Source organism: Variovorax sp. GW821-FHT09B01 (assembly GCF_059418345.1).
In genome coordinates this window covers 111,628-222,011 of record NZ_JBWKPQ010000008.1, presented here as the reverse complement: position 1 = coordinate 222,011, position 110,384 = coordinate 111,628, and the positions used below count along the sequence as shown (strand labels likewise).

Genomic DNA, 110,384 nt, shown 5'->3' with positions numbered 1-110,384 from the left:
ATCATCGAGCTAGTGCTGGTGCTCGCCATCCTCGGCGTGAAGTTCGATGCGCTGTTCGTCTGGATCACGCTGGCGGCGCTGGTGCTCTACATCGGCTTCACGGTCACCGTGACCGAGTGGCGCACCCAGTTCCGCAAGACCATGAACGAGCTCGACTCGCTGGCGCAGAGCCGCGCGGTCGATTCGCTGTTGAACTACGAGACCGTCAAGTACTTCAACAACGAGGCCTTCGAGGCGAAGCGCTACGACGCCAGCCTCGACCGCTACCGCAAGGCCGCGATCACCAGCCAGCGCACGCTGAGCATGCTCAACGCGGGCCAGCAGGCGCTGATCGCGGTCAGCCTGGTGCTGATGCTGTGGCGCGCCACCTCGGGCGTGGTCGAGGGCCGCATGACCCTGGGCGACCTGGTGATGGTCAACGCCTTCATGATCCAGCTCTACATCCCGCTCAACTTCCTGGGCGTGATCTACCGCGAGATCAAGCAGAGCCTGACCGACCTCGACAAGATGTTCGTGCTGATGGAGAAGGAGCGCGAGGTGCGCGACGCGCCCGGCGCGAAGCCGCTGGCCGGTGCCGACGCCACGGTGCGCTTCGAGGACGTGAGCTTCGCCTACGAGGCCGCGCGGCCGATCCTTCGGCACGTGAGCTTCGAGATCCCCGCGGGCAAGACGGTGGCGGTGGTCGGGCCCTCGGGCTCGGGCAAGTCCACGCTCGCGCGGCTGCTCTACCGCTTCTACGACGTGCAGCAGGGCCGCATCACCATCGGCGGCGAGGACATCCGCGCGGTCCAGCAGGCCAGCGTGCGCCGCGCGATCGGCATCGTGCCGCAGGACACGGTGCTGTTCAACGACACGGTCGAATACAACATCGCCTATGGCCGCCCGGGCGCCACGCGCGAGGAGGTCGAGGAGGCGGCCCGCGCGGCGCGCATCCACGACTTCATCGCCGCCACGCCCCAGGGCTACGCGACCACGGTGGGCGAGCGCGGCCTGAAGCTGTCGGGCGGCGAGAAGCAGCGCGTGGCGATCGCGCGCACGCTGCTGAAGAACCCGCCGATCGTGATCTTCGACGAGGCCACCTCGGCGCTCGACTCGGCCAACGAACGCGCGATCCAGTCCGAGCTCAAGAGCGCGGCGCAGGACAAGACCACGCTGGTGATCGCGCACCGCCTGTCGACCGTGGTCGACGCGCACGAGATCCTGGTGCTCGAGGCCGGCGTGATCGTCGAGCGCGGCACCCATGGCGAGCTGCTCGCGAAGCAGGGCCGCTATGCGCAAATGTGGGCTTTGCAGAAGAGCGAGGCGGCGCCCTTGCTCTAGCCCGATCATTCTTTTTTTGACGATTCCAGGAGTTCAGACGTGTCGACCAAGATTCCCCTGCTGGTGCTCAACAGCCTCTCGAGCGCCCACCAGGCCCAGATTGCCGAGGTCTACGACGTGGCCTATGCGCCGGGCGACGAAGCCCGCGCGGCCGCGATCGCCGCGCGCGGCCATGAATTCCGCGCGGTGCTGACCATCGGCGTGATCGGCATCACGCCGGCCGAGATCGAGGCCATGCCCAAGGTCGAGCTGATCTGCTGCCTGGGCGCGGGCTTCGAGGGCGTGCCGCTCGAGGTGACCCGCGCGCGCGGCATCGTCACCGCCAACGGCGCCGGCACCAACGACGACTGCGTGGCCGACCATGCCTTCGGCCTGCTGATCGCCATCGTGCGCGGCTTCCGCACCCTCGACCGCCAGTGCCGCGAAGGCGTGTGGCGCGAGGCGATCCCGCAGCCGCCGAACGTGTCGGGCAAGAAGCTCGGCATCCTCGGACTGGGCACCATCGGCCAGAAGATCGCCAAGCGCGCGGCGGGCTTCGACATGGAGATCGGCTATCACAACCGTTCGCCGCGCGAGGGCTCGCCGCACCGCTACTTCGGCGACCTGAAGTCGCTGGCCGCCTGGGCCGACGTGCTGATGCTGGCCGCGCCCGGCGGCGCCGCCACGCGCCACCTGGTGAATGCCGAGGTGCTCGACGCGATCGGCCCCCGGGGCTACCTGGTGAACATCGGCCGCGGCAGCGTGGTCGACACCGAGGCGCTGGCCGCGGCGCTGCGCGAGAACCGCATCGCGGGCGCGGCGCTCGACGTCTACGAGAGCGAGCCGAAGCCGCCGCAACAGCTGATCGGCCTCGACAACGTGCTGCTGACGCCGCACCTGGCGGGCTGGTCGCCCGAGGCGACGCAGAAGTCGGTGGACCATTTCATCGCGAATGCCGAGGGGCACTTCGCGGGACGCGGCGTGCTCACGCCGGTCTGAGCGGCTGTTCCTCCTTCCCCACTTCCTTCCCCGTCTTGGGGAAGGCCGGGATGGGGGCACCGGGCGGTGGATCCGCCGGCAGCGCCGGATGCGCCGCGTGCCCCTACCCCAACCCTCCCCCAGCGGGGGAGGGAGTCAAGCCAGCACCGGCGGGCGGCGTGATCCCCACCCGCAGGCCTCGTCGTACGCATGCCCGAGCCGCAGCACTTCGAGGTCCGCATGGATCGGCCCCGCGAGCTGCAGCCCCATCGGCAGGCCCGCTTCGTTGAAGCCCGCGCGCACGTTGAGCGTGGGCAGTCCCGCCAGCGTGAACGGCGTGACGATCTCCATCCAGCGGTGGTAGGTGTCGCTTGGCACGCCGGCCACCTGCGCGGGCCAGTGCAGCTCGGCGTCGAAGGGGAAGACCTGCGCGGTCGGCGCCAGCACGAAGTCGAAGCGCTCGAACAGCGCGAGGAAGGCGCGGTAGACGTTCGAGCGCCATACCGAGGCTTGGAACAGCGAGGCGGCATCGAGGTGCCGGCTCTGCTCGATCTCCCAGCGCGCCTCGGGCTTGAGCTGCTCGACCAGCGCGGGCGTGTTCATGTAGGCACCGAGCTTGCCGCCCACCAGCAGCTGGCGCAGCCGCAGCCAGGCGCTCCAGTTGTGGGCGCGCGGCACGTCGAGGGTGCAGGGCTCGACCTCGCAGCCCAGCGCGCGGAAGGTGGCGAGCGCGCTCTCGCCGAGCGCGAGCACGCCGGGCTCGAGCGGCAGGTCGCTCCAGATGCTGCCGAGCCAGCCGATGCGCAGGCCGCGCACCTCGCCCTCGATCTGCAAGGCGTCGGGCGCGGGCAGGGCGTGCGGCGAGGACAGCGGCACGCGGCCGTCGAAACCAGCCTGCACCGAGAGCAGCCGCGCGGTGTCCTCCACCGTGCGCGCCATCGGGCCTTCGCAACCGAGCTGCTGGAAGAACAGCTCCTCGTCGGGATCGCCGGGGACGCGCCCGCGCGAGGGCCGCATGCCGATCACGTTGTTGAAGGCCGCCGGGTTGCGCAGCGAACCCATCATGTCGCTGCCGTCGGCCACCGGCAGCATGCCGAGCGCCAGGGCCACGGCCGCGCCGCCGCTGCTGCCGCCCGCGCTGCGCTCGGGTGCGTAGGCGTTGCGCGTGGTGCCGAACACCGTGTTGTAGGTGTGGGAGCCGAGGCCGAACTCGGGCGTGTTGGTCTTGCCGATGACGATCGCGCCGGCCGCGCGCATGCGCGCCACGTGCAGGCTGTCGGTGCGCGCGGGCGTGCGCGGCGGCAAGGGCGAGCCCTTCGAGGTCGGCAGGCCGGCCGCATGGCTCAGGTCCTTCACCGCGAGCGGGAAGCCGTGCATCCAGCCGCGGCGCTCGCCGCGTGCCAGCTCGGCGTCGCGCTGGTCGGCCTCGGCCAGCAGCGCCGCGGGGTCCCGCAGCGAGACGATGGCGTTGAAGCGCGGGTTCAGGGCCTCGATGCGCGCGAGCGTGGCCTGCATCAGCTCGCGGCACGAGAGGCTGCGTTCGGCGAGGCGGCGCGACAGGGCGGTGGCGCTGAGGGCGAGGAGGTCGTCGGTGGGCATGGCGTGGGATCGGAGAAGGACGAGGCGCCAGTATGTGGCAGCCCGGCGCCGCCCGGGGCCGGACCGGGGGCGGGTTGTCCCCGAGCACCGGCCGGCGCGGCCCCGCGCGCGGCGGCACATAATCGCCCGCCATGGAAACCAAGTGGCTCGAAGACTTCATCAGCCTGGCCGAGACGCGCAGCTTCAGCCGCTCCGCCCAGTTGCGGCACGTGACCCAGCCGGCGTTCTCGCGCCGCATCCAGGCGCTGGAGGGCTGGGCCGGCACCGACCTCGTCGACCGCAGCTCCTATCCCACGCGGCTCACGCCCGCGGGCCAGACGCTCTACAGCCAGGCCATCGAGATGCTGCAGGCGCTGCAGAGCACGCGCGCCATGCTGCGCGGCCATTCGGCCGCCGGGCAGGACGTGATCGAGTTCGCGATACCGCACACGCTGGCCTTCACCTTCTTCCCCTCGTGGGTCACCAGCCTGCGCGAGCACTTCGGCCCGATCAAGAGCCGGCTGATCGCGCTCAACGTGCACGACGCCGTGCTGCGGCTGGTCGAGGGCAGCTGCGACCTGCTGATCGCCTACCACCACCCCTCCCAGCCGCTGCAGCTCGACGCCAACAAGTACGAGATGGTGAGCCTGGGCGAGGAGACCGTGGCGCCCTGGGTCAAGGCCGACGCCGAGGGCGCGCCGCGCTACCGGCTGCCGGGCCGCGCCGGCCAGCCGCTGCCCTACCTGGGCTATGCACCGGGCGCCTACCTGGGCCGCGTGGTCGACCAGCTGCTCAAGGAATCGGGCACCGCGATCCACCTCGACCGGGTCTACGAGACCGACATGGCCGAGGGCCTGAAGGTGATGGCGCTCGAGGGCCACGGCATCGCCTTCCTGCCGCAGAGCGCGGTGCGCAAGGAGGTGCGCATGCGCAAGCTGGTGAGCGCGCTGCCGCCCGAGATCGACCGGCTCGAGGCCACGATGGAGATCCGCGCCTACCGCGAGCGCCCGCAGGCGCCGCTGCAGACGCGCGCGGGCGGCCGCGCCGCCGCCAAGGCCGCCGGGCTCGAGTCGCTGCAGCCCAAGAGCTCGGCCGACGCGCTCTGGTCGTACCTCGTCGGCACCCAGCCGCCGCGCTGATTCCGGGGCCTCGTAGGGGGAGCGCCGCTGGTCGGGCCGGGCGTTTGGGTATAGCCTTTGGGGTCGGATTTGTGCACTGCACAATCTATAAAAGTCAGGCATAAGTGTTCCCGTAAACAGCATTGGCGTCCGTGCCATGACGCCCCTACAGTCCGGGCAGTTTTTCGGCCGCGGGTCGAACGACCGCAACTCCATGGCACGCGTTCTCGCGTGCTTTTTTTCAGCCGAGAGGTGGGTATGGGCTCCAACTTCAGAACCGAACACGACTTCCTCGGCGAGAAGCAGATTCCCGCCGTCGCCTATTGGGGGGTGCACACGGCCCGGGCGGTGGAGAACTTCGCGATCTCCGGCACCCGCGTGTCGGCCATGCCCGACCTGGTGCGCGCGCTGGCCTTCGTGAAGAAGGCCGCCACGCGCGCCAACGCCGACCTCGGCGCGATCGACCGCGACCGCGCGGCCGCGATCATCCTGGCCTGCGACGACCTGATCGAGGGCAAGCTGCTCGACGAGTTCGTGGTCGACGTGATCCAGGGCGGCGCCGGCACCTCGACCAACATGAATGCCAACGAGGTCATCTGCAACCTCGCGCTCGAGAAGCTGGGCCACGAGAAGGGCCGCTACGACGTGCTGCATCCCAACGACCACGTCAACGCCTCGCAGAGCACCAACGACGTCTACCCGACGGCCGTGCGGCTGGCGCTGTGGTTCGCGATCGGCAAGCTGCTCGAGGCCATGGCGGCGCTGCGCCGCAGCTTCGAGGCCAAGGCGCTCGAGTTCAAGGACGTGCTCAAGATCGGCCGCACCCAGCTGCAGGACGCGGTGCCGATGACCCTGGGCCAGGAGTTCCTGACCTACGCCATCATGATCGGCGAGGACGAGGCCCGCCTCGGCGAGGCGCGCGCGCTGATCGAGGAGATCAACCTCGGCGCGACCGCCATCGGCACCGGCATCAACGCGCCGCACGGCTATGCCAACCTGGCCTGCCAGTACCTGGCCGAGCAGACCGGCGTGCCGCTCAAGCAGGCCGCCAACCTGATCGAGGCCACGCAGGACACCGGTGCCTTCGTGCAGCTGTCGGGCGTGCTCAAGCGCGTGGCCACCAAGCTCAGCAAGACCTGCAACGACCTGCGCCTGCTCTCGAGCGGCCCGCAGGCCGGCTTCGGCGAGATCCGGCTGCCCGCGCGGCAGGCCGGCTCGTCGATCATGCCCGGCAAGGTCAACCCGGTGATCCCGGAGGTGATGAACCAGGTGGCCTTCGAGGTGATCGGCAACGACATCACCGTGACCATGGCGTCCGAAGCCGGCCAGCTGCAGCTCAACGCCTTCGAGCCGATCATGGGCTGGAGCCTGTTCAAGAGCATCAAGCACCTGGGCAACGCCTGCAACACCCTGCAGCTGAACTGCGTCGACGGCATCGAGGCCAACCGCGAGTTCCTCGCCAGGCGGGTGCGCGAGTCGGTCACGCTGGTCACCGCGCTCAATCCGCTGATCGGCTACGAGAAGGCCGCGCTGATCGCCAAGACCGCGCTGGCCACGGGCGGGCCGATCGACCTGGTGGCCGAATCGCTGGGCATCATGACGCGCGCCGAGATGGACGCGCTGCTGGTTCCGGAGAACCTGACCCAGCCCGTGCGGCTGTCCGTGCCGGTGCCCCCGGCCGCGGAACCGTCGGGCACAAAGGCTGCTTTGTGAAAGCCGGACAATGCCAAATCCTGTGTCCGCACCAGCCAGGCGCCTTATGCGCCCGCCCGGTGCGCGGCTCGGGGAAAATGCACCGGGTTGGTCCGGGTATTCCCCCGAGACATCATGTCTAGAATTTCGTTGTATCTCTCATTTCCGTCACCCTCAGGAGTTTTCCGTATGAAAAAGCAAGTACTGGCATTGGCAATCGCGGCGCTGGCCGCCGGCGGCGCGATGGCGCAGGCCAATGACACGCTGGCCAAGATCAAGGCATCGGGCGTCATCACCGAAGGTGTGCGTGAATCCTCGGGTCTGTCGTACACGCTGGGCAACGGCCAATACACCGGCTTCCACTACGACGTCTGCGCCAACATCATCAAGGACCTCGAGAAGGCCGCCGGCAAGAAGCTCGAAGTCAAGTACCAGCCCGTGACCTCGCAGAACCGCATCCCGCTGGTGCAGAACGGCACCGTCGACATCGAGTGCGGCTCCACCACCAACAACGCCACGCGCCAGAAGGACGTGGCCTTCGGCGTGACCACCTACGTCGAGGAAACCAAGATCGTCGTGAAGGCGAACTCGGGCATCAACTCGCTGGCCGACCTCAAGGACAAGACCGTCGCCACCACCACCGGCACCACGCCGCTGCAGACCGTGCGCAAGCAAAAGCGCGCCGAGAACCTGACCTTCAAGGAGGTCTACGGCAAGGACCACTCCGACAGCTTCCTGCTGCTCGAGACCGGCCGTGCCGACGCCTTCGTGATGGACGGCTCGATCCTGGCCGCGCTGGCCGCCAAGTCCAAGTCGCCGAAGGACTACAAGATCCTGAACGACGTGCTCGCCGTCGAGCCCATCGCCATCATGATCCGCAAGGACGACCCCGCCTTCAAGAAGGCCGTGGACGACAGCATCAAGGCCCAGGCCAAGTCGGGCGAACTCGCCAAGCTCTACGACAAGTGGTTCCTGAAGCCGATCCCCCCGGCAAACGTCACCATCAACCTGCCGCTGGGCGAAGCCACCAAGAACGCATGGGCCAACCCGAACGACAAGCCCGCTGAAGAGTACGTGACCAAGGAATAAGCGTCGCGTCGCTGCGTGAATGACGCCCACCTTTCGCGGTGGGCGTTTCTTTTCAGGGACTGATTTTCGGAAGAAGGCGAAGGAGTAAGAAAAATGGGCAACTGGGATTGGCAGGTCTTCCTGCAGGACCCCGGGGGGGAATATCCGACCTATCTGCAATGGATGCTGTCGGCCTGGGGCTGGACGGTGTCCGTGGCACTGTTGGCGTTGATCGTCGCGTTGGTGCTGGGCTCGCTGGTGGGGATCATCCGCACCCTGCCCGACAGCCCGTGGCTGGTGAGGCTGGGCAATGCCTGGGTCGAGCTGTTCCGCAACATTCCGCTGCTGGTGCAGATCTTCCTCTGGTACCACGTCATTCCGGCGCTGGTCCCGGTCATGAAGGGCGTGCCGAGCTTCATCCTGGTGGTGCTGGCGCTGGGCTTCTTCACTTCGGCGCGTATCGCCGAGCAGGTGCGCTCGGGCATCCAGGCGCTGCCCAAGGGCCAGCGCTACGCGGGCATGGCGGTGGGCTTCACCACGGCGCAGTACTACCGCTACGTGATCCTGCCGATGGCCTACCGCATCATCATCCCGCCGCTCACGAGCGAGACGATGAACATCTTCAAGAATTCGTCGGTCGCGTTCGCCGTGTCGGTCACCGAACTCACCATGTTCGCCATGCAGGCGCAGGAAGAAACCTCGCGCGGCATCGAGGTCTACCTCGCGGTGACGGCGTGCTACGTGGTGTCGGCCCTGGCCATCAACCGGCTCATGGCCTTCATCGAGAAGAAGACCCGCGTGCCGGGCTTCATCGTCTCGGCCAGCGGCGGCGGAGGACACTGACATGATGAATCTCGACCTGTCCTTCTACAACTGGGACGTCATCAGCAACTTCGTGATCAAGGGCTTCTACTTCAGCATCATGCTGACGGTGGTGGCCACGATCGGCGGCGTGATCTTCGGCACGATCCTCGCGCTCATGCGCCTGTCGGGCAAGAAGTGGCTCGATGCGCCCGCGGCGCTCTACGTCAACGGCATGCGCAGCATCCCGCTGGTGATGGTGATCCTGTGGTTCTTCCTGCTGGTGCCGGCCTCGTTCTATTCGCTGTTCGGCTCGGTGGGTTCCAACTACCGCTCCGAGATCTCGGCCGTGATCACCTTCGTCGCGTTCGAGGCCGCCTACTTCAGCGAGATCATGCGCGCGGGCATCCAGTCGATCCCGCGCGGCCAGGTGAACGCGGGCCAGGCGGTGGGCATGACCTACGGCCAGAACATGCGCCTCGTGGTGCTGCCGCAGGCCTTCCGCAACATGCTGCCGGTGCTGCTCACGCAGACCATCATCCTGTTCCAGGACACCTCGCTGGTCTACGCCATCGGCGCCTACGACATGCTCAAGGGCTTCGAGACCGCGGGCAAGAACTTCGGCCGCCCGATCGAGGCCTACCTGCTCGCCGCCGTCGTGTACTTCGTGATGTGCTATGCGCTGTCGTACCTGGTGAAGCGCCTGCACAAGAAAATCGCCATCATCCGCTGACAGAGCACTGAACCGGAGAGAAAGAAATGTCCGAAAAAATGATCGAAATCAAGAACGTCTCCAAGTGGTACGGCCCCGTGCAGGTGCTCAACGACTGCTCCGTCAGCATCGCCAAGGGCGACGTGGTCGTGGTCTGCGGTCCCTCGGGCTCGGGCAAGTCCACGCTCATCAAGACCGTGAACGCGCTCGAACCCTTCCAGAAGGGCGAGATCACCGTCAACGGCATCCCGCTGCACGACCCCAAGACCAACCTGCCGAAGCTGCGCTCCAAGGTCGGCATGGTGTTCCAGCACTTCGAGCTGTTCCCGCACCTGTCGGTGACCGAGAACCTCACGATCGCGCAGATCAAGGTGCTGGGCCGCACGCCCGACGAGGCCAAGACCCGTGGCCTCAAGATGCTCGACCGCGTGGGCCTGATGGCGCACAAGGACAAGTTCCCGGGCCAGCTCTCGGGCGGCCAGCAGCAGCGCGTGGCGATCGCCCGCGCGCTGAGCATGGACCCGATCGTGATGCTGTTCGACGAACCCACCTCGGCGCTCGACCCCGAGATGGTCGGCGAAGTGCTCGACGTGATGGTGAGCTTGGCCAAGGAAGGCATGACCATGATGGTGGTCACGCACGAAATGGGCTTCGCCCGCAAGGTCGCGAGCCGCGTGATCTTCATCGACGTCGGCGGCCGCATCCTCGAGGACTGCTCGAAGGACGAGTTCTTCGGCCAGCCCGAGAACCGCCAGCCGCGCACCAAGGACTTCCTCAACAAGATCCTGCAGCACTGAACGCTGCGCGTTGCGACAAATGACGAGGGCCATGCCGGCGACGGCATGGCCCTTTTTTCATGGTGTGCCGGATTTCGCCCATGCCTCGTCGAAGAAGGCCGGAATCTCCCGCCCCAGGCGCGCCAGCAGTGCCTGTCGGTCGAAGCCCGGCGGATCGGCGGCGATGTCGCCATCGGGCGTCTGGATGGGCATGGACGGTGTGTCCATGAACGCGAAGTGCCAGGCATTCGGGATGCGCTGCAGCTCGGCGGCCGGCATGTTGCGCGCGATCCATTCGGCATGGAAGCGCGGCACCAGGAAGCGGTCCTGCTCGGCTTCGTAGATGCGCGTGGGCACGCGCACCTGGGCCAGCGACGCGGCCGTGAAGGGCACGCCGGCCGGGGCCATGGCCACGACGGCGCGCACGCGCGGGTCGCGCAGCGAAGGCAGCAGCGATGCGGCCGGGGCGGTGGGGACGGCGGGCGCCGCGGACGTCCCGCCATCGCGGCCCACGCCGCAGAAGATCGGATCGGCGGCGCGCTCGCTCGCGCAATGCGCGGCGATGCGCGACAGGTCGGCCTGCGCGCCCGCGAGCGCGAGCACCGTGTAGCCGCCGGCCGAGTGGCCCACGGCGCCGATGCGCGGGCCCTGGTCGTCGCGCGCGATACGGTCCTTCCATTGCGGGTCCTGCAGCAGGGCGTCGATCACGTGCGAAGCCTGCCGCGGCCGTTCGCCGAAGTAGGCGGCTCCGCCCTGTTTCAGCCGCGAGCCGTCCTGCCAGTTGTCGCCCGGATGGCGCAGCGCCGCCACCAGGTAGCCCGCGCGCGCGAGCGCCTCGGCCAGGCTGCCGTGGCCCAGCTCGGTGCCGGCGAGGCCGTGGCTCAGCAGGATCAATCCCTTGAACTTCTCGTCGGGCGGCGCCTGGATCGCGGCGCGCACGGTGAACGGCCCCATGGCCGTCGTGCGAGGCGCGGCCTGGGTCGGGTAGTAGAGCGCGACCACGGTCGGCGCGGCATCGGGCGTGGCGCCCGGAATGCGGACCTGCCGCCAGCCGGCCTCGGCGGCCAGCAACTGGCAGGACAGCAGCAGGCCCGAGGCGAGCAGCAGGGCGTGGCGAGAGAGGAGGGCAGTGGCGCGCATCGGGGTCTCCATGGCGGGGTCGGTGGAGTGCGCATGGTTGCCGCGGGACGGCGCGGCGGCCAGGCGAATGCGATGAAGTGCGCGAAAGGCGGCGCGAAACGACCGGGTGAGGTGTCGAGGCCTCGTGGGCCGGAGCGGTCATGCGCCTTCGGTGGGTCAATCCGCCGATCGATAGACGGTCTTTCCTTCGAGCACGGTCTCCAGCACGCGGATGTCCTTGATGGCCGATGGATCCACCGCTACGGGATTGGCCGAGAGCAGAACGAGATCCGCCCACTTGCCGACTTCGATGGAGCCGCGCTCCTTTTCCTCGAAGTTCTGGTAGGCCGCGTTGATCGTCGTCGCGCGAAGCGCATCGATCGCACTGACGCGTTGCGCAGGCCCGATCACCGCGCCGCTCGTCGATACGCGGTTCACGGCGGCCCAGATCAGCCGCATCGGGTCCATCGGCACCACGGGCGTATCGGCATGGATGGTGTAGACCATGCCACGGTCCGCCGTGGATCGCGCCGGACTGATGCGCTCCGCACGCGCCGGTCCGAGGAAGACGTCGCGGTGCCGATCGCCCCAGTAGTAGGTGTGAAGGATGAAGTAGGACGGGATCACGTTCAGCCTTTTCATCTCGTCGAGTTGATCCTCGCGCACCGTCTGCGAGTGGATCACCGTGTGACGTGCGTTGCTGCGCGGTGCTTCTTCCTGAGCGCGCCGAAAGGCATGGAGGATGTCGTCGATGGCCGCATCGCCGTTCCCGTGCACGAGCAACTGGCGGCCGGCCTTGTGATGACCGAGAACCTGTTGCGCCAATGCCTCGCGATCCGCACGCGGAAAACCTCGGTAGCTCGCGTCGCCATGGAATGGCGTGTGGTAGGGCTGTCCCAGGTAACCCGTATAGCCCTGGATCGAGCCGTCGGCGAAGGTCTTGATGCCGCCGATCTTCACCTTCCTGCTCTTGAGATCGACCGTATCGAGTCCGGACATGCTCGTCGGCAAGGCCACCACGCGAATGGCGAGGTCACCTGCCTGCGCCGCCGCTTCGAGAGCCTTGATGCCGTCGGCACCGCTCGCACCGTCGCTGGCCGTCGTCACCCCGCGGGATGCGTAGAGCGCGCTGATGGCTTGGGTCGCGGCCTGCACCTGTGCCGCGGTCAGTGGTGGTTTGAGCCCGCCCACCATCTGCACGGCTGTCTCCTCGAGCACGCCATCCGGTTCACCGCTCGCATCCTTTCGAATCACGCCGCCCGATGGATCGGACGTTGCGGCGTCGATGCCGGCCAAGGCCAGGGCGACGCTGTTCGCCACGGCAAGATGGCCCGAGACATGGGTGATGAGGATCGGCTGCGTCGCCGAGACTCGATCGAGATCCGCGCGGGTCGGATGGCGTTTCTCGGCGAGGAGCGTGTCGTCGTAGCCGAAACCGGTGATCCATGCGTCGGGTCCGAGCTTGGCCCTTTGTTCCTCGAGGACCGACAGCAACTGCGAGAGGTCCTGCACCGGCCCGATCGGCGGGCTGTTGAGATCGGCCTCGAACAGCAGGTTGGTGCCCGCGAAGACAAGATGACTGTGCGCATCGTAGATGCCGGGGATCAGCGTCCTGCCAGCGAGATCGACGACCCGCGTCGCGCTGCCGATGTGCTTTTCGATCGCGCTCGATGCGCCGACGGCGAGGATCCTGCCATCGGAAATCGCGACGGCCTGAGCGACCGAGTTGTTTTCGTCGAGCGTCAGGACCGTGCCGTTCTTGTAGATCAGTTGTGCCGCCTGTGCCGGCGGCGCGGGCGGGACAGACGCGCCGATCTCCAACCCCCCGTTTCCGCCACCCCCGCTGCAACCCACCATGGCCATGCCGCTGACGGCAAGAAGAAGTGCCGCGCCGATCGATCGGGAACGCGAGCGCACCTTGCCCTGAAAAAAGGCACTTTTCATCTTAGATTACTCCCTTGCGTGAACCGGGCCAGAACGTTGGCGCCGGATTCAATCTACGAAAGAGCCTTGCGATTCGATAGAACCAGTGGCTTTGTTTTGGTGGAGCCAGGAGGAAAAGATGACGCTGCGCCTACTCGCACACGGCACCGCAACGGTGCGATGCCTCATGGCATCGGCTTGCACGGTGGCAAGCCTGCTGGCATCGATACCGACACAAGCCGCCGAGGACTGGACCGAGATCGCGTCCACCGCGCGCAAGAAGGTGCTGCTGCAGCGCGATTCGATCCGTCCGCATGGCGATGCCGTCGAGGCCTGGACGCTCTACCGCTACGACGAACTGCAGACCGATGTCGGCAAGACCCCGTACCGCAGCTCGCGCTACCTCTACGACTACGACTGCAAGGGCGCGCGCGAGAAGATGCGCCGCGTCGTGAGCCACAACGGGCCGCTGGAAGCGCACGACATCGACCTGAGTCGGCGCAGCGAGTGGAAGGCGGTGGGCGGGCCGACGACGGTGAGCGGGATCGTGTTCAAGAACGTGTGTGCCAAGGGGCGTTGACCGGTGCGTGCCGACGCCACGATGGCGGCGTTCTACTTGAGCCCTTCGGTATCGAGCGCCTTGCGGACCGCGGGCCGTGCCCGCACGCGTTGATACCAGGCCCGCAGGTTGTCCAGCCCATCGAAATGGATGTCGGCCCTGTAGACGGACGCGAGCCACGCGGCCTGGCCCCATTGGGTCAGCGCATAGAGGTAGGCGTCGGCGGCCGTGAAGCCATCGCCCATCAGGTAGTCGCGGCCGGCAAGCTGCTCGTCGATCCAGGCATAGCGCTGCTCGAGCTTGGGCTTCGCGGTCTCGACGCCGTACTTTCCGGCGAGCACGGCATAGAGCAGGGGAATGAAGCCCTTGTGGATTTCCGAGGTCAGGAAGCTCAGCCATTCCTGCAGGCGATAGCGCTCGAGGCTGCCGTTCTCCGGCGCCAGGCGCGACGCCGGCTTCAGGTCGGCCAGGTACTGAACGATGGCGGGGCCTTCGCGCAGCAACGTGCCGTCGTCGAGCTCGAGCAGCGGGACATAGCCGAAGGGGCTGAGTTCGCGGAAGTCGCGGCCGTCCTGCGTCCTGTGCGTCTTGTGGTCGACCTTGACGAGGTCGAAGTCGAGGCCCAGTTCGTTCAGCACGATGTGGGGCGAGAGCGAGCAGGCGCCGGGGATGTAGTAGAGCTTCATGGGTTCTTCGATGGGCGGGAGGTACGGCGCTGGAGAGCACCTCGGGCCATGTTAGGAACCGGGCGTGGATTTGGAAGAAGGCACATAAACTGCCTCTAGGTTAAAAAAATATACCTGCGGCCCTCTTCTCCATCGCGTGCTATGAAATCGAACGTCTCGGGTTGCTCCGTCGAGGAAGCCATGCGCCTCCTGGGCGGCCGCTGGCGACTTCTGCTGGTGTCCTATCTCGTCGACGGACCCAAGCGATTCAACGAGTTGCGTCGCGACGTGCCCGGCATTTCCCAGCGCTCGCTGACCCTGGACCTGCGCGCGCTGGAGGAGGCCGGGCTCGTGCAGCGAACCGTCCATGCAACGGTTCCGGTCAAGGTCGTGTACCAGCTCACACCGGACGGCGAGCGCCTGAAGCCTGTCGTCAGCGTGATGATGGAATTCGGGCTGTGGCTGAAGGCCAGGGCCGCGGGCTGAGGCGTTCGCTCGACCGGGTTGCCTTCATTCTCTCCATGCACCTTCGTGGCTCAACCAAAAAAGCACCCAACAATGATCACGAATCGCATCGTTCTCTCTTTGCTGATCGCCCTTGCCGCGGGTTGCTCGAGCCCGCCGAATGCCCCGCAAGCGAAGCCACCGGGATTTGGCAGCCTGGCGGACTACCCTGTTCCTGTTGGTTCCGGGGGCGGGCCGGAGTTGGAGTATTGCTTTCACTACTCGAAGCGCTTGTGGGAACTGACCAGTCTTCTGCGAGAGAACCAGATCACGGCTCAGAAGGCGCGGGACGTCACGAAGGCTTCTCTTGGCAGCCAGGCGATAGAGGAAGACCTGCTGGACTTGGACCAGTTCTCTCGCGAGTCGATCACGCCGGAGGCACTGGCTGGCGAACGCTTCATGCGATGCGCCAAGGTACTCCACCTTCCCGTTGAAGCCAGACACCAGGCGATTTCTCAGTCCTGCTTTGGAGTGCTGAAGGTGCCGCGCTATGTCTACGGGCTCAAGGAGCAAGGGAAGACGATCGATCAAGCCAGGGCGACATTGCTCGCGGCGAATTCCCCATCCACCGGCAGGATCCTGGGCTCGATCATTGACGACGTCTACGCAAGCTCGGGCGTCGATCAGTTCAATGGATTGAGCCGCAGGATGTTTCTTTCCTGCGTTGCGGCGGGCGGTGGTCCGAACGTTACCCAGCAATAGCGATCGGCAATGAATACCTGGACCGTCCAGTTCGTCGCGTCTCCTCCGTTCGAGCGGCCGAATCAGGTGGGTGTTGCCGTCTGGGTCGAGATCGATGAGATCGCCCCGGACACCTGCATCACCCGCTGTTGGAAAACGGAGTTCGTAAGCATGGACTGGATGCAGGACCTGCCGATCCAGGAGAGCCGACAGGGGCTTCCATTTCAATTGCAGCAGGGCTTGGCGGCGGATCTGCTGAACTCGATCCGAACGGCAAGAGTCGGTGTCGCAGCCCTGGGAGACTTGGCCTACATCCATCCCATGACGTACCGGTTGATCATTCGATCGGGGTTCAATGGCTGCAGCCTCAAGTGGGTTCACGAGTTGCCTCTGGAATGGACGGAGCTGCGGAAAGCCGTCGAGGTGCTCGAGTCCATTGGACGCTCTCGAGAGAAATGACGAAACAGCGCCGTCATTCAAGCAGTGCAACTCAAGGCAAGCGCCCGATCCCCTGCGTCAGCAAATCGAAGAACCCCTGCGCATCCCCCTCCGCGATCCAGCGCACGTTCGCCGGCTTCTTCAGCCCCCCATACCAGTCCACCACCGTCTGCCCGAACCCCAGCCCCTCGCGACTGTCGATCGCCACGTTGATCCATCGGCCGCCGAACAGCGAAGGCTGCAGCAGGTAGCCGATCACGGTGGCGTCGTGCACCGGCCCGCCGGGCAGGCCGTAGTACTGCATGTCGTGCCGCACATAGGCATCGAGGATGTCGGCCACGATCCGGCCGGCCTGGTTGCCGAGGCCGCGCAGCCGCGCGATGCGCTCGGGCGTGGCCAGCACCTTGTGCGTGAGGTCCAGCGGCAGCATGGTGATCGGCACGCCGCTTCCGAGCACGATCTCGGCCGCATGCGGATCGGCGAAGACGTTGAACTCGGCCGTCGGCGTGATGTTGCCGCCGTTGAAATGCGCGCCGGCCATGAGCACCAGCTCGCGCAGGCCGCGCACGATGTCGGGCGCCTGCGCGAGCGCCAGCGCGAGGTTGGTCTGCGGGCCAAGCATCGCGAGCGTCACGCTTTGCGCGGGCGCGGCGCGCAGGGTGTCGATGAGGTAGTCGACCGCATGCCCCTCGGCCAGCGGCTGCGCGGGCTCGTGCACCTGCACGCCGGTGATGCCCTCGCTGCCGTGGATGTCGGCCGCGTAGATCGGCGTGCGCAGCAGGGGACGCTGCGCGCCGCCGTGGACCGGAATGTCGGGCCGCTGCCCCCACTCGCGCGCCAGCCGCGCGTTGCGCGAGGTCTTGGCGAGCGGCACGTTGCCGGCCACCGTCGTCAGTGCCTGGATCTTCAGGCGCTCGGGCGAGGCCATGGCGAGCAGCAGCGCGATCACGTCGTCGGCACCGGGGTCGGTGTCGATGATCAGCGTGTGGACGGTGGTGTCGTCGGAAAGCGGGGGCGTGTTCGTCGGCATGCGGGCTCCATGCAGGCACGACGGAGCGCGCGCCTGCGGGCAGCCAGTCTGCCAGAGCTTCAGCCCAGGAGCCGCCTGGCGAAGAAGGCCAGGATCTCGTCGCGCGCCGCGATGGTCGGCTGCCCGGCCTCGTCGATCAGGTGCGCGGTGACCACGCTGTGCGGGCTCGCGACCACCTGGGCGAAGAAAGGCGGCGTGTCGGGATTGGCCGCGCTGTCGGGCAGCACGCGCGCCACGAAGCGGTCGCCGAGCGCCTGCGAGAAAGCGGCGAAGCGCTCGGCCTTGCAGAACCTGTCGCCGTCGAAGCGGTAGGCCATCACCGTCAGGTCCTCGCGTTCCAGCCGCTCGCGCACGGCGGCCAGCTCGTCGGCGGCCACGTTGGTGCCGGCCGCGTCGTCGAGCGGCAGCGAGGGCTGGCACACCACAGGCGCGAGCACGGCGCGCTCGAGCATCATCGACAGCGCGAAGTTGCCGGTGAAGCACATGCCGATCGCGCCCACGCCGGGGCCGCCGCATTCGGCATGCGCGAGCCGCGCGAGCGCGCGCAGCCACTGCGTGACGGGGCTCGAGGCGTTCGACGCGAAGGCGCGGAACTCGGCGCTCACGCAGGCGCGCTTGAACACCGCCGCGCCTTCCTCGGCCTGCGGCACGGCCCCGTCGCGGCCGAACAGCGAGGGCATGTAGACGGTGAAGCCCGCATCGCGCACCCAGCGCGCGAAGCGCGCCACCTGCGGGCTGATTCCGGGCATCTCGGTCATCACGATCACGGCGGGGCCGCTGCCCATCAGGTAGACCTTCTTGGCGACGCCATCGAGCTCGATCTCGCGCGAGGAGAAGTCGTCGAGCGGGTCGTCGCGGTCGAGCGGGCGGGTGGTGGGTGCGTGGGTCATGGCGTGGGAAGCAGGGTGGGCGGTGTGGTGGATGAAGCTTGTATTGGGCCCACCGGCCGTTCAGAATGGCAGTGTCCTGTTTGACTGTTTCAGGGCCAAATCGGACAAAGCTTTCCTATGCATGACTTCACGATCCTGGTGCTGCCCGGCGCCTTCGCCTCCAGTGTCGCCGCCACGGCCGACATCCTCGGCGCCGCGCGCTCGGTGGCCGCGCGCGCCGGCGTGGCGCCGCCGCGCTGGCGGCTGTGCTCGCCGGCCGGCGGCATGGTTGCGCTGCGCTCGGGCATGCACATCGACACCGTGCGCCTGCCGACCCGCGCGCGCGACGACCGCTCGACCTGGGTGGTGCCGGGGCTCGGCCTCGACACGCCCGAGCAGATCCGCCTCTGCCTGGAGAGCGAGGACGCCGCGCGCGCCATCGACGGGCTCGCGCGCCATGCGCGCGCCGGCGGCCAGGTCGCGGCCTCGTGTTCGGCGGTGTTCCTGCTCAATGCGGCGGGCCTGCTGCAGGGCCGCCGCGCCACCACCTCGTGGTGGTATGCCGCGCTGCTCAAGCGCATGGCGCCCGATTGCACGGTCGACGTCGACCGCATGGTCTGCGCCGACGGCCCGGTGGTCACGGCCGGCGCGGCCTTCGCGCAGACCGACCTGATGCTGCACCTGCTGCGCGAACGCTGCGGCAGCGTGCTCACCGATCTGGTGTCGCGGCTGCTGCTGATCGACGGGCGCCAGGCGCAGGCGCCGTTCATCGTTCCCGAGCTGCTGGCCAACGGCAACGACCTGGTGGCGCGGCTCGCGGCACGCGTGGAGGCGGCGCTGCCTGCACCGCCCTCGGTGAGCGAGCTGGCGCGCGAGTTCTGCATGTCGGAGCGCACGCTCGCGCGCCACGTGATGAAGGCCACCGGCAAGAGCACGCAGGCGCTGCTGCAGGGCGTGCGGCTGCGGCGCGCGCGGGCGCTGCTCGAGTCCAGCCGCATGACGGTCGACCAGGTGGCCGGCGCCGTCGGGTATCAGGACGCCACCGCGCTGCGGCGCCTGATGAAGAAGGTGGCGGGCGCGAACCCCAGCCGCTATCGCAACTGAGGCGCGCCGGCCCGCGCGGCGCTTGGCTCTTACTTCTTGCGTGCCGCGATCGCCTTCTCGGCGCGCGCCACGAGGTCGGCACCCACGGTCGGCTTCCACTTCTCGTACACCGGGCGCGTGGCCTTCACGAAGGCGTCGCGTTCCGCGGGCGTGAGGCTGGTGACCGTCACGCCCATGGCCGCGATGTCCTTGAGCACGGGCTTGTCGGCTTCCACCAGGCCCTTGCGCGCGATCTCGATCTCCTGCTTGCCGGCGTCGAGCGCGGCCTGGCGCACGATCGCCTGGTCGGCCGGCGTCCACGAGGCCCAGATCTCCTTGTTGACCACGAACACCAGCGGGTCGGCCACATAGCCCCAGGTGGTCACGAACTTCTGGCCCACGGTGTGCATCTTGAGCACTGTGAACAGGAACAGCGGGTTCTCCTGGCCGTCGACGGCGCCGCTGGCGAGTGCGGGCTGCGCATCGGCCCAGCTCATCTGCGTGGGGTTGGCGCCCAGCGCGGTCAGCATGTCGGAGTAGATCGGCGAACCGACCACGCGGATCTTCATGCCCTTGACGTCGGCCGGCGTCTTGATCGGCCGCTTCGAATTGGTGATCTCGCGGAAGCCGTTCTCGCCCCAGGCCAGCGGCACCACGCCGGCCTTGTCGAGGGTCTTGAAGATCTCCTGGCCGACCTCGCCCTGCGTGAGGGCGTCGATGGCCGCGTAGTCGGGCATCAGGAAGGGCATCGAGAACAGGTTGAGCTGCTTGACCTGCGGCGACCAGTTGATGGTCGAGCCCACGGCCATGTCGATCACGCCCTGGCGCAGCGCGCTGAACTCGCGCGTCTGGTCGCCTTGAATGAGCGACACGCCCGGGTACAGCTTGATGTTGATGCGGCCCTGGGTGCGCTCCTTCACGAGGTCGGCCCAGATCTTCCCGGCCTGGCCCCACGGCGTGGGCGGGCCCAGCACCAGCGACATCTTGTACTCGGCCTTGTAGGCGGCCTGCGCCATGGCGCCCGACGAGAACATGCCCAGGGCGGTCGCGACGGCGGCGAGGCCGAGCAGGGTGCGGCGGAATTTCATCTGATCTATCTCCTCGTTGAAAAAAGTCGGGCGGCCGCGAGCACGTTCGTCAGTAGCCGAGCTTGCGCGGCAGCCACAGCGCGAGTTCGGGGAAGGCGATAACGAGCACCATCACCACGAACATCGAGAACAGCATCCAGCCGACCCAGCGCACGGTCTCCTCCATGCGCACCTTGGCGATGCGGCACGACACCATCAGGTTGACGGCCAGCGGCGGCGTGAACTGGCCGAGCGCGACCTTGAGCGTGAGGATCACGCCGAACCAGACCGGATCCCACTTGTAGTACTGCACGATCGGCAGCAAGAGCGGCACGAAGATCAGGAAGATCGAGACACCGTCGAGGAACATGCCGACGGTGATGAGCAGCAGGATCAGCAGCGCGAGCACGCCGTATTCGCCCAGGCCCGAGTTGACGATGGCGCGCGTCACCGGATCGATCACGCCGAGCGTCGACAGCGAGTAGGCGAAGATGCCCGCGAGCGAGACCACCAGCAGGATCACCGCCGAGAGCTCGCCCGATTCGCGCAGGATGACGAACAGGTCGCGGACCTTGATGGTGCGGTGGATGCACATGCCGACGAAGAGGCCGTAGAACACGGCGACCACGGCGGCCTCGGTGGGCGTGAACCAGCCCGCGCGCATGCCGCCGAGGATCAGCACCGGCGCGGCCAGGCCCCAGGTGGCTTCGCGGAAGCTCTTCCAGAACGGCGGGCGCGGCAGGGTGGATTCGAGCGCGCCCATCTTGTGCTTGCGCGCCAGCCACACGGCCGGAATCATCAGCGCCAGGCCGGCCAGCACGCCGGGCACCATGCCGGCGGCGAACAGCGCGGGCACCGAGGCGCCGGGCACCAGCACCGAATAGACGATGAAGGCCACCGAGGGCGGGATCAGGATGTCGGTGGCCGCGGCGGCGCCGACCACGCTGGCCGAGTAGGCGGCCGGATAGCCGGCGCGCGACATGGCGGCGATCATCACCGCGCCCACGGCGGCGGCATTGGCCGGGCCCGAGCCCGAGATGCCGCCGAGGAACATCGCGACCGCGATCGCCACCAGCGGCAGCATGCCGGAGCCGCGGCCCACGATGGCGATGGCGAAGTTCACGAGGCGCAGCGCGACGCCCGAGCGGTCGAAGATCGAGCCCACCAGCACGAACATCGGAATGGCGAGCAGCGGGTACTTGCCGAGGCCGGCATAGAAGTTCTGCGGCACCGCGAGCAGGCCGAACCACTGGGCGTCGGTGTTGGCGAGCGCGATGCAGGCCGCGCCGGCCAGGCCGAGCGCGGCGCCGATGGGCACGCCCACCAGCATCATCAGCAGGAAGGCGACGAACAGGAGCGTGGCGATCATTCGGCGGCGTCCTGCTGGTCGTTGTTCTTGTGCTTGCGGCCGCGCCGCACGAACAGCCCGATGGCGCGCAGCGCGATGGCCAGCGACACGATCGGCAGCCAGATCGAATACCACCAGGCCGGCACGCCGATGCCCGGCGAGGTCTCCTCGAAGCGGTAGTCGTCCCAGACCATGCGCACGCTGAGCGCGGCGATCAGGCCGAACAGCGCGGCGATCATCAGCGCGCCGAACTGCGCCAGCCGGCGGCGCCGGGCCATCGAGCCGCTCTCGGCGAAGTACTCGATGCGGATGTGGCGGTCGCGCGCGACCGCGGCCGAGCCGGCGACCAGCGCCAGCATGATCATCAGGAACACCGAGAACTCCTCGGTCCAGGCGAAGGAGGAGTCGGTGAAGTAGCGCACCAGGACGTTGGCGAAGGTGATGAGCGCGAGCGCGCCCATGATGAGCACGGTGAGCCAGTCCTCGATGCCCAGGGGCACCTTGGTGGGCTCGTCGGCGGCTTCGATGTCGGGGGGGAGGGGGCTGGCGGCGTCCAGCGTGGGGCCGGACTCAGGAGGAGTGGTCATCGGAGAAAACGGGCAGCTGGGGCAGGCGCCATGTCACCGGGCGGTCGCCGGGACGCGATCCGTACACCTCGACAGGGAAGCTGGCGTCGATTCTGGGGCGTCAATGTCCACTGATATATCGGGGGTTTCCTTAGCTGTGGCCTGGGCTTTGGGGGCGCTGGAAGGGGTAGGTTTTCTGCGTTTTGGCGGCTATGGGCGGTTGCCTGGGGCGTCCGGGGCGTGCACAGGACACCGGGTGCTTCCCTCCGCGAATGTCCCCCGGCCTTCGGCCTCCTCCTTGATTTCGCTGCGGGAAGCACCCGGTGCCCTGTGCACGAGGGTGAGCCCGCACGGCCGCGACATCGGAGGCTTCGATGCAACCAAGTCGGCGCGTTTGACTCACCCCGCTCAGCTACGCCTCAGCCGCTTGCGCAGCAGCGAAAGCCTCTTCGGCCACGCCATCGCCATCGCCCTCGCTAGACACGTCGACATTCGCCAGGGGCGCCTTTCCCATGGCCTGTTCGACCAGCGCCAACAGATTCGCCTTGCGGGCTGCGTAAAACCCCTCGAAATCATCCGCGCGCAGGAACTGAGCTGGCACCTGGTGGGTTTCCAGCAATGCATCCATTGCAGCCCCGTCCAACGCCACAAGCTTCTCTGCCTGCAATTTGGCTAGGTAAGCAGATGGCGCAGCACCCCCGATCTTGCGGTTGGCTTTGTATGAAATCGGGGTCTTGTTGACGATGCTGTTGAAGACGGCGGGCTTGATGCCTCGCTTCTTGCACCAGTCTTCCGGGAAGATGTGGTGAATGTCCAGGCTCATCATGTCGTCGTTGTCGAGCTTGTCCACCGTGGATTTGAAGTACCAGTCTTGCGCGCCCCGGCGCAGTACCAACACGTTCACACCCTTGTAAGCCGCGCTGTTGCGGGTGTAGAGCCGGTCCAGGCGTTGCGCATCAAAGCTCGCGTCCGACACCGTGGCAGGCACGGGCCCGTTGTTCTTCACCCAATCCAGCACTTCCTCCACATCCTTGGCGATGCGGGTCTCCACCGCGCCACCATACAGCTCGCCCAATACGCCACACCAGAACCAGAGCGAGAGCTTGTCGAACACCACCGGTGTCAACCAGGCCTTGTCTTCCAGCTCGGTAAGGATCGCGGCCAGCGGCACCAACTGTGTCTGATAGGGCAGCTCCCGCAGCCGCATGATGGACTGTTTGCGCAAGAAGCTGGGCACCTGCAGATACCCTTGCTCCACCTTGCCAGCCCAAGACTCATAGGCTGTACGGCTGAGCGCCAACATGGTCTTGCGCTTGGCGCTGACCGGCGGTAGCTGTTGCTTGTCCTCATCAGGCACAACCCCGGCATTGGCTTTCGTGAGCTCGGCCAGCCGCCCGTGGCGCTTGGCGCGGGTCTCCAGCAAAGTGATGCTCTGAATGAAGTCACTGGCCTCCACATTGCGAAGCAGGTCGTTAGCGTGCAGGCGCGTGCGCCGGCCTTGCACATTGCGTTCCACGCTGCCGAGCCAGTCGTCACGCAGGTTGAATTTCTCAGCCGCAAAGGTGGCCGTGATCAGTTCAAACACATTCAACGCCACGCCGCCCGTGTTGACCTTTTCAAAGACCGTGCACACGGCCTCCTTCGAGGTGTCTTTGAGCAGTTGGATCACCGGCACCTTGTAGCCCGTGAACCGGCCAATCACCGCCTGCTGAAACTCGAGGAACTGCTGAATCTTGGTGGGGTTGAGCTTGCTCAGGTCCACCATCCAGGCCATGGCGTCAAACATGGCATTGCACGGAAAGTGCATCGCGAGGCACTCACGCTCCCGGGTGCTCAGATCCAGTGTCACGTCGCGGTGGAACTGGCCGTACTGCTGGCGGCGCTCGTCCACCGCCACGATGGCGTCCAGCAAATCGACGTCGGGTTGCAGAGCCCTTTCAATGTCCCAGTAGTAGAAGAGCTTCATCTTCTTGCCGCGCCCGTTGTGCGTTTGCACCGGTGTCTTGAGCTGCAGCACTTGGGTCAGCGTCGTCAGGCGCTGCTGGCCATCCAGGATCAACCACTTGGCATCCTCGGCCTTCGGGCGCGGCTCCACGCCCTCCACACCGCGCTGCTCAAACGTCACCTCGCCGCCCGTCTCCAGCATCATCACGGCGCCCACGGGGAAGGACTGCGCCACGCTCACGAGCAGCTCGCGGATGCGCATGTCTTCCCACACCCAGCCGCGCTGGAAGTCGGGCAACTGGATCTTGCCTGCCTGAACGTCGACCAGCAGGTCTTTCATGTCCTTGGGGTTGGTTTCAAAGCTTGACACAGAGAGACTCTTTCACAGGGGGTTGGAAGACTCCACCAGAGCCCGGGCTAGGTGGGATTGGGTGACTTGCGAAGACATCAGGCGCTGACGTAGGTCAGCGCAAAGGCGGCGCAGGGCGTTGACGCGGGTGACGATACGGGATTGTTCGGTGAGGGGCGGCAATGGAATCACAGCATTCCGCATATCACCAACATTTACGTGCTTAGCACCAATTCCTTTGTGCATAGCGAGCAGGGAATCAAGAAACGACCTCGAAGAAATGGCTAGCCGAACAAACTCTTTGGAAACTTGTGAAGAAAACCTGAAGAGCATTACTCGCTGCCCCAAGCACGCCTCTACACCATCGGGAATCAGAATTGACTCTCCAACAGAACCCTCTCGCGCAAAGACCAAGTCTCCGGGTTGAGGTGTCAGGCGAATGTTGCGTTCAACGAAAGTTGCATCGTCAACAAAGCGAAGCTTGTGTGGCAGCAAAACTCCCCGCTTGAAACTATTGGTGTCGAGGCATAGACGGCCGCTCTCGACGAACCTTGGCGTTGAGTGCGGGCAATCGACGATCGCTATTGATAACTGCTCCAGCCTCCCCCACTCCCATCCAACCGGCAACTCAAACGGCCTTTCCTCATTGGTGATGGGCGGCACGGGTTTGTCGCGTTTGATCTTGCCTTCGGCGATGAGTCGGTCTTTTTCGGTGCGGATGCGGACCAGTAGCGTGCTGGCGGGTTCGTCGGTGGGGTCTTGAGGCACTAGCAGGCCGCGCACGGCAAGTTGCAGCAGGGTTTGCTCCAAAGCGTCGATGGCTTCGGGGCGATCGAGCAGCAGGTCGAAGTGCTGGGCCACGCGCTGCCAGTTGTCGGCCAATTTCTCAGGTGTGGCGCTGGCGGTGAGGGTGCCCTGCAGGGTCTTGACCAGTTGGGTGTGTTGCATGGCCTCTAGCCGGCCCTTGGCCTCCAGCGCATCGCACAGGCGCATGAGTTCTTCGACGCGGGTGACGATGCGTGATTGTTCGGCGAGGGGGGGCAATGGAACTAACGCAACGTTCAACTTCGAAAGTGTGACTCGCGTTATAGCTACGCCAGTCATTTCAGCGCGCATGGCTCCGTAGAAATACGGCGAGCGCATCACTCTTGCAAGCCATTCTGAAGTCAAGCCACAACTGGCTTTGATGACACCAACGCTGGAAAGCAAGCTAAAGGGCTCTGCCAAGGTGTTAATCGTCAGAATGCCGGTAGTGGCCCCATCTTTGATGAAGAGGATGTCGCCAACCTCAGGGTCGCACCGTGTGTAAATTTCCTCATGGACTGCGGCGGGGATATAGGTCACATCGGACAGGTCAATTCCCCACGTTTTGATGTTCTTCGCGGATAGATACTTGAAGTCGCCAGTGGAAAAGCTCGCAGGCGAATGATGAGTGCCATCGGTAATCTTCTTGGCTGCAAATCCGAGCCGCACCCACTCCCACCCCTGAGGTATCTCAAACGGCTTTTCCTCTTCCGCAATCTCCGCCAACGGCTTGTCCCGCTTGATCTTGCCTTCGGCGATCAGCCAGTCCTTTTCCGCCCGAATCTTCTGCAGCAACACGCTGGCCGGCTCGTCCGCCCCGTCTTGCGGCACCAGCTTGCCTTGCACCGCCAGGGTCAGGATGAGTTCACGCAGGCGTGTCACACCACCGGGGGCTTTGGCCAGCAAATCCAAACTTGATAGCAGCATGCGCCTATCCCTCAAGCGCCAGCGGCCGATTTGGCTGACAAAGACTGCGCCAGGATGCGTTTCAGCTCATCGCGCAGCCTTTGGGCCTCTGTCTGCAGGCGGGCATACTCTGCCAGCAGTACTCCGGGGTCATGGCTGGTCTGCTCACCCACATGTGGGTTCTTCTGGTCAAGGTTCCAGTTGGCCGCGCGGAGGGTGTCGATGCTGACCTTCCAGGCGCGTTCGTTTTCCGTGCGGGCGGCAAAGCCGTCGGCCTCGGTGCCCCACCAGGCTTTCTCGGCATCGAACTCTTCGATGCGGATGGGCTTGGTCTTGTTGTAGTTCTTCACTCCCGGCGGATACGGGTGCTCGTAGTACCAGATGTGTTGCGTGGGCTGGCCCTTGGTGAAGAACAGCAGGTTGGTCTTGATGCCGGTGTAGGGCGCAAACACGCCGTTGGGCAGGCGAACGATGGTGTGCAGGTTGCATTCAGCCAGCAGCTGTTCCTTGATGCGGCTCTTCACCCCTTCGCCAAACAGGGTCCCATCGGGCAGCACTACGGCGGCGCGGCCATTCACCTTGAGGATGTGCTTGATGAGCACTAGGAACAGGTCGGCGGTTTCCTTGGTGCGCACGTCAGCGGGGTAGCCCTGCTCGATGCCCGGCTCCTCGATGCCGCCGAAAGGCGGGTTGGTAAGCACCACGTCCACGCGGTCAGCCTGGGTGTAGTCACGCAATGGGCGCACCAGCGTGTTGTCGTGGCGGATGTGGCTGGGCACTTCGATGCCGTGCAGCAGCAGGTTGGTGACGCAGAGCATGTGGGGCATCTGCTTCTTCTCGACGCCGCGAATGCTGTTTTGCAGGGTCGCTTCCTGCTCGGCGTTGTGCACCTGTTTGCGCAAGTGCTCGATGGCGCAGACCAGAAAGCCGCCGGTGCCGGTGGCGGGGTCGAGCACCACTTCGCCCAGTTGCGGGTTGACCATGTCCACCATGAACTGGGTGACAGCGCGCGGCGTGTAGAACTCGCCCGCATTGCCGGCGCTTTGCAGGTCCTTGAGGATCTTTTCGTAAAGATCGTTGAACTGGTGGCGCTCGGCTTGGCGGTTGAAGTCGATGCCGTTGAGTTTGTTGACCACCTGGCGCAGAAGGTGGCCGCTTTTCATGTAGTTGTAGGCGTCTTCGAACACGCCGCGCACCACGTAGCCACGCGGGTTGCGCATCGGATCGGCCCTCAGCTCTTTGAGCGTGGCGAAGAGTTGGTTGTCCACGAAGTCGAGCAAGGCCTCGCCGGTCATGCCCTCGGGGTCTGCGGCCCAGTTGCGCCAGCGCAGGTCTTCGGGAATCGGGCTGTGGTAGCTGTCGCGTGTGAGTTCAAGCTCTTCTTCGAGCGCGTCGAAGACCTTGAGGAACAGCAGCCAGGTGAGCTGGCTGATGCGCTGGGCGTCGCCGTCGACGCCGCTGTCCTGGCGCATGACGTCCTGGATGGATTTGATGATAGGGGTGAGGTTGGACATGGAACGCGGGTTCAAAAAGGAAACACGTCGTGGCGCAGCTAGGCGCGGCGCACACGGCGATCAGGAGTACGAGTATCAGACGGCCACGATCAAGTGGAGGGCGGCGTAGCGTATAGCTCGCGCGCCAGGGTCTGCAGGGCGCTCAGATATTGGGGTCGACCGCCAAAGCTGCGCACCAGTTCCGTCGGAGTACCCAGTTCAGTGAAGGGCTGAAGCTTGAAGACATCGTTGCTCTCGACGGTGGTGATGCCTTCGTCGGCGTACTTGTCGAGCAAGGCATCCATCACCTTGCGCGCCACGGGGCCGTACTGGGTGAACACGTTTCGCTTCTGCACTCGCCGGGCGCGCTCGCGGCGGGTGAGGCTCGGTTGGTCATACGCGACATGCAGCAGCAGATCGAAGGGGTCCAGGTCTTTGCCGACTTCGTCGGCCAGGGCCTCCAGCAACACACCCTGCCCTTCCAGTTCTTGCAGCAAGGCCGCCTTGCGGTCGGCCTGATCCCACGCCTGAAGGAACTGATCCAACGATTCGTATCGTTTGCGAAGGTTGATGCGGGTGTAGTCGCGCAGGCTCTCGGTGATCAGCTTGCCGTTGGCGTCAAGGTACTGCACCCGCTCACGCGCCACGACCACGGTGACATTGCTGCCCAGCACGTACTTCTTCGGGCCATCCGATGGCGTGCTGGCAAAGGGACCCAAAGGGGTGAGCGCGTCCATCCCGGCGAGCGGGGCGCCCGCACCAGTGGGGGCGTCGCCAGATGCAGGCTCGGGCGGGGCCACAGGTGCATCGGCGCCTGGCTCATACACCTGGACTGGTTCACCGTCGAAATCCTTGTCGGCAAACAGCTCAGTGGCGCGCTTGAAGTCGAGGATCGTGAACCAGGTCTTGCCCAGGTCTTCGCGCAGCCGCGTGCCGCGGCCGATGATCTGCTTGAACAGGGTCATCGATTTGATGCCCTGATCGAGCACGATGAGCTTGCAGGTCTGTGCATCCACGCCTGTGCTCATAAGTTTGGAGGTGGTTGCGATCACCGGGTACGACTTCTCCGGGTCGATGAAGTTGTCCAACTCCAGCTTGCCCTCCTGGTTGTCGCCCGTGATCTGAACCACGTACTTGGGCTGGGTGGCGCAAATGTCGGCGTTGGCATTGGCCAGTGCCTGACGCATGCGCGCGGCGTGGTCGATGTCTTCACAAAAGACAATGGTCTTGGCGTAGCGGTCAGTGGCCTTGAGGTACTCGGTAATCTTGGCGGCCACTACTTCATCGCGCTGTTCCAGCACCAGCTTGCGGTTCATGTCAGCGCCGGTGTAGATGCGGTCTTCAATAGTGTGACCGTGCTTGTCGGTCATGCCCGCGGTAGGGCGCCAGCCGAAGGTGTCCTTGTCCAGGTCCACCCGGATCACCTTGTACGGCGCCAGATAGCCGTCCTCGATACCTTGCTTCAGGCTGTAGGTGTAGACAGGGTCGCCGAAGTAGTCGATGTTTGAAACGTCCTTGGTCTCCTTGGGCGTCGCAGTCAGGCCGATCTGTGCGGCGCCCTTGAAGTAGGTCAGGATGTCGCGCCAGGCAGAATCTTCCGAAGCACTGCCCCGGTGGCACTCGTCTACCACGATGAGGTCGAAGAAGTCGGGGCTGAACTGCTTGTAGATGTTGCGTTGCTCTTCGGTTCCCGTGACGGCCTGATAGAGCGAGAGGTAGATCTCGTAGCTCTTGTCCACCAGTTTGGTCGTTTTGTTCACCGCCAGGTCCACATCCTCGATCGACACCTGGCCCTGCGCATCGACACGCTCGATACCCTTGGCATTGGGGCTGAGTTTGGCCATCGCGCCCTTGAAGGGTCGGAAGTCATTGACCATGGTCTGGTCGATGAGGATGTTGCGGTCGGCAAGGAAGAGGATTCGCTTCTTGGCGCCGCTTTTCCACAAGCGCCAGATGATCTGGAATGCCGTGTATGTTTTTCCGGTGCCCGTCGCCATGACGAGCAGCACGCGGTCCTGGCCGGCCGCGATGGCCTCGACCGCACGGTTCACCGCATTGAGCTGGTAGTACCGCGGGCTTTTGTGCGGTGCGTAGTCGAACCCAGCGACACGGCCTTCTTCCGCTGACCAGCCTTTCCAGGCGCAGTAGCGGCTCCACAATTCCTGAGGCGACGGAAACTCGTCCAGGGTGAGGTTCTGCTCCAGCACGCCTGTGGCCAGCGTGGCATCTCGGAAGACGAAGCCATCGCCATTGCTGGTGAAGCTGAACGGCACGTTCAACAGCTCGGCGTAGTTCAAGGCCTGCGCCATGCCTGCGCCCACGGCATGTTGATTGTCTTTTGCCTCAACGACGGCCAGAGGAATGTTGGCTTTGTAGAACAGGGCAAAGTCGGCCTTGAGCACTGACCCCTGGTCGCGATAGGACTGCTTTCCCCGCACCACCACACGGCCTGCGCGCAAAGGGTACTCACGGAAGATCTGATCCATGCCGTTCCATCCGGCCTGCACCACGGCCGGACGGATGAACTTGTCGCAGATATCGCTTTCGGAGAGTGCCTTTTTATCCATGTAATCAGCAACGGCGCTTGGCAAGGCAAGACATGATTGTTGCTGGATGCTACTATTTTTGAGGTGCTGAGGATCGCAAGCTCTTTGTTGGGGTCGACGCCGCCTTCGAATGGGCTGCCGAGTCATTCCAGCTTAAAGAGATGGGCTTGCTGGCCCTTGAGCGATTTAACGAAGGTGAGTCGTCGGCTGAGGTGGCCGCTTCGTTCGGACTGCGCTGCGACTGAGTCTGCAAGCTGCAGGCCAAAGCTCGATGTCGCGAGAGTGCCCCAAGGGCCTTGTCTGCTAGGCGGGCCGCGACCCCGCAGCCCGCAGACCAGCCCCTACCCGCCAGCCTCAAGCGCCCCATGCCGCGCCTTCTCGCTCATCTGAAACAACTCCCCAGCCTCGCGCGCAAGTCCAGCCGAAAGTCAGAGCAAGTTGTCCCGTTGTCGAGGCCCATCACCGCTGCACCAATCGATGTCTTGCCCGTGGCAGACCCACAGCAGCGCTTCGAGTTGGGAGAGGATGTTTTCGAGAAGATCCGCCGAGCCTTGGGCGGTTTCTTCGGGAGATACCGGCGTGCGACGCCGGGCTATAGGTGCCTTTCTTCTCCCCTAGTTGGGGTATCGAGTGAGAGGGGCAGCCACTCTAGGGAAGAAGTGGGCGGGTTGCTGTGCCGTTCGGCACGAAGTCGCGGCAACCGCCAATAAATGCAGCTTCCGCAATGCAAGGCGGACAGGCCTCGAAGAGACCGTGGCGTGCAGGTCCCGGTCGGCATGAGCGCCGCCGGGATGCGGGCAGGAAAAGACTCAGTCCATCCAGGACCGCGCCCGGTCCAGATGCTCGCGGCACTCGCGCACCATGCGCTCCAGCAGTTCCGCGCAAGTCGGGATGTCGTCGATCAGCCCGATGCATTGGCCAGCCGAGACCACGCCGTCCTGCACCGCACCCGACTCCAGCGCCGCGCGGCCGCGCGCGCCAGCCACCAGCGGACGGATCTCCTCGAATTCGCAGCCACCCGGACGGTTCTCCGTGGCCACGACTTCTTCGGAGATCGCGTTGCGGAACACGCGCGCGGTGTTGCGCATGGTGCGGAACATCAGCTTGGTGTCGCGCTCGCTCGCATCCACCAGCGCCTGCTTGATGTTGTCGTGGATCGGCGCTTCCTGGGTCACGCAGAAGCGCGTGCCCATGTTCACGCCCTCGGCGCCCAGCGCGAGCGCGGCCGCCATGCCGCGGCCGTCGGCGATGCCGCCCGAGGCGATGATGGGAATGCGCAGCTTGCGCGCCGCAATCGGCAACAGGATCAGGCCGGGCACGTCGTCCTCGCCCGGGTGGCCCGCGCACTCGAAGCCGTCGACCGACACGGCGTCGACGCCATTGCGTTCGGCCGACAGCGCGTGGCGCACCGAGGTGCACTTGTGGACGATCTTCACGTCGTGGCGCTTGAGCGCCTCGATGAAGTCCTTCGGGCTGTTGCCCGCGGTCTCCACGATCTTCACGCCGCTGTCGATGATCGCCTGCACGTACTCGGCATAGGGCGGCGGCTTCACGGCCGGCAGGATGGTGAGGTTCACGCCGAAGGGCTTGTCGGTCAGCGCGCGGGTGCGCTCGACCTCGTGGCGCAGGTCGTCGGGCGTGGGCTGCGTGAGCGCGGTCACGATGCCCAGGCCGCCGGCGTTGGAGACGGCCGCGGCCAGTTCGGCGCGGCCCACCCACTGCATGCCGCCCTGCACGATCGGGTAGCGGATGCCGAGCAGCTCGGTGATGCGGGTCTTCATGCGGGCGCTTCCTCTTACAGCGTCTTCACCAGCTCGGGCACGGCCGTGAACAGGTCGGCCACGAGGCCGTAGTCGGCCACCGAGAAGATCGGCGCTTCCTCGTCCTTGTTGATCGCGACGATGACCTTCGAGTCCTTCATGCCGGCCAGATGCTGGATGGCGCCCGAGATGCCCGCGGCGATGTACAGCTGCGGCGCGACGATCTTGCCGGTCTGGCCCACTTGCCAGTCGTTCGGCGCGTAGCCCGCGTCGACCGCGGCGCGACTGGCACCGAGGCCTGCGTTGAGCTTGTCGGCCAGCGGGGCCATCACTTCGGTGAACTTCTCGGCGCTGCCCAGCGCGCGGCCGCCCGAGACGATGATCTTGGCGGCCGTCAGTTCGGGGCGTTCGCTCTTCGTGACTTCGCGGCCCACGAAGCTGCTCTTGCCGCTGTCGGCCACGCCTTCGGCGGTTTCGATCGCTGCGTTGCCACCGGTGGCGGCCGCGGCGTCGAAGCCGGTCGTGCGAACGGTGATCACCTTGGTCGCATCGCTGCTCTGCACGGTGGCGATCGCATTGCCCGCGTAGATCGGGCGTTCGAAGGTGTCGGGGCTGTCGACCTTGGTGATGTCGCTGATCTGCGCGACGTCGAGCTTGGCGGCCACGCGCGGCGCGACGTTCTTGCCGTTGGCGGTCGAGGGGAACAGGATGTGGCTGTAGTTGCCGGCGATGGCCAGCACCTGGGCCGCGACGTTCTCGGCCAGGTTCTCGGCGAGGCTAGCGCTGTCGGCGGCGATGACCTTGCTGACACCGGCGATCTGGGCAGCGGCCTTGGCGGCTTCGGCCGCATTGGCACCGGCCACGAGCACGTGGACGTCGCCACCGCAGGCGAGTGCGGCGGTCACGGTGTTGAGGGTGGCCGGCTTGATGCTGGCGTGGTCGTGTTCGGCAATGACGAGTGCGGTCATGTTCGTTGTCTTCCTCAGATCACTTTGGCTTCGTTCTTCAGCTTGTCCACCAGGGTCGCCACATCGGGCACCTTGATGCCGGCGCCGCGCTTCGGCGGTTCCGAGACCTTCAGGGTCTTCAGGCGCGGCTTGACGTCCACGCCGAGGTCCTCGGGCTTGAAGGTGTCGAGCTGCTTCTTCTTGGCCTTCATGATGTTGGGCAGCGTGACGTAGCGCGGCTCGTTGAGGCGCAGGTCGGTCGTGATGACGGCCGGCAGCGTGAGCGAGACGGTCTCGAGGCCGCCGTCGACTTCACGCGTCACGTTGGCCTTGTCGCCCGCGACTTCGACCTTCGAGGCAAAGGTGGCTTGCGGCAGGTCGGCCAGCGCAGCCAGCATCTGGCCGGTCTGGTTGGCGTCGTCGTCGATAGCTTGCTTGCCAAGAATGATGAGCGAGGGCTGTTCCTTGTCGACCAGCGCCTTGAGCAGCTTGGCCACGGCCAGCGGCTGCAGCTCTTCCGAGGTCTCGACCAGGATGCCGCGGTCGGCGCCGATGGCCATCGCGGTGCGCAGGGTTTCCTGCGACTTGGCGTCGCCGCACGAGACGGCGATGACCTCGGTCACCACGCCCTTCTCCTTCAGGCGCACTGCCTCTTCGACGGCGATCTCGTCGAAGGGGTTCATGCTCATCTTGACGTTGGCGATGTCCACGCCCGTGCCGTCGCTCTTGACGCGCACCTTCACGTTGTAGTCGACGACCCGTTTGACGGGCACGAGAATCTTCATGGCTGGTCCTTCAAAATGAAAACGGATGGGGGTTCACTCGAGCTTCGCGCCCGACTGCTTGATGAGGCGCTCCCAGATCGGCCGCTCGGTCTTCCAGGCGGCGGCGAAGAGTTCGGGCGAGCTGTCCTTGAGCTCGAAGCCCATGGCCGCGATGCGCTCGCGCACGTCGGGCTGCTGCGAGGCCTTGCGCACTTCCTCGGCGATGCGGTCCACGATGGGCTTGGGCGTCTTGGCGGGCACCGCGAAGGCGAGCCAGCCGGTCACGCGGTAGGCCTCGTCCTTCAAGCCCTGCTCGGCCATCGTCGGCACGGTGGGCAGCGCGGCCATGCGGCGTTCGCCGCTCACGCCGATGGCCCGCACCTTGCCTGCGTCGATGTGCGGCTTGGCGACCAGCGCGCTCGCATAGGCCATCTGGATCTGGCCGCCGATCAGGTCCTGCATCATCGGTGCCTCGCCCTTGTAGGCGACGTGGTTCATGTCGGCCTGCTGCGTGAGGCTCATGTGCGCGCCCGCCAGGTGCGGGTAGGCGCCCACGCCGTACGAGCCATAGGCGACCTTGCCCTTGTTCGCGGCCACGTACTTCAGCAGTTCGGGCGCGGTCTTGGCCGGCACGCTCGGATGCACCACCAGCACCAGCGGCCCCATCGCCACCTGGTAGACCAGCGTGAGGTCGCGCTGCGTGTCGTAGGGCAGCTTCTCGTAGAGGAACTCGTTGGTCAGTAGCGAATTGCTCAGCGAGAAGACGATGGTGTAGCCGTCGGGTGCTGCCTTGGCGACCATGTCGGTGCCGATGATGCCGGCCGCGCCGGGCTTGTTGTCGATCACCACGGGCTGGCCGAGGCCGGCCGCCATCTTCTGGCCCAGCACGCGCGCGAGCACGTCGGTGGCACCCCCGGCCTGGAAGGGCACGACCATGCGGATCGGCTTGTTCGGATAGGGCGCCTGGGCATGAGCCGGCGCATGGGCCAGCGCGAGCAGGGCGGTGGCGCCTGCGGTGGTGGCGGTGGCGCGCAGCAGCGCGCGACGGGTCGGGTGTCGGGTGATGGTCATGGTGTCCCTGATGGTTCTTGGGGTCGGAGAAACGAAAGGCGGCGGGCCGTGCGCTGCGGCCCGCCGTGCGACGGCTTCAGGCCGTCGCCACGCGGGTCTTGAAAGGCAGCGGCTCGAGCGCCTTGCGCAGCCGCTCGGCGAGCGCCGCGGCCTGCGCGCCGGCGGGGTCGATCGTCACGCGAACCAGGCTCTCGCCCTCGTGCGTCACGCTCGGGCGCGCGGCCTCGGGCAGGCCGAGTTCGGCGCAGAGCTCGGCCACGGTGGCGGCCACCACGCGGCTCGCGGCCATGGCGCGCAGCTCGGGCTTGTAGATCTTGCCGACGTTGGTCATCGGCAGCGCATCGACCAGCGCCACCCACTTGGGCTTGGCCGGTGCCTCGTCGACGCGTGCGGCGGTGAAGGCCAGCAGCTCGTCCTCGGTGGCCGCGCCGCCGGGCACCAGCGTCGCGAACACCACGGGCAGCTCGCCCGCGTAGGCATCGGGCGCGCCGACCGCGGCGCAGACCTGCACCGCCGGGTGGGCGCTGAGCGCGTCCTCGATCACCTTGGGATCGATGTTGTGGCCGCTGCGGATGATCAGGTCCTTCGAGCGGCCCGTGAGGTTGAGCCGCTCCTCGCTGTCGATCCAGCCGAGGTCGCCGGTCGCGAGCCAGCCGTCGGCCGTGAAGGCCTTGGCGTTGTCGGCCGGATCGACGAAGCCCGAGAACACGTTGGGCGACTTGAACAGCACCATGCCGGTCTCGCCGCGCGGCACTTCGCGATCGCTCGCGTTGCCGTGCTCGTCGAGCGCCACCACGCGCATCCGCATGTAGGGCAGGCGAAAGCCGACGCAGCCCGCGGGGCCGTCGACGCCGGGCGGCGTGATGGTCGAGATGCCGGCCATCTCGGTCATGCCCAGGCTCTCGTGCACGTGCAGGCCGAACAGGCGCTCGAAGCGCGCGGCGAGTTCGGGCGAGAGCACGGCCGCGCCGGTGCGGCAGTAGGTGATCGAGGAGATGTCGGCGCCGTCCAGAGGCACGTTGGCCAGCGCCGCGAGCACCGTGGGCACGGCCGACAGCGAGGTCGGGCGGTACTTCGCGACCAGCTTCCAGTAGTTGGCCAGCACCTGCTTGTTGCGCAGCAGCGAGGGCGTGGGAATCACCACCTCCACGCCGGCCGACAGCGAAGCCAGCGAGGCCGGCAGCACGCCCGCGACGTGGAACAGCGGATAGCCGTTGATCGAGATGCCGTGCTCGTTCATGCCCGCGACCTGCACGCTGGCCCAGGCGGTGAACACCTGCGCGCCATGGCTGTGGCGAGCGAGCTTGGGCGCGCCGGTGGTGCCGCCGGTGTGGAAGTAGGCGGCGATGTCGCTCGAGGCGATGTCGCGGCCGCTCACGAGGCGGTCGTCGGGTTGTGCCGCGCGCAGTGCCTCGAAGTCGGCCACGCCCTCGGGCAGCGCGCCCGCCGCGCCCGGCGCCTCGTCGTGCGGCGCCACGCGCAGCAGAGTGGTGAGCCCGGGCACCTGGCCGCGCAGCCGCAGCGCCTTCGACCACATGCCCGACTCGGCGTCCGAGCCGTAGGCGATCAGCACCTTGGCGCGGGCCGCGGTCATCAGCGCGACCAGCTTCTCGTCGGTGAGCAGCGGATTGAGCGGCTGCACGATGCCGGCCGCCTCGCCGCCCCAGAGCGCGAGGTGGTATTCGAGGCAGCCGGGCAGCAGCACCGCCACCGCGTCGTTCGGGCCCACGCCCAGGCCATGCAGCAGGTTCGCGGTCTGGTGGATGCGCGCGAGCAGCTCGGCGTACGACCAGCGGATCGGCGCATCGTCCGGGTTGCCGGTGCGCAGGAAGGTCAGCGCCGTCTTGTCGCCGAAGGCATGGCCCGCGTTGCGGAAGATCTCGTAGGTGCTGCGCACCGTGAGCGCCTGCGCCAGCGGGGTCTGCTCGAGCGCCTGGATGTCGGCGAGGCTGCGCACGGGGCGCGCGGGCCGGAACGGCGCGCCCACGGGCGTCGGGTAGTCGTTGTCGTGCCGGTCGTTCCTGTCGGTCATGGCCTGTCTCCTTGTTCCCTTGAAATCGTCGCCGTGTCGGCCCGGCTGTTTTACTGGTTCGTGATGTGGTTGTCGCGGATGACCTTGCCCCAGCGCTCGAAGTCCTGGCGCATGCGCTCGGCGGTCTGGTCGGCGGTGCGGTAGGCCGCGAACGAGCCCACGCCCTGCAGCTTCTCCTGCACTTCCTTGTCGGCCAGCGCCTTCCTGAGTTCGGTGCTCATGCGCTCGACCACGTCCCTGGGCGTGCCGGCCGGTGCCAGCAGGCCGCCCCACGAGGTGGCGTCGAAGCCCGGGAAGCCCTGCTCGGCCACCGTCTTCACGTCGGGCAAGAGGCTCACGCGCTGGCCCGAGCCGACCGCGATGGCGCGCAGCTTGCCCGCGCGGATGTGCGGGATCACGGCCACCAGGTCCGAGAACATCGCGGGCACCTGGCCGCCGATCAGGTCGGTCACGGCGGGCGCGCTGCCGCGGTAGGGCACGTGCTGCATCTCGAACTTGCCGATGTTCTTGAGCTGCTCGGTCGTCAGGTGGCCGAAGCTGCCGGCGCCCGCGGTCGTGTAGTTGAGCTTGCCGTTTTCGGCCTTGGCCTTGGCGATCAGGCCCTGCAGGCCGGTCACCTCGGGCAGCGCCTTGGGATTGACCACCAGCACGATCGGCAGGTCGTAGACGCTGCCCACGGGCGTGAAGTTCTTGAAGATGTCGTAGCCGGTCGGGCCGTAGAGGTGCGAGGCCAGCAGCGTGGGCGTGGCCAGCATCACGAAGGTGTAGCCGTCGGCCGGCGCGCGCGCGGCGGCGGCCGCGCCCACGGTGCCCGAGGCGCCGCTGCGGTTGTCGATCACGATGTTCTGGCCCAGCGCGGCCGACATCTTCTGCGCCACGATGCGTGAGGCCACGTCGGTGGGGCCGCCGGGCGGGAAGGGCACGATCAGCGTGATCGGCTTGGCCGGCCAGGCCTGCGCGAAGGCGACGCCGGCGGCGAGGGGAAGGGCGAGCGCGAGGAGTGCACGGCGAAGAGGACTGCGGAGGGGACGGAGAGAGAGGGAGGCCATGACTTCTGCTTCAGGGGAACAAGGTGGCGCCGTCAGACGACGCCGCTGCTTTTCAGCGCTGCCAGCTTTTCATCCGACAGGCCGAGCAAGGACTGGAGCACGTCGTGCGTGCCTTCGCCCAGGGTGGGCGGCGCGCTGCGCACCGGCAGGCGCTCGCCATCGAAACGGTAAGGGGGCGCGAGCACGTCGACCGTGCCCGCGACCGGATGCGGCTGGCGCGTGACCAGGCCGGCGTCGGTGGCGCGCTTCGATTGCAGCGCCTCGAGCAGGCCCAGCACCTCGCCGCAGGGGATGCCGGCGGCGCTCAGTTTTTCGAGCAGCGCGGCGCGCGGGCGCTTCGCGAGTTCGGCATGCAGTTGCGGCAGCAGCACCGCGCGGTTGGCCGAACGCAGGATGTTGGTCTTGAAGCGCTCGTCGGCCGCGAGGTCGGGCCGCTCGATCACCTCGGTGCAGAAGCGCGCGAACTGCGCGTTGTTGCCCACGGTGATGACCAGCGGGCCGTCGGCCGCGTCGAACACGCCGTAGGGCACGATCGAGGGATGCGAGTTGCCGTAGCGCGGCGGGTCCTCGCCCAGCAGCAGCGCCTCGAGGCCGTAGTAGGCGGTGATCATCAGGCCGCAGTCGAACAGCGCCATCTCGACGTGCCGGCCCTTGCCGGTCTTCTCGCGCTGGTAGAGCGCGGCGAGGATGGCCTGCGCCGAGTACATGCCGGTGAACAGGTCGACGGCCGCCACGCCGAACTTCAGCGGCGGCTGGCTGGCCTCACCGTTGAGCGCCATCAGGCCGGCTTCGCCCTGCACCACAAGGTCGTAGCCGGGGCGCGCGGCCTCGGGGCCGGTGCGGTCGTAGCCCGAGATCGAGCAGTAGATGAGACCGGGATGTTCCTGGCTCAACTGCTCGTAGCCCAGGCCCAGCTTGTCGATGCCGCCGAACTTGAAGTTCTGGATCAGCACGTCGCACTGCTTCGCGAGATCGCGCGCGAGCTGCTGGCCCTCGGGCGTCTGCAGGTCGAGCGTGACCGAGCGCTTGTTGCGGTTGACGCTGTTGAAGTAGGCGGTCTCGGTCTTGCCGACGCGCAGGCCCCAGTCGCGCGTGTCGTCGCCGCGGCCCGGGTGCTCGACCTTGATGACCTCGGCGCCCATGTCGGCCAGCACCATGCCGCACCAGGGGCCCGCGAGGATGCGGGACAGGTCGAGGACGCGCACGCCGGCGAGCGGCAGCGAGGAATTCAGCGAGGGCATGGTGGCTCCGGAAAGACGTGAGACCTCGGCGCGGGTGCGCGCGAGGCCGGGGAAGAAGCGGTGGCGGCCAGCGTCAGGACGCGTCCTGCCGGCGCTGCCGCAGCGCGGCGAAGTCGGCCTTGCGCTTGCCGAGGAAGGCACCGATGCCTTCGGCGGCCTCGGCATCGGCCTGCGACTCGACCATGTAGACGGCCTCGGCCTCGAGTTGTTCCTCGAGCGTGGCGCGGTGCGCCTGGCGGCACAGCGACTTGATGCGCGCGCTCGCGCGCTGCGGGCCGTTCGCGACCTTGGCCGCGAGCGCGATCGCCTCGGCGAGTGCCGCGCCCTTGTCGGTCAGGCGGTTGACCGCGCCCAGCGCATGCAGGCGCTCGGCCGGCAGGCGGTCGCCGGTCAGGCACAGCTCGGTCAGCAGCTGGCGCGAGACGAACTCGGCCAGGAAGGCGGTGGCGCCGCCATCGGGCGTGAGGCCGACCTTGACGTAGGCCACGGTGTAGAAGGCATCGCGTGCCGACACGAGCATGTCGCAGGCCAGCGCCATCGACAGGCCCGCCCCCGCGGCGCCGCCCTCGACGGCCGCGATCACGGGCTTGCCGCTGTCGCGCAGCGCGCGGATCAGGTTGTGCAGGCCTTCGAGCTTCTCGCGGCGTTCCGAGGCGGGCAGCTCGCGGCGCTTGGCCAGCAGGTTGAGGTCGCCGCCCGAGCAGAAGAAATCGCCGGCGCCGGTGAAGACGATGGCACCGACCTCGGGGTCGTCCTGCGCATCGGCCAGCGCGGCCGCGAGCTCGGCGTACAGCGTGGGCGTGATCGCGTTGCGCGCGCCGGGGTTGCTGTTGGTGAGGATGCGCACGGCACCCTCCTGCGAGATCAGCACGGTCTTGTCGTTGCTCATGCCGCCACCTCCTTGCCGGATGCCTTGCCGAGTGCGATGTAGCGCTGCAGGTGATGGTCCTCGTCGCCGAGCTGGTGGTCGATCATCACGAGGCGCTTGGCGTAGTGGGGCAGCGGCAGCTCCCAGGTCATGCCGATGCCGCCGTGCATCTGGATGCTTTCTTCCGCCACCAGCGCGCCGATGCGGCCGATGCTGAACTTGGCGGCCGACAGCGCGCGCTCGCGCGCGAGGCGGTCGCTGCCGTCGATGGCGGCCGCGGCATTGATGACCGCCGAGCGCGCCTGCTCGATCTCGAGCAGCAGGTCGGCCATGCGGTGCTGCAGCGCCTGGAAGCTGCCGATCAGCGTGCCGAACTGCTTGCGCGTGCGCAGGTAGTCGAGCGTCGCGGTCTTGGCCGCTTCCATCGCGCCCACGGCCTCGGCGCACAGCGCGAGCACGCCGCGGCCGATGGCGCGCTCGAGCGTCGCGGCGCCCTGGCCCTCGGCGCCCAGCAGTGCGTCGGCGGGCAGCTTCAGGCCGTCGAACGAGAGTTCGGCGACACGGCCGCCGTCGATCGACGGGCAGCCGCGCACCGTGAGGCCTGCCGTCTTCGCGGGCACGAGGAACAGCGAGATGCCGGCTTCGTCGTCCACGTTGCCCGAGGTGCGGGCCGAGACCAGGAACAGGTCGGCCTGCTCGCCCTGCGGCACCACGGCCTTGGCGCCGTTCAGCACCCAGCCGTCGCCACTGCGTTCTGCGCGGGTGGCGACGCGCGTGCGTTCGTAATGCGTGTCGGCCTCGTCGTGCGCGAAGGCCGCGACGGTCACGCCGTTGATGATGTCGACCAGCTTCTCTTTCTGCGCATCCGTGCCGGCCGCGCCCAGCGCCTCGCCGACCATCACCGCGCCCAGCAGCGGCTCGACCACGAGGCCGCGGCCCAGGGCCTCGAAGACCACGGCGATGTCGAAGCCGCCGCCACCGAAGCCGCCATCGGCCTCGCTGAACAGCGCGCCGATCACGCCGAGTTCGGCGAACTGCTGGAAGATCTCCTTGCTGAAGCCGTGCTCGGACTTCGCGATGCGGTCGCGCGCATCGAAGGCGTACTGCTCGCTGATGAAGCGGTTCAGGCTGTCGGCGAGCATGCGCCGGTCTTCGCTGTGTTCGAAGTTCATTGCATCTCTCCTTACAGGCCCAGGATCATCTTGGAGATGATGTTCTTCTGGATCTCGTTCGAGCCGCCGAAGATCGACAGCTTGCGGTTGTTGAAGTAGCGCGAGGCGGCGGCCGAGGCGTAGGCCGGGCCGAAGGTCTCGCCGGTGAAGCCGTCCTTCAGCGCCTCGGCGATGAAGGGGCGGCCATGCACGCCCATCGCGCGGCGCGCGAGCGACGAGATCTCCTGGCGGATCTCGGTGCCGCGGATCTTGAGCATCGAGCTCTCGGCGCCCGGCACGCCGCCGCCGGCCACCGCCGCGATCACGCGCAGGTTGGTGGTCTTCATGTTTTCGAGGTCGATCTCCACGCGCGCCATGCGCGCCGCGAAGGCCGGGTCGTCCGACAGCGGCTTGCCGTTCTTCGTCTGCGTGGCGGCAATGCCCTTGAGCTGCTCGAGCGCGGCCACCGAGAAGCCCACGCCCGCGATGTTGGTGCGCTCGTAGGTCAGCAGGTACTTGGCGCAGGTCCAGCCCTTGTTCTCCTCGCCCACGAGGTTCTCGGCCGGCACGCGCACGTCGGAGAAGAACACCTCGTTGACCTCGTGCTCGCCGTCGAGCGTGATGATCGGACGCACTTCGACGCCCGGCGAGCTCATGTCGATCAGCAGGAAGCTGATGCCCTCCTGCTTCTTCGCCTCGCGGTTGGTGCGCACCAGGCAGAAGATCATGTTGGCGTGCTGGCCCAGCGTGGTCCAGGTCTTCTGGCCGTTCACGATGTAGTGGTCGCCCTGGGCATCGATGCCGCGCACGGCCGAGGTCTTCACGGCCGCGAGGTCGGAGCCCGCGCCGGGTTCCGAATAGCCCTGGCACCACCAGTCGGCGCCGTTGAGGATGCGCGGCAGCCAGTGGCGCTTCTGCGCCTCGTTGCCGTACTTGATGAGCACCGGCCCGAGCATGTTCACGCCGAAGGGCACGATGCGCGGCGCGAAGGCCAGCGCGCATTCGTTCTCGAAGATGAACTTCTCCACCGCCGTCCAGCCCGGGCCGCCGTACTGCTCGGGCCAGTGGTTGGCGAGCCAGCCGCGCGCGTCGAGGATGGCATGCCATTCCTCCATGTCGGCCTTCTCGAGGATCTTGCCGCCGCGCACCTTGTCCGACAGCCGCGCGGGCAGCTTGTCGGCCAGGAAGGCACGCACCTCGCCACGGAAGGCTTCTTCTTCGGGGGTGAAGTTCAGGTCCATCGCGCGCTCCTCAGTAGATTTCGAACAGGCCGGCCGCGCCCATGCCGCCGGCGATGCACATCGTGACCACGGCGTACTTGGCGCCACGGCGCTTGCCTTCGATGAGCACGTGGCCCGCGAGGCGCGCGCCGGTCATGCCGAAGGGGTGGCCGATCGAGATCGCGCCGCCGTTGACGTTGAGGCGTTCCGAGGGAATGCCCAGCCGGTCCTGGCAGTAGATCGATTGCGAGGCGAAGGCCTCGTTGAGTTCCCACAGGTCGATGTCCTCGACCTTGAGGCCGTGGCGCGCGAGCAGCTTGGGCACGGCGAACACCGGGCCGATGCCCATCTCGTCGGGCTCGCAGCCCGCGACCGCGAGGCCGCGGAAGGCGCCCAGGGGCTTGATGTTGGCGCGTGCTGCGTCCTTGGCTTCCATCAGCACGCAGGCCGAGGCGCCATCGGAGAGCTGCGAGGCATTGCCCGCGGTGATGAACTTGTCGTCGCCCATCACGGGCTTGAGCTTGGCCAGCGCCTCGTAGGTGGTGCCGCGGCGGTTGCAGTTGTCCTCGGTGGCCGTGACCTCGCGGTGCGTGACCTCCTTGGTCTCCTTGTCGGTCACCGCCATGGTGGTGGTGCAGGCGACGATCTCGTCCTTGTAGCGGCCGGCGAGCTGCGCTTCCTCGGTGCGGCGCTGGCTCTCGGCCGAGAAGCGGTCCTGCGCCTCGCGGCTGATGTTGTAGCGCTGGGCCACGATGTCGGCGGTCTCGATCATGGCCATGTAGAGCGCGGGCTTGTGCTCGACGATCCACGGGTCCATGCCGTTGTCGCCGCTGTCGGTGGCGCTGCGGCTGCGGATCTGCGAGATGCTTTCCACGCCGCCCGCGATCATGGCCGGCGCGCCGTCCACCACGATGCGGCCCGCGGCCATCGCGATCGCCTGCAGGCCCGAGGCGCAGAAGCGGTTGACGGTGGTGCCGGCGATCGAGATCGGCAGGCCCGCGCGCACGATGGCCTGGCGCGCGATGTTGCGGCCCGTGGTGCCCTCGGGGTAGCCGCAGCCGAGGATGGCGTCCTCGATCAGCGCCGGGTCGAGGCCCGAGCGCTCGACCGCGGCCTTGACCGCGAAGGCCGCCAGCGTGGGACCGGGGGTGATGTTGAATTCGCCGCGGTGCGCCTTGGTGAGCGGGGTGCGGGCGGTGGAAACGATGACGGCTTCACGCATGGGGATGTCTCCTGGAGGCTGGCTCTGTGATTACTCGGATTGGTTGAGGCTCGCGAAGTCGGCGCCGCGTTCGACCAGCTGCACCAGCAGCGGCGAGGGCTTCCAGAAGATCGGGTCTTCCTTCGCGAACTCCTGGATGTCGGCCAGCACCTTCGGCAGGCCCACCATGTCGGCGTACTTCATCGGGCCGCCGCGGTGGCGCGGGAAGCCGTAGCCGTAGAGGAAGGTCACGTCGACGTCGAGCGGGCGCAGCGCGATGCGCTGCAGCACGACGTTGGCGCCCTCGTTGATCATCGCGGCCATGTAGCGGCGCATGATTTCCTCCTCGGTGAAGGCGCGCGGCTCGACGCCCGCGCGTTCGCGCTCGGCGTCGATGATCGCGAGCACCTCGGGGTCGGGCTGGCCGGTGCGCGCGCCTTCGGGATAGAGGTAGTAGCCGCGCTGCGTCTTCTGGCCGAACCAGCCGCGCTCGCAGATGCGGTCGGCCACCTGCACGTAGCGCGCCTGCGGGTCGCGCGTGGCGGCCTTGCGCTTGCGCGTGGCCCAGCCGATGTCGCCGCCCGCGAGGTCCGAGACCTGGAACGGGCCCATCGGGTAGCCGAAGTTGCGCACGGCGGCGTCGATCTCGTAGGGCGAGGCGCCGTCCTCCATCATGTGGTCGGCGGCCTGGCGGTACACGGCCAGGATGCGGTTGCCGATGAAGCCGTCGCACACGCCCGCGCGCACCGGCACCTTCTTGAGCTTCTTCGCGAGTTCGAAGCCGGTGGCGACCACGTCGGCGCGCACCTTGGCGGGCACCACGATCTCGAGCAGCTTCATGATGTTGGCCGGCGAGAAGAAGTGCAGGCCCACCACGTCCTGCGGCCGCGAGATGCTGGCGGCGATCTCGTCGATGTCGAGGTACGAGGTGTTGGTGGCCAGCACCGCGCCCTGCTTGCAGACGCGGTCGAGCTCGGCGAACACGGCCTTCTTCACGCCCATGTCCTCGAACACGGCCTCGACCACGATGTCGACATTGGCGAGCGCGTCGTACGAGGTCGAGCCCGAGAAGCGCGCCAGCACGGCGGCCTTGGCCTCGGGCGTGATGCGGCCCTTGGCGATCAGGCTGTCGTAGACCTTCTCGACGTTGGCGCGGCCGCGCGCGAGCTGGGTGTCGTCGCGCTCGATCATGGTCACGGGCAGGCCGGCGTCGAGCATCGCCACCGCGATGCCCGCGCCCATGGTGCCGCCGCCGACGATGCCGGCCGACGCCAGCGGCCGCGGGCTGGCGGAGCGGGTCTCGGGCGCCTTCAGCACTTCGCGCTCGGCGAAGAAGGCATGGATCAGGCCCGCGCGCTGCGGGCTGTCGATGCACTGCAGGAACAGCTTGCGCTCGAGCGCCATGCCTTCGTCGAAGGGCAGGGTGAGCGCGCCCTCGACCGCCTCGACGATCTTCATCGGCGAGAACAGGCCGCGGCTCTTCTTCGCGGTGTCGGCGCGCGCGGCCTCGAGGGCGGCGCGGCTGGCTTCCTGGTCGGCCAGCGCGCCGGCCTCGCGCGTGCGGCGCACCGGGGCGTTGGCGGCGATCAGTTCGTTGGCATAGGCCAGGCCTTCGGCGCGCGCGTCGGCTTCGCTGCCGAGGCGGTCGACCAGGCCCAGCGACAGCGCTTCCTTCGCGAGCGCGTGGCGGCCGCTGAGCATCAGCTCGATGGCGGGCTTCACGCCGATCAGGCGCGGCGTGCGCTGCGTGCCGCCCGAGCCGGGCAGCAGGCCCAGCGCGACTTCGGGCAGGCCCAGCTTGGCGGCGGGCGAGGCCAGGCGGTAGTGGGCCGACAGCGCCACCTCGAGGCCGCCGCCGAGCGCGGCGCCATGGATGGCGGCGATCACCGGCTTGCTGCAGTTCTCGATCTTCAGGCAGGCCTCGGGCAGCGAGGGCGGCTGCGGCGCCTGGCCGAACTCGCGGATGTCGGCGCCGGCGATGAAGTTGCGGCCCGCGCCCACGATCAGCACGGCCTTGGCCGCGGCGTCGGCCTCGGCCGCGTCGATGGCGGCCACCAGGCCGCGGCGCACGTCCACGCCCAGGGCGTTGACGGGCGGGTTGTCGATGGTCACGACGAAGACGTCGCCCTGGCGCTCGAAGGCGACGGGACCGGAGGACGTGGAGGGGCTGGAGGTCGGGGTGGCCATGTGCGTGTCGCTTGTCTCGGTGACGCGCCGGAGCGGCGCGAGGCTCTGGGGAGGTCGAACCCCCTTCCGCGGGCGGCGAGGGTCCTGGGGTGAACCCCGCATTCTTTGCACCCATCCCGGTTTTGACAATTGCATAGTCGGTTGACAGACTGTCAAAGGATTTTTGACAAAATCCGGTCATGGACCTCCAATCGCTGACCCTGCTGGTCGAAATCATCGATGCCGGCAACCTGAGCGCGGCCGCGCGCCGGCTCAAGATGACCCGGGCCAACGTCAGCTACCACCTGAACCAGCTCGAGCGCTCGGTCGGCGCGCAGCTGGTGCGGCGCACCACCCGGCGCGCCGAGCCGACCGAGATCGGCCTGCGCCTGTACCAGCACGGCGTCGCGATCCAGGGCGAGCTGCGCGCGGCGCGCGAATCGGTCACCACGCTGGGCGAGGGGCTGCAGGGCCAGGTGCGGCTGAGCGTGCCCAGCGGCTACGGGCAACTGGTCATGGCCGACTGGCTGATCGACTTCAAGCGCCGATACCCGGGCATCGTGCTCGACGTGGTGTTCGAGAACCGCATCGAGGACCTGCTGCGCGACGAGGTCGACATCGCGATCCGCGTGATCCCCGAGCCGCCGCAGAACCTGGTGGCGCGCGCGATGGGCCCGGTGCGCTACGTGGCCTGCGCCTCGCGCGACTACGCGGCGCAGCATCCGCTGCCGGTGCAGCTCGACGGGCTGCACGGCGCGCCGGTGGTCACGGCCGCGGTCATCGGGCGGCAGCTGCGCGTGTCGGCCTACCAGGGCGAGATCCGGCGCGAGGTGGTGCTCGAGCCGACCCTGATCTCGGAGAACTTCCTGTTCCTGCGCCAGGCCATCCTCGCGGGCCTGGGCATCGGCCTGGTGCCCGACTACGTGGTGGCCGAGGACGTGCGCCGCGGCGAGGTGCTGACCACGCTCGACGACTGGCGGCTGTCGATCTTCGGCACCCAGATGTTCATGCTCTACATGCCGAACCGCCAGCACACGCGCGCGATCCGCACCTTCATCGACTACACGCTGGAGCGCGTGCGCGAGGTCAGCCCCGGATCGTGACGTGCGAGTGGAAGCGGTCCGACGGACCGCGCAGGCGCTGGAACTCGAAGGGCCGGTCGGCCTCGTCGTGGCCGATGCGCAGCACGTCGACCAGCGCCGAGGCCATCGGCACGCCGAGCAGCGCGGCCAGCGGTGCGTCGGCCAGCGTGGCGCGCGTGAGCATCTCGATGCGGCCGTAGCGGATGCCCTGGCCCTGCAGCAGCTCGGTCAACGACAGCCGCGAGAAATCGGCCCGCACGAAGCGCCGGCCCACGTCCTCGCTGAGGTGGACGATGCTGTGCAGGATCGGCAGCCGCCCGGTGCTGCGCAGCCGCACCACCTGGAGCACCGGCGTGCCTTCCTCGAGCCGCAGCGCGGTGGCCACGTCGGCTGGCGCGGGCACGAAGCCGAACTCCTTGACCGACGGCTTGCTGCGCGAGCGGCGCTCGGCCATGGTGGCGAGGAAGGACTCCATCGGCATCGGCAGCGGTGCCGAGCGCAACGGTGCCGACACGTAGGTGCCGCGGCCGCGCTGGCGCTTGAGCAGGCCGCGTTCTTCCAGCGACTGCAGCGCGCGCCGCACCGTGACGCGCGAGACGCCGTACTTCTCGCGCAGCTCTTCCTCGGTGGGGAGCTGGTCGCCGTCGCGCAGCCGCCCGCTGGCGACCATGTCCTCGATCAGGGTCGAGATCTGGTGATGCAGTGCCACGCCGGGCTGCCTGTTGAGGTCCATGGGCAAATCTTAGCGGTCGATGACGGGGTGGGCCGGGGCGTTGGCTAAAAGTATTGATATCAATACAATAGGACCGAACGACACCCACGACAGCCAACGTCCAGAGACCCCCCGCATGCCCGGCCGCACGCTCTTCGAGAAGATATGGGACGCCCACGTGGTGTCCGACCTGGGCGGCGGCTTCTCGCTGCTGCACGTCGACCGCCACCTGGTCAGCGATCCCGGCAGCAAGGCGCTCGCGGCGCTGCGCCGGCGCGGACTGCCGGTGCGCCATCCCGAGCTGACTTTCGCGATGCCCGACCACACGGTGTCGACCGCGCCGGGCCGCGAGGGCCACACGCCCAACGCGATCCGCTACCTGGCCGACCTGCGCCACGAGACGCGGCTGCAGGGCATCCGCCTGTTCGACGTCGGCCAGCCGGGGCAGGGCATCGTGCACGTGGTCGGGCCCGAGCTCGGGCTCACGTTGCCGGGCGCCTCGGTGGTCTGCAGCGACAGCCACACCTGCACCCACGGCGCGCTCGGCGCGCTGGCCTTCGGCATCGGCGCCACCGAGTTCCAGCACGTGGCCGCGACCCAGACCATCGTGCTGCAGCGCCCGCGCCAGATGCGCATCCGCTTCGAGGGCACGCTGCCCGCGGGCACCAGCGCGAAGGACCTGATCCTGCATGCCATCGGCCGGCTCGGCGCCACCGGGGCCTCGGGCTGCGCGGTCGAGTACGCGGGAGCGGCCATCGACGCGCTCGACATCGAGGCGCGCATGACGGTGTGCAACCTGTCGGTGGAGATGGGCGGGCGCTTCGGCATCGTCGCGCCCGACGCGCGCACGCTGGCCTACGTGCGCGGGCGGCCGTTCGCGCCCGGCGGCGCGCAGTGGGACCAGGCCGCGGCGCAATGGGCCACCCTGCGCAGCGACGACGACGCCGTGTTCGAGCGCGAGGTCTGCATCGATGTCTCGGAGGTCGTGCCGCAGGTCACCTGGGGCACGAGCCCGCAGGACACCATCGGCATCGACGCGCGCATTCCCGACCCGGCCGCGGCCAGCGATCCGGCGCAGCGCGCGGCGCGGCAGGCCGCGCTCGACTACATGGGCCTGCGCGCCGGCGACGCGATCGCGGGCACGCCGGTGGACTGGGTGTTCATCGGCTCGTGCACCAACGCGCGCATCTCCGACCTGCGGCTCGCGGCCGAGACCGTGCGCGGCCGGCGCGTGGCGAGCGGCGTGCGCGCCTGGATCGTGCCGGGCTCGGAGCTGGTCAAGCGCGAGGCCGAGGCCGAAGGGCTGGCGCAGGTGTTCCTCGACGCCGGCTTCGAGTGGCGCGAGTCGGGCTGCTCGCTGTGCGTGGCGGCCAACGGCGAGGCCGTGCCGCCGGGCCTGCGCGTGGTGTCGACCTCGAACCGCAACTTCGTCGGCCGCCAGGGGCCGGGCGCGCGCACCCATCTCGCGAGCCCGCAGCTCGCGGCCGCCGCGGCCATCGCGGGCTGCCTGGTCGATCCGCGCGCCATGGAGGCCCGGCCATGACCCCGTTCGGCGTGCTCACCGCCATCGCCGCGCCGCTGTGGCGCGACAACGTCGACACCGACCTGATCGTGCGCGTCGAGCCGCTGTTCGGCGGCGTGCCGCGCGAGGAGCTCGGCCCCCATGCGCTGGCCGCGCTGCGCTTTCGCGCCGACGGCAGCGAGGACCCGGCCTGCGTGCTGAACCAGCCGCGCTACCGCGGCGCGGGCATCCTGCTGGCGGGCGACAACTTCGGCTGCGGCAGCTCGCGCGAAGGCGCGGTGTGGGCGCTGATGGCGCTGGGCATCCGCTGCATCGTCGCGCCGAGCTTCGGTGACATCTTCCAGGGCAACTGCTTCCAGAACGGCCTGCTGCCGGTGCGCCTGCCGCGCGCGCAGGTGGAGGTGCTCGCGCGCGCCGTGGCCGAGGGCGCCGATGCCGTGCTCACGGTCGACCTGCAGGCCTGCACCGTGCGGCGCGAGGGCCTGCCGACGCTGCCCTTCGCCTTGCCGCCGCGGCGCCGCGAGGGGCTGCTGCGCGGCCTCGACGACCTCGAGCTCACGCTCGCGCGCAGCGCCGAGATCGACGCCTTCCAGCGTCGCGACAGGGCGCTGCATCCCTGGCTGCACCTCGACGGCGCCCGGCGCCCGAGCCTCACCAACGACCCCGCCCCCCATACCCATAAGGAGACACCGTGACGTCCGAACAACCCCCGCGCCTGCCGCCCGTGGCCGCTCGTGCCACCCGCCGCGGCCTGCTGCGCGCCGGCGCCGCCCTCGCCGCCAGTGGCGCGCTGCCGCTGCGCGCGCTGGCGCAGGAGCCCGCTTCCGCCTTCCCCTCGCATCCCGTGAAGATGGTGATCCCGCTGCCGCCGGGCGGCGCCACCGACGTCATCGGCCGCCTGCTCGGGCAGAAGCTCGGCGAGCTCTGGCGCCAGAGCGTGATCGTCGACAACAAGCCCGGCGCCGGCACCATCGTCGGCACCCAGGCCATCGCGCGGGCGCCGGCCGACGGCTACACCTTCGGCATCGTCATCAGCGCCTTCACCATCAATCCCTCGCTGCGCAACGACCTGCCCTACGACGCCACCAAGGACTTCACGCCGCTGAGCCTGCTGGGCTTCCCGGTGATCGCGCTGGTCGCCATTCCCTCGTTCCCCGCCAACGACGTGGCCGGGCTGATCGCGAAGGCGCGCGCCAAGCCGGGCTCGGTCAGCTATGCCTCGCTGGGCATCGGCACCGCCACCCACCTGGCGGGCGAGATGATGAACGTGCGCGCCGAGACCGGCATGGTCCACATCCCCTACAACGGCAGCGCGCCCGCGTACAACGACCTGCTCAGCGGCCGCGTGCAGGTGGGCTTCGTGCTGCTCGACTCGGCACTGCCGCACGTGAAGGCCGGCAAGCTCAAGGTGCTGGCCGTGACCAATGCCAAGCGCAGCCGCATCTATCCCGACTATCCGACGGTCGGCGAGACCATCCCCGGCTATTCGCTCGAGAGCCTGTTCGGCTTCGTCGCGCCGCGCGGCCTCCCTGCACCGATCGCGGCCAAGCTGTCGGGCGACATCGTCAAGGTGATCCAGCTGCCCGAGGTGCGCCAGCGCCTGGCCGAACTCAGCGTCGAGCCCGTGGGTTCGAGCGCGTCCGAGTTCGAGGCGACGATCCGCAGCGAGATCGTGAAGTGGGCACCGGTGGTGAAGGCGGCCGGGGTGAAGGCCGACTAGTTCAGGGATGCCACTGGCTGCGCGTGCGGCCTTCGAGCGGCTCGTAGCGCGTGGCCGCGAGCGCATCCGACAACCTTCGCGCCGCTTCCATCAGCGTGGCCGCATGGCGCGCGAGCTCGCCGGCCGCGGCCGCATCGGCCGGCACCGCCACGCTGAGCGCGCCCAGCACCGTGCCGCGCGCGGCGAACACCGGCGCGGCCACGCTCGCGGCGGCCGCGTCGGCTTCGCCCACGGTCAGGTGATGGCCGCGCCGGCGGATCGCGTCGAGCGCGGCGCCCGGCGCGCCCGAGAACGCGAGGATCACCTGGCCGGCCGCGCCGCGCTCCAGCGGCAGCGGTTCGCCGACGCGGCTCGGGCTCACGAAGCCGTCGGCGCCGCGCACGCGCAGCAGGCGCACGCGCTGGCCTTCCTCGAGCGCGAAAAAGGAGGCGCTGTGGCCGGTCCGCTCGGCCAGTTGCTGCAGGGCCGGCTCGATCACGTTGCGCAGGTCGAAGGCGCGCTGGTAGCGCGCGCCCAGCCGCGCCGCCGCCGGGCCCAGGCGCCAGGCGCCGCCTTCGAGCGCCACCAGGTAGCCGGCCGTGGCCAGCGTGCGCGCGAGCCGCAGCGCGGTGGGCTTGGCGAGCGCGGTGCGGCGCGCGATCTCGGCCAGCGCGAGCTGCGCGTCGGCGGTGCCGAAGGCATCGAGGATGGCGAGCGAACGCGCGACCGCGGTCACGCCCTCGGCGCGCGGCACGGGCTTGGCGGTGCGGGAGGAAGCGCGTGCGGAGGAGGCCATCGTTTCGCGGAGTGGAACGGCATTGTGCGGCCGCGTTGCGAATCCTAGGCTCGCGGCTTTCCCGGGGCGCCGGCCCCATCGCTTCGAACATCCGCAGGAGACCCGCTCATGACACCCATCGCCCCGCTGCGCCGCCGCCTTGGCGCGCTCTTCCTGGCCTGCCTCGCCGCGCCCTCGCTGGCGCTCGCGCAGGCGCCGTATCCGAGCAAGCCGATCCGCCTGGTCGTGCCCTTCGCGGCCGGCGGTGCGGTCGACACCGTGGGCCGCGTGGTCGGCGAGCGGCTGTCGACGCAGATGGGCCAGCCGTTGATCGTCGACAACCGGCCCGGTGCCAACGCCAACATCGGCACCGAGAACGTCGCGCGCTCGGCGCCCGACGGCTACTCGCTGCTGGTGGCGGCCAACGGCGTGGTGACCAACAACACGCTCTATCCCAAGCTGTCGTTCAACGGCCTGCGCGACTTCGTCGCCGTGGCGCGCCTGGGCTATGCGCCGCTGGTGCTGGTGGTGCCGGCCAGCGCGCCCTACAAGAGCGTGCCCGAGTTGCTCGCGGCCGCGCGCGCCAAGCCCGGCGACATGAGCTACGGCTCGGCCGGCAACGGCAGCTCGGGCCACCTGGCCGGCGCGCTGCTGGCCTCGGTCGGCAAGTTCGATGCGCTGCATGTGGCCTACAAGGGCGGCTCGCCCGCGCTGGTCGACCTGATCGCCGGGCGCACCTCGTTCATGCTGCTGAACCCGCTCGAGGTGCTGCCGCACATCCAGTCGGGCCGGCTGCGCGCGCTGGCGGTCAGCGGCGCCCAGCGCGCGCCGATGCTGCCGAACGTGCCCACCATGGCCGAGGCCGGCCTGCCGAACTTCGACGCCAGCGTCTGGTGGACGCTGCTCGCGCCGGCCGGCACCGCGCCCGAGGTGGTCGCCAAGCTCAATGCCGAGACGCGCAAGGCGCTGGCCGATGCCGGCACGCGCGAGAAGCTGGGCGCGCTCGGCGCGGTCATCACGCCCTCGAGCCCGCAGGAGGCCGCGGCCTTCCTCAAGAGCGAATCGGCCAAGTGGGAGCAGGTGATCCGCGCGGCCGACATCAAGGCCGACTGAGCACGGCGTCGACCTCATGATCATCGACTGCCACGGCCACTACACCACCGCGCCGGCCGCGCTCGAGGCCTGGCGCCGGCGCCAGGTCGAGGCCTTCGGCACGGGGCGGCCCGCGCCGGTCGCGTCCGAGCTGCGCATCGGCGACGACGAGCTGCGCGAATCCATCGAAGGCAACCAGCTGCGGCTGATGGACGAGCGCGGCATCGACCTCACCATCTTCAGCCCGCGCGCGAGCTTCATGGCGCACCACGTCGGCGACTTCGCCGTGTCCTCGACCTGGGCCGCGATCTGCAACGAGCTGTGCCACCGCGTGAGCGCGATGTTTCCCGAGCGCTTCGCGGGCGCGGCCATGCTGCCGCAGTCGCCGGGCGTGCCGGTCGCCTCGTGCATCGCCGAACTCGAGCGCTGCGTGCGCGACTACGGCTTCGTCGGCGTCAACCTCAATCCCGATCCCTCGGGCGGCTTCTGGAACAGCCCGCCGCTGACCGACCGCCACTGGTATCCGCTGTACGAGAAGATGGTCGAGCTCGACGTGCCGGCCATGATCCACGTGAGCACCAGCTGCAACGCCTGCTTCCACACCACGGGCGCGCACTACCTCAATGCCGACACCACGGCCGTGATGCAGTGCATCCAGGGCGACCTGTTCGCCGACTTCCCCACCTTGCGCTTCGTGATCCCGCACGGCGGCGGCGCGGCGCCCTACCACTGGGGGCGCTTTCGCGGGCTGGCGCAGGAGATGAAGAAGCCGCCGCTCGCGCAGCACCTGCTGAAGAACCTGTTCTTCGACACCTGCGTCTACCACCAGCCGGGCATCGATCTGCTCGCGCGCGTGATCCCGGTCGAGAACATCCTGTTCGCCTCCGAGATGATCGGCGCCGTGCGCGGCATCGATCCCGAGACCGGCCACTCCTACGACGACACGCGGCGCTACATCGAAGCGGCCGCGCTGAGCGCCGACCAGCGCGCGCAGGTCTACGAAGGCAATGCGCGCCGCGTCTTTCCGCGGCTCGATGCGCAGCTGAACGCGCGCGGCCAGCGGTTCGATCCCTCGTCCCATTCCACGCAAGGAGCCCGTCATGCATGAACTCGGCGTCGTCCATCGCCACATCGAGCGCGCCGACGCGCAGGTCGTCGACGCCCTCGCGGCCCTGGGCTCGGCCACGGTGCACGAGGCCATGGGCCGGGTCGGCCTGCTCGCGCCGTACATGCGGCCGATCTATCCGGGCGCGCAGGTCAGCGGCAGCGCCGTCACCGTGCTGCTGCATCCGGGCGACAACTGGATGCTGCATGTCGCGGCCGAGCAGATCCGCCCCGGCGACATCGTGGTGGCGGCCGTCACCGCGCCGAGCAGCGACGGCTTCTTCGGCGACCTGCTGGCCACCAGCTTCCAGGCCCGCGGCGCGCGCGCGCTGGTGATCGACGGCGGCGTGCGCGACGTGCGCACGCTGCAGCAGATGGGCTTTGCGGTCTGGAGCAAGGCCATCAGCAGCAAGGGCTGCGTGAAGGCCACGCTGGGCTCGGTCAACATCCCGGTGGTCTGCGCCGGCATGTCGGTGCAGCCCGGCGACGCGATCGTGGCCGATGACGACGGCGTGGTCTGCGTGCCGCGCGCGATGGCCGCGGCCACGCTCGAGAAGGCGCGCCAGCGCGAGGCGCTGGAGACGTCGAAGCGCGAGAAGCTCGCGAGCGGCGTGCTCGGGCTCGACATGTACGACATGCGGCCGGCGCTGGCGGCGGCGGGGCTGCGCTACATCGACTGAAAGGGCGCGGCGGGCAATGCCCGACCCGCGCGCATGGCCGCAGGGCCATCGGGGCGACGGGACGGTTAACATCTGTATAAACGTACAGTGTTTCCCGCCCACCTCATGGACCTCCAGCACAAGCTCGCCATCCTGGCCGATGCCGCCAAGTACGACGCCTCCTGCGCGTCGAGCGGCTCGCAGCCGCGCGACTCGGTGGGCGGGCGCGGCATCGGCTCGACCGAGGGCATGGGCATCTGCCACAGCTATGCGCCCGACGGCCGCTGCATCTCGCTGCTCAAGGTGCTGCTGACCAACCACTGCCAGTACGACTGCCTCTACTGCGTGAACCGCGCCTCGAGCAACGTGCCGCGCGCGCGTTTCCGCGCCGACGAGGTGGTGCAGCTCACGCTCGATTTCTACCGCCGCAACTGCATCGAGGGGCTGTTCCTCTCGAGCGGCATCGTCAAGTCGCCCGACCACACGATGGAGCAGGTGGTCGAGGTCGCGCGCTCGCTGCGCGAGGACCACGACTTCCGCGGCTACATCCATCTCAAGACCATTCCCGATGCCAGCGACGAACTGATCGCGCGCGCCGGCCGCTATGCCGACCGGCTCAGCATCAACGTCGAGATGCCGACCACCGAGGGCCTGCAGGCGCTGGCGCCCGAGAAGGACGAGAGCGCGATCCGCCGCTCGATGGCGCGGCTGCGTTTGCAGATCGACGACACGCGCGAGGAGGCGCGCCGCGTGGTGCCGATCCGCGCGCTGCCGGGCGCGACGCCGGTGGCCGCGAAGCCGCCGCCGTTCGCGCCCGCGGGCCAGAGCACGCAGATGATCGTGGGCGCCGATGCCACCGACGACCGCGCCATCCTCGCGACCAGCGCCACGCTCTATGGCGCTTATCGGCTGCGCCGCGTCTACTACTCGGCCTTCAGCCCGATCCCCGATGCGGCGCGCGCGCTGCCGCTGGCCGCGCCGCCGCTGCTGCGCGAGCACCGGCTCTACCAGGCCGACTGGCTGATGCGCTTCTACGGCTTCGAGCACGGTGAGATCGTGGCCGAGCGCGACGGCCTGCTGCGGCTCGACGTCGATCCCAAGATGGCCTGGGCGCTCGCGCATGCGGAGCGTTTTCCGGTCGATCTCAACCATGCGCCGCGCGAGCTGCTGCTGCGCGTGCCGGGCCTGGGCGTGAAGGCGGTCGAGCGGCTGCTGCAGGCGCGGCGCGTGCGCCGCGTGCGCGCCGACGACCTGCGGCGGCTGCACGTGCCCGCGCGCAAGGTGCTGCCCTTCGTGGTGGCCGACGGGCACCGGCCCGCGGCCGGGGCGATGGCGGCTTCCGCGCGCGCCGAGCCGGCGCAGCAGGCCTCGCTGTTCTGAGCGCCATCGCGATGCAGGTGCGGCTCGACGATGCGGTCGACCTCGACGGTTTCCGGCGCCGCGCGCGACAACTGCTGGCCGATGGCGTGCCGCCCGAGCGGGTCGAGTGGGGCGTGGCGCGGCCCGATGGCGGGGAAGGCCTGTTCGGCGATGTGCCCGAGCAAGCGGTCGCACCGTCGACCGCGGCGTTGCAGCCCGTGCCGGCGGCCTTCGTCGCGCTGTGCGCCGACGTGATCCTGCACCGCGATCCCCAGCGCTTCGCGCTGCTCTACCGCCTGCTCTGGCGCCTCGCGCACGAACCCGCGCTGCGCCACGATCCGCTCGACGCCGACATGATGCGGGCGCAGCGCATGGCCAAGGCGGTGCACCGCGACATCCACAAGATGCGCGCCTTCGTGCGCTTCACGCAGGTCACGGACGACGATGGGCTCGAGCGCCACGTCGCATGGTTCGAGCCCGAGCACCGCATCGTCGAGGCCAATGCCGACTTCTTCGCGCGCCGCTTCGCGCAGATGCGCTGGGCCATCCTCACGCCCGAGCGCTGCGTCGAATGGGATGGCCATGCGCTGTCGTTCCGCGCCGGCGCCGACCGCCGCGAGAAGCCGCCGCCCGATGCGGGCGAGCAGCTCTGGCTCACCTACTACGCCCACATCTTCAATCCCGCTCGGCTCAAGTTCGCGACGATGCAGCGCGAGATGCCGCGCCGCTACTGGCACAACCTGCCCGAGGCCGCGCTGATCCAGCCACTGGCCGACGCGGCCGATGCGCGCAGTCAATCGATGATCGAGGCGCCGGCCACGCCCGCGCGGCGCATCCGCGCGCCGATGGCGCTGCACCCGCTTCCGGCCGAGGGCGCGATGCCGGCCGACCTCGGCGAACTGCGCGCGGCCACCCATGCCTGCCGCGCCTGCCCGATCGGCGCGCAGGCCACCCAGGCCGTGTGCGGCGAAGGGCCGCTCGCGCCGCGCCACATGCTGGTCGGCGAGCAGCCCGGCGACCAGGAGGACCTCGCGGGCCGGCCCTTCGTCGGCCCGGCCGGCCAACTGCTCGAGCGCGCGATGGCGCAGCTCGGCTGGGCGCGCGAAGGCGTCTACCTCGCCAACGCCGTGAAGCATTTCAAGTACGAGCTGCGCGGCAAGCGGCGCATCCACAAGACGCCGGGTCAGCGCGAGGCCGAGGCCTGTGCCCATTGGCTCGATGCCGAGATCGCGCTGGTGCGGCCGCAGTCGCTGGTCGCGCTCGGTGCCACGGCGGCGCGCGCGCTGCTGGGCCGGCCGGTGGCGGTGCAGGCCGAGCGCGGCGCCTGGCTGCACGAGCGCGCGGACGGGCGGCCGGTGTTCGTCACGCTGCACCCGTCGGCGCTGCTGCGGCTGCCCGACGAGGAGCGCGAGGCGGCCCATGCGCGCTGGCGCGAGGAACTGGCCCGCGCGCGCGACACGGCGCCCGTGGCCTGAAGCCCGCCGGGCTCAGGCGTCCGGCGCTTCCGTGCGGCGTTCGGCCGGCACCAGCTCGGCCATGGCCTGCATCAGCATGGCCGCGGTCACCGGCTTGAACAGCACCGGCACGCCCGAGGCGCGCACGCGCTGCAGCCGCTCGGGCGCGGTCTCGCCGGTGATCAGCAGCATCGGCGCGTCGAGCTGGAAGCGCTCGCGCAGGCGCAGGCCGAGCTCGAGTCCGTCGACGCCGCTCGACAGCCGGTAGTCGCACAGCAGCAGCGCGACCGGCGGCTCCTGCGCGCCGGGCCCGGTCAGCAGCGCCACCGCCTCGGCCTCGTCCGCCACCGCCGCGACCTCGATGCCGTAGGCGCTCATGAGCTCGGTCATGGCCTTGCGGATCTCCTCCTCGTCGTCGATCAGCAGCACGCGGCCGCGCAGCGCCGGCACCTCGAAGCGCTGGCGCACCGGCAGCTCGAGGTCCAGCGGACTGAAGGCGCCCGCAGAGGCCTCGGACGCTTCGGCCAGCGGCAGCACGACCCGAAAGCGCGTGCCGCGCCCGATGTGGGAGCGCAGCTCGATGCGATGGCCGAGCAGGCGCGAGAGCCGCTGCACGATCGACAGGCCGATGCCCAGGCCGCGCGAGCGGTCGCGCCCGAGGTTGTCGACCTGGTAGAACTCCTCGAAGATGCGGTCGCGCTGCTCGGGCGCGATGCCGATGCCGGTGTCGCGCACCTCGATCCATGCCTGGTCGCCGCGCGGGCGCGCGATCACCGTGACGCCGCCCTGCGTCGTGTACTTGAGCGCGTTGTCGACCAGGTTCGACAGCATGCGGTAGAGCAGTTGCGGATCGCTGTGGATCCACAGGCCGCTGGCGCGCACGCGCAGCTGCAGCCGCTTGCGTTCGGCCTGCGCCGAGAAGGTGTGGTGCAGCGGGATCAGCAGGGCATCGAGCGACAGCGCGCGCGGCGCCGCCTGGACCACGCCCGCATCGAGGCGCGAGATGTCGAGCATGGTGTCGAGCGAGGCGCCCAGCGCATCGACCGCGCGCATCAGCCGCTCCACGTTCTGGATCTCGGGCCGCCGGCGCAGCGTGCTGCCCAGCGCCGCGCCGAACAGCGCGATCGCATGCATGGGCTGGCGCAGGTCGTGGCTGGCGGCGGCCAGGAAGCGGGTTTTCTCGGCGCTCGCGCGCTCGGTGGCCGCGACCTGCTCGCGCAGCTGGGCGGCCAGCGCCTCGTTCTCGAACTGCAGCATCAGCGAGGCCGTCAGGCGCTCGTTCTGCTTCACGCCCTCGCGCAGCGTGAGCACCAGGTTGAGCAGCGCGAAGCCGGCGAGGAACCAGTTCAGCATGCTGCCGTACCAGGCCAGCGCGACGATCAGCCCGCTCATCATCGGGATGCCGTAGCCGAACATCGCGCCCTTGAGCGGCCAGCGCGCCTGCACCGCGCGGGTCCAGCTGCCCATGATCACGACCGTCACGAAGGTGGTCATCGCGGGACTCTGCAGCGCCACCAGGAACAGGCTGCACGGCGCGGTCATCGCGCTGACCAGCGTGACGTGGACGGTGTAGCGGCGCGCCCAGCGCGGGCTGTCGGCCAGCGGCACCGCGGGCGTCCAGCGCTTCGACAGCAGCACGTACAGGTCCATCAGCACGATGGTCGTGACGATGCCCAGCACCAGCGCGCGGTGCCCGGGCAGCACGTTGAAGTAGCCGAACACGCCGATCGCGAGCGCGAAGACGCCGTGCGCCGCGATTGCCGTGGTGTGGCCGGCATAGACCGAGGCCAGGTGCTCGCGCAGCACGCGCAGCGCGAGCGTGCCGTCCTGCGCCAGCGGTCCCGGCGTCGTGTCGTTCATCGCACTGTCTCTCCCCGCGAGGTGGTTCCCCTGTCCCGGTTTCGCGGACCGGGCGGCTCATCGCAGGCCGCGGATGGCGCGGGCCGGCGTGCTCATCGCCGCATCCTAGGCGGCAGTCCCGCGTCGCCGTAAGTGCCCAAAGTCATGCCCGGCGGCCGCCGCGAGGGCGGGTGCGACAATCGCCGCGCCATGACTGACACCCTCACGATCACCCGCCCCGACGACTGGCACCTGCACGTGCGCGATGGCGCCGCCCTCGAAGCCGTCGTGCCCCACAGCGCGCGCCAGTTCGGCCGCGCGCTGATCATGCCGAACCTGCGTCCCCCCGTGACCACCGCCGCCCAGGCCGTGGCCTACCGCGACCGCATCCGCGCCGCCGTGCCCGAGGGCAGTGCCTTCGAGCCCGTGATGTCGCTCTACCTGACCGACAAGCTGCCGCCCGAGGAGATCGCGCTGGCGGCCGAGGCCGGCGTGCGCGCGCTCAAGCTCTACCCGGCCGGCGCCACCACCAACAGCGATGCCGGCGTGACCGACATCCGCAAGACCTACAAGACGCTCGAGGCGATGCAGAAGCACGGCCTCCTGCTGCTGGTGCACGGCGAGGTCACCGATCCCGCGATCGACCTGTTCGACCGCGAGGCCGTGTTCGTCGACCGCGTGATGATCCCGCTGCGCCGCGACTTCCCCGAGCTCAAGGTGGTGTTCGAGCACCTGACCACGAAGGAGGGCGCCCACTACGTGCGCGACGCCGACCGCTTCACGGCCGCCACCATCACCGCGCACCACCTGCTGTACAACCGCAACGCCATCTTCACCGGCGGCATCCGCCCGCACTATTACTGCCTGCCGGTGCTCAAGCGCGAGACGCATCGCGTGGCGCTGGTCGAGGCCGCCACCAGCGGCAGCGACCGCTTCTTCCTCGGCACCGACAGCGCGCCGCATCCCGCGCACCTGAAGGAACACGCGCTGGGCTGCGCCGGCTGCTACACCGCGCTGACCGCCATCGAGCTCTATGCCGAGGCCTTCGACAACGCCAACGCGCTCGACAAGCTCGAGGGCTTCGCGAGCTTCCACGGCCCCGACTTCTACGGCCTGCCGCGCCATGCCGACACCGTCACGCTGAAGCGCGAGAGCTGGACCGTGCCCGAGACCGTGCCCTACGGCGACGCCACGCTCAAGCCGCTGCGCGGCGGCGAAACCCTGAACTGGAAAATTTCATGATGGCTCCATCACCCGATCAGTTGGCGCGATCCAGTCCAGAAACACCACGGAACCGGCTTTGCCGGGCCGTTGGTGTTGCCCCCGGTGAGGGGGTTGGCGAAGCGACACGAAGTGCGCGTAGCCTGGGGGAGAACCAATGCCTCGCGTGATGCTGCTGATCGACGCCGACAACGTCTCGGCCGATGTGATCGAGCAGGCCGTGCAGCGCACGATGGACGAGTACGGCGCCATCCACGTGCGCCGGGCCTACTGCAATGCCGAGATGGCCGTGAACCGGCAGGCGCTGTTCAAGCGGCTGTCGGTGCGGCCGATGGTCAACCTCTCGGCCGGCAAGAACAGCACCGACATCGCGCTGTCGGTCGACGCGATCGACCTCGCGATCGCCGAGCGGCCCGACGTGGTGGTGCTGGTGTCCTCCGATTCCGACTTCGCGCCGCTGGTAATCCGGCTGCGCGAGAAGGGCTGCCGCGTCTGCGGCATCGGCCAGCAGGGCAAGACGGGCGAGGAGACGGTCGGCATCTACGACAGCTTCATGGACCTCGCGCACCACGGCGTGGCGCCGGCCGCGCGCACCGTGCCCGCGAAGAAGACGGCGGCGAAGAAGGCCACCGCGAAGACCGCGCCCGCCAAGAAGGCACCGGCGAAGAAGGCCGCGGCCAAGACCGCGAGGAAGACCGCGGCCAAGAAGGTGGCGAAGGCCGCGGCGCCCGCGGTCGCGGCCGCCGTGCCGGTGCCGCCCGCGCCCGCACCGGCGCGCGCGCCCGAGACCTCCGAGGCCGCCGAATTCGTGCTGCGTGCCGCGCCCGCGCTGCGCGCCGGCACCGACGTGCCGCTCAACGAGGTGGCGAAGGCGCTGCGCGCGGCGGGCCTGCTCGGCAAGAACGGCAGCTCGCTCAAGCTGTTCGACAAGCTCACGGCCGAGTTCAAGTTCACGCAGCATCCCGACCGCATCCGCTGGACGGGCGCGGACGCCGCCTGATCCTGCCGGCGATGGCGGGCACGGCCGCGATCGACTGGACCCGGCCCTGGCTCGCGCCCTACCGCGCGCAGGGTGAGGCGGCGGCCGGCGCCATCGCGCAAGGCCTGCCGGTGGCGCAGGCGCTGCAGGGCGCGGGGCCGCCGGCCTTCGTGCCGCAGCACGCGCTGCCCGCGGGCCGGGCCTACGAGGCCCACGTCTTCGAGACCGGCACCGTGCCCACGCGCGACAACCTGCACGACTTCTTCAACGGCCTCGTGTGGCGCGCCTTTCCGCAGGCCAAGTGCCGTCTCAACGAACTGCAGGCCACCGAGATCGAACGCGCCGGCGTTGGCGCCACGCGCGGGCCGCTGCGCGACGCGCTCACGCTGTTCGACGAGAACGGCGCGCTGCTCGAGGCGCCGCCCGAACTGTGGCGCGCGCTGGCCGCGCGCGACTGGCCGGCGCTGTTCGTCGCGCGGCGCGGGCTGTGGGCGCAGGCGCGGCTGCGCGTGTTCGGCCATGCGCTGCTCGAGAAGCTGGTGTCGCCGCGCAAGGCCGCCACGGCGCACGTGCTGCTGACCCAAGGCGTCGACGGGCTGGACGATGAGGCGCTCGCGCGTCGCCTCGACCCCGCCTGGCTCGCCACCAAGCCCTTCGTGCCGCTGCCGGTGCTCGGCGTGCCGGGCTGGTGGGCCGGCAACGAGGCGCCCGATTTCTATGCCGACGCCCAGGTCTTCCGCCCCGCGCGGAGCGTCGCCGAATCCCCCGCGGCGGGGCCCGGATAGCGGGCTGCTAGAACTTTTGCTCCTATCATCTGTCTACCCGCCTGCCGCCGCACGGCCGCGCGCGACGCCTTCTTCCAGAACCAACAACAACCCAGGCAGGGAGGCGAACGCGGCAGGAACGGCTTGAAGCGGGCCGCAAGGCCCTCATCTGGTCGGCAGCGTTCCCCCACGGAGAATTCAACTTGAAACGTATCCTTCTGTTCGTCCTGACCAATGTGATGGTCGTCGCGGTGCTCGGCGTGGTCGCCAGCCTGCTCGGCGTCAATCGCTTCCTCACGGCCAACGGGCTGAACCTCACGGCCCTGCTCGGCTTCGCGCTGATCATGGGCTTCGGCGGCGCGATCATCTCGCTGCTGATCAGCAAGCCGATGGCCAAGTGGACCGCCGGCCTGCGCATGATCGACAACCCCCAGTCGCCCGACGAGGCCTGGATCGTCGGCACGGTGCGCAAGTTCGCCGACAAGGCCGGCATCGGCATGCCCGAGGTCGGCATCTTCGAGGGCGAGCCCAATGCCTTCGCTACCGGCGCGTTCAAGAACTCCTCGCTGGTGGCGGTGTCCACCGGCCTGCTGCAGAACATGACGCGCGAGGAGGTCGAGGCCGTGATCGGCCACGAGGTGGCGCACATCGCCAACGGCGACATGGTCACGATGACGCTGATCCAGGGCGTGATGAACACCTTCGTCGTGTTCCTCTCGCGCGTGATCGGCTACGCGGTCGACAGCTTCCTGCGCCGCGGCGACGACCGTTCCTCGGGCCCCGGCATCGGCTACTACGTGAGCACCATCGTGCTCGACATCGTGCTGGGCTTCGCCGCCGCGATCGTGGTGGCCTGGTTCTCGCGCCAGCGCGAGTTCCGCGCCGACGCCGGCGCCGCCGCGCTGATGGGCAACCGCCAGCCGATGGTCAACGCGCTCGCGCGCCTGGGCGGCCTGCCGGCCGGCGAACTGCCGAAGGCGGTCGAGGCCATGGGCATCACCGGCGCCATGGGCAAGCTGTTCGCCACCCATCCGCCGATCGAGGAGCGCATCGCCGCGCTGCAGAACGCGCGCTGAGCACGCGCATCGGGACAGCGAGCCGCCACCTTCGGGTGGCGGCTTTTTTTTGGGCGCGGGACTTCCGCGCCCATGCACCCGAAGCCGGGCGCTCAGTCCGCCGACGGCGCGGCTTCGGAAGCGGGCGCCGCCGCGTCGGGCGTGGCTTCCGGTGCCGCCACAGGTTCGGCTTCCGCCGCGACCACCGGTGCCGGCGCCGCCACGGGCGCCTCGCGCTCCTTGCGCGCGCGCTGCAGCGTGCGCGTCACCTCGCCGGGCTTCATGCCGTACATGTCGGCGAATTCCTGCTCGCCGCGGCCGCTGGCCTCGAAGGCGCGCAGCAGGGCTTCGCGCTTGGCGGCCTGCGCCGCCAGTTCGGCCAGCGCCTCGTCGACCACGGCATTGGCCTTCTCGTCGCGCGAACGCACGAGCACGGCATAGGCCTCGCGGTCCAGGCCCGAGCTCTCGATCGCGCGCGCGATGCGCGTGACCAGTTGCGGGCGCAGGTCCTCCTCGGTGCGCTGCGAGCGGCGGCGGTGCAGCTCGAGGATGGCGTGGTGCACGTGCTCGGGCGCGACCGGGTCGAGCGCGTTGCCGTCGAGGTCGTGGCGCGGATGGCCGGCGGCCACGCTCTCGAGGTAGCGCGTCGAGCGCGCATGCTGGCCCATCGCGACCTTGAGGTCCTCGGTCTTGAAGTCCTCGGGATGGCGCGCGAGCAGGTCCTCGTAGACGCCGAGCTTCAGCGGCACGAAGCGCGCGCCGAACAGCTGCGGATAGAGCTCGAACAGGCGCTCGAGCACCGGGCTGGCCTTGCGTTGCGGGCGCGCGGGTTGCTGCTGCTGCGCCTGGGCCTGCGGCTGGCGTTGCGGCGCGGCGCCCTGCGGGCCGCGTGGGCCCTGGCCGCGCTGCGGCCGCTGCGGCTTGCGGCGCGGGTTGTTGTCGCGCTGCGCCTGGCCCTCGGGGCGGGCACCGGCCGCGGGCGCGGCTTCGGCGCCGGGCTCCTGCGCGGCGTCGGTACCGCCGCGCAGTTGCTGCAGCTGGGAAGCCAGGTCCGGGCGGGGGCCGCGCGGCTTGTTGCGCGAATTCGTCTTCGGGGCGGTGGTGGGGGCGTCGGTCATTGCTCGGGATTCGGCGCGGGGCGCGAAGTCGGAATTAGGGGTTGGAAGTCGGTGGGGCGGCGCGCGGTGCGCGTCAGCGGGGCCGGAACATCTTGAACAGATTGTCGTGCCGGATCTCGAAATAGTCCGCCGGGCCGCCGCCGCGCAGGATCGGCTGCGCCGCGGCGGTGTCGTAGATGCCTTCGCGCAGCAGCGCGCGCGCGATGTGCACGCCCACCACTTCGCCGAGCACCAGCCAGGTCTCGATGGCGCGGCCGTCGGCGGCCTGCAGCTGCACGATCTGCGTCAGCCGGCATTCGAAGGACACCGGGCTCTCGGCCACGCGCGGCACCGCGATGCGGCGCGAGGGCGCGGGCGTGAGCCCGGCGAGCGCGAACTCGTCGACCTCGGGCGGCACCGCGGCGCAGCTCTGGTTCATCGGCTCGGCCAGCGGGCGGGTGGCGAGGTTCCAGCCGAACTCGCCGGTCTCGCGGATGTTGCGCAGGCTGTCCTTGGCCGTGATGCTCGCGAAGCCGACGATCGGCGGCGTGTAGTTGAAGCCGTTGAAGAAGCTGTAGGGCGCGAGGTTGAGCACGCCCTGCGCATCGTGCGAGGAGATCCAGCCGATGGGCCGCGGGCCGACGATCGCGTTGAACGGATCGTGCGGCAGGCCGTGGCCCCGCGCGGGTTCGTAGAAATGGAAGCGGTCGTCGTCCTGCATGGAATGGATCCCGGGTTGTTCGGTCAGCGCAGGGCCGGGCGCATCGCCTGGCGGCCGATCAGCAGGCGGAACGGCAGCAGCATGAACACGCCGACCGCCAGCTTCACGCCGAGGTCGCCGAGCGCCCAGGTGAGCCAGGGGCCGTCGGTGCCCGCGAAGGCGATGCCCCAGAACACGATGCTGTCGAGCACCGCCGCGACCACGGTGGCCACCAGCGGCGCGCGCCACCAGAGGCCGCGGCGCAGGCGGTCGAAGACGCGGATGTCGAGCAGCTGCGAGGCGATGAAGGCGCTGCCCGAGGCCAGCGCGATGCGCGCCGGCGCGAGCAGCAGCGACACCACCACCGCCACCGCGAAGCCGATCCAGGCCACGCGGCGCGCCATGCCGGGGCCGAAGCGCCGGTTGACGAGGTCGCTCACGAGGTAGGCGACCGGGTAGGTGAAGGCACCCCAGGTCAGCCAGTCGTTGATCGCGAACTGCACCAGGATGTTGGAGGCGAGCACCACCAGCGCCATCGCGCCGATGGCCAGCGCGAAGGCGCCGGTGCCCGGTCGTGCGAAGGCGAGGGGAGCGCGGTCGTGCGTCGTCGTCATGGCGTTCTCAGACGGCGGCGGTGCGCTGCCGTTCGGCCTCGGCCCGCAGGCCGCGCGCCACGGCTTCCGCGACCTTGATGCCGTCCACGCCGGCCGACAGGATGCCGCCCGCGTAGCTCGCGCCCTCGCCGGCCGGGTACAGGCCGCGCACGTTGAGGCTCTGGAAGTCCTCGCCGCGCGTGATCCGGATCGGCGAGGAGGTGCGCGTCTCGACGCCGGTGAGCACCGCGTCGTGCAGGTCGAAGCCCTTGATCTTGCGGCCGAAGGCCGGGAAGGCCTCGCGCATCGCCTCGATCGCGAAGTCGGGCAGCGCGCGGTGCAGGTCGGTCGGCGTCACGCCCGGCTTGTACGAGGGCATCACCTCGCCGAGCTGGGTGGAGGGCTTGCCGGCGATGAAGTCGCCCACCAGCTGGCCCGGCGCGCGGTAGTCGCCGCCGCCGAGCACGAAGGCGTTGGACTCGAGCGCGCGCTGCAGCGCGATGCCGGCCAGCGGGCCCTCGGGATAGTCGCGCGGGTCGATGCCCACCACGATGCCCGCGTTGGCGTTGCGCTCGGCGCGCGAGTACTGGCTCATGCCGTTGGTGACCACGCGGCCCGGCTCGCTGGTGGCCGCGACCACGGTGCCGCCCGGGCACATGCAGAAGCTGTATACCGAGCGGCCGTTGCTCGCGTGGTGCACCAGCTTGTAGTCGGCCGCGCCCAGCATCGGGTGGCCCGCATGGCGGCCCCAGCGCGCGCGGTCGATCAGGCCCTGCGGATGCTCGACGCGAAAGCCGATCGAGAAGGGCTTGGCCTCGATGTGCACGCCGCGCTCGTGCAGCATCGCGAAGGTGTCGCGCGAGCTGTGGCCGAGCGCCATCACGACGTGGTCGGCGCGCAGCGCGTGGCTCTGGCCGGTGGCCTGGTCGAGCACGGTGAGGCCGCGCAGGTGTTTGCCGTCGTGGCCATCCTCGATGCGCACGTCGGTCACGCGCTGCTCGAAGCGGATCTCGCCGCCGAGCGCCACGATCTGCTCGCGGATGTTCTCCACCACCTTCACCAGCTTGAAGGTGCCGATGTGCGGATGCGCGACGTAGAGGATCTCGGGCGGCGCGCCGGCCTTCACGAACTCCTCCATCACCTTGCGGCCGAGGAAGCGCGGGTCCTTGATCTGGCTGTAGAGCTTGCCGTCGGAGAAGGTGCCGGCGCCGCCCTCGCCGAACTGCACGTTCGACTCGGGGTTGAGCACGCTCTTGCGCCACAGGCCCCAGGTGTCCTTGGTGCGCTGGCGCACGGTCTTGCCGCGTTCCAGCACGATCGGCCGCAGGCCCATCTGCGCCAGCATCAGCGCCGCGAAGATGCCGCAGGGGCCGAAGCCGATCACCACCGGGCGGCTCGCGCCCGCGGGCACGTCCGCCGGCAGCGTGTGGCGCATGTCGGGCGCGGGCTGGATGTGCGGATGGCCGGCGTGCTGCGCGAGCAGCACGGCCTCGCGCTTCGCGTCGGCGAGCGCCACGTCGCAGATGTAGACCGTCAGCAGCTCGGCCTTGCGCGCATCGAAGCTGCGCTTGTAGACGGTGTGGGAGGCGATCGCCTCGGGCGGGACCTCGAGGGTGCGGGCGATCAGCGCGGCCAGCGCCTCGGGCGCGTGGTCGAGCGGAAGTTTGAGTTCGGAGATTCTCAGCATGTCGTGGGGCTTGTGTTTATCAAGCAGGCCGACGATTTTACGCGTTGGGCCGCTATCAAAGGGATAGCTGGCCGCAACGGGGGACCGCGAAGGGATCAGGCGGGCAGGAAGCCTTCGACCGACAGGTAGCGCTCGCCGGTGTCGTAGTTGAAGCCCAGCACCACCGCGTTCTCGGGCAGCGAGGGCAGCTTCTGCGCGATGGCCGCCAGCGTGGCGCCCGAGGAGATGCCCACCAGCATGCCTTCCTCGGTGGCGCAGCGGCGCGCCATCTCGCGCGCGGGCTCGGCATCGGCCTGCAGCACGCCGTCGAGCAGCGCGGTGTCGAGGTTCTTCGGGATGAAGCCGGCGCCGATGCCCTGGATCGGGTGCGGCGCGGGCTGGCCGCCCGAGATCACGGGCGAGGCCACGGGCTCGACCGCGAACACCTGCAGCTTCGGCCACTTCTTCTTGAGCACGCGCGCCACGCCGGTGATGTGGCCGCCGGTACCCACGCCGGTGATCAGCACGTCGATGCCCTCGGGGAAGTCGGCCGCGATCTCCTCGGCCGTGGTGCGCACGTGCACCTCGACGTTGGCCGGGTTGTTGAACTGCTGCGGCATCCAGGCGCCGGGCGTGCCCGCCACGATCTCCTCGGCGCGCGCGATCGAGGCCTTCATGCCGCCCGCGCGCGGCGTCAGGTCGAAGGTGGCGCCGTAGGCCAGCATCAGCCGGCGGCGTTCCACCGACATGCTGTCGGGCATCACCAGGATCAGCTTGTAGCCCTTGACGGCCGCGACCATCGCCAGGCCGATGCCGGTGTTGCCCGAGGTGGGCTCGACGATGGTGCCGCCGGGCTTGAGCGCGCCGCTCTTCTCGGCGTCCTCCACCATCGCGAGCGCGATGCGGTCCTTGATCGAGCCGCCGGGGTTGGCGCGCTCGGCCTTGATCCAGACCTGCTGCTTCGCGTTGCCGAACAGGCGCTGGATGCGCACGTGCGGCGTGTTGCCGATGGTCTGGAGGATGTTCTGGGCCTTCATGGATGGATCTCCTTGGATGCGTTCGGTTCGATGGTTGTCGCGACGACAGCGCGCATTGTGAGACCAGCCCGCGGACCTTTCAGCGCGAAGGTGTTGCAGCCGGCACGCCCGGCAGCAGCCGGCCGCGCACCAGCAGCGCCAGGGTGCGCGCCACGAGCAGCCCGACGATCGCGTTGGCGGCCACGAACAAGAGCGGCGCGAGCCAGCGCACCGGCCCCGTGGCGCCGGCCGCCACCAGCCGCATCGCCAGCGTCGGCAGCGCGCCCACGCCGAAGCTGAAGGCCCAGTAGCCGGGCGTGAACGACTGGCGCGAGATCCACGGCAGCAGGCGCAGCAGCAGCAGGGCCTGGTAGAGGCCGTAGCCCAGCAGGATCTGCGCGAACAGGTCTGGCACGCCGCCGTTGACCGCGAGCCAGGTGCCGCCGCCGACCACGGCCGGCGCGAGTTGGATGCCCAGCAGCGGGCGCTGCGCCTCGGGCAGCGGCTCCTGCGTGGCGGCGCGGTGCAGGATCAGCGATTCGAGCGCGAGCCACGAGAACAGCCCCGCGCCGAAGAACAGCAGGCCCAGCTGCGGCCAGCCGAAGGCCGCGGCCGCGGTGCCGGCAACGAAGTTCTGGGCCACGGCCGGCAGGTAGATCGCGGGCGTGACCGAGGCCGGCGCGCGGCCGCCCTGCCATGTGCGGCCATAGAGCCGCAGGCCGAGCGCGAGCTGCGCCGTGACCGCGAGCGCGAACACGGCCAGCGCCACCGGGCGTGCGTAGGGCAGCAGCGCGACCGCCGCCAGCATGCTGGCCACCGGGCCCAGCGCCGCGAACGACGACTGCACCGGGTGCTCGAGCTCGGCGCGCGCCTCGTCGGGATGGCGCAGCCACTTGGCGGCATAGAGCGCCAGCAGCACCAGCCAGACGGCGATGCCGGCCCAGGTCAGGGCCTGCGCGGCCTCGGGTGGCAGTTGCCACAGCGGCGTCGCCACGCGCCAGGCCGCGGCCAGCGCGAGCAGGCCGACGGCGATGCTGAAGAAGGAGACGGGAATCGGGCCGCGGGCCGATGCGGCGGCCGGCGCGGCGGTGGGGGCGAGATCGGAAGTCATTCTGTTCACCTCGTGGAAGTCGGTGAATCAACTGTAGGCCTGCGTGCTAGGATTTTGAATGCCGATCCGGCTGAAAAAATTGCTCCAACGTCTCACACCATGGATGCCCTGAGCGAACTCGTCGACTGGCTGGCCCCGCGCGGCCGCATGGACCTGCGCTGCTTGTTCGGCCAGGACTGGGCCGCGCCGCACGAGGCCATCGGGCCGTGGCGCGCGCCTTTCCACATCCTGCTGCGCGGGCGCTGCGAGCTGTGGCTGCCGGCCAGCAAGACGCTGCTGCCGCTGGAGGAGGGCAGCCTCGTGATCCTGCCGCACGGCCAGGCGCACGTGCTGCGCACCGCGGGGCTCGCGCCGGACGAGGACATGCGCCCGATCCGCCTGCGCAAGGGCGAGCTGGTCGACCTCAAGACCAACCTGCCGCGCCCCGCGAAGGCCGACACCGACATCCTCTGCGGCGAGTTCGAGTTCCCGGGCCGGCGCCGCAGCACGCTGCTCGAGGCGCTGCCCGATCCGCTCGTGATCCCCTTCGGCCAGCGGCCCGAGTACGGCTGGCTGCAGGGCCTGGTGCGGCTGATGGCGCACGAGATCGAGCAGCAGAACGCCGGCGCGCAGGCCATCGTGGCGCAGCTCTCGGGCACGCTGTTCACGCTGGCGGTGCGCGCCTGCCTCGACACCCGGCCCGAGCTCTCGGGCGTGCTGGGCCTGATGGCCAGCCCGCGGCTGGCGGGCGCGCTCAAGGTCATGCTCGACGCGCCGCAGCACGACTGGACCGTGGCCTCGCTGGCCGAGCGCTGCCACCTCTCGCGCGCCACCTTCGCGCGCGAGTTCGCGCGCCGCACGGGCACCGGCCCGCTCGAGCTGCTGACCAGCCTGCGCATGGAGCTCGCGTCGCGCCTGCTCGCGCATGGCGGGCAGGACACGGCCTCGGTCGGCGAGGCCGTCGGCTACCGCTCCGAGGCCGCGTTCAACCGCGCCTTCGCGCGCCACGCGGGCCTTACGCCGGGGCGCTTCCGGCGCGCTGCCGCGACTACGACCGGCTGAACCGCCTCAGGACCCGGCCAGCACCGGGCGCCGCAGCGGCGCCTTCCACAGCTCGGCCAGCAGCACGCCGGCCACCGTCAGCACGCCGCCGACCGCGTGATAGGCCGCGAGCGATTCGCCGATCACCGCCGCCGCGATCAGCGCGGTGAACAGCGGGATCAGGTTGAAGAACATGCTCGCGCGGCTCGGTCCGATGTGGGCCACCGTGTGCATCCACGCCAGCGGCGCGAGCATCGAGGCGCCGAGGCCCGCGAAGCCGATCAGCGGCAGGTTGGCGGCCGACAGGCCCATGCGCGGCGTCAGCAGGTACAGCGGCAGCAGCACGATCACCGCGCACACGATCTGCAGGTAGAGCAGCTGCAGCGCGGGCACTTCCTTCATGCCCCAGCGCTTGAGCAGGATCACGTAGACCGCATAGGCCAGCATCGCCAGCAGCATCAGGCCGTCGCCCATGTTGGCGCCGCTCTTGAGCAGCGTGCCGAGGTCGCCCGACGACACCACCACCGCCACGCCCGCGATCGACACCAGCGAGCCCGCCACCGCGCCGGCCGTGAGCCGCTGGCCCAGCAGCAGGATCGACAGCGCCAGCACCATCATCGGCGTGAGCGAGCCGATGATCCCCATGTGCGTGGCCGTGGTCATGTAGGCCGCGTAGTAGGCGAGGCTCTGGTAGACCACCATGCCCAGCAGGCCGAGCACCGCGATGCGGCCCAGCTGCGGGCGGATCGCGCGCCAGTTGCGCAGCACCGGGCGCAGCGCCAGCGGCGTGAACAGCAGCGCCGCGAGCAGCCAGCGGTAGAAGCTGATCTCGGCCGGCGCGATGGTGCCGGCCGCCATCTTGCTGACGACGGTGTTGCCCGACCAGATGACGACGGCGAGCAGGGGGAAGGCATAGGGCCACATGGGACAGGACTTTCAGGAGGAGGCGGGGCTATCATCGGTGCGTCCGTCCTGCGGCATATAGCTCGATCAGGACAACCGGTCCGGAATTCCGGACGCTCTTTCGAGGAACCGCCCCGCCATGGCCGATCGCGCGCGCTACCTGTCGATCCAGGACGTGGAGCACAAGGCCGGCCCGTTCTATTTCAACTGGGACGAATTCGGCGCCGACACCCTGGCCGCGCCGCACAGCCACAGCTGGGGCCATCTCAACTACACCGCGCACGGCACCATGCAGATGGAGGCCGAGGGCCTGCGCTTCCTCTCGCCGCCGCAGTACGCGGTGTGGATCCCGCCACGGGTGGTGCACAGCTGCACGCTGCGCCATGCCGTCGTCTACCGCACCGTCTACATCGTGCCCGCGCTGTGCGCCGAGCTGCCCACGCAGCCCTGCACCGTGCGCATCAGCCCGATCATCCGCAGCGTGCTGGCCGACTTCGCCGCGCGCGATGTGAACGAGCCCGTCACGCCGGCCGACCTGCGGCTCGCGCAGGTCGTGGTCGACCAGCTTGCACGCGCCGAGGTGCTGCGCTGCTACCTGCCGGCCGCGGCCTCGCCCGCGCTGGTCGGCGTGCTCGAGGCGCTGCAGGCAGAGCCAGGCGACCATCGCTCGCTGGCCGAGTGGGCCGCCACCGTGCACATGACCGAGCGCACGCTCGCGCGCCAGTGCCAGCGCGAACTCGGCATGTCCTTCGGCGACTGGCGCCAGCGGCTGCGCTTCCTGCGCGCCATCGACGCGCTGGAGGCCGGCCGCACGGTGCAGGAGATCGCCTTCGACCTCGGCTACAGCACGGCCTCGGCCTTCATCGCGATGTTCCAACGCGAGGCGGGCACGACACCCGAGCAGTACCGGCGCGAGTTCTGCGGCATCGCGGGATGAGGGCATGCGCGAAGCGGCGATAATCCGCCCCGTGAAGCGTGCCAGACCGCCGCTGGTGCAAGCCCGCAAGGGGCGATGCCTTCGGGCACCGCGTCGAAAGACCGCACTGGAGGAACGTCCGGACTGCACAGGACAGCGCAGGAGCTAACGGCTCTCCACCGTGAGGTGAGGATCAGAGCAACAGAGACGAGCCGATTCAGTTCGGGTGAAACGGGCAATCTCTGCGCGCAGCAACACCAAGTAGGCCAGTATCGAGGTGGTTCCGCTGAGCTGGCGGGTAGGTGGCATCGAGCCGTCTGGCGACAGACGGCCCAGAGTAATGGCGGTCACGCCGGGCATTTCGCAAGAGATGTCCGGTGCACAGAATCCGGCTTATCGGCGCGCTTCACACTTTTCTTTCTTCTTCCCCAACGTTCTTCGTCGGGTCATGCCGCTCGGCGCATGACCCGCCCGTCGGCATGGCCGGCACGATCTGGGGTAAACCCGTATAATCGATAGCAAGCTAACTAATTGGGAGCCTTGCCATGGCCGAACCGGTCACGCCGCCTGCCGGCCGGAAAAAGAAAAAGGAAGCGCGCGAAGCCGCGCTGATGAAGCTCGGCATGCAGTTCTCGACCCTGCAGCGCGGCTACCGCGCCGCGGCCGACAAGGCGGTCGCGCACGTGGGCCTGTCGCAGACCCTGGCCTGGCCGGTGGTGATGATCGGCCGCATGGAGCAGGGCGTGCGCCAGGGCGTGCTGGCCGAGGCGCTGGGCATCGAGGGGCCATCGCTGGTGCGCTCGCTCGACCAGCTCGTCGAGGCCGGCTATGTCGAGCGCCGCGAGGACCCGGCCGACCGCCGCGCCAAGACGCTGCATCTCACGCCCGCGGGCGAGGCCGCCTGCGAACCCATCGAGGCCGCGCTGAGCCTGATGCGCGCCGCGCTGTTCGATGGCGTGTCCGACGAGGACCTCGCGGCCTGCCTGCGCGTGTTCGCGGTGCTCGAGGAACGGCTGGGCCGCGGCGCACCGGCCGAGGGGCGACGCTAGATGCCTGTCTTGAGCCTGCCGCGCTTCAGCCGCGCCGAGATCGTCTTCTCCACCAAGAGCTTCGCCGCCGCGATGCTCGCGATGTACCTCGCCAGCCGCGCCGGCCTGCCGCGTCCGTTCTGGGCCCTGATGACCACCTACGTCGTCGCCCATCCGCTGGCCGGCGCGGTGCGCTCCAAGGCGGTCTACCGTTTCTGCGGCACGCTGATCGGCAGCACTGCCACCGTGCTGCTGGTGCCTGCGCTGTCGAACGCGCCCGAGCTGCTGACGCTGGTGCTCGCGCTGTGGGTCGGCCTGTGCCTGTGCATCTCGCTGTTCGATCGCACGCCGCGTTCCTACGTCTTCATGCTCGCGGGCTACACCGCCGCGCTGATCGGCTTTCCCTCGGTGCAGGCGCCCGAGGCGCTGTTCGACACCGCCGTCGCGCGCGTCGAGGAGATCGGCCTGGGCATCTTCTGCGCCACGCTGCTGCACAGCCTGGTGCTGCCGGCCGGCATGGGCCCCACCGTGCTGGGCCTGCTCGACCGCACCCTGCAGGACGCGCGCAAGTGGCTCGGCGACCTGCTGCAGCCGCCCGCCAGCGCCACGGGCACGCCCGCGCGCCGCGCCGATGCCGACCCCAGGCGCCTGGCCGACGACCGGCGCCGCCTCGCGGGCGACATCACGCAGCTGCGCATCCTGTCGACCCACGTGCCCTTCGACACCACGCACCTGCGCTGGACCGCCGGCGCGATCCGCGCCATGCAGGACCGCGTGGCCGCGCTCACGCCCGCGCTGTCGGCGGTCGAAGACCGGCTGCTCGCGCTCGAACAGGCCGAGGGCACCATCGCACCCGACGTGGCCGCGTTGCTCGCGCAGACCGGGCAGTGGCTGCGCGAGGAGGGCGCCGGCACTTCGGACGATGCGCGCCTGCAGGCCCTGCGCGCGACCCTTGCCGCGCTCGCCGCCACGCGACCCGGTGCCTCCATCTCTCCCTGGGGCCGCGCGCTGCGCATCGCGCTCGCGGGCCGGCTCGAGGAACTGGTCGAGGGCTGGCGCGCCTGCGCGCGGCTGCGCGCCGACATCGACGACGGCCTGAAGGGCGCGGTGCCGCCGCGCCGGGTCGCCGCGCTCGGCAACCGCGTGCTGCACCTCGACCGCGGCATGGCGCTGCTGTCGGCGCTCGCGGCCGTGCTCGCCATCTGCCTGTGCGGCGCGTTCTGGATCCTCACCGGCTGGTCGATGGGCTCGGCCGCCACCATGATGGCCGCGGTCTTCTGCTGCTTCTTCGCCACCATGGACGACCCGGTGCCCGCGATCCAGGGCTTCCTCAAGTGGACGCTGTGGTCGATCCCGATCTCCGCGCTCTACGTGCTGGTGCTGCTGCCGCTGGTGCACGACTTCGGCATGCTGGTCGCGGTCTGCGCGCCGGTGTTCCTGGCACTGGGCCTGTACATGGCGCGGCCGGCCTATTTCATGGCCGCGATGGCGCTGCTGTTCGGCGTCTCGGGCACGCTGGCGATGCACGACACCGCCACCGCCGACATCGTGAGCTTCATCAACAGCATGCTGGGCCAGGTCTTCGGCGTGGTGGCCGCGGCCTTCGTCACGCGGCTGGTGCGCTCGGTGGGCGCCGACTGGAGCGCGCGCCGCATCCAGCGCGCCACCTGGCGCGAGCTCGGCGAGATGGCCGGCGCGGCCGCGGCCACGCCCGTGAGCCTGTCGCCGTCGGCCCAGCGCCGTGGCGTGCCCGGCGACGCCTACGCGGTGCGCATGCTCGACCGCATCGGCCTGCTGGCACCGCGCATCGCGCAGGCCGGCGGCCGCATCGAGGGCGTGGCCGCCGACGACGCGCTGCGCGACCTGCGCATGGGCGCCGACATCGATGCGCTGCAGCGCGTGCGCGCGCAGCTGCCGCTGGCCTCGGCGAGCGCGCTGCTCGGCGACATCGCGCGCTTCTTCCGCCAGCGCGCCGGTGGCCGCGTGGCCGCGCGGCCCGCGAGCCTGCTGGCCCGCATCGACGAGGCGCTGGCCTCGATGCTCGGCGCTGCGAGCACGTTGAGCGCCGACGCGCGTTCGGCCGTCACCGCGCTGGTGGGGCTGCGCCGCAATCTCTTTCCGGAGGCGCCGCCGATGCGCGCGGCTTCCGTCGTTCCAGTTCCTGTTCCTGTTGCCGCGCAAGGAGTGTCCCGATGATCGGCGAAGCGAGTTTCTACGGCCTCTACGTGCCCTGGCTGATGCTGCTGGCCGGTGCCGCGCTGCTCGCCCTGTGGGGCGTGCGCCGGCTGCTGGCCGCCACCGGCCTCTACCGCTGGGTCTGGCACCCGGCCCTGTTCGACATGGCGCTCTACCTGCTGCTGCTCTATGCGCTGAGCCGCGCCACGACCTCCTTGCAATGACCACACCATGACCGCCAACACTTCCAACGACAACAACAAGGCCGGCGCCCGCACCTGGCCCGCCGGCGCGCTGCGCATCCTCGTCACCGCGGCCGTGGTGGCCGCCGCCGTCTGGGCGGGTTTTCGCCTCTGGGACCACTACGAGCTCGCGCCCTGGACGCGCGACGGCCGCGTGCGCGCCAACGTGGTCCAGATCGCGCCCGACGTCTCGGGCCTGGTCACCGCCGTGCCGGTGCAGGACAACCAGTCGGTGGCCGCCGGCACCCTGCTGTTCGAGGTCGACCGCGCGCGCTACGACCTGGCCGTGCGCCAGGCCCAGGCCGCGCTCGCCGCGCAGCGCGCCATGAGCGCGCAGGCCCAGCGCGAGAACACGCGCAACGCGGGGCTCGAGGCGCTGGTCTCGCAGGAGGCGCGCGAACAGACCCGCGCGCGCGTCGAGCAGGCGCGCGCCGCCGTCGCGCAGGCCGAGGTCGCGCTCGATTCGGCGCGGCTGAACCTGCAGCGCGCCGAGGTGCGCGCGCCGGCCGACGGCCTGGTCACCAACCTCGACCTGCGCCAGGGCAGCTATGCGGCCGCGGGCCGGCCGGTGCTCGCGCTGGTCGATGCGCGCTCCTTCTACGTCGAGGGCTACTTCGAGGAAACCAAGCTGCCGCGCATCCACCTCGGCGACCGCGTGCACGTCATGCCGATGGGCGGCGGCGCGGTGCTCGGCGGCACCGTCGAGAGCGTGGCCGCCGGCATCGCCGACCGCGACCGCTCGACCAGCGCCAACCTGCTGCCGAGCGTGAATCCCACCTTCAACTGGGTGCGGCTCGCGCAGCGCATCCCGGTGCGCGTGAAGCTCGATCCGCTGCCCGCGGGCGCGCGGCTGGTGGCGGGCCAGACGGTGACGGTGCAGGTGCTCGAGCAGGCCGAGGCGCAGCGCGAGAAGACCGCCGCCGATGCCGACGCCAATGCCAAGTCCGGCGCCAGGAAGGAGGGATGATGGCCAACCCACCGCGTACCGTGCTGCGCATCGCCGCGCTGGCCGCCGCCGCGGCGCTCGCGGCCTGCGGCAGCGTCGGCCCCGACTACCGCCAGCCCGACGAGGCCATCGCGAGCCAGCCCGCGGCCGGCCGGCCCTTCGCCGAAGCCGATCCCGCCGCCGGCCTGCAGGCCGTGCCGCTGCCGCCGCACTGGTGGCGCCTGTACCGCGACCCGCGGCTCGACCGGCTGGTGGAGCAGGCGCTCGCGCACAACACCGACCTGCGCCAGGCGGTCGCCAACCTCGAGCGCGAGCGCGCCATCGAGGCCGAAGTGGCCGGCGGCAAGCGCCCCGTCATCGGCGTGAACGGCGGGCCCTCGTTCGGCCACATCTCGGGCCTGCAATTGCTGCAGAAGGACTACGAACCGCCGGACCGCTTCAACTACAGCAGCGGCCTGTCGCTGTCCTACCAGGTCGACCTGTTCGGCCAGATCCGTCGCGCCGCCGAGGCGGCCGAGGCCGGCACCGCGTCGGCCGCGGCCGCGCTCGACCTGGTGCGCGTGAACGTCGCGGCCGGCACCGCGCGTGCCTATGCCGAGGCCTGTTCCACCGGCCTGCGGCTGTCGATCGCGAAGAAGTCGGTGCGGCTGCAGCAGGAGGCGGTCGACGTCACCGCGAAGCTGCACGAGGCCGGCCGCGCCGGCGCGCTCGACACCGGCCGCGCCCGCGCGCAGCTGCAGCAGCTCACGGCCGCGCTGCCGCCGCTGCTGGCCGAGCGCCAGAACGCGCTCTACCGCCTCGCCACGCTCACGGGCGAACTGCCGCAGGACTTCCCGCGCGAGCTCGCCGACTGCGCCGTGCCGCCGCGCGTGGCCGGCACCGTGCCGGTGGGCGACGGCGCCGCGCTGCTGCGCCGCCGGCCCGACATCCGCCAGGCCGAGCGCAGCCTGGCCCAGGCCACCGCGCGCATCGGCGTCGCCACGGCCGACCTCTATCCGAAGATCACGCTGGGCCTGTCGGCCTCGTCGGCCGGGCCGGCCGAGGACTTCGGGCGCAAGGGCACCTTCGGCTGGAGCCTCGGCCCGCTGATCTCGTGGACCGTGCCCAACACCGGCATCGCGCAGGCCCGCATCGCGCAGGCCGAGGCCGGCACGCGCGCGGCGCTCGCGAAGTTCGACGGCACCGTGCTCACCGCGCTGCGCGAGACCGAGTCGGCGCTCGGCAACTACGCGCGCGAACTCGACCGCCGCGCCGCGCTGCAGGCCGCGCGCGACGAGAGCGCCACCGTCGCCGCGCAGGCGCGCCAGCTCTACCGCAACGGCCGCACCGCCTACCTCGACACGCTCGATGCCGAGCGCGCGCTGGCCGCGAGCGATGCCGCGCTGGCGGCCAGCGAGGCGCAGCTGTCGGACGACCAGATCGTGCTGTTCATGGCGCTCGGCGGCGGCTGGGAGACCGACGACGGCGACCGCCTCGCGGCCAGCGGCAACGAGGCACGCAAGCAGTGAACGCGAACGCCATCCCCGCGCCACGCGCCGCGCACGCGCCGCTGTGGCTGCTCGCGCTCGTCACCTTCAGCGGCACGCTGGCCATGCACATCTTCGTGCCCGCGCTGCCGATCGCCGCGCGCGGCCTCGGTGCCGGCATCGGCGAGATGCAGATGACGGTGAGCCTCTACATCTTCGGCCTGGCCGTCGGGCAGCTGGTGTACGGCCCGCTGGCCGACCGCTTCGGCCGCCGGCCGGTGATGCTCGTGGGCCTCGGCCTCTACACGGTCGCGGGGCTGGCGGCCGCGCTCGCGCCCGACGTGCATGCGCTGATCGCCGCGCGGCTGTTCCAGGCCATGGGCGGCTGCGCGGGCCTGGTGCTCGGGCGCAGCATCGTGCGCGACACCGCCGAGCCGCAGGAGGCGACGCGCCGCCTCGCGCTGATGAACCTGATGGTGACCGTGGGCCCGAGCATCGCGCCGCTGGTCGGCGGCGCGCTCGCCACCGCCCTGGGCTGGCGCTCGATCTTCTACGGCCTGTTCGCGCTCGGCATCGTCGGCCTGCTGTTCACCTGGCGCCTGCTGCCCGAAACCGGCCGGCCCGGCGCGCCCGTCAGCGCGCCCGCGCTCGCGCGCAACTACGCGCGGCTGCTGCGCTCGCCGGCCTTCCTCGGCTTCTCCATCGGCGGCGGCTGCGCCACCACCTCGATGTACGCCTTCATCGCCTCGGCGCCGTTCATCTTCGTCGACCAGCTGCACCGGCCCGCGCACGAGGCCGGCATCTACCTCGCGATCCTGGTCTCGGGCGTGTGGCTCGGCAGCTTCCTCACCAGCCACCTGATCGCGCGCGTGCGCGTCGACCGGCTCATGATCCGTTCCAACGCGCTCAGCGTGGCCGCGGCCTTCGTGCTGCTGGGTGCCGCGCTCACGGACCACCTGTCGGTGCCGCTGATCGTCGCCGCCATGTTCCTGTTCACCGTCGGTGCCGGCATGGCCTCGCCGGCCGCGCTCACGCAGGCGATCAGCGTCAATCCGCAGATCATCGGCTCGGCCTCGGGCCTCTACGGCTTCACGCAGATGGCGGTGGGCGCGCTGTGCACCGCGCTCGCGGGCATGGGACACCGCAACCCCGCGCTGGCCTCGGCGATCGTGCTCGCGGGGGCGGGGATCGTGGCGCAGCTGTCGTTCGCGATCGCGCTGCGTTCGCAGCGCAAGGCGGCGGCGGGCTGAGCCGCGCCGCGCTCGGCTACTTCGCGAACAACCACCCGCCCTTGGGCTGCCGCATCAGCTCGTGGTGCTTGACCGCGCGCTCCTCGCCGTCGTCGCCCACGTACACCACCTCGAAGCGCAGCAGCTTGGGCGACACCATCTTCCAGTTCTGGATCCGCTTGACGGTCACGCAGGCGGTCTTGTCGTGGTACTGCATCTGCGCCATCGGGCCGCCCTGGAAGCCCTGGGCGTCGAACAGCCGGCCCGGTGCCGCGAAAGGATTGAGCACCGCGCCGTTGCGCGCGGTGATGCAGCCCTCGGTGCGCAGGAAGGACTCGATGGTCGGCGAGGCGCTGCGCACCACGCGGCCCACGGCCGGGGTCGGCGGCTTGGCGGCGATCTGCTCGCGGATGCGCTCGACCTGGTCCTCGGTGATCGGCGCCAGGCCGTCCCTCGAGACGATGGGCGGCGGGGCGGGCGCGGGCGGCGGCGGGGGCGCTGGCATCAGCGGCTCGAACACCGAGCAGCCGCCGAGCGAGGCGAGGGCCAGGGCCGCCACCGTGGCGGGCAGGCGGCGCGGAAAGGGAACGGTCTCGGCGGCGGATGTCGATCCGGGCTTCATGGCTGGAGTCTCCTGTCGGCGGCGCGAAGCCGCTGGCTGAAAAAAGCAGGCCGCGAACATGCGGTGCGGGCGCGCGAAGCCTTCGTCGTCAAAAGCGTTCCTGCGGCGCGAGGTAGCGCCACTGGCCGGGCGCGAGGCCGGCCAGCGGCACGCGTCCGATGCGGATGCGGCGCATCGCGAGGATGCGCAGCTCCATGCGGTCGCACAGGTGCGCGACCTGGCCCGGCTGCGCGCCCTTGAGCGCGAAGCGCAGCCCGGTCTGCTCGGGGGTCTGGCGGCCGATGCTCACGCGCGCCGGCGTGCGCTCGAAGCGCGCGAGCTGCTCGGGCGAGACGGCACCGGCCACGTCGACCATGATCTCGTGCTCGATGACGGAAGCGTCCTCGTGCAGCTTGCGCTCGATGCGGAATTCCTGCGTGAAGGCCACCAGGCCGCTGGCGCCGGTCTCCAGCGGCGTCATGCAGTGCTGGCCGCGCGCATGCGCGGGCAGGAAGCGCGGCGTTCCGTGCGCCGCCGCGAGGTTGGTGGCCACCAGCAGCGTGTGCGCTTCCTCGGTGCGCAGGCCGGCCGGCTTGTGCAGCAGCAGCGTCACCGGCAGCACGGGTTCGGGCCGCGCGCCCGCTTCGATCTCCACCTGCTGGTGCGGCTGCACGCGCGATTGCGGCAGCAGTGCCGGCTGGCCGTCGACGCGCACCGCCCCGTTCTCGATCAGCAGCTCGGCCTCGCGGCGCGAGCAGCCCGCGAGCGCGGCCACGCGCTTGGCGAGGCGGATGCCCTCGGCGTCGTGCCTGTCTTGCGCACTCATGAGCCGACGGCCGCCTGCTGCCGGATGCGCGCCACGTGCGCCGCCAGCGAGCGCGCGGCCACCGGCCACAGCCGCTCGGGCACGTCGTCGTAGGCCAGCGGCAGCCATTGCTCGGGCGTGCCCTCGGGCAGCTTCTGCATCGCGGCCGCGATCTTGGCCTCGCGCTTGAGGCGGTGTGCCTTCAGGTAGGCGATGGCCGTGCGCGCGAAGCCGATCACGTGGCCGTGCGCGGGCAGGATGAATTCGACGCCGCCGGCCTCGCAGTTCGCGTCGAGCTTGTCGAGCGAATCGAGGTAGGCCGTCATGTCGCCGTCGGGCGGATCGACCACCGTGGTGCTGCCGTTGAGGATGTGGTCGCCCGAGAACAGCAGCCCGTCCTCCTCGAGCACCAGGCACAGGTGGTTGGCCGCGTGGCCCGCCGTGTGGACCACGCGCAGCGTGTGCGTGAGCGGCTGGCCGTCGGCACCGGTGCCCGCAAGCACCAGGCGTTCGCCGTCGGCCAGCTCGCGCTCGGCCGAGAAGCGCGCGCTCGCGCGCGCCGTGGGCGCCGACGACAGCCCCAGGATCGGCGGCTTCGCGTCCCCGGCCAGCGCCTGCAGCGGCGCCGCGCCCGGCGAATGGTCGGCATGCGAATGCGTGCAGACGATCATGCGGATGTCGCCCCTGGCGGCCTGCCACAGCCGCTCGATGTGGGCGGGGTCGTTCGGGCCCGGATCGATCACGATGTGGCCGGTGGCCGCGTCGCCCACGATGTAGCTGTTGGTGCCCGGGCCGGTCATCGCGCCCGGGTTGGGCGCGGTCAGGCGCTGCACGTTCTTCAGCAGCGCCACCGGTGCATCGCTTTTCCAGTCGAGCGAATGCAGCATCTGGCCGTCGGGGCAGACCAGCGCGAGCTCGCCGTAGGGCGGGTCGTTCTCCATGTAGCGCTCGTCGCGGCCGTTGACGAAGCCGCCGCGCGGGCAACTGGTCCACAGCGGCTGCTCGCTCGCGCAAGCCGCGAGCACCGCGTCGACGCTGGCATACGAGGCCATGCGCTGCAGCGTGCGCACGGTCGGGAAGATCATGAAGAAGCTGCCGGCCGCGTGGCGCGCCAGCGCATCGGCCGGGCGCACCCAGCTCGGCTCGAACTGCTCGCTCTCGTCGGCCGAGGGTTCCTGGCCCTCGGGCATGCGCGCCACCAGGAAGGGCACGTCGAAGCGCTTGGGCAGGTCGCGGTCGGTGATCCAGTGCGCGAAGGTGAACACGCGGTCGGCCTCGAGCACCAGCCCGCGCGCCGCGCACTGCTCGGCGAAGGGCACGGCCGCGTGGCCGTCGCGGTCCATCGCGGCGATGTCCGCGGCGCCGGCCGGGCGGCCGTCGGCATGGTGCGCGAGCAGCACGCCGAGCTCCTCGAAGCATTCGCGGATCGCGGCTACCGCCTGGGTGGCCTGCAGCGGGCTCTGCGTGGGGCGGCGCGCGGCCGTGCGCGCGGCGACCTCATCGGCCGCGTCGATGTGGCCGCCGGGGAAGACGTAGGCGCCGGGCGCGAAGCTGGCGGTGGCCGAGCGGCGCGTCATCAGCACCTCGATGCCGGCCGCGGTATCGCGCAAAAGCAGCACGGTGGCCGCGGCGCGCACCGCCACCGGTTCGCGCTGGGGATGAATGAGTTGTGTGGGACGAACCATGGGGCGATTATGGAGAGCCGGCGCGCCGCAGGTGTGTCGCGCATAAGCACATGCCGAAGCAGGTATGAGCATCGCGCCAGAATCCGGGGCCTGCACCGCCCGAACCGAGGACCACAGCCATGCCCCCTTTCCACTTTCCGAGCCGGCACCTGCGCGCGCTGCTGACGGCCGCTGCATTGTGCGCGTCGATCGCGCCCGTGGCGCATGCGCAGGCCGATTGGCCGCAACAGCCCGTAACGCTGATCATGGGTTTTCCCGCCGGCTCCGGCGTCGACGTGGTGGCCCGCACCATCCAGGACCCGCTGACGCGCCAGCTCGGCAAGCCCGTGATCATCGACTACCGCTCCGGCGCGGCCGGCAACATCGCGAGCGAGTACGTGGCCCACGCGAAGCCCGACGGCTACACGCTCTCGTTCGGCACCGCCGCCACCCATGGCAGCAATGCCGCGCTCTACAAGAAGCTGCCCTTCGACGTCGAGGCCGACTTCGTGCCGGTGGCGCCGGTGCTCGACGTCTCGAACGTGCTGACGATCAACCCCGACGTCATCAACGTGAAGACGCTCAAGGAGTTCGTCGAGCTGGTCAAGGCCAACCCCGGCAAGTACAACTACGCCTCCACCGGCAACGGCGCCGGCACCCACATGGCCTTCGCCGAGTTCAATGCGCGGCTCGGGCTCAACATGGTCCACGTGCCCTACAAGGGCGGCCCCGAGGCCATCACCTCGGTGGTGCGCGGCGAGACCTGCTGCATCATGAACCAGGTCCAGACCATCCTGCCGCACTACAAGGCCGGCAAGGTGCGGCTGCTCGGCGTGACCACCGCCACGCCGGTGGCCGCGGTGAAGGAAGTGCCCACCATCGCATCGAGCGGCCTGCCGGGTACCCAAGGCTTCGACAGCTCGATCTGGTTCGGCATCTTCGCGCCCAAGGGCACCGACGCGCGCATCGTCGAGAAGCTCAACGCCGCCGTGAAGACGGTGCTCGAGCAGCCCGAGATCCGCGAGAAGTTCGAGAGCCAGGGCAACACCATCCGCATCGAGACGCCCGCGCAGTTCCGCAAGACGGTGCACGACAACCGCGTGAAGTGGGCGGAGGTCGCGAAGGCGGCGAACATCAGCATCGATTGATGCCGACGGCCGCCGGCGTCTTCGTCAGAGCGTCTTGGCCAGCGTGAGGATGAAGCGCGGCTTGTTCGGCGAGTAGACCTGCTGCACGGTGTAGAAGCCGAAGTCGTACAGCGGGCCGGCCGCGGCGTTGTATGCGTTCTTCTGGTTCGCGCCCTGCACCGAGCCGGCGAGCGTGAGCCCGCCGCCGAAGTCGTAGCTGGCGCCCACGTTGTAGTCGACATAGCTCTTGTAGGCCGTGTTCCTGCGGATGTCGCTCGACAGGGCCGTGTAGCCCACCGCGGCCTTGAGCGTCACCTTGGGCAGGATCTCCTTGCTGTAGCTCAGGTTCAGGTAGCCCGTGTTGGTGCCCTTGAGGCCCGAGCCCAGCTTGTTGCCGGCGAAGCCGAAGTAGTCCTTCGACACCGTGTGCGAGTACTTCAAGGTGAAGGAACCGAGGCTCTCGTTGGCATAGGTGGCCGCGCCATAGAGCTCGGTGGTGTTGCCGACCGAGTTGCCCGGGTAGATGTAGGTGAGCGCACCGACGTCCATGTCCAGCGGGCCGGCCTTGAACTTGTAGCCGCCGTACAGGTCGACCTCGACGCTGTTGCCCTGGAGCCAGTTGACGCTGGAGTTCCAGTTGCCGACGTAGAAGCCGCTGTCGCCGAAGGCGTAGTCGAAGCCGCCCTGGATGGCGGGCTTCACGCCGCGGGTCTTGGCGTAGTCGTTCCTGCCGAGCATGTCCTGGTCCTGGCCGCGGAACTTGTAGTTCGTGGTCAGCGCGATGTTGGCCGTGACCGGCGAGGCGGCCGGTGCCGGCGCGTCGCCGGCCGCTTGCGCGAAGGCCGCGCCGGGCAGCGCGAAGGCGGCGGCGATCAGGGTGGGGAGGGCGAGTGCCGAGGAGGCGGCGCGGATCGATCTTTGCATCGAGAGAGCTCGGGGATGAAGGAAGAGCGACAGCGTAGGAGGGGGCGTATCAAAGCCGTGTAAAGACTTCGGGCCGCGGCGCAAAAATTGCGCATGCGGCGCACGGGCAGAATCCCTTGCCCGCGAACCCCCCACCTCCCTCTTCGACCCGAACACCATGTCCCTGCCCGACACCGGCGAGCATGACCGCCGACTGGACGAATCGCTGCTGCGCTCGCTCCATGTGCTGCTGAGCGAGGCCAGCGTGTCGCAGGCCGCGGCCAAGCTCGGCGTGGCGCAGTCCGCGCTGAGCCGCCACCTCAAGGTGCTGCGCCAGCTCACCGGCGACGAGCTGCTGGTGCGCGTGGGCAACCGCATGGTGCTGACCGAGCGCGCGCAGGCGCTGGCCGTGCCCACGCGGCGCATCCTGGCCGACATGTCGCTGCTGACCGCCGAGGCCGGGCCGGTCGAGCCGCGCGAGCTGCGCCAGAGCTTCCGCATCGCGACCTACGACTTCCTGCCGCGCCAGTTCTTCGCCGACATCGCCGAGCGCGTGGCGCGCCAGGCGCCCGAGTGCGACGTGGTGATCCGCGGCCTGGGCTCGCGCTTCGAGCACTACCGCCAGCTCGCCGATGGCGAGGTCGACATGGTCATCACCATCTGGCCCGAGCTGCCCGGGCATCTGCGCGCCGCCAGCCTGCTGACCGAACCCATGGTCTGCCTGGTGCGCGAGGGCCATCCGCTGGCCAGGGCGCCGATGACGCTCGACGACTACCGGCGCGCGCGGCACCTGTCCTCGCTCGAGCACGTGCCGGGGCAGGGCACCATCATCGATGCGCAGCTGGCCGAGCTCGGCGTGTCGGTCCACACGGCGATGCACACCCAGTTCCTCGGCATGGCGCCGGCCATCCTCGCGCGCACCGACTTGGTCTTCACCACCGGTCGCCTGCTGGCAGAGGACTTCGCGCGCCAGTACCCGCTCGCGATCGTGCCCTTTCCCGCGAAGATCAAGCCGCACCGCTACCGCCTCGTGTGGCACGAGCGCACGCACAAGAACCAGGCCATGCGCTGGCTGCGCGGCGAGCTGACGGCGGCCGCGCGCGAGCTCGCGCACCGTCCCAGGTCATGACGGCGCTGTCATAACCTGCTGCACAGCGCTGTGCTGGGCGCGGGCGGTGGGCGTGGCTATCGTCGCCGTCCATGTCCACCCCTTCCTCCCCCGCGCCGGTCCGTCCGGACCTGCTCGCCCGGCTGCCCAAGACCGACCTGCATTTCCACATGGCCGGCACCCTGCGCCCGGCCACGCTGGTCGCGCTCGCGCGCCAATACGAGCTGCCGCTGCCGCGCCCGGTCGACACGCTCTACAGCTACCGCGACTTCTACGACTTCATCGACGTGCTGCGCATCGCGGCGCAGGCGGTGCGCAGCAGCGCCGATTTCGAGCGCGTGGCCTACGAGGCCGTGGAGGACGCCGCGCGCAGCAGCAACGCGCGCCATGTCGAGCTGTCCTTCAATCCGCAGTACTTCATGCCCACGGGCGTGCCGTACCGCGTGCAGGTCGAGGGGCTGGTGGCCGGCCTGCGCGCCGCGCGGCGGGACTTCGGCTGCTCGGGCCTGCTGATCGCTTCCTTCGACCGCGGCCTGCCGCTCGACAGCGCCGAGCGCGCGATGGACGACATCCTCGGCCTGCGCTCCGACCTAGTCGTCGGCGTGGGCCTCGACGGCCCCGAGCGCGCGGGCCCGCCCGCCAGCTTCGCGGCCCTGTTCGAGCGCGCGGGCCGCGCAGGCCTCCAGCGCACCGCCCATGTCTGCGAGGACAACCAGACGCTCGAGGAGGCGCCGCCTTCGAACGTCGACGACTGCATCCACCTGCTGGGCTGCGACCGGCTCGACCATGGCTACAACTTGCTCGCCAGCGACGACGGCCTGCGGCGCGCGCGCGACCGCGGCGTGCATTTCTGCGTCTGTGGCATCACGAGCGTGGTGCGCAACCAGCGGCGGCGGCTCGACAGCGTGAAGCGCATGGTCGACGCGGGCCTGCCGGTCAGCCTCAACACCGACGACCCCGCGATGTTCCACACCGACCTCAGCCACACCTACGCCACCGTGCTCGAGGGCGGCGGCTGGGGCTGGGAGCAGGCGCGCGCCTTCAGCCTTGCGGGCGTCGACGCCTGCTGGCTCGACGACGATGCGAAGCGCAGTTTGCGCGCCGACTTCGAACGCGAGATCGCCGTGCTCGAGCGCGAGCAGGCTGCTCCCCTGGAAACGAACCGCGACTGAAGGACCCCCACGATGCACATCGACACCGCACGCCGCCGCGCACTGCTCGCCGTCCTGGCCTTCGCTGCCTGCGCCACCACGGCCCTCGCCGAGCCCGCCTGGCCCGCGCGCCCGATCACCCTGATCGTGCCCTACGGTGCCGGCGGCAACGTCGACGTCATGGCGCGCTGGATCGCGCCCGAGCTCGCCACGCGGCTCGGGCAGCCGGTGGTGATCGAGAACGTGTCGGGCGCCGGCGGCGTCATCGGCACCGAGAAGGCCGTGCGCGCCAGGCCCGATGGCTACACCCTGCTGCTGTCTGTCGAGAGCACCGTCGTGATCGCGAAGATGGTGACGCCCTCGACCGTGCGCTACGACGGCCTCGCCGACCTCGTGCCCGTCACGCTGCTCGGGGCCCAGCCGCTGGCGCTGGTCGGCAAGCCCGCGCTGCAGCCGAAGACCAGCGAGGCGCTGTATGCCGACCTCAAGGCCGCGCCCGGCAAGTACAGCTATGCGAGTTCGGGCGTCGGCACCTCGCTGCACCTGGGCGGCGAGCTGCTCAAGCAGCGCGGCGGCGTCGACATGGTCCATGTGCCGTACCGCACCGGCGTGCAGATCGTGAGCGACCTCAGCGGCAACCAGCTCGACCTCGCCGTGCTGCCGCTGTCGATGGTCATCCAGCAGGCGCGCGCGGGCAAGCTGCGCGTGTACGGCGTGATGGCGGAGAGCGCCTCGGCCGCCATGCCCGAAGCGCCGCCGCTGGCCAGCGTGCCCGCATGGCGCGGCGCCGACGTGTCGGTCTGGCAGGGCATCTTCGCGCCCAAGGGAACGCCGCCGCAGATCGTCGCGCAACTGCATGCCGCGCTGGCGCAGGTGCTCGCGAACCCGGGCGTGCGCAGGAATTTCGAGGAGGGCGGCGTCACGCCGCTGGGCGCGGGGCCGAAGGAGTTCGCCGCTTTCCTGCAGGGCGAGGATGCGAAGTTCGGCGCGATCGTCGCGAAGGGGAACATCAAGGCCGAGTAGCGCGGCGGCCGCGGTGCTTCAGAATGCCGCGGCACCTGTCGCACTCCTCGTTCCTTCGCATTGATTCCCCTCGTTCATCTCATCGGTCCCGGTGGCGCCGGAAAGACCACCGTCGGCCCGCTGCTCGCGCAACGGCTGGCCTGGCGCTTCGTCGATCTCGACCAGGTCTTCATCGAGCAACAGGGCGATGTCGCGGCCTTCATGGCGCGCCATGGGTACGCGGGCTATGCGGCGCGCAACATCGAAACCTACGAACAGCTTCGCGCCGCGGCGACCGCGCCGACCGTGATCGCGATGTCCTCGGGTTTCATGACCTATCCGGCCGACGTGAGCGAGCGCTACCCGGCCTTGCGGGATGCGATCGAAGCCGATCCGCTCACCGCGCTGTTGTTGCCGTCCTTCGAGCTCGAGCGCTGCGTCGAACGCGTGGTCGAGCGCCAGCTGGCCAGGCCTTACCTCAACGGCGACCGGGCGAGCGAGACGCGGCGCATCCGCGAACGGCACCCGGTCTTCATGGCGCTGCGGTGCGAGCGCTTCATCAGCGAGGGCGAACCCCTCGCGATCGCGTGCGACATCGAAGGCCTCGTGCGCCGCCGCCTGCCGATCACGCGGCAGGACGCCCCGCCGACCCGCTGAGCGCCGCCAGCCACGCATCCATGTCCCGGTTGCGCGCCTCCAGCGCCTCGGCCATGAAGTCGACGAAGGCCTGGATGCGCGCGCTCAGGTGCTTGCGGTGGTGGTAGGCCGCGAGCACGGGCACCTCCTCGAAGGCCTCGCTCAGGAAGAGCGGAACGAGGCGGCCGCTGTCGATGTCGGCGCGCACGTGGAAGTCGCCGAGGCGCGCGATGCCGGCGCCGCCGCGCGCCATCTCCAGCAGCACGCCGCCGTCGCTGGCCGAGACATTGCCGATCGCGAGCTGTTCCCGCGGCATCTCGGGCCCGCCGACCTGCCAGTGGTTCCAGGCCTCGCGGCCCACGAAGTTGAGGCAGTTGTGGCGCAGCAGGTCCTCGGGCCGCCGCGGCGTACCGTGGCGCGCGAGGTAGGCGGGCGAAGCGCAGACGATCCAGCGCACGGTCGACAGCTGCCGCGCCACCATCGAAGAGTCGGGCAAATGGCCCGAGTGGATCAGCACGTCGAGGCCCTGCTGCATCAGGCTGGGCGTGTCGAGGCCCACGAAGAGCTCGACCCGCACCTGCGGATGGCGGGCCAGGAAGTCCGGCAGCAGCCGCGCGAGGTCGTGCCGCGCGAACACGGGCGGCGCATGCACGCGCAGCATTCCCCGCACGTCGTCGTGCTCCTGCATGACGGCGCTCTGCGCGCTCTCGGCCGCTTCGAGCAATGCCAGCGCCTTGCCGTAGAAGATGCGGCCCGCGGGCGTCAGGGTCACGGCGCGCGGTGTGCGGTCGAACAGCCGCACCTTCAGGCGCCCCTCGAGGCGGTCCACCAGCTTGCTGACGGTCGAGGGCGACAGGTGCCAGTCCTTGGCCGCCATCGAGAAGTTGCCGCGTTCCGCCACCCGCACGAACAGCGCCACGTCGCTGAGCCGGTCGATCTGGTTCGGTCGTTTCTCCATCGCGCCATCGTAGGCCCGGCGCCGTGCACGGTGAATATTCTTCACAGCTGAAGTGCCCGACTTTCGCTTGGCGCGTCGAGGGCCGCCCGGTCAGTATCGAGACCGACGGCCGCGGGAATGCAGCGGCCGGAACAACGAAACGGAGACGACAGATGAAGATCCTGCACCGGTGGCTGGCCGCGGCCGCCTGGGCCGCGATGTCGGCCGGCGCTGCGCTCGCGGCGCCCTTTCCCGCCAAGCCATTGACCATCGTGGTGCCGACGCCGCCCGGCGGCACCACCGACCTGGTGGCGCGCCTGCTGGCCGAGAAACTCGGCGCCTCGTTCGGCCAGCCCGTGGTGGTGGAGAACCGCCCGGGCGGTGCCACCACCATTGGCGCGCAGGCCGTGCTGAACCAGCCGGCCGATGGCTACACGGTGCTGATGGGCACCTTCGCGACCGTCACCAACCCCTACCTCAACAAGTCGATCCGCGTGGCCTACACCGACTTCGATCCGGTTACGCTGGTGGTGAACACGCCGAACGTGCTGGTCGTGGGCGCGGCGTCGCCGTTCAGGTCGCTGAAAGACCTCGTGGCCGCCGAGAAGGCCAGGCCCGGCGGCGTGAGCTTCGCCTCGACCAGCAATGGCGGCTCGCCCCATCTGTCGGGCGCCCTGTTCAACAGCCTCGCGAAGGTGCAGCTGATGCACGTGCCCTACCCGGGCTCGGCCCCGGCGATCACCGACCTGCTCGGCGGCCACGTCGACACCATGTTCGACAACCTGCCGGCCTCGCTGCCCCAGATCCATGCGGGCAAGGTGCGCGCGCTGGCCGTCACCACCAGCCAGCGGGTGCCGGCGCTGCCCGAGGTGCCGACCTTCGCGGAGGCGGGATTCCCGGGCTACGAGGTCAATGCATGGTTCGGACTGCTCGCGCGCAAGGGCACGCCGCCCGCGGCCATCGAGGCCTGGAACCAGGGCGTGAGGGCCGCGCTCGACATGCAGGACGTGCGGCAGAAGCTGAGCGGCTGGGGCGCGATCCCGGTGGGCAACACGCCCGCGCAGTTCGCCGCCTACCTGAAGGCCGAGGACCAGAAGTGGGCGCGCGTCATCAGGGACGCGGGCATCCGGATCGATTGAGGGAGAAGACGCGATGAGGAACAAGACCAGCGTGCGCATCGGCTGCGGCTCGGGATGGTGGCGCGACCGGATCGAGCCGGCGGTCGTCAGCGCCAAGCTCGGGCAGCTCGACTTCCTGTGCTTCGAGACCATGGCCGAGGCGACCGTGTCCTTCGCCCAGACCCGCAAGCGCGCCGACCCGGGCTTCGCGGGCTACGAGACCCTGCTCGAGGAGCGCATGCGGCGCGTGCTTCCGCATTGCCTGGCGCAGGGCACGCGGATCGTCACCAACGGCGGCTGGATCCATCCCGTGGCGGCGGCCGAGGCCACCGCGCGCATCTGCGCCGAGCTCGGCCACCGCAACGTGCGGATCACCGCCGTGGTGGGCGACGACCTGACGCAGCGCATCTTCGAACTCGCCGACACGGTGATGGAGAGCGGCGCCGCGCTCGAGACGTTGCGCCCCAGCCTGATCTCGGCCGAGGCCTATGCGGGTGCCGACGGCATCGTCCGGGCGCTCGACGAGGGCGCGCAGATCGTGATCACCGGGCGGGTCGCCGATCCCTCGCTCTTTCTCGCGCCGATGATCCATGCCTTCGGCTGGTCGCCGCACGACGTCGACCTGATCGCCCAGGGCTCGGCCATCGGGCACCTGCTGGAATGCGGCGCGCAGGTGACCGGCGGCTACTTCAGCGACCCCGGCTTCAAGGACGTGCCCGATCCCTGGAACCTCGGCCTGCCGATCGCCGAGGTGTCGGCCAACGGCGATGCCGTGATCACCAAGGTGCAGGGCACCGGCGGGCGCGTCGATGCGCGCACGGTGAAGGAGCAGATGTTCTACGAGGTGCACGACCCGTCGCTGTACCTGACGCCCGACGTGGTGGTGAATTTCCTGACCGCGCGCGTCGAGGAGATCGGCGAGGACCGCGTGCGCTTCAGCGGCGCCACCGGCCGCGCGCGGCCGCGCACGCTCAAGGTGTCGATGGGCTGCAAGGAGGGCTTCATCGGCGAGGACTGGTTCTTCTACGCGGGGCCGGGCGCGATGGCGCGCGCCGAGCTGGCCAAGCGCATGCTCGAGGAGCGCTTCCGCATGGTCGGGCTGGAGGCGCAGGAACTGCGCATCGACTACCTGGGCGTCAACGCCGTGCATCGCGAGGCATCGCCGCCCATGGACCACGAGCCCTACGAGGTGGCGGTGCGCGTCTGCGCGCGCACCCGCACGCGCGAGATGGCCGAGAAGATCGGCGGCGAGGTCGACGGCATGGCCGTGTCGGGCATCGCCGCGACCGGCAAGCGCCTGCCGTTCAACGACCGCACGCGCGAGGTCATCGGCGTGTGGTCCACCCTGGTGGATCGCGACGCGATCGACTTCAGGCTCGAAACCATCGAAAGCTGAGACCATGCAGATCCCGCTTCGCTACCTCGCGCACAGCCGTTCCGGCGACAAGGGCAACATCTTCAACGTGGGCGTGTTCGCCTACGAGCCCGCGTTCCATCCGCACCTGGTCGAGCAGTTGACGGCCGAGAAGGTCAAGGCCTTCTACAAGGTGGCCGAGCGCGTCGACCGCCACGTGGCCGACAACATCCACGGCATGAACTTCGTGCTGCACGGCGCCCTGGCCGGCGGCGTTTCGCGCACGCTTGCCCTGGACAACTACGGCAAGGCCATGTCGAGCGTGATCCTGCGCATCGACATCGAGGTGCCGCCGGAGATCGAAGCGCTGGTGCGGCGACGCTTTCCGGCCTTGCCTGCCGCGACGGACCCGTCGCCCTAGCGCTGCGCCGGCGGAATCGCCTGCACCGAGGCGATGAAGTCCGCGAGCGTGTCGCGCTCCCACTTCAAATGCTTGCGCTGCACCGCCGCCGGCTGCTTGCCCAGGAACACCCCGGGCCGCCTTTCGGTCGCCGGCCGGATCGGCCGCGGCGCGAAGCCGCCGCCGCAGTTGGGGCAGACGTCGTGCAGCACGTGCTGCGCGCAGTCGGCGCAGTAGGTGCATTCGTAGCTGCAGATGCGCGCATCGGTCGCGTTCGGCGGCAGGTCCTTGTCGCAGTATTCGCAGTTGGGCCTGAGTTCGAGCATGGGTTCATCTCCGGAGAAAGGGCAGGGGGATGGCGCCGCGCGCGGGCAGCGTCATCGCGATCACGCCGGCCATGATGCACGCAAGCCCGGCCCACGCGGTGGGCGCGAGCCGCTCGCCGAGGAACAGCACGCCGATGGCCACGCCGATCGGCACGCGCAGGTAGGCCTGGGCGGAGGTCGACATCGGGCCGAGGGTGCGGATCAGCCGGAAGTAGATCGTGAAGGCCAGCGCGGTCGAGACCACGGCGAGCGCGAGCACGGCGGCCAGCGACGCGGCCGAGGGGGCGAGGGTCCAGGGGCGGTCGATCAGCAGGCTCGCGGGCAGCAGCAGCGCGGCGCCGCTCACGAGCGAGCCCGCGGCCGGCAGCATCGGGTCGAGGCCCTTGAACACGCGGCCGAACATCGCGGCGCAGCCGTAGCAGACCGCGGCCGCGACCAGCGCGAGCTGGGCCCACAGCGACCGGCCGAGACCGCCGAGCGCCTCCACGCCGACGATCAGGCAGATGCCGGCCAGCCCGGCCGCCACGCCGAACAGCCGCCGCAGCGTGGGCCGCTCGGCGCCGGTCAGGCCCAGGCTCAGCAGGAAGATGAAGATCGGCGAGGTCGAGTTGAGGATGGTCGCGAGGCCGGCATCGACGCTGCGTTCGGCCCAGGCGATCAAGGTGAAGGGCAGCACGCTGTTGAGGCCGGCCTGCAGCGCGAAGCGGCGCCAGCTGGCCGCGTCGCGCGGCAGCCGCAGGCCGCGCAGCCGCAGCACGGCCAGCAGCAGCAGGCCCGCGACCAGCGTGCGTGCGGCGATCAGCGTGACCGGCGGAAGGGTCGCGACGCCGATCTTGATGAAGGTGTAGGAGGCGCCCCAGCAGGTGGCGAGCAGCACGAGCAGCGCCCATTCGAGGGCGGGGCCCCGGGGTTTGGCTGAAGCGGCGAGGGTGGTGGTGGTCGGCATGGCGCGCCGATCATCGCGAAGGCCGCGCGCGGACACTTCGGCCGCGGCCGAAACGTGCCTGCCTCAGTGGCCGTGCCCGTGGTGCGGGTCGTCCGCGCCGCCGTTGAGCAGCGTCGCGAGGTCGGTCTCCTGTTCGGCCGTCGCGCCCGCGATCACGCGCCGCTCGAGCTCGTCGAGGTGCTCGAGTGCCACGGCCAGCGCCTTGTCGAGCGACTTGCCGGCGGTCAGCGCATCGATGATCTGCTCGTGTTCGCGCGGCGCGCAGCTCGCGGCCTCGGCCGAGTCGTAGAGCGCCTTGTAGAGCTCGGTGTTCGCGATCAGTCGGCCGATGTAGGAGAGCAGTTCCTCGCTGCCCGCCATCTGCGCCAGCAGCAGGTGGAAGTCGCCGGCCAGGCGCACGGCGTCTTCGCGCCGGCCTTCCTTGAAGGCCTTCTGCTCGGCCTGCACGTGCTTGCGCAGGGTGGCCACCTGTTCGCGCGAGAGCTGGCCGAACAGCGTGGTCACGAGCCCGGCCTCGACGATGCGGCGCGCGCGGTAGGTGCCGCGCATGTCCTCGATCGAGGGGTTGGGCACGAAGGCGCCGCGGTTGTGCTCGAGCACCAGCCGCTTCTCGGAACCCAGCCGCGCCAGCACCTTGCGCACCGCGCCGCGCGTGCAGCCCAGCGCCTCGGCCAGCGCGCGCTCGCGCAGCGGCGTGCCGGGCCGCAGCTTGCCGCTGAGCAGCGCCTTGGAGACGGCGGCATAGACGCGTTCGTCCACGTTGGCGCCGTCGGCGTCGGTGGGCTCGGGGGAGGGTGCGGGCGCGGAAGGCTTGCGGGTGGCGGGCATAGGCAGGCGGATTTTGCCTGCGTCGCGCCACCCCGGGGAAAGCCCCCGGATTGACGCGGCCCGGTCCGCTTCGTACCATTCGCGGAAATTTGGTTAACCAAAATAAAATAATATGGTTGACCAAAAATCCAGGTATCCACAACCACACACGACAACGGAGACACACATGAAATCCGCCAAATGGCTGGCCGCGCTGCCGGTCGCCGCCTTCTTCAGCGGGGGCTGGCTGTCCTCCGTCGCGCCCACCTTCGTGCTCGGCATGCCCTTCCTGATGGTGTGGAACGTCCTCTGGCTGGTACTGACCTCGCTGATCATGGTGGTCATCGACCGCGCCGAAGGCGACCTCGACGCGCCGGCAACGCAGGGAGACGCGCGATGAACGCCGCGCTCGGCGTGATCGCGCTGTTCGTGGTCGGCGCGCTGGCCCTCGCGGTGCTGGCGCGGCGCGGCCGCACCATGAGCCTCGAGCAATGGGCGCTCGGCGGGCGCGGGCTCGGCGCGATCATGGTGTTCCTGCTGATGGCGGGCGAATCGTTCTCCACCTTCACCTTCCTGGGCGCCAGCGGCTGGTCGTACAGCAAGGGCTCGCCGGCCTTCTACATCCTGGCCTATGGCGGGCTGGCCTACCTCATGGCCTTCTGGATGCTGCCGGCCGTGTGGCGCTACGCCACCGCGCACAAGCTGGTGTCGTTCTCCGACTTCTTCGCCCACAAGTACGACAGCCGCCCGCTCGGCGTGCTGGTGTCGGTGGTGGCGCTCGGCGGCATGGTCGCGCTGCTGACCATCCAGTTGCGCGGGCTCGGCATCATCGTCTCGGAGGCCTCGTACGGCTCGATCGCGCCGCCGGTGGCGATCTGGATCGGCACGCTGGTGATGGTCAGCTACATCCTGTTCTCGGGCATCCACGGCTCGGCCAGCATCGCCATCGTGAAGGACGTGCTCATCCTCGCGCTCGCCGTGTTCCTCGGCCTCTACCTGCCGTGGCGCTACTACGGCGGCGTGGCGCCGATGTTCACCGCCATCCACGCGGCCAACCCGGGCTTCTTCGAATTCCCGAAGGAGGGCCTCAACCTCAGCTGGTACAACTCGACCATCCTGCTGACGGCGCTGGGCTACTACCTCTACCCGTTCAACCTCACTTCGGTGTATGCCGCGCGCAGCGCGAGCGCGGTGCGCCGCAACACCATCCTGATGCCGCTGTACCAGGTGGTGATCGCCTTCCTGTTCCTGGTCGGCTTCGCGGCCATCCTGCAGGTGCCGGGGCTCAAGGGCTCCGACGTCGACCTGGCCCTGTTCGGCCTCGTCAAGCACAGCTTCGACCCCTGGTTCGTCGGCGTGATCGGCGGCACCGGCGTGCTCACGGCGCTGGTGCCGGGCTCGATGATCCTGCTCACGGCCTCCACCGTGATCGGCAAGAACGTCTACAAGGAAGGCTTCGCGCCGCATGCCACCGACCGCCAGGTGTCGCGCGTGGCGCGCGGCGTGTTGCCGCTGTTCGCGCTGGTGGCGGTGTACTTCGTGCTGCGCGGCGGCACCACCATCGTGGCGGTGGCGATCTTCGCCTCGAGCCTGCTCACGCAGCTGCTGCCCTCGCTGCTGTTCAGCCTCCTGAAGAAGCCCTTCGGCAACAAGCACGCGGCCTTCGCGGGCATCGTCGCGGGCGGCGCGGTGCTCGGCTTCCTGATGACCACCGGCGCGAACCTCGCTACGCTGTTTCCCGCGGCACCGCTGGCCTTCAAGTCGCTCAACACCGGGTTGGTGGCGCTCGCGACCAATGCGCTGGTGTTCGTGATCGTGGCGCTGGTCACGCCGGGCCCGGCGCCGCGCGCGGCCGCGGCGCAGCCCGCCTGATGCTTCATGCGACAAAGAACAAAGGAATCCCCATGCCATCGCTCCTGATCCGCAACGTTCGCCCGCTGGGTGCCGCGCCGCTCGACGTGCGGGTGCAGGACGGCCGCATCGCCGAGCTCGGCGCCGCGCTCGCCGCGCCGGCCGATGCCGTCGTCGACGACGGCCGCGGCGCGCTGCTGCTGCCCGGCCTCGTCGAGGGCCACACCCACCTCGACAAGACGATGTGGGGCCTGGACTGGTACCGCAACGAGGTCGGCACGAACCTGATCGACAAGATCGAGAACGAGCGCGCTTTCCGACATGCCAGCGGCCACGACGCGGCCGCGCAGTCGCTGGTGCTGGCCAAGGCCTTCCTCGCGCTCGGCACCACGCGGCTGCGCACGCACGTCGACGTCGACACGCAGGCCGGCCTGCGCCACCTCGAAGGCACGCTGCGCACGCGCGAGACCCTGCGCGATCTGCAGCAGATCCAGGTCGTCGCCTTCCCGCAGTCGGGCCTGCTCGCGCGGCCCGGCACGGCCGAGCTGCTCGACCGATCGCTGGCCGCGGGCGCCGACGTGCTCGGCGGGCTCGACCCCTGCGCCATCGACGGCGATCCCGTGAAGTCGCTCGATGTGCTGTTCGACATCGCCCACCGGCACCAGCGCGCTATCGACATCCACCTACACGAGCCCGGCGCCATGGGCGCCTTCTCGCTCGACCTGATCCTGCAGCGCACCGAGGCGCTGGGCATGCGGGGCCAAGTGGCGATCAGCCATGGCTTCTGCCTCGGCGACGTGAGCGAGCGCGAACGCGATGCCCTGCTCGCGCGCATGGCGAAGCTCGGCGTGGTGCTGATCACCAGCGCGCCGCCCTCGCGCAACGTGCCGCCGCTGCTGGCCTGCCGCCAGGCCGGCGTGACCGTGCTCGGCGGCAACGACGGCATCCGCGACACCTGGTCGCCCTATGGCCGGCCCGACATGCTCGAGCGCGCGATGATCATCGGCCTGCGCTACAACCTGCGCCGCGACGACGAGATCGAGGTCGCGCTCGACACCGTGACGCACGCGGGTGCGCGCGGCTGCGGCTTCGAGACTTACGGCCTTGGCGTCGGCGATCGTGCCGACCTGGTGCTGGTCGATGCGCAGACCGTGGCGCATGCCGTGGTGGAGCGTCCCGTGCGCCAGCTCGTGGTGGCCGGCGGCCGCATCGTGGCGCGCGACGGCGTGCTGCAGGACGACGTGGCCGCCTTGTGAAGGCGGAGGTTCGCCGCGATGCCGGCACCGCCTTCGCGGCCGTGATCGTGCTGGTGGCGCTGAACCTGCGCGCCTTCCTCACCTCGAGCAGCCCGCTGCTCGGCGCCATCCGCTTCGACACCGGCATCGGCTTCCACGCCGTGGCGCTGCTCACGGTGCTGCCGATGTTCGCGATGGGCGCCACCTCGCTGTGCGGCGCGGCCGTGGGGCAGCGCATCGGCGCGCGCGCCGGTGTCGCGCTGGGCCTCGCGGCCATCGCGCTCGCCTGCGCGAGCCGCTACGGAGCGAACGGCGCGGCGCCGTTGCTCGCCAGCGCGGCGCTCGCTGGCGCGGGTGTCGGGCTGGTGCAGGCGCTGATGCCGGGCGTGGTCAAGCAGGCCTATCCGGCGCGCATCGGCGTGATGACCGGGCTCTATTCGGCCGCGATCATGGGCGGCGGCGGCTTCGGTGCGGTCGCCAGTCCCTGGGTCGCACAGGCGCTCGGCGGCGCGCATCCCGACTGGCATGCGGGCCTCGCGATCTGGGCGCTGCCCGCGGTCTTCGCGCTGCTGTACTGGCTCAACATGCGGCGCATGGAATTCACGGCCGATGCGCCGCGCCGCGGCCTCTCGTGGCTGCGCTGCTTCGCGAGCCCGCGCGCCTGGCTGCTGGCGATCTGCTTCGGCCTCGTCAACGGCGGCTACACCAGCCTCGTGGCCTGGCTGCCGCACTTCTATGCCCAGCAGGGCTGGAGCGCGCAGCAGGGCGGTTCGGTGCTCGCGCTGATGACGCTGGCGCAGGTGGTGGGCGCGCTCGCCATGCCCGCCATCGCGCGCAGCCGCGGGCGCGACCTGCGGCCCTGGCTCGCGCTCACGCTGGCCGCGCAGCTCGCGGGCTTCTGCGCGCTCGCGCTGCATGCGCCCGTGCCGGCCCCGGCCATCGCGCTCGTGCTGGGCTTCGGCCTCGGCGGCGCGTTCTCGCTGTGCATGGTGCTCGCGCTCGATCATCTGCCCGATCCCGCGCAGGCCGGCGCGCTCGCGGGCTTCATGCAGGGCCTGGGCTTCATGATCGCGGCGCTCGCGCCCTTCGTCACCGGCTGGGTGCGCGAGCACACCGGCGGCTTCGCGCTCGCCTGGGCCTACCTCGGCGCCGTGGTGCTCGTGCTGCTGCCGCTGCTGCTGCGCTTCGATCCGCGCCGCTACGGCGCCGCCACCGCGGGGCTGTTCGCGCCGCGCGCCGTGCCATCCTCTTCCCTCGCGCCCGAGGGCGCAGCCACTCGAAAGGTCTGAACACCATGTACCAGGAACGCTTCATGCAACGCGCGCTCGCCCTGTCCGCGCAGGCGCTGCACGAACCCGGCACCGAGCCCTTCGGCGCCGTGGTCGTGAAGGACGGCGCCATCGTCGGCGAGGGCTTCAACCACTCGGTCGCGCACCACGACCCCACCTCGCACGGCGAGGTCGAGGCCATCCGCGACGCCTGCCGCAAGCTCGGCAGCGTCGACCTCTCGGGCTGCGAGCTCTACACCTCGTGCGAGCCCTGCGCCATGTGCGTGGCGGCGATGCACATCGCGGGCATCGCCCAGCTCTACTACGCGGCCTCGCTCGAGCAGTCGGGCGAGGCCTTCGACGGCGTGACCGTGGCCGCGCGCCATCCGATCGACGTGGAGGCGCTGCGCCTCGAATCGGGCGCGACGCTCGCGCAGCGCAGGCTGCCGGCCGAGCAGAGGATGGATGGGGAGGCGGTGCGGATCCTGGCCGAGTGGGCGGCCACGCGGCGCGCGGCTTAGGCCGAAGCCGTCGGCACGAACGGCGAGGGCAGCGGTTCGGTGGGCAGGTCCGGGAGGTCGGGAATCTCGGGATATTGCCCCAGCGGATGGACATCGAAGTAGGCGTCGAAGAGGATGGTGTTCGGCGCCAGATTCGCCACCGCGGTCTGCGCGACGCGCGTGTTGCCGGGTCGCTTGGCGATGCCTTCGCTGGTGGTTGGCGCCGAGAGCTGGAAGATCTCGCAGGCACCTACGTAGTAGCCGTCGTTTCGCACGATGTACTGCACCGAAGGCAGGTACTTGTGAGTCTCGGGATCGGCCGTCATGCCGGCGGCGAGCAGGAAGTCGATGATGTAGTTGGTGTCCTCGATCTGCGACATCCGCAGGTATTGCTTCTCGGTGTACGACGCCATGTAGTCGAGGCACACGTCCACGCCGAAGGGCACGCCGCCCAGCGGGTCGTTGTCGAAGCCCGTGTACTGCTTGCCGTCCGCGTAGTAGGCGGCGGTGGTGGTCGACTCCATCAGCACGAGAATATCGAGGTGGCCCAGCAGAACCTTCCAGTAGGCCCGGCCGTCTTTCAGGACCTGCGTGCCCCCGTCCGTGTCGAAATCGATCCATGACACATTGCGCTTGGGCCACATCGCGATCGGCCGGCTGCCGTCGGGGTTGGCCTTGCTGAAGTTGTCGATCACCAGCACGTAGTTGAGCGCTTCGTAGGGCGGAAGGTCCTCGTCTTTCACCGGGCCGCCTTGCGGGGCCGGCGCCGCGGGAGGCTCGACCAGTTGCTTCATCAGAACCTGCGAAGTGCCGGGCAGCAGCGCCAGCTTGCCGTACTGGTCCTGCGGGAACAGGGCGATCAGCGCGCGCACGTGCTTCTGCACCTCGATCACGCAGGTGGTCGAGAAGGCCTTGATCTCCTCCTCGTTCCTCACCGCATCCCAGTTCACATTCCAGAAGAACTCGGGCACCACAAAGAAGCAGAGGTCGGTGGGCGCGCTCTTCTTTGGGAGGCCCTGTGCCAGCGCATCGCTCAGCAGGTTGAACTTGGCCTGCAGCGCGCGCCGCGTGTAGGTCTCGATGGGCTCGTCCTTCAGTCGCTGGTCGGGGAGTGGCGCTGTGGAGGGCGTCTGGAGGTTGAGAACGCGCACGTTCTTCACCGCCTTTTCGACCGGCCTCGGCGGTGGCGGATCGACGGGCGGCGTCGGCACCACCGCGGGCGAGGGCGGTGGTGCCACGGCCACCGGCGTCGGCGAAAAGCCGCTGCTGCTGCCTCCGCCGCCGCATGCGGCCAGCAGCGCGCTGGTGCCGAGGGGAAGGGCCAGGCCGGCCTTCAGGAGGGAACGGCGGCGCGTTCCCCGTGCATGCGTTTGATCCGGATCGGCTTCGCTTTCGTGGGTCATGTGAAAAAGCTCCCTGATGTTGATGTGTGCAGAAACTGCAATCGGGTTGCGCAAAATCCGTGCCCGCGAACGACGCACCATTGCGCCGCATTCCCATGGGAATTCAAGCCAGGCGGTGCTTTCCGGATGATGCGATCAGACCCGAAGCGAGAATCGCAAACGCAACAAGGTGGCGATTAATTCCTCGATGAATATCATTTTGGGATCGATGCAATGCACAGATGTCGATCGAGTCGGCGGGCTTCGCGCGCCGGTTCCAGGCAACAGGCCATCCATGCCGCCGTCGTGCTCGCGCTCGGTCCGGGAAGGGGGCGAGGCTGTAGGGCAGCCCGCCCAGCGATACGCGGCTGTCGCCGACAGGCCGCGCACGCCGATGGCATCACCATGGGTCCATCGACAACCTTTTGGAGGACCCTTCCCATGATCAACAAGACCCTGCTCGCCCTCGCCACTTCGCTGACCCTGCTGGCCGCCGGCACCGCCAACGCGCAGATCGGCAAGGCCGCCTCCGAGGCGACCGATGCGGCCCAGCACAAGATCGACGAGAAGCAGGCCGACAGCAAGGCCAAGAAGAGCGGCCCGGTCGGCAAGGCCGTGAACAACGTGAAGTCGGGCTATCACAAGAACCGCTCGAAGGCCTCGGCCGACAAGGCCAAGCAGTCGCTGAAGAATGCGGGCTGATCGGGGGAAGCGACCAGCCAGAACACAACCGTTCGGGCTGAGCCTGTCGAAGCCTCGCGCGGCGCTTCGACAAGCTCAGCGTGAACGGTTGTTTTTTCAAGCGCGCCCGGCTCAGGCCTGACGCACCTGCCCCGCAGCTTCCTTCGCCTGTGCCGCCTCCCGCGCGCGCACGACCGTCGTCGTCTCGCCTGCATACCCCCAGTCGTCGGTGTCGATCTCGTCGATCACGATGTGGGTCAGGTGCGGGTCCTTGCCGAGCACGCGCTGCAGCGTGTCGGTGATCTCCGCGATCACGGTGGCCTTCTGTGCGCGCGTGACGCCGTCGCGCGTGATGCGTACGTTGACGTAGGGCATGGCGTTCTCCCTCAAACGATGTAGTTGCCCGCGCTGCCCGCGCCATCCACCGGCAACACCGCGCCGCTCGTGAAGCCCGCGTTCACCAGGTAGAGCACCGCATCGGCGATCTCGTTGACCGTGCCCAGGCGGCCGGCAGGCTGCAGGGTCTTGAGGAAGCCGTGCGTCTCGGGCGCATGCATCGGGCTGTCGATGATCCCGGGCGCCACCGCGTTCACGCGCACGCCATGCGGCGCGAGCTCGAGCGCCAGCGCGCGCGTGGCCGCGTTCAACCCGCCCTTGAGCAGCACCGCCATGAAGGCCGGCACGTTGCTGCGCGGCTGCAGCGCCACCGAGGCCGTGATGTTGACGATTGCGCCCGCGCCGCGGCCGATCATGTGGCGCGCCGCGGCCTGCGAGGCGTAGATCGTGCCCTTCACGTTGGTGGCGATCTGCTGCTCGACCTCCTCGGGGGTGAAGTCCACGAAGGGCTTGGCCAGGAAGATGCCCGCGTTGTTGACCAGCGCGTCGACGCCGCCGAAGCGCGTGACCGCATGCTCGACCAGCGCGGCGGCGATGCGCGGATCGGCGATGTCGCCGGCCACGCCGGTGAAGCGGTCGCCGGCGCCGAACTGGCGCGCGGCCTCGACCAGCCGCGCGTCGCTGCGCGCATTGCCGACCACGTTCCAGCCCTCGGCCAGCAGGCGGCGCGCGATCGCGAAACCGATGCCGCTGCTGGCGCCGGTGACGACGGCGGTGCGGGCCTTGCCGCCTTGGGAATCAGGGGTGCTCATGGTGAATGTCCTTCCGGTGTTTGCGCCGTGCGAGATGCGGTGGCGTCGTGGAAGGAAGTGTGGAGTCGCTCGAGCTAAGAGAGAATGGCCGCGATTCGGCAATCACTCTTCCGCTGTTCGAGCGAATCAGCCGGTGCGGCGTTTCGTGCGCCGGGCCTCGGCCTTGGGCTCGCAGGCCTTGCACCAGTCCGCGAAGCCCGCGCGCAGCTTGGGCAGCGCGAAGTCGACGAAGGCCCGCACCTTCGGCACCGAGAGCCGGCCGTGCGGCACCACCAGGTGCACCGGCAGCGGCGGCGGCTCGTCCTGCGCGAGGATGATGCGCAACCGCCCGTCGGCCACCTCGTCGGCCACGTGGTACGAGAAGGAACGCAGCACGCCGCGCCCCTCGGCCGCCGAGGCCACCGCCGCGCGCAGGCTGTTGACCACGAAGCGCGGCGCGAACTGCACCGTGCGCGGCATCGTGCCGGCGCCGCCGACGCCAGCCGCGGGCGGGAAGCTCCACGAGTCGATGCCGAAGTGCGTCATCGCCACCACCTGGTGCTCGGCGAGGTCGGCCGGCACCGCGATGCGCGGATGCTTCGCGAGATAGCGCGGCGAGGCCGTCGTGACGCGGCGTACCTCGCCCACGGGCAGCGCGACAAGCGTCGAGTCGGCCAGGTGCGCGATGCGCAGCGCCACGTCGATGCCCTCGTCGATCAGGTTGGCCGGGCGGTCCAGCAGGTGCAGCCGCACCGACACCGTCGGGTGCGTGTTCATGAAGGCGTCGAGGATCGGCCGCAGCAGCGCCTCGCCCACCGCGACCGCGGCCGTCACCGTGAGCCGGCCGCGCGGCGCCGAGCGTTCGCCGGCCGCCGCGATGTCGGCTTCCTCGAGGTCGGTGAGGATGCGCCGGCAGGCCACCGCATAGCGCTCGCCCGCATCGCTGAGCCGGATCGAGCGCGTCGTGCGGTGCAGCAGCTCGGCGCCCACATGGGCCTCGAGGAAGGCGATCGCGCGGCTCACGGCGGCCGGCGACTTGCCGAGCTTGCGGCCGGCACCGGCGAGGCTGCCTTCGGCCAGCGCCGCCACGAACACCTTCATGGCGTCGATGCGGTCCATGATTCTTCCTCTTCGCGAAATACTGAATGCCCAAGGATAGGGATTCATTCGCGCACCGGCAATCCGTAGCATCGAATCCATCGATTCGCCGGAGCAAACCATGGCCACCCCCCGCAGTGCAGCCGCGCGCACTGCCACCGCATCGCACCCGCGCGCCGCCTCCAACTGGCCCGCCATCCTCGCGGGCTTCTGCGCCACGCTCGTGGGCCTGGGCCTCGCGCGCTTCGCCTACACGCCGCTGCTGCCCGCCATCATCGACGCCCACTGGTTCGACGCCTCGGCCGCCACCTACCTCGGCGCCGCCAACCTCGTGGGCTACCTCGCGGGCGCACTGCTCGGCGGCCCGATGTCGGCGCGCTGGCCGGTGCGCGGCGTGCTGCGCGCGATGATGCTCGCCACCGTCGCCTCGCTCGCGGCCTGCGCCTGGCCGCTCGACTTCGCATGGTTCTTCGGCTGGCGCATCGTCTCGGGCATCTCGGGCGGCGCGCTCATGGTGCTGGCCGCGCCCACCGTGCTCGCGCACATCCCGCCGCGCCAGCGCGGCCTCGCGAGCGGCCTGGTGTTCGCGGGCATCGGCCTGGGCATCGCGGCCTCGGGCACGCTGGTGCCGTTGCTGTTGCGCCAGGGGCTGGGCGCAACCTGGCTCGGCCTCGCGCTGCTGGCCCTGCTGCTCACCGCGCTCGCATGGAACGGCTGGCCCGCCGCCGCGCCGGCACCCGTGGCCACCCCGCACGCCGCCGTTGCGCGCAAGCCGGCCACCGGCGCGTTGCGCGCGCTCACCGTCTCCTATTCGCTCAATGCCGTGGGCCTCGTGCCGCACATGATCTTTCTCGTCGACTTCGTCGCGCGCGGCCTCGGGCAAGGCCTTGCAGTGGGGGCGCAGTACTGGGTGGTGTTCGGCCTTGGCGCGCTCGTGGGGCCGGTGCTCGGCGGCTGGCTCGCGGACCGTGTCGGTTTCGCCACCGCGTTGCGCATCGCCTTCGTGCTGCAGGCCGCGGCGCTCGCCTTGCCCGCGTTCGGGCTCATCGGCCATGGCGGGCTGATCGTTTCGAGCGCCGTGGTCGGCGCCTTCACGCCGGGCATCGTGCCGCTGGTGCTGGGCCGCGTGCAGGAGCTGCTCGCGCATCACCCCGCCATGCAGAAGCGCGCGTGGAGCCGCGCCACCACCGGCTTCGCGGTACTGCAGGCCAGTGGCGCCTACGGAATGTCGTGGCTGCTCGCGCACGCGGGCGGCGGGTATGCGCTGCTGTTTGCCGTGGGTGGCGTGGCGATCGTGCTGGCCCTCGTCATCGACATCGTCGCGCGGAGGCTGCACCTCGCCGCCTGAGCTGGATTCCCGCGGCGCATCGCTCTTACACTGGGGCGATGAAGCGAGCCCTGGAAGTCGAGCGCACCCTTCAGCCCGTGGTCGAGCTGAGGGAGCAGGGCGCTGCCTACGGCTACTCGGTGCGCGCGCCGCGCTCCAAGGGCGTGATCCCGCCGAGCTCCTACCGCGACAGCGGTTTCGCCACGCTGCCCGACTGCCTGCGCGACGTGGCCAAGGCGCTGGGCGGCGACTTCAAGCGCATCTACATCCGGCTCGAAGGGCATTGCGTGGGCGAGCGCGACATCGTCGAGTTGCGCGATGCGCCCGATGCGGTGGCCGAGGCGTTGAAGGCGGCCTGCCTCGAGGCCGATGCGGCGGTGAAGCCTGTAGGCGATGCCGGCGACCAGGGCTGACGGCCTTCAGCTTCCCCGCAGGTTGGTCGCCGCATAATCGCGCCCCTTTCTTTTGGGGGCTCCATGCAGATCGATATCGCGCAATCGACGCCGACCGCCGCCAGCATCGCGAGGCTCGTGCAGGCCTTCTACGACCTGGGCCAAGTCGTCGCTAGCGAATTCCTGATTGGACGCTTCAACCAGAGCTACCGCCTGGACTTCGCCGACGGCCGGCGCGTGGTGGCGCGGCTGAGCCCCGAGCGCTTTCGTGGCGGGCCCAATATCGCCTTCGAGGCGGCCGCGCTCGCGCACTGGGCCGATGCCGGTTGCGCTGTCGCGCGCTGCCTGCTCGCGGCCAACGGCGAGGCGGCGATCCGAATGCAACTGCCCGAAGGACCACGCGCGCTGATGCTCTTCGAGCACCTCGAAGGCGAAGCCACCGGCGACAGCGTCGAGCACATCGCGCTGCTCGCGCATGGGCTGGCCGCCTTGCATGCCGCGGGCGAAAGCTACGGCGGTCCGCCCAGCGCCTACACCCTCGATCTCGATCACCTGTTGCACCGTCCGCTCGAAGCCCTGCTGCGCGGATCGACCATGACGGCCGAGCTGCGCCCGCTGTACGAGGAGATAGGCCGTCGCCTCGCCGACGACATCCTGGCCTTCGGCGAACTCTCGCGCGTGCTGTGCCATGGCGACACGCACGGCTACAACAACTTCATCGCGGCCGATGCGAAGGGGCAGCGCCGGGCGCTGTTCTTCGACTTCGACGAAGCGGGCCCCGGCTACCTGGCCTACGAGATCGCGGTGTATCCGTGGAGCCTGTATCCGCGCATGCCCGATGGCGTGATGAGCGAGAAGGCCAGGTCCCAATGGCTGGCCTTCATCGGCGCCTATCGCGAAGTGCGGCCGGTCGCCGATGTCGACCTTGCCGCGATCCCGCGTTTCATGGCGGTGCGGCAGCTCTGGCTGCTGGGCGAATACGCGGCGCGCATTCCCGACTGGGGATCGCAGTCGATACCGACCGACTACTTGCACCAGCAGACCGCCATGCTGCGCGCATGGCAAACGCTCGAGCTGCCGCTATGACCGGCCGTCGCGCGCCACCGCGATGCACTTGATCTCCACCAGCAGCCCGGCGTGCGCTAGCGAGTGCACGCCGATGCAGGTCCATGCGCACTGGCCGCGCGGAAAGAGGCGGTCCTTCACCGCGCGGAACACCGGCATGTGCGTCGCCATGTCGACGTGGTAGGTGGTCATCTCGACCACGTCCTCGAAAGTGCAGCCCGCTTCGGCCAGCACCGTGCGCAGGTTGTCCCAGGCCGCGACGAACTGCGCCTCGGGATCGGCGATGACCTCGAGTTCGGGCGTGCGGCCGACCTGGCCCGCGCAGTAGACCGTGGCGCCGATCTTGACGGCGGGCGCGTAGCCCGCGCGTTCGGCCAGGCGCTGCATCGAGGCGGGGATGATGAGTTGTCGTTCCGTCATAACAAGGGAATGTGGGGGTCCGGAGAGCGACCACCGGCCGGGTCGGGCGCGGCCTCGACACGGTCCAGGCAGCTGCAGTTTCCGACCTCGTCCCAGCCTGACAGAAGCGTGGGCCTCGTCGCGTCGGCAGGGGCGGTGGGTGCGATGGGTGGCGAGTATGGAGCGTCGTTCATGGTCTTGTGGTGCGAGAGGTTGTTGTTCACTTGGGCGCGAGCAGCCTGCCGCTCGCGAGAAGCTGCAGGGTGCGAACCGCGAGCACCGCGATCAGCACGCTCAGGAAGGCCAGCAGCGCGAGCGCCAGCACGGTCAGCGGCAGGAAGTCGGCGTGATGCGCGTAGCGCAGCGCGGCATTGGCGAGCGCGGCGATCGGAAAGCTCAGCGCCCACCAGCCGGCCGCGAAGGGAATGCTGCGCCGGAACACCTTGAACACCAGCGTGAGGAAGACGAAGAGCCCGAAGTAGAAGAGCAACGCCGCGAAGGTGTCGACGCGCTGGAAGAAGCTGGTGTAGGCCAGGAAGCCCACCTCGAAGGGCGCGACCAGGATCATCAGCGAGGGCACCATCTCGTTGGCCAGCTTCTCGTGGTGATGGATCAGGCGCGACACGATCATGGTGAAGAACACCAGCGCGACCATCGTTCCCACGGCCATCGCGAACAGGTTGAGCTCGCGCGCCCAGGCCATGGGCATGGTGCCGCCGGCCACCGTGATGTCGAGCGTGGCCACGCCCGGGATCAACCAGGCCGGCACCGAATGGCCCGCGTCGACCTTGCCGCGCAGCATGCGGCTCACGATGGTGAAGGACAGCGCGACGGTCAGCGCGGCGCCGATGCTCCAGAGCAGTTGCGAGGCCCGCGCGCTGACCGGCGCCACGACCGAGGAGATCAGCAGCGTGGCGATGGTGATCGTGCCGAAGAAGTTGCCCGCGATCGGGTGCATGAACTCGGCACGCACCGCCTGCGGATGCAGCACGGCCTTGGCCGCATAGGCCAGGCACAGCAGCACGAACAGCGCGACAGCGACGGCGCCGATCGCAGCGTGGATCCGCGGGCTCGCGCCGAACTGCTCGCTGGCCTGGTGCCAGGCGCCGGCCAGTCCCGAGATGCCCATGACCGAGGCGAAGAGGTTGACCGGCAGGTGGCGAAGGGAGGTCTGTCGCGGAGGGGCTGCCGGACTCAGCGTGTGCGTGGTGATGATTTCTTGCTCCTGAAAACCCCCGCGCGAGAGCGGCGAGGGCGAAGCAAAAGTCTAGGAGTCGGGAGCGCCCGACGGTGGGCCACGATGGCGCGGTTTGCGCCATTGATGGCCCGTTTCAGGCCACGCTGTGGAAGCGCTCGCGGTAATCGCGCGGCGTCGTGTCGAGCCGCTTCGCGAACACCACGCGCATGTGGTTCGCGCTGCGAAAGCCGCAGCGGAAGGCCACCGTCTTGAGCGGCAGGTCGGTCTCCTCGAGCAGCTTGCGCGAGAAGTCGATGCGCACCTGCTCGACGAAGGCCGAGGGCGTCATCGCGGCGTCCTTCGCGAAGTTGCGCGAGAAGGTGCGGCGGCTCACGCCCACCGCATCGGCGAGCTGCTCGATGCTCAGCGGCTCGCTCAGGTGCTCGGTGACATGGCGCAGCACCTTCGCCACGATGGTCTCTTCCTTCGGGCCCACCGCCAGGTAGGGGCTGTACTGCGACTGCCCGCCGTCGCGGCGGATGTAGACGATCAGCCGCTTGGCGATGCGCAGCGCCAGTTCGTGGCCCCAGTCCTCGGTCACCAGCGCGAGGCAGAGGTCCACGCCGGCCGTCACGCCGGCAGAGGTGAACAGCTTGCCGTCGCGCACGAAGATCTTGTCGGGCCGCACGCGCGCCCGCGGAAAGCGCGCGATGAGCCGGTCGACGTCGTGCCAGTGCGCCGTGACCTCCTTGCCGTTGAGCAGGCCCGCATGGCCGAGCGGAAAGGCGCCATTGCACACCGAGCCGTAGCGCCGCGAGCCCGCGGCCATGGCGTTGAGCCAGGCGAGAAAGGGCGCGGGATAGGCGTGCAGCTCGGGCAGGTTCGGCCCGCCGGCCACCAGCAGCAGGTCGGGCTGTTCGTGGTGGTCGAGGTAACCCGTGCCCACGTGCAGCTGCATGCCGTTGGCGCAGCGCACGCCGCCGGCCTGCAGGCCCACGAGCGTGATCTCGTACTGCTGGTGCGTGGGCAGGAAGCGGTTGGCCTCGGTGAAGACGTCCATGGGCGCCGCGACGTCGAGGGCCTGGACCCCTTCGAGGACGACGATGACCAGCTTCATGGGGCGCGCTTTCGGGGCCGATGGGCGGGCGATTGTAGAACGCCCTGTCTACCTGGACGGCCGCACGGGCGTGATGCCCCCGTCGTGAAATTTACTGTGAGCGTTCGCCCCCACGATACACAGGCATACGCAATCGCGCTCGCGAGGGGCGTGCCCCGAAAACAATCACTTCCGTCAGCAGCAACAACCCTCTCCTTCAGCCACTGACGACTGTCCGTCTCCTTCTTCTTCTTCAACCTTCCAGAAAGTCCATCATGAAGTCTTCCGTCCTCCTCTCCGTTGCCGTCCTCGCTTCCGTGTTCTCGCTCGGCGCCAGCGCCGAGCAATACCAGGGCGTGCTGCAGTTCCAGTCGACCGCGAGCCGCGCCGAGGTGCGTGCCCAGGCCGTGGTCGCCGCCCACAGCGAAGACCCGTACAGCGAAGCCGCCCAGGCCGGCGTGCCGCCGGTGTTCCAGAGCCAGGTCGCCCGTTCGGACGCCCGCTCGCAGGCCGTGGCCGCCGCGCGTGCCGGCAACCTCTATGGCGACGTGAGCGGCGATGGCGTGGCCCGCGTCGTGGCAGGCAATGTCGACCGCCAGGCCGTGCGTGCCGAAGCGCGCGCCACGGCGGCGCGTGGCGTCAGCGAAGGTTCTTGATGCGGGCAGCATGCCGCGCCTTGGGCGCAGCAGCTCCAGCGTGCGGGCCGGCCTTCATGGTGCGGCCCGCCGCGCTTTCTCTTTCTTCTTGTTCCCTCAATCCCACGCCGGCGACAGCCCGGCCGGATCCGTCAGCCGCTCCCCACGGTCGAGCGCCGCGATCTGCGCCATCTCCGCGTCGCTGAGCCGAAGCTGCTGCGCCTTCAGATTGCTCTCGAGGTTCGCGCGCTTGGTTGACGACGGAATCACCGCGTAGCCCAGCTGCATCGCCCAGGCCAGCACCACCTGCGCCGTGGTCGCGCCGTGCGCCTTGGCAATCGCCTCGATCGCGGGGTCGTTGATGACCTTGCCGTAGGCCAGCGTCATGTACGAGGTGATGTGGATGCCCTGGCTCTGCGCGAACTCCGCTACCTTGCGGTTCTGCAGGTAGGGGTGCAGCTCGACCTGGTTGGTGGCGATCTGCGCCGCGCCCACGGCCGCGATGGCTTCCTTCATCAGTGCGATGTTGAAGTTCGACACGCCGATGCGTTGGGTGAGCCCCTGTGCCTTGGCCTCGGCCAGCGCGCCCATGAACTCGGCCACCGGCACCGCGTTGCCGGGCGAGGGCCAGTGGATCAGCGTCAGGTCGACGTGATCGGTGCGCAGCTTCGCGAGGCTCTCCTCGAGGCTGGGCACCAGCTTGTCCTTGGCGTAGTTGTCGGTCCAGATCTTGGTGGTGACGAACAGCTCGCTGCGCGCCACGCCGCTTTCGGCGATGGCCTGGCCCACCTCGGCTTCGTTGCCGTAGATCTGGGCCGTGTCGATGGTGCGGTAGCCGAGCTCGAGGCCGGTCTTCACCGAGTCGATGACCACCTGGCCCTTGAGGCGGAAGGTGCCGAGGCCGAAGGCGGGGATGGGGGAGGGGGTGTCGTGGTTGCTCATGGTTGGGTCCTTGGTTGAGAAGTACGTGGGTCGAATCGATCGACTGTTGAATGAATGGATGGATGAATGAAGGCGAAAGGAAAGAGAAGACGCCGCGCCCTCGTCGCGCGGCGCAGGCGCGCACCGCGCCTCAGTGTCCGACCGGCACCGGCCCCGAGGCGCGCACCGGGATGCCGCTGCGGCGGTCGAGCACGCCGCTCCACTGCGTGAGCGCCAGCGACACCAGCACCACCAGCGCGCCGATCCAGGGCGTGTGCATCAGGCCGAGGTGCGTGACGATCAGGCCGCCGGCCCAGGCCGCGCCGGCAATGCCGAGGTTGAAGGCCGCGATGTTCAGGCCCGAGGCCACGTCGACCGCCTGCGGCGTGAAGCGTTCGGCCTGCTTCACGACGTAGACCTGCAGGCCGGGCACGTTGCCGAAGGCCACCGCGCCCCACAGCAGCACCGCCACCACGGCAAACCACTTGTGCGGCGCCGCGAAGTTGAACAGCAGCAGCACCGCGGCCAGCAGCGC

104 protein-coding genes and 1 other RNA gene (2 of these 105 only partly in view) are annotated in these 110,384 nt (G+C 69.4%); 53 read left to right on the top strand and 52 right to left on the bottom strand.

Annotated features, from left to right (window positions below; genetic code table 11):
* A protein-coding gene (locus tag AC07RV_RS23120) for an ABCB family ABC transporter ATP-binding protein/permease (RefSeq protein ID WP_296776851.1) crosses the window boundary here: on the top strand, nucleotides 1-1,320 show its 3' portion. The gene continues 525 nt to the left of window position 1, outside the view; only the last 1,320 of its 1,845 coding nucleotides appear in the window; the start codon falls outside the window, past its left edge; it ends in the stop codon at nucleotides 1,318-1,320.
* Between the two features lie 39 nt (nucleotides 1,321-1,359).
* The gene (locus AC07RV_RS23115; protein ID WP_296776848.1) at nucleotides 1,360-2,298 is read left to right on the top strand and encodes a 2-hydroxyacid dehydrogenase; all 939 of its coding nucleotides are present in this window, start codon (nucleotides 1,360-1,362) and stop codon (nucleotides 2,296-2,298) included.
* A gap of 135 nt (nucleotides 2,299-2,433) precedes the next feature.
* Here AC07RV_RS23115 and AC07RV_RS23110 read toward each other — a convergent pair whose 3' ends face one another.
* Nucleotides 2,434-3,876: an amidase gene (locus AC07RV_RS23110; protein ID WP_296776845.1), complete on the bottom strand. Its 1,443-nt coding sequence runs from the start codon at nucleotides 3,874-3,876 to the stop codon at nucleotides 2,434-2,436.
* 131 nt (nucleotides 3,877-4,007) lie between these two features.
* Between AC07RV_RS23110 and AC07RV_RS23105 the strand changes: the two genes are divergently transcribed.
* The 6 genes from AC07RV_RS23105 (at nucleotide 4,008) to AC07RV_RS23080 (ending at nucleotide 10,043) form a co-directional block, all read left to right on the top strand.
* Nucleotides 4,008-4,994, top strand: coding sequence for a LysR substrate-binding domain-containing protein (locus AC07RV_RS23105; RefSeq protein ID WP_093354046.1), 987 nt, complete (start codon nucleotides 4,008-4,010; stop codon nucleotides 4,992-4,994).
* A 237-nt stretch (nucleotides 4,995-5,231) separates the two neighbouring features.
* A complete protein-coding gene (locus AC07RV_RS23100) occupies nucleotides 5,232-6,686 on the top strand; it encodes an aspartate ammonia-lyase (RefSeq protein WP_296776841.1) in 1,455 nt (484 codons plus the stop codon).
* A gap of 168 nt (nucleotides 6,687-6,854) precedes the next feature.
* Nucleotides 6,855-7,754, top strand: coding sequence for an amino acid ABC transporter substrate-binding protein (locus tag AC07RV_RS23095; RefSeq protein WP_093354050.1), 900 nt, complete (start codon nucleotides 6,855-6,857; stop codon nucleotides 7,752-7,754).
* 93 nt (nucleotides 7,755-7,847) lie between these two features.
* Complete coding sequence (locus AC07RV_RS23090) at nucleotides 7,848-8,576, top strand: amino acid ABC transporter permease (RefSeq protein WP_093354052.1); 729 nt, start codon at nucleotides 7,848-7,850, stop codon at nucleotides 8,574-8,576.
* A 1-nt stretch (nucleotide 8,577) separates the two neighbouring features.
* Nucleotides 8,578-9,267: an amino acid ABC transporter permease gene (locus AC07RV_RS23085; RefSeq protein ID WP_057590982.1), complete on the top strand. Its 690-nt coding sequence runs from the start codon at nucleotides 8,578-8,580 to the stop codon at nucleotides 9,265-9,267.
* Nucleotides 9,268-9,305: 38 nt separating this feature from the next.
* Entirely contained in the window at nucleotides 9,306-10,043 is a 738-nt protein-coding gene (locus tag AC07RV_RS23080) for an amino acid ABC transporter ATP-binding protein (RefSeq protein ID WP_093354121.1), read from the top strand.
* 57 nt (nucleotides 10,044-10,100) lie between these two features.
* On the opposite strand, the gene AC07RV_RS23075 is transcribed toward AC07RV_RS23080, so the two are convergent.
* Both AC07RV_RS23075 and AC07RV_RS23070 read right to left on the bottom strand, forming a co-directional pair.
* Nucleotides 10,101-11,162, bottom strand: coding sequence for an alpha/beta hydrolase family protein (locus AC07RV_RS23075; protein WP_093354123.1), 1,062 nt, complete (start codon nucleotides 11,160-11,162; stop codon nucleotides 10,101-10,103).
* 156 nt (nucleotides 11,163-11,318) lie between these two features.
* Nucleotides 11,319-13,085, bottom strand: a complete 1,767-nt coding sequence (locus AC07RV_RS23070; protein WP_296776828.1) for an amidohydrolase — start codon at nucleotides 13,083-13,085, stop codon at nucleotides 11,319-11,321.
* Nucleotides 13,086-13,203: 118 nt separating this feature from the next.
* Between AC07RV_RS23070 and AC07RV_RS23065 the strand changes: the two genes are divergently transcribed.
* Nucleotides 13,204-13,644, top strand: coding sequence for a surface-adhesin E family protein (locus tag AC07RV_RS23065; protein WP_444814236.1), 441 nt, complete (start codon nucleotides 13,204-13,206; stop codon nucleotides 13,642-13,644).
* Nucleotides 13,645-13,676: 32 nt separating this feature from the next.
* On the opposite strand, the gene gstA is transcribed toward AC07RV_RS23065, so the two are convergent.
* Entirely contained in the window at nucleotides 13,677-14,309 is a 633-nt protein-coding gene (gstA, locus tag AC07RV_RS23060; protein ID WP_093354060.1) for a glutathione transferase GstA, read from the bottom strand.
* A gap of 141 nt (nucleotides 14,310-14,450) precedes the next feature.
* Between gstA and AC07RV_RS23055 the strand changes: the two genes are divergently transcribed.
* The 3 genes from AC07RV_RS23055 to AC07RV_RS23045 all read left to right on the top strand — a co-directional run bounded on the left by AC07RV_RS23055 (nucleotide 14,451) and on the right by AC07RV_RS23045 (nucleotide 15,932).
* Complete coding sequence (locus tag AC07RV_RS23055; RefSeq protein ID WP_093354062.1) at nucleotides 14,451-14,774, top strand: winged helix-turn-helix transcriptional regulator; 324 nt, start codon at nucleotides 14,451-14,453, stop codon at nucleotides 14,772-14,774.
* A gap of 72 nt (nucleotides 14,775-14,846) precedes the next feature.
* On the top strand, nucleotides 14,847-15,494 hold the full coding sequence (locus AC07RV_RS23050; protein WP_296776816.1) for a hypothetical protein: 648 nt from the start codon (nucleotides 14,847-14,849) through the stop codon (nucleotides 15,492-15,494).
* 9 nt (nucleotides 15,495-15,503) lie between these two features.
* The gene (locus AC07RV_RS23045; RefSeq protein WP_296776813.1) at nucleotides 15,504-15,932 is read left to right on the top strand and encodes a hypothetical protein; all 429 of its coding nucleotides are present in this window, start codon (nucleotides 15,504-15,506) and stop codon (nucleotides 15,930-15,932) included.
* Between the two features lie 31 nt (nucleotides 15,933-15,963).
* On the opposite strand, the gene AC07RV_RS23040 is transcribed toward AC07RV_RS23045, so the two are convergent.
* Both AC07RV_RS23040 and AC07RV_RS23035 read right to left on the bottom strand, forming a co-directional pair.
* On the bottom strand, nucleotides 15,964-16,941 hold the full coding sequence (locus AC07RV_RS23040; RefSeq protein ID WP_296776811.1) for a nucleoside hydrolase: 978 nt from the start codon (nucleotides 16,939-16,941) through the stop codon (nucleotides 15,964-15,966).
* A 59-nt stretch (nucleotides 16,942-17,000) separates the two neighbouring features.
* A complete protein-coding gene (locus AC07RV_RS23035) occupies nucleotides 17,001-17,831 on the bottom strand; it encodes a dienelactone hydrolase family protein (protein WP_296776808.1) in 831 nt (276 codons plus the stop codon).
* A 117-nt stretch (nucleotides 17,832-17,948) separates the two neighbouring features.
* On the opposite strand from AC07RV_RS23035, the gene AC07RV_RS23030 reads away from it, so the two are divergent.
* Entirely contained in the window at nucleotides 17,949-18,914 is a 966-nt protein-coding gene (locus tag AC07RV_RS23030; RefSeq protein WP_296776805.1) for a GlxA family transcriptional regulator, read from the top strand.
* Nucleotides 18,915-18,943: 29 nt separating this feature from the next.
* Here the strand turns inward: AC07RV_RS23030 and AC07RV_RS23025 are convergent, their stop codons facing one another.
* The 19 genes from AC07RV_RS23025 to AC07RV_RS22935 all read right to left on the bottom strand — a co-directional run bounded on the left by AC07RV_RS23025 (nucleotide 18,944) and on the right by AC07RV_RS22935 (nucleotide 45,407).
* A complete protein-coding gene (locus tag AC07RV_RS23025; RefSeq protein ID WP_296776802.1) occupies nucleotides 18,944-19,981 on the bottom strand; it encodes a DctP family TRAP transporter solute-binding subunit in 1,038 nt (345 codons plus the stop codon).
* A 49-nt stretch (nucleotides 19,982-20,030) separates the two neighbouring features.
* Entirely contained in the window at nucleotides 20,031-21,329 is a 1,299-nt protein-coding gene (locus AC07RV_RS23020) for a TRAP transporter large permease (protein WP_057590991.1), read from the bottom strand.
* Nucleotides 21,326-21,895 (bottom strand): TRAP transporter small permease, encoded by a 570-nt coding sequence (locus AC07RV_RS23015; protein ID WP_057598344.1) that lies wholly within the window; start codon nucleotides 21,893-21,895, stop codon nucleotides 21,326-21,328. Before AC07RV_RS23015 ends, AC07RV_RS23020 begins: the two co-directional genes overlap by 4 nt.
* 391 nt (nucleotides 21,896-22,286) lie before the next feature.
* Entirely contained in the window at nucleotides 22,287-24,158 is a 1,872-nt protein-coding gene (locus tag AC07RV_RS23010; RefSeq protein ID WP_296776799.1) for a DUF262 domain-containing protein, read from the bottom strand.
* Between the two features lie 42 nt (nucleotides 24,159-24,200).
* The gene (locus AC07RV_RS23005) at nucleotides 24,201-25,898 is read right to left on the bottom strand and encodes a restriction endonuclease subunit S (RefSeq protein ID WP_296776798.1); all 1,698 of its coding nucleotides are present in this window, start codon (nucleotides 25,896-25,898) and stop codon (nucleotides 24,201-24,203) included.
* Nucleotides 25,899-25,909: 11 nt separating this feature from the next.
* On the bottom strand, nucleotides 25,910-27,391 hold the full coding sequence (locus AC07RV_RS23000; protein ID WP_296776794.1) for a type I restriction-modification system subunit M: 1,482 nt from the start codon (nucleotides 27,389-27,391) through the stop codon (nucleotides 25,910-25,912).
* A gap of 89 nt (nucleotides 27,392-27,480) precedes the next feature.
* Nucleotides 27,481-29,937, bottom strand: coding sequence for an EcoAI/FtnUII family type I restriction enzme subunit R (gene hsdR, locus AC07RV_RS22995; RefSeq protein WP_296777048.1), 2,457 nt, complete (start codon nucleotides 29,935-29,937; stop codon nucleotides 27,481-27,483).
* Between the two features lie 788 nt (nucleotides 29,938-30,725).
* Nucleotides 30,726-31,697 carry an NAD(P)H-dependent flavin oxidoreductase gene (locus AC07RV_RS22990; RefSeq protein ID WP_296776791.1) on the bottom strand — a complete coding sequence of 324 codons (972 nt, stop codon included), beginning with the start codon at nucleotides 31,695-31,697 and terminating at the stop codon, nucleotides 30,726-30,728.
* A 14-nt stretch (nucleotides 31,698-31,711) separates the two neighbouring features.
* Nucleotides 31,712-32,644 (bottom strand): electron transfer flavoprotein subunit alpha/FixB family protein, encoded by a 933-nt coding sequence (locus AC07RV_RS22985; RefSeq protein ID WP_296776789.1) that lies wholly within the window; start codon nucleotides 32,642-32,644, stop codon nucleotides 31,712-31,714.
* 14 nt (nucleotides 32,645-32,658) lie between these two features.
* A complete protein-coding gene (locus tag AC07RV_RS22980) occupies nucleotides 32,659-33,408 on the bottom strand; it encodes an electron transfer flavoprotein subunit beta/FixA family protein (protein ID WP_208507727.1) in 750 nt (249 codons plus the stop codon).
* 33 nt (nucleotides 33,409-33,441) lie between these two features.
* Entirely contained in the window at nucleotides 33,442-34,458 is a 1,017-nt protein-coding gene (locus AC07RV_RS22975) for a Bug family tripartite tricarboxylate transporter substrate binding protein (RefSeq protein ID WP_296781073.1), read from the bottom strand.
* Between the two features lie 76 nt (nucleotides 34,459-34,534).
* The gene (locus tag AC07RV_RS22970) at nucleotides 34,535-36,490 is read right to left on the bottom strand and encodes an acyl-CoA synthetase (protein WP_296781071.1); all 1,956 of its coding nucleotides are present in this window, start codon (nucleotides 36,488-36,490) and stop codon (nucleotides 34,535-34,537) included.
* A gap of 50 nt (nucleotides 36,491-36,540) precedes the next feature.
* Nucleotides 36,541-37,539 carry a Bug family tripartite tricarboxylate transporter substrate binding protein gene (locus AC07RV_RS22965; RefSeq protein ID WP_296781068.1) on the bottom strand — a complete coding sequence of 333 codons (999 nt, stop codon included), beginning with the start codon at nucleotides 37,537-37,539 and terminating at the stop codon, nucleotides 36,541-36,543.
* 32 nt (nucleotides 37,540-37,571) lie between these two features.
* Nucleotides 37,572-38,780 carry a CaiB/BaiF CoA transferase family protein gene (locus AC07RV_RS22960; RefSeq protein WP_296781065.1) on the bottom strand — a complete coding sequence of 403 codons (1,209 nt, stop codon included), beginning with the start codon at nucleotides 38,778-38,780 and terminating at the stop codon, nucleotides 37,572-37,574.
* 73 nt (nucleotides 38,781-38,853) lie between these two features.
* Nucleotides 38,854-39,669 carry an oxepin-CoA hydrolase, alternative type gene (locus AC07RV_RS22955; protein ID WP_296781062.1) on the bottom strand — a complete coding sequence of 272 codons (816 nt, stop codon included), beginning with the start codon at nucleotides 39,667-39,669 and terminating at the stop codon, nucleotides 38,854-38,856.
* A complete protein-coding gene (locus tag AC07RV_RS22950) occupies nucleotides 39,666-40,820 on the bottom strand; it encodes an acyl-CoA dehydrogenase family protein (protein ID WP_296781060.1) in 1,155 nt (384 codons plus the stop codon). The genes AC07RV_RS22955 and AC07RV_RS22950 overlap by 4 nt, the downstream gene beginning before the upstream one ends.
* Nucleotides 40,821-40,831: 11 nt before the next feature.
* Nucleotides 40,832-42,040, bottom strand: coding sequence for an acyl-CoA dehydrogenase family protein (locus AC07RV_RS22945; RefSeq protein WP_296781057.1), 1,209 nt, complete (start codon nucleotides 42,038-42,040; stop codon nucleotides 40,832-40,834).
* 10 nt (nucleotides 42,041-42,050) lie between these two features.
* Entirely contained in the window at nucleotides 42,051-43,241 is a 1,191-nt protein-coding gene (locus AC07RV_RS22940) for an acetyl-CoA C-acyltransferase (protein ID WP_296781054.1), read from the bottom strand.
* Between the two features lie 30 nt (nucleotides 43,242-43,271).
* A complete protein-coding gene (locus tag AC07RV_RS22935) occupies nucleotides 43,272-45,407 on the bottom strand; it encodes a 3-hydroxyacyl-CoA dehydrogenase NAD-binding domain-containing protein (RefSeq protein ID WP_296781051.1) in 2,136 nt (711 codons plus the stop codon).
* Nucleotides 45,408-45,586: 179 nt separating this feature from the next.
* Between AC07RV_RS22935 and AC07RV_RS22930 the strand changes: the two genes are divergently transcribed.
* Complete coding sequence (locus AC07RV_RS22930; protein WP_093355618.1) at nucleotides 45,587-46,489, top strand: LysR family transcriptional regulator; 903 nt, start codon at nucleotides 45,587-45,589, stop codon at nucleotides 46,487-46,489.
* Here the strand turns inward: AC07RV_RS22930 and AC07RV_RS22925 are convergent.
* Nucleotides 46,473-47,201 carry a GntR family transcriptional regulator gene (locus AC07RV_RS22925; RefSeq protein ID WP_296781048.1) on the bottom strand — a complete coding sequence of 243 codons (729 nt, stop codon included), beginning with the start codon at nucleotides 47,199-47,201 and terminating at the stop codon, nucleotides 46,473-46,475. The genes AC07RV_RS22930 and AC07RV_RS22925 overlap by 17 nt on opposite strands.
* A gap of 115 nt (nucleotides 47,202-47,316) precedes the next feature.
* Here AC07RV_RS22925 and leuC point away from each other — a divergent pair, with 115 nt between their 5' ends.
* The 3 genes from leuC to AC07RV_RS22910 are packed head-to-tail and all read left to right on the top strand — an operon-like array spanning nucleotide 47,317 to nucleotide 50,422.
* A complete protein-coding gene (gene leuC, locus AC07RV_RS22920; RefSeq protein ID WP_296781045.1) occupies nucleotides 47,317-48,723 on the top strand; it encodes a 3-isopropylmalate dehydratase large subunit in 1,407 nt (468 codons plus the stop codon).
* A complete protein-coding gene (gene leuD / locus AC07RV_RS22915; RefSeq protein WP_296781042.1) occupies nucleotides 48,720-49,397 on the top strand; it encodes a 3-isopropylmalate dehydratase small subunit in 678 nt (225 codons plus the stop codon). Before leuC ends, leuD begins: the two co-directional genes overlap by 4 nt.
* Nucleotides 49,394-50,422, top strand: coding sequence for a tripartite tricarboxylate transporter substrate binding protein (locus tag AC07RV_RS22910; protein ID WP_296781040.1), 1,029 nt, complete (start codon nucleotides 49,394-49,396; stop codon nucleotides 50,420-50,422). The genes leuD and AC07RV_RS22910 overlap by 4 nt, the downstream gene beginning before the upstream one ends.
* A gap of 1 nt (nucleotide 50,423) precedes the next feature.
* On the opposite strand, the gene AC07RV_RS22905 is transcribed toward AC07RV_RS22910, so the two are convergent.
* Nucleotides 50,424-51,197, bottom strand: a complete 774-nt coding sequence (locus AC07RV_RS22905) for an IclR family transcriptional regulator (protein ID WP_296781038.1) — start codon at nucleotides 51,195-51,197, stop codon at nucleotides 50,424-50,426.
* A 108-nt stretch (nucleotides 51,198-51,305) separates the two neighbouring features.
* Between AC07RV_RS22905 and AC07RV_RS22900 the strand changes: the two genes are divergently transcribed.
* From AC07RV_RS22900 to AC07RV_RS22880, 5 genes are all read left to right on the top strand, one after another.
* Nucleotides 51,306-52,289, top strand: a complete 984-nt coding sequence (locus AC07RV_RS22900; RefSeq protein WP_296781035.1) for a Bug family tripartite tricarboxylate transporter substrate binding protein — start codon at nucleotides 51,306-51,308, stop codon at nucleotides 52,287-52,289.
* Between the two features lie 16 nt (nucleotides 52,290-52,305).
* Nucleotides 52,306-53,376: an amidohydrolase family protein gene (locus AC07RV_RS22895; RefSeq protein WP_296781033.1), complete on the top strand. Its 1,071-nt coding sequence runs from the start codon at nucleotides 52,306-52,308 to the stop codon at nucleotides 53,374-53,376.
* Nucleotides 53,369-54,052, top strand: a complete 684-nt coding sequence (ligK, locus tag AC07RV_RS22890; protein WP_296781030.1) for a 4-carboxy-4-hydroxy-2-oxoadipate aldolase/oxaloacetate decarboxylase — start codon at nucleotides 53,369-53,371, stop codon at nucleotides 54,050-54,052. The genes AC07RV_RS22895 and ligK overlap by 8 nt, the downstream gene beginning before the upstream one ends.
* A gap of 105 nt (nucleotides 54,053-54,157) precedes the next feature.
* Nucleotides 54,158-55,411: a putative DNA modification/repair radical SAM protein gene (locus AC07RV_RS22885; RefSeq protein WP_296781027.1), complete on the top strand. Its 1,254-nt coding sequence runs from the start codon at nucleotides 54,158-54,160 to the stop codon at nucleotides 55,409-55,411.
* An 11-nt stretch (nucleotides 55,412-55,422) separates the two neighbouring features.
* Nucleotides 55,423-56,865, top strand: a complete 1,443-nt coding sequence (locus AC07RV_RS22880; RefSeq protein ID WP_296781023.1) for a UdgX family uracil-DNA binding protein — start codon at nucleotides 55,423-55,425, stop codon at nucleotides 56,863-56,865.
* 12 nt (nucleotides 56,866-56,877) lie between these two features.
* Here the strand turns inward: AC07RV_RS22880 and AC07RV_RS22875 are convergent, their stop codons facing one another.
* Nucleotides 56,878-58,704 (bottom strand): ATP-binding response regulator, encoded by a 1,827-nt coding sequence (locus tag AC07RV_RS22875; protein WP_296781020.1) that lies wholly within the window; start codon nucleotides 58,702-58,704, stop codon nucleotides 56,878-56,880.
* A 189-nt stretch (nucleotides 58,705-58,893) separates the two neighbouring features.
* Between AC07RV_RS22875 and pyrC the strand changes: the two genes are divergently transcribed.
* The 4 genes from pyrC to htpX all read left to right on the top strand — a co-directional run bounded on the left by pyrC (nucleotide 58,894) and on the right by htpX (nucleotide 62,723).
* Entirely contained in the window at nucleotides 58,894-59,925 is a 1,032-nt protein-coding gene (gene pyrC / locus AC07RV_RS22870; protein WP_296781017.1) for a dihydroorotase, read from the top strand.
* Between the two features lie 136 nt (nucleotides 59,926-60,061).
* Nucleotides 60,062-60,904: an NYN domain-containing protein gene (locus tag AC07RV_RS22865; protein WP_296781014.1), complete on the top strand. Its 843-nt coding sequence runs from the start codon at nucleotides 60,062-60,064 to the stop codon at nucleotides 60,902-60,904.
* Between the two features lie 11 nt (nucleotides 60,905-60,915).
* A complete protein-coding gene (locus AC07RV_RS22860; protein WP_296781010.1) occupies nucleotides 60,916-61,668 on the top strand; it encodes a DUF3025 domain-containing protein in 753 nt (250 codons plus the stop codon).
* Between the two features lie 182 nt (nucleotides 61,669-61,850).
* On the top strand, nucleotides 61,851-62,723 hold the full coding sequence (htpX, locus tag AC07RV_RS22855; protein ID WP_093355574.1) for a protease HtpX: 873 nt from the start codon (nucleotides 61,851-61,853) through the stop codon (nucleotides 62,721-62,723).
* Nucleotides 62,724-62,815: 92 nt separating this feature from the next.
* On the opposite strand, the gene AC07RV_RS22850 is transcribed toward htpX, so the two are convergent.
* The 6 genes from AC07RV_RS22850 to tehA all read right to left on the bottom strand — a co-directional run bounded on the left by AC07RV_RS22850 (nucleotide 62,816) and on the right by tehA (nucleotide 68,885).
* Nucleotides 62,816-63,820: a ProQ/FinO family protein gene (locus AC07RV_RS22850; protein ID WP_296781007.1), complete on the bottom strand. Its 1,005-nt coding sequence runs from the start codon at nucleotides 63,818-63,820 to the stop codon at nucleotides 62,816-62,818.
* Between the two features lie 73 nt (nucleotides 63,821-63,893).
* Complete coding sequence (locus tag AC07RV_RS22845; RefSeq protein WP_296781004.1) at nucleotides 63,894-64,520, bottom strand: flavin reductase family protein; 627 nt, start codon at nucleotides 64,518-64,520, stop codon at nucleotides 63,894-63,896.
* 23 nt (nucleotides 64,521-64,543) lie between these two features.
* Nucleotides 64,544-65,113, bottom strand: coding sequence for a VUT family protein (locus AC07RV_RS22840; RefSeq protein WP_398501216.1), 570 nt, complete (start codon nucleotides 65,111-65,113; stop codon nucleotides 64,544-64,546).
* A gap of 7 nt (nucleotides 65,114-65,120) precedes the next feature.
* On the bottom strand, nucleotides 65,121-66,779 hold the full coding sequence (locus tag AC07RV_RS22835) for an NAD(P)/FAD-dependent oxidoreductase (RefSeq protein WP_296781001.1): 1,659 nt from the start codon (nucleotides 66,777-66,779) through the stop codon (nucleotides 65,121-65,123).
* Nucleotides 66,780-66,874: 95 nt separating this feature from the next.
* Nucleotides 66,875-67,795: a cysteine synthase A gene (gene cysK, locus AC07RV_RS22830; protein ID WP_296780996.1), complete on the bottom strand. Its 921-nt coding sequence runs from the start codon at nucleotides 67,793-67,795 to the stop codon at nucleotides 66,875-66,877.
* A gap of 79 nt (nucleotides 67,796-67,874) precedes the next feature.
* The gene (gene tehA / locus AC07RV_RS22825; protein ID WP_296780994.1) at nucleotides 67,875-68,885 is read right to left on the bottom strand and encodes a dicarboxylate transporter/tellurite-resistance protein TehA; all 1,011 of its coding nucleotides are present in this window, start codon (nucleotides 68,883-68,885) and stop codon (nucleotides 67,875-67,877) included.
* Between the two features lie 99 nt (nucleotides 68,886-68,984).
* Between tehA and AC07RV_RS22820 the strand changes: the two genes are divergently transcribed.
* On the top strand, nucleotides 68,985-69,926 hold the full coding sequence (locus AC07RV_RS22820; RefSeq protein ID WP_296780992.1) for an AraC family transcriptional regulator: 942 nt from the start codon (nucleotides 68,985-68,987) through the stop codon (nucleotides 69,924-69,926).
* A gap of 6 nt (nucleotides 69,927-69,932) precedes the next feature.
* Here AC07RV_RS22820 and AC07RV_RS22815 read toward each other — a convergent pair whose 3' ends face one another.
* Nucleotides 69,933-70,829: a DMT family transporter gene (locus AC07RV_RS22815; protein ID WP_296780989.1), complete on the bottom strand. Its 897-nt coding sequence runs from the start codon at nucleotides 70,827-70,829 to the stop codon at nucleotides 69,933-69,935.
* Nucleotides 70,830-70,947: 118 nt separating this feature from the next.
* Between AC07RV_RS22815 and AC07RV_RS22810 the strand changes: the two genes are divergently transcribed.
* The 8 genes from AC07RV_RS22810 to AC07RV_RS22775 all read left to right on the top strand — a co-directional run bounded on the left by AC07RV_RS22810 (nucleotide 70,948) and on the right by AC07RV_RS22775 (nucleotide 78,831).
* On the top strand, nucleotides 70,948-71,745 hold the full coding sequence (locus tag AC07RV_RS22810; protein WP_296780987.1) for an AraC family transcriptional regulator: 798 nt from the start codon (nucleotides 70,948-70,950) through the stop codon (nucleotides 71,743-71,745).
* Nucleotides 71,746-71,778: 33 nt separating this feature from the next.
* An RNA gene (gene rnpB / locus AC07RV_RS22805) (RNase P RNA component class A) lies at nucleotides 71,779-72,136 on the top strand.
* A 199-nt stretch (nucleotides 72,137-72,335) separates the two neighbouring features.
* Entirely contained in the window at nucleotides 72,336-72,773 is a 438-nt protein-coding gene (locus AC07RV_RS22800; RefSeq protein WP_296781085.1) for a MarR family winged helix-turn-helix transcriptional regulator, read from the top strand.
* Nucleotides 72,774-74,948, top strand: a complete 2,175-nt coding sequence (locus AC07RV_RS22795) for an FUSC family protein (RefSeq protein WP_296780984.1) — start codon at nucleotides 72,774-72,776, stop codon at nucleotides 74,946-74,948. It abuts the gene before it with no gap.
* A complete protein-coding gene (locus AC07RV_RS22790) occupies nucleotides 74,945-75,151 on the top strand; it encodes a DUF1656 domain-containing protein (RefSeq protein ID WP_057593930.1) in 207 nt (68 codons plus the stop codon). Before AC07RV_RS22795 ends, AC07RV_RS22790 begins: the two co-directional genes overlap by 4 nt.
* Before the next feature lie 7 nt (nucleotides 75,152-75,158).
* Nucleotides 75,159-76,136: an efflux RND transporter periplasmic adaptor subunit gene (locus tag AC07RV_RS22785; RefSeq protein WP_296780980.1), complete on the top strand. Its 978-nt coding sequence runs from the start codon at nucleotides 75,159-75,161 to the stop codon at nucleotides 76,134-76,136.
* Nucleotides 76,136-77,623: an efflux transporter outer membrane subunit gene (locus AC07RV_RS22780; RefSeq protein ID WP_296780976.1), complete on the top strand. Its 1,488-nt coding sequence runs from the start codon at nucleotides 76,136-76,138 to the stop codon at nucleotides 77,621-77,623. The genes AC07RV_RS22785 and AC07RV_RS22780 overlap by 1 nt, the downstream gene beginning before the upstream one ends.
* Nucleotides 77,620-78,831: a multidrug effflux MFS transporter gene (locus tag AC07RV_RS22775; RefSeq protein ID WP_296780973.1), complete on the top strand. Its 1,212-nt coding sequence runs from the start codon at nucleotides 77,620-77,622 to the stop codon at nucleotides 78,829-78,831. Before AC07RV_RS22780 ends, AC07RV_RS22775 begins: the two co-directional genes overlap by 4 nt.
* Nucleotides 78,832-78,847: 16 nt before the next feature.
* Here AC07RV_RS22775 and AC07RV_RS22770 read toward each other — a convergent pair whose 3' ends face one another.
* The 3 genes from AC07RV_RS22770 to AC07RV_RS22760 form a co-directional block, all read right to left on the bottom strand.
* Nucleotides 78,848-79,432, bottom strand: a complete 585-nt coding sequence (locus tag AC07RV_RS22770; protein WP_296780971.1) for a hypothetical protein — start codon at nucleotides 79,430-79,432, stop codon at nucleotides 78,848-78,850.
* A gap of 88 nt (nucleotides 79,433-79,520) precedes the next feature.
* Nucleotides 79,521-80,237: an RNA pseudouridine synthase gene (locus AC07RV_RS22765; RefSeq protein ID WP_296780968.1), complete on the bottom strand. Its 717-nt coding sequence runs from the start codon at nucleotides 80,235-80,237 to the stop codon at nucleotides 79,521-79,523.
* Complete coding sequence (locus tag AC07RV_RS22760; protein WP_296780966.1) at nucleotides 80,234-81,901, bottom strand: MBL fold metallo-hydrolase; 1,668 nt, start codon at nucleotides 81,899-81,901, stop codon at nucleotides 80,234-80,236. The genes AC07RV_RS22765 and AC07RV_RS22760 overlap by 4 nt, the downstream gene beginning before the upstream one ends.
* A 119-nt stretch (nucleotides 81,902-82,020) precedes the next feature.
* On the opposite strand from AC07RV_RS22760, the gene AC07RV_RS22755 reads away from it, so the two are divergent.
* The gene (locus AC07RV_RS22755) at nucleotides 82,021-83,028 is read left to right on the top strand and encodes a Bug family tripartite tricarboxylate transporter substrate binding protein (RefSeq protein ID WP_093355536.1); all 1,008 of its coding nucleotides are present in this window, start codon (nucleotides 82,021-82,023) and stop codon (nucleotides 83,026-83,028) included.
* A gap of 24 nt (nucleotides 83,029-83,052) precedes the next feature.
* Here AC07RV_RS22755 and AC07RV_RS22750 read toward each other — a convergent pair whose 3' ends face one another.
* Nucleotides 83,053-83,931 (bottom strand): TorF family putative porin, encoded by an 879-nt coding sequence (locus tag AC07RV_RS22750; RefSeq protein ID WP_296780962.1) that lies wholly within the window; start codon nucleotides 83,929-83,931, stop codon nucleotides 83,053-83,055.
* Nucleotides 83,932-84,088: 157 nt separating this feature from the next.
* On the opposite strand from AC07RV_RS22750, the gene AC07RV_RS22745 reads away from it, so the two are divergent.
* The 4 genes from AC07RV_RS22745 to AC07RV_RS22730 all read left to right on the top strand — a co-directional run bounded on the left by AC07RV_RS22745 (nucleotide 84,089) and on the right by AC07RV_RS22730 (nucleotide 87,828).
* The gene (locus AC07RV_RS22745; protein WP_093355531.1) at nucleotides 84,089-85,039 is read left to right on the top strand and encodes a LysR family transcriptional regulator; all 951 of its coding nucleotides are present in this window, start codon (nucleotides 84,089-84,091) and stop codon (nucleotides 85,037-85,039) included.
* 71 nt (nucleotides 85,040-85,110) lie between these two features.
* Nucleotides 85,111-86,190 carry an adenosine deaminase gene (add, locus tag AC07RV_RS22740; RefSeq protein WP_296780958.1) on the top strand — a complete coding sequence of 360 codons (1,080 nt, stop codon included), beginning with the start codon at nucleotides 85,111-85,113 and terminating at the stop codon, nucleotides 86,188-86,190.
* Between the two features lie 12 nt (nucleotides 86,191-86,202).
* Entirely contained in the window at nucleotides 86,203-87,192 is a 990-nt protein-coding gene (locus AC07RV_RS22735) for a Bug family tripartite tricarboxylate transporter substrate binding protein (protein ID WP_296780956.1), read from the top strand.
* 60 nt (nucleotides 87,193-87,252) lie between these two features.
* Nucleotides 87,253-87,828: a shikimate kinase gene (locus tag AC07RV_RS22730; RefSeq protein ID WP_296780954.1), complete on the top strand. Its 576-nt coding sequence runs from the start codon at nucleotides 87,253-87,255 to the stop codon at nucleotides 87,826-87,828.
* Here AC07RV_RS22730 and AC07RV_RS22725 read toward each other — a convergent pair.
* Nucleotides 87,797-88,765 (bottom strand): LysR family transcriptional regulator, encoded by a 969-nt coding sequence (locus AC07RV_RS22725; protein ID WP_296780952.1) that lies wholly within the window; start codon nucleotides 88,763-88,765, stop codon nucleotides 87,797-87,799. The two genes, AC07RV_RS22730 and AC07RV_RS22725, sit on opposite strands and share 32 nt — an antisense overlap.
* A 152-nt stretch (nucleotides 88,766-88,917) precedes the next feature.
* Between AC07RV_RS22725 and AC07RV_RS22720 the strand changes: the two genes are divergently transcribed.
* The 3 genes from AC07RV_RS22720 to AC07RV_RS22710 are packed head-to-tail and all read left to right on the top strand — an operon-like array spanning nucleotide 88,918 to nucleotide 91,637.
* Nucleotides 88,918-89,883: a Bug family tripartite tricarboxylate transporter substrate binding protein gene (locus AC07RV_RS22720; RefSeq protein WP_296780948.1), complete on the top strand. Its 966-nt coding sequence runs from the start codon at nucleotides 88,918-88,920 to the stop codon at nucleotides 89,881-89,883.
* Nucleotides 89,884-89,896: 13 nt separating this feature from the next.
* Entirely contained in the window at nucleotides 89,897-91,258 is a 1,362-nt protein-coding gene (locus AC07RV_RS22715) for an acyclic terpene utilization AtuA family protein (RefSeq protein WP_296780946.1), read from the top strand.
* Between the two features lie 4 nt (nucleotides 91,259-91,262).
* Complete coding sequence (locus tag AC07RV_RS22710; protein WP_296780943.1) at nucleotides 91,263-91,637, top strand: AtuA-related protein; 375 nt, start codon at nucleotides 91,263-91,265, stop codon at nucleotides 91,635-91,637.
* Here AC07RV_RS22710 and AC07RV_RS22705 read toward each other — a convergent pair.
* The 3 genes from AC07RV_RS22705 to AC07RV_RS22695 form a co-directional block, all read right to left on the bottom strand.
* A complete protein-coding gene (locus AC07RV_RS22705) occupies nucleotides 91,634-91,942 on the bottom strand; it encodes a DUF1272 domain-containing protein (RefSeq protein WP_209542565.1) in 309 nt (102 codons plus the stop codon). The two genes, AC07RV_RS22710 and AC07RV_RS22705, sit on opposite strands and share 4 nt — an antisense overlap.
* A 4-nt stretch (nucleotides 91,943-91,946) precedes the next feature.
* On the bottom strand, nucleotides 91,947-92,888 hold the full coding sequence (locus tag AC07RV_RS22700; RefSeq protein WP_296780938.1) for a DMT family transporter: 942 nt from the start codon (nucleotides 92,886-92,888) through the stop codon (nucleotides 91,947-91,949).
* 63 nt (nucleotides 92,889-92,951) lie between these two features.
* Nucleotides 92,952-93,716 (bottom strand): GntR family transcriptional regulator, encoded by a 765-nt coding sequence (locus AC07RV_RS22695; protein WP_296780936.1) that lies wholly within the window; start codon nucleotides 93,714-93,716, stop codon nucleotides 92,952-92,954.
* A gap of 166 nt (nucleotides 93,717-93,882) precedes the next feature.
* Between AC07RV_RS22695 and AC07RV_RS22690 the strand changes: the two genes are divergently transcribed.
* From AC07RV_RS22690 to AC07RV_RS22670, 5 genes are read left to right on the top strand one after another with little or no spacing between them, the layout of a single operon-like run.
* Nucleotides 93,883-94,095, top strand: a complete 213-nt coding sequence (locus AC07RV_RS22690; protein ID WP_057593917.1) for a DUF3311 domain-containing protein — start codon at nucleotides 93,883-93,885, stop codon at nucleotides 94,093-94,095.
* The gene (locus AC07RV_RS22685; RefSeq protein ID WP_296780932.1) at nucleotides 94,092-95,567 is read left to right on the top strand and encodes a sodium:solute symporter family protein; all 1,476 of its coding nucleotides are present in this window, start codon (nucleotides 94,092-94,094) and stop codon (nucleotides 95,565-95,567) included. The genes AC07RV_RS22690 and AC07RV_RS22685 overlap by 4 nt, the downstream gene beginning before the upstream one ends.
* Nucleotides 95,568-95,599: 32 nt before the next feature.
* A complete protein-coding gene (locus tag AC07RV_RS22680; RefSeq protein WP_296780929.1) occupies nucleotides 95,600-96,802 on the top strand; it encodes an amidohydrolase family protein in 1,203 nt (400 codons plus the stop codon).
* Nucleotides 96,799-98,070: a cyanate transporter gene (locus AC07RV_RS22675; protein WP_296780926.1), complete on the top strand. Its 1,272-nt coding sequence runs from the start codon at nucleotides 96,799-96,801 to the stop codon at nucleotides 98,068-98,070. Before AC07RV_RS22680 ends, AC07RV_RS22675 begins: the two co-directional genes overlap by 4 nt.
* Nucleotides 98,071-98,093: 23 nt before the next feature.
* Nucleotides 98,094-98,570, top strand: coding sequence for a nucleoside deaminase (locus AC07RV_RS22670; protein WP_296780924.1), 477 nt, complete (start codon nucleotides 98,094-98,096; stop codon nucleotides 98,568-98,570).
* Here the strand turns inward: AC07RV_RS22670 and AC07RV_RS22665 are convergent.
* Entirely contained in the window at nucleotides 98,567-99,952 is a 1,386-nt protein-coding gene (locus AC07RV_RS22665) for a hypothetical protein (protein ID WP_444813764.1), read from the bottom strand. The two genes, AC07RV_RS22670 and AC07RV_RS22665, sit on opposite strands and share 4 nt — an antisense overlap.
* Nucleotides 99,953-100,375: 423 nt before the next feature.
* On the opposite strand from AC07RV_RS22665, the gene AC07RV_RS22660 reads away from it, so the two are divergent.
* Nucleotides 100,376-100,633 (top strand): hypothetical protein, encoded by a 258-nt coding sequence (locus tag AC07RV_RS22660; RefSeq protein WP_395352988.1) that lies wholly within the window; start codon nucleotides 100,376-100,378, stop codon nucleotides 100,631-100,633.
* A gap of 111 nt (nucleotides 100,634-100,744) precedes the next feature.
* Here the strand turns inward: AC07RV_RS22660 and AC07RV_RS22655 are convergent, their stop codons facing one another.
* From AC07RV_RS22655 to AC07RV_RS22645, 3 genes are all read right to left on the bottom strand, one after another.
* Nucleotides 100,745-100,987: a tautomerase family protein gene (locus tag AC07RV_RS22655; protein ID WP_203204361.1), complete on the bottom strand. Its 243-nt coding sequence runs from the start codon at nucleotides 100,985-100,987 to the stop codon at nucleotides 100,745-100,747.
* A gap of 11 nt (nucleotides 100,988-100,998) precedes the next feature.
* A complete protein-coding gene (locus AC07RV_RS22650) occupies nucleotides 100,999-101,760 on the bottom strand; it encodes an SDR family NAD(P)-dependent oxidoreductase (protein WP_296780917.1) in 762 nt (253 codons plus the stop codon).
* A 126-nt stretch (nucleotides 101,761-101,886) separates the two neighbouring features.
* Entirely contained in the window at nucleotides 101,887-102,858 is a 972-nt protein-coding gene (locus tag AC07RV_RS22645; RefSeq protein ID WP_296780914.1) for a LysR family transcriptional regulator, read from the bottom strand.
* A 100-nt stretch (nucleotides 102,859-102,958) separates the two neighbouring features.
* Between AC07RV_RS22645 and AC07RV_RS22640 the strand changes: the two genes are divergently transcribed.
* The 3 genes from AC07RV_RS22640 to AC07RV_RS22630 all read left to right on the top strand — a co-directional run bounded on the left by AC07RV_RS22640 (nucleotide 102,959) and on the right by AC07RV_RS22630 (nucleotide 105,642).
* A complete protein-coding gene (locus AC07RV_RS22640) occupies nucleotides 102,959-104,185 on the top strand; it encodes a YbfB/YjiJ family MFS transporter (RefSeq protein WP_296780912.1) in 1,227 nt (408 codons plus the stop codon).
* A gap of 38 nt (nucleotides 104,186-104,223) precedes the next feature.
* Nucleotides 104,224-104,577: a hypothetical protein gene (locus AC07RV_RS22635; protein ID WP_296780910.1), complete on the top strand. Its 354-nt coding sequence runs from the start codon at nucleotides 104,224-104,226 to the stop codon at nucleotides 104,575-104,577.
* A 63-nt stretch (nucleotides 104,578-104,640) separates the two neighbouring features.
* Nucleotides 104,641-105,642 (top strand): phosphotransferase enzyme family protein, encoded by a 1,002-nt coding sequence (locus AC07RV_RS22630; protein WP_296780909.1) that lies wholly within the window; start codon nucleotides 104,641-104,643, stop codon nucleotides 105,640-105,642.
* Here the strand turns inward: AC07RV_RS22630 and AC07RV_RS22625 are convergent.
* From AC07RV_RS22625 to AC07RV_RS22615, 3 genes are all read right to left on the bottom strand, one after another.
* Nucleotides 105,637-106,041 (bottom strand): RidA family protein, encoded by a 405-nt coding sequence (locus tag AC07RV_RS22625; RefSeq protein WP_296780906.1) that lies wholly within the window; start codon nucleotides 106,039-106,041, stop codon nucleotides 105,637-105,639. The genes AC07RV_RS22630 and AC07RV_RS22625 overlap by 6 nt on opposite strands.
* A 199-nt stretch (nucleotides 106,042-106,240) precedes the next feature.
* Complete coding sequence (locus tag AC07RV_RS22620) at nucleotides 106,241-107,236, bottom strand: SLAC1 anion channel family protein (protein WP_296781083.1); 996 nt, start codon at nucleotides 107,234-107,236, stop codon at nucleotides 106,241-106,243.
* Nucleotides 107,237-107,351: 115 nt separating this feature from the next.
* Nucleotides 107,352-108,314 (bottom strand): GlxA family transcriptional regulator, encoded by a 963-nt coding sequence (locus tag AC07RV_RS22615; protein WP_296780904.1) that lies wholly within the window; start codon nucleotides 108,312-108,314, stop codon nucleotides 107,352-107,354.
* A 254-nt stretch (nucleotides 108,315-108,568) separates the two neighbouring features.
* Here AC07RV_RS22615 and AC07RV_RS22610 point away from each other — a divergent pair, with 254 nt between their 5' ends.
* The gene (locus AC07RV_RS22610) at nucleotides 108,569-108,949 is read left to right on the top strand and encodes a helicase SNF2 (RefSeq protein ID WP_208512078.1); all 381 of its coding nucleotides are present in this window, start codon (nucleotides 108,569-108,571) and stop codon (nucleotides 108,947-108,949) included.
* Between the two features lie 96 nt (nucleotides 108,950-109,045).
* Here the strand turns inward: AC07RV_RS22610 and dkgB are convergent, their stop codons facing one another.
* Both dkgB and AC07RV_RS22600 read right to left on the bottom strand, forming a co-directional pair.
* Nucleotides 109,046-109,870 (bottom strand): 2,5-didehydrogluconate reductase DkgB, encoded by an 825-nt coding sequence (dkgB, locus tag AC07RV_RS22605; RefSeq protein WP_296780899.1) that lies wholly within the window; start codon nucleotides 109,868-109,870, stop codon nucleotides 109,046-109,048.
* A 130-nt stretch (nucleotides 109,871-110,000) separates the two neighbouring features.
* Nucleotides 110,001-110,384 carry the end of an MFS transporter gene (locus AC07RV_RS22600; RefSeq protein WP_203204371.1) on the bottom strand. The gene runs 819 nt beyond the window's last position, so the window shows 384 of its 1,203 coding nt (coding positions 820-1,203); the start codon falls outside the window, past its right edge; it ends in the stop codon at nucleotides 110,001-110,003.

Bases quoted from the DNA above. Each gene is read 5' to 3' on its own strand.
- dkgB (WP_296780899.1), bottom strand. From the start codon at position 109,870: ATGAGCAACCACGACACCCCCTCCCCCATCCCCGCCTTCGGCCTCGGC.
- AC07RV_RS22955 (WP_296781062.1), bottom strand. From the start codon at position 39,669: ATGAGCAACGACAAGACCGTGCTGATCTCGCAGGAGGGTGCCGTGCGC.
- AC07RV_RS22835 (WP_296781001.1), bottom strand. From the start codon at position 66,779: ATGCTGAGAATCTCCGAACTCAAACTTCCGCTCGACCACGCGCCCGAG.
- add (WP_296780958.1), top strand. From the start codon at position 85,111: ATGTCCACCCCTTCCTCCCCCGCGCCGGTCCGTCCGGACCTGCTCGCC.
- AC07RV_RS22780 (WP_296780976.1), top strand. From the start codon at position 76,136: ATGGCCAACCCACCGCGTACCGTGCTGCGCATCGCCGCGCTGGCCGCC.
- AC07RV_RS22680 (WP_296780929.1), top strand. From the start codon at position 95,600: ATGCCATCGCTCCTGATCCGCAACGTTCGCCCGCTGGGTGCCGCGCCG.
- AC07RV_RS23090 (WP_093354052.1), top strand. From the start codon at position 7,848: ATGGGCAACTGGGATTGGCAGGTCTTCCTGCAGGACCCCGGGGGGGAA.
- AC07RV_RS22810 (WP_296780987.1), top strand. From the start codon at position 70,948: ATGGCCGATCGCGCGCGCTACCTGTCGATCCAGGACGTGGAGCACAAG.
- AC07RV_RS22885 (WP_296781027.1), top strand. From the start codon at position 54,158: ATGGACCTCCAGCACAAGCTCGCCATCCTGGCCGATGCCGCCAAGTAC.
- AC07RV_RS22665 (WP_444813764.1), bottom strand. From the start codon at position 99,952: ATGACCCACGAAAGCGAAGCCGATCCGGATCAAACGCATGCACGGGGA.
- AC07RV_RS23105 (WP_093354046.1), top strand. From the start codon at position 4,008: ATGGAAACCAAGTGGCTCGAAGACTTCATCAGCCTGGCCGAGACGCGC.
- AC07RV_RS23055 (WP_093354062.1), top strand. From the start codon at position 14,451: ATGAAATCGAACGTCTCGGGTTGCTCCGTCGAGGAAGCCATGCGCCTC.
- AC07RV_RS22820 (WP_296780992.1), top strand. From the start codon at position 68,985: ATGGATGCCCTGAGCGAACTCGTCGACTGGCTGGCCCCGCGCGGCCGC.
- AC07RV_RS22925 (WP_296781048.1), bottom strand. From the start codon at position 47,201: ATGGACCTCAACAGGCAGCCCGGCGTGGCACTGCATCACCAGATCTCG.
- AC07RV_RS22840 (WP_398501216.1), bottom strand. From the start codon at position 65,113: ATGACGACGACGCACGACCGCGCTCCCCTCGCCTTCGCACGACCGGGC.
- AC07RV_RS22735 (WP_296780956.1), top strand. From the start codon at position 86,203: ATGCACATCGACACCGCACGCCGCCGCGCACTGCTCGCCGTCCTGGCC.
- AC07RV_RS22990 (WP_296776791.1), bottom strand. From the start codon at position 31,697: ATGAAGACCCGCATCACCGAGCTGCTCGGCATCCGCTACCCGATCGTG.
- AC07RV_RS22930 (WP_093355618.1), top strand. From the start codon at position 45,587: ATGGACCTCCAATCGCTGACCCTGCTGGTCGAAATCATCGATGCCGGC.
- AC07RV_RS23110 (WP_296776845.1), bottom strand. From the start codon at position 3,876: ATGCCCACCGACGACCTCCTCGCCCTCAGCGCCACCGCCCTGTCGCGC.
- AC07RV_RS22950 (WP_296781060.1), bottom strand. From the start codon at position 40,820: ATGAACTTCGAACACAGCGAAGACCGGCGCATGCTCGCCGACAGCCTG.
- AC07RV_RS22760 (WP_296780966.1), bottom strand. From the start codon at position 81,901: ATGGTTCGTCCCACACAACTCATTCATCCCCAGCGCGAACCGGTGGCG.
- AC07RV_RS22845 (WP_296781004.1), bottom strand. From the start codon at position 64,520: ATGCAGGACGACGACCGCTTCCATTTCTACGAACCCGCGCGGGGCCAC.
- AC07RV_RS22670 (WP_296780924.1), top strand. From the start codon at position 98,094: ATGCAACGCGCGCTCGCCCTGTCCGCGCAGGCGCTGCACGAACCCGGC.
- pyrC (WP_296781017.1), top strand. From the start codon at position 58,894: ATGACTGACACCCTCACGATCACCCGCCCCGACGACTGGCACCTGCAC.
- AC07RV_RS22985 (WP_296776789.1), bottom strand. From the start codon at position 32,644: ATGACCGCACTCGTCATTGCCGAACACGACCACGCCAGCATCAAGCCG.
- AC07RV_RS23000 (WP_296776794.1), bottom strand. From the start codon at position 27,391: ATGTCCAACCTCACCCCTATCATCAAATCCATCCAGGACGTCATGCGC.
- AC07RV_RS22615 (WP_296780904.1), bottom strand. From the start codon at position 108,314: ATGAAGCTGGTCATCGTCGTCCTCGAAGGGGTCCAGGCCCTCGACGTC.
- AC07RV_RS22815 (WP_296780989.1), bottom strand. From the start codon at position 70,829: ATGTGGCCCTATGCCTTCCCCCTGCTCGCCGTCGTCATCTGGTCGGGC.
- AC07RV_RS22795 (WP_296780984.1), top strand. From the start codon at position 72,774: ATGCCTGTCTTGAGCCTGCCGCGCTTCAGCCGCGCCGAGATCGTCTTC.
- AC07RV_RS22860 (WP_296781010.1), top strand. From the start codon at position 60,916: ATGGCGGGCACGGCCGCGATCGACTGGACCCGGCCCTGGCTCGCGCCC.
- AC07RV_RS22850 (WP_296781007.1), bottom strand. From the start codon at position 63,820: ATGACCGACGCCCCCACCACCGCCCCGAAGACGAATTCGCGCAACAAG.
- AC07RV_RS23045 (WP_296776813.1), top strand. From the start codon at position 15,504: ATGAATACCTGGACCGTCCAGTTCGTCGCGTCTCCTCCGTTCGAGCGG.
- AC07RV_RS22610 (WP_208512078.1), top strand. From the start codon at position 108,569: ATGAAGTCTTCCGTCCTCCTCTCCGTTGCCGTCCTCGCTTCCGTGTTC.
- AC07RV_RS23085 (WP_057590982.1), top strand. From the start codon at position 8,578: ATGATGAATCTCGACCTGTCCTTCTACAACTGGGACGTCATCAGCAAC.
- AC07RV_RS22970 (WP_296781071.1), bottom strand. From the start codon at position 36,490: ATGACCGACAGGAACGACCGGCACGACAACGACTACCCGACGCCCGTG.
- AC07RV_RS22770 (WP_296780971.1), bottom strand. From the start codon at position 79,432: ATGAAGCCCGGATCGACATCCGCCGCCGAGACCGTTCCCTTTCCGCGC.
- AC07RV_RS22960 (WP_296781065.1), bottom strand. From the start codon at position 38,780: ATGCCCTCGCTGAATTCCTCGCTGCCGCTCGCCGGCGTGCGCGTCCTC.
- AC07RV_RS22650 (WP_296780917.1), bottom strand. From the start codon at position 101,760: ATGAGCACCCCTGATTCCCAAGGCGGCAAGGCCCGCACCGCCGTCGTC.
- AC07RV_RS23030 (WP_296776805.1), top strand. From the start codon at position 17,949: ATGCATGACTTCACGATCCTGGTGCTGCCCGGCGCCTTCGCCTCCAGT.
- AC07RV_RS23075 (WP_093354123.1), bottom strand. From the start codon at position 11,162: ATGCGCGCCACTGCCCTCCTCTCTCGCCACGCCCTGCTGCTCGCCTCG.
- AC07RV_RS22710 (WP_296780943.1), top strand. From the start codon at position 91,263: ATGCAGATCCCGCTTCGCTACCTCGCGCACAGCCGTTCCGGCGACAAG.
- AC07RV_RS22935 (WP_296781051.1), bottom strand. From the start codon at position 45,407: ATGGCCACCCCGACCTCCAGCCCCTCCACGTCCTCCGGTCCCGTCGCC.
- AC07RV_RS22715 (WP_296780946.1), top strand. From the start codon at position 89,897: ATGAGGAACAAGACCAGCGTGCGCATCGGCTGCGGCTCGGGATGGTGG.
- AC07RV_RS22895 (WP_296781033.1), top strand. From the start codon at position 52,306: ATGATCATCGACTGCCACGGCCACTACACCACCGCGCCGGCCGCGCTC.
- AC07RV_RS22690 (WP_057593917.1), top strand. From the start codon at position 93,883: ATGAAATCCGCCAAATGGCTGGCCGCGCTGCCGGTCGCCGCCTTCTTC.
- AC07RV_RS23080 (WP_093354121.1), top strand. From the start codon at position 9,306: ATGATCGAAATCAAGAACGTCTCCAAGTGGTACGGCCCCGTGCAGGTG.
- leuD (WP_296781042.1), top strand. From the start codon at position 48,720: ATGACCCCGTTCGGCGTGCTCACCGCCATCGCCGCGCCGCTGTGGCGC.
- tehA (WP_296780994.1), bottom strand. From the start codon at position 68,885: ATGACTTCCGATCTCGCCCCCACCGCCGCGCCGGCCGCCGCATCGGCC.
- AC07RV_RS22745 (WP_093355531.1), top strand. From the start codon at position 84,089: ATGTCCCTGCCCGACACCGGCGAGCATGACCGCCGACTGGACGAATCG.
- AC07RV_RS23095 (WP_093354050.1), top strand. From the start codon at position 6,855: ATGAAAAAGCAAGTACTGGCATTGGCAATCGCGGCGCTGGCCGCCGGC.
- AC07RV_RS23010 (WP_296776799.1), bottom strand. From the start codon at position 24,158: ATGAAAGACCTGCTGGTCGACGTTCAGGCAGGCAAGATCCAGTTGCCC.
- AC07RV_RS22875 (WP_296781020.1), bottom strand. From the start codon at position 58,704: ATGAACGACACGACGCCGGGACCGCTGGCGCAGGACGGCACGCTCGCG.
- AC07RV_RS23025 (WP_296776802.1), bottom strand. From the start codon at position 19,981: ATGAAATTCCGCCGCACCCTGCTCGGCCTCGCCGCCGTCGCGACCGCC.
- AC07RV_RS22980 (WP_208507727.1), bottom strand. From the start codon at position 33,408: ATGAAGATTCTCGTGCCCGTCAAACGGGTCGTCGACTACAACGTGAAG.
- AC07RV_RS22700 (WP_296780938.1), bottom strand. From the start codon at position 92,888: ATGCCGACCACCACCACCCTCGCCGCTTCAGCCAAACCCCGGGGCCCC.
- ligK (WP_296781030.1), top strand. From the start codon at position 53,369: ATGCATGAACTCGGCGTCGTCCATCGCCACATCGAGCGCGCCGACGCG.
- AC07RV_RS22880 (WP_296781023.1), top strand. From the start codon at position 55,423: ATGCAGGTGCGGCTCGACGATGCGGTCGACCTCGACGGTTTCCGGCGC.
- cysK (WP_296780996.1), bottom strand. From the start codon at position 67,795: ATGAAGGCCCAGAACATCCTCCAGACCATCGGCAACACGCCGCACGTG.
- AC07RV_RS22755 (WP_093355536.1), top strand. From the start codon at position 82,021: ATGCCCCCTTTCCACTTTCCGAGCCGGCACCTGCGCGCGCTGCTGACG.
- AC07RV_RS22800 (WP_296781085.1), top strand. From the start codon at position 72,336: ATGAAGCTCGGCATGCAGTTCTCGACCCTGCAGCGCGGCTACCGCGCC.
- hsdR (WP_296777048.1), bottom strand. From the start codon at position 29,937: ATGGATAAAAAGGCACTCTCCGAAAGCGATATCTGCGACAAGTTCATC.
- AC07RV_RS23035 (WP_296776808.1), bottom strand. From the start codon at position 17,831: ATGACCCACGCACCCACCACCCGCCCGCTCGACCGCGACGACCCGCTC.
- AC07RV_RS23015 (WP_057598344.1), bottom strand. From the start codon at position 21,895: ATGACCACTCCTCCTGAGTCCGGCCCCACGCTGGACGCCGCCAGCCCC.
- AC07RV_RS23050 (WP_296776816.1), top strand. From the start codon at position 14,847: ATGATCACGAATCGCATCGTTCTCTCTTTGCTGATCGCCCTTGCCGCG.
- AC07RV_RS22865 (WP_296781014.1), top strand. From the start codon at position 60,062: ATGCCTCGCGTGATGCTGCTGATCGACGCCGACAACGTCTCGGCCGAT.
- AC07RV_RS22645 (WP_296780914.1), bottom strand. From the start codon at position 102,858: ATGGACCGCATCGACGCCATGAAGGTGTTCGTGGCGGCGCTGGCCGAA.
- gstA (WP_093354060.1), bottom strand. From the start codon at position 14,309: ATGAAGCTCTACTACATCCCCGGCGCCTGCTCGCTCTCGCCCCACATC.
- AC07RV_RS23100 (WP_296776841.1), top strand. From the start codon at position 5,232: ATGGGCTCCAACTTCAGAACCGAACACGACTTCCTCGGCGAGAAGCAG.
- AC07RV_RS23020 (WP_057590991.1), bottom strand. From the start codon at position 21,329: ATGATCGCCACGCTCCTGTTCGTCGCCTTCCTGCTGATGATGCTGGTG.
- AC07RV_RS22790 (WP_057593930.1), top strand. From the start codon at position 74,945: ATGATCGGCGAAGCGAGTTTCTACGGCCTCTACGTGCCCTGGCTGATG.
- AC07RV_RS22685 (WP_296780932.1), top strand. From the start codon at position 94,092: ATGAACGCCGCGCTCGGCGTGATCGCGCTGTTCGTGGTCGGCGCGCTG.
- AC07RV_RS23065 (WP_444814236.1), top strand. From the start codon at position 13,204: ATGACGCTGCGCCTACTCGCACACGGCACCGCAACGGTGCGATGCCTC.
- AC07RV_RS22945 (WP_296781057.1), bottom strand. From the start codon at position 42,040: ATGGACCTGAACTTCACCCCCGAAGAAGAAGCCTTCCGTGGCGAGGTG.
- AC07RV_RS22705 (WP_209542565.1), bottom strand. From the start codon at position 91,942: ATGCTCGAACTCAGGCCCAACTGCGAATACTGCGACAAGGACCTGCCG.
- AC07RV_RS22765 (WP_296780968.1), bottom strand. From the start codon at position 80,237: ATGAGTGCGCAAGACAGGCACGACGCCGAGGGCATCCGCCTCGCCAAG.
- AC07RV_RS22725 (WP_296780952.1), bottom strand. From the start codon at position 88,765: ATGGAGAAACGACCGAACCAGATCGACCGGCTCAGCGACGTGGCGCTG.
- leuC (WP_296781045.1), top strand. From the start codon at position 47,317: ATGCCCGGCCGCACGCTCTTCGAGAAGATATGGGACGCCCACGTGGTG.
- AC07RV_RS22975 (WP_296781073.1), bottom strand. From the start codon at position 34,458: ATGACCATCACCCGACACCCGACCCGTCGCGCGCTGCTGCGCGCCACC.
- AC07RV_RS22750 (WP_296780962.1), bottom strand. From the start codon at position 83,931: ATGCAAAGATCGATCCGCGCCGCCTCCTCGGCACTCGCCCTCCCCACC.
- AC07RV_RS22905 (WP_296781038.1), bottom strand. From the start codon at position 51,197: ATGGCCTCCTCCGCACGCGCTTCCTCCCGCACCGCCAAGCCCGTGCCG.
- AC07RV_RS22720 (WP_296780948.1), top strand. From the start codon at position 88,918: ATGAAGATCCTGCACCGGTGGCTGGCCGCGGCCGCCTGGGCCGCGATG.
- AC07RV_RS22630 (WP_296780909.1), top strand. From the start codon at position 104,641: ATGCAGATCGATATCGCGCAATCGACGCCGACCGCCGCCAGCATCGCG.
- AC07RV_RS23005 (WP_296776798.1), bottom strand. From the start codon at position 25,898: ATGCTGCTATCAAGTTTGGATTTGCTGGCCAAAGCCCCCGGTGGTGTG.
- AC07RV_RS22625 (WP_296780906.1), bottom strand. From the start codon at position 106,041: ATGACGGAACGACAACTCATCATCCCCGCCTCGATGCAGCGCCTGGCC.
- AC07RV_RS22940 (WP_296781054.1), bottom strand. From the start codon at position 43,241: ATGCGTGAAGCCGTCATCGTTTCCACCGCCCGCACCCCGCTCACCAAG.
- AC07RV_RS22900 (WP_296781035.1), top strand. From the start codon at position 51,306: ATGACACCCATCGCCCCGCTGCGCCGCCGCCTTGGCGCGCTCTTCCTG.
- AC07RV_RS23070 (WP_296776828.1), bottom strand. From the start codon at position 13,085: ATGAAAAGTGCCTTTTTTCAGGGCAAGGTGCGCTCGCGTTCCCGATCG.
- AC07RV_RS22640 (WP_296780912.1), top strand. From the start codon at position 102,959: ATGGCCACCCCCCGCAGTGCAGCCGCGCGCACTGCCACCGCATCGCAC.
- AC07RV_RS22655 (WP_203204361.1), bottom strand. From the start codon at position 100,987: ATGCCCTACGTCAACGTACGCATCACGCGCGACGGCGTCACGCGCGCA.
- AC07RV_RS22785 (WP_296780980.1), top strand. From the start codon at position 75,159: ATGACCGCCAACACTTCCAACGACAACAACAAGGCCGGCGCCCGCACC.
- AC07RV_RS22695 (WP_296780936.1), bottom strand. From the start codon at position 93,716: ATGCCCGCCACCCGCAAGCCTTCCGCGCCCGCACCCTCCCCCGAGCCC.
- AC07RV_RS22635 (WP_296780910.1), top strand. From the start codon at position 104,224: ATGAAGCGAGCCCTGGAAGTCGAGCGCACCCTTCAGCCCGTGGTCGAG.
- AC07RV_RS22965 (WP_296781068.1), bottom strand. From the start codon at position 37,539: ATGGCCTCCCTCTCTCTCCGTCCCCTCCGCAGTCCTCTTCGCCGTGCA.
- AC07RV_RS23040 (WP_296776811.1), bottom strand. From the start codon at position 16,941: ATGCCGACGAACACGCCCCCGCTTTCCGACGACACCACCGTCCACACG.